The organism is Brevundimonas sp. UBA6550, assembly GCF_002434505.1.
GTDB lineage: Bacteria > Pseudomonadota > Alphaproteobacteria > Caulobacterales > Caulobacteraceae > Brevundimonas.
The window spans coordinates 1-114989 of sequence record NZ_DJKE01000006.1; the positions used below are offsets into that span (position 1 = coordinate 1).

Annotated in this window: 102 protein-coding genes, 1 tRNA gene and 1 pseudogene (1 of these 104 running past the window's edge); 46 read left to right on the top strand and 58 right to left on the bottom strand. The window is 65.8% G+C overall.

Annotated features, from left to right (window positions below):
- Window positions 1-89: 89 nt before the first annotated feature.
- Complete coding sequence (locus tag B3Z70_RS06040; RefSeq protein WP_292021475.1) at window positions 90-257, bottom strand: hypothetical protein; 168 nt, start codon at window positions 255-257, stop codon at window positions 90-92.
- Between the two features lie 138 nt (window positions 258-395).
- Window positions 396-1070: an OmpA family protein gene (locus B3Z70_RS06045; protein WP_292021473.1), complete on the bottom strand. Its 675-nt coding sequence runs from the start codon at window positions 1068-1070 to the stop codon at window positions 396-398.
- Window positions 1071-1294: 224 nt separating this feature from the next.
- Between B3Z70_RS06045 and B3Z70_RS06050 the strand changes: the two genes are divergently transcribed.
- On the top strand, window positions 1295-2206 hold the full coding sequence (locus B3Z70_RS06050; protein ID WP_292021477.1) for an isopenicillin N synthase family dioxygenase: 912 nt from the start codon (window positions 1295-1297) through the stop codon (window positions 2204-2206).
- A 4-nt stretch (window positions 2207-2210) separates the two neighbouring features.
- Here B3Z70_RS06050 and B3Z70_RS06055 read toward each other — a convergent pair whose 3' ends face one another.
- From B3Z70_RS06055 to B3Z70_RS06080, 7 genes are all read right to left on the bottom strand, one after another.
- Window positions 2211-4130: a TadE/TadG family type IV pilus assembly protein gene (locus B3Z70_RS06055; protein ID WP_292044936.1), complete on the bottom strand. Its 1920-nt coding sequence runs from the start codon at window positions 4128-4130 to the stop codon at window positions 2211-2213.
- 108 nt (window positions 4131-4238) lie between these two features.
- The gene (locus tag B3Z70_RS17190; protein WP_349679879.1) at window positions 4239-5258 is read right to left on the bottom strand and encodes a M2 family metallopeptidase; all 1020 of its coding nucleotides are present in this window, start codon (window positions 5256-5258) and stop codon (window positions 4239-4241) included.
- On the bottom strand, window positions 5183-6133 hold the full coding sequence (locus B3Z70_RS17195; RefSeq protein ID WP_349679880.1) for a M2 family metallopeptidase: 951 nt from the start codon (window positions 6131-6133) through the stop codon (window positions 5183-5185). Before B3Z70_RS17195 ends, B3Z70_RS17190 begins: the two co-directional genes overlap by 76 nt.
- A gap of 64 nt (window positions 6134-6197) precedes the next feature.
- Window positions 6198-6896 carry a monofunctional biosynthetic peptidoglycan transglycosylase gene (mtgA, locus tag B3Z70_RS06065; RefSeq protein ID WP_292044938.1) on the bottom strand — a complete coding sequence of 233 codons (699 nt, stop codon included), beginning with the start codon at window positions 6894-6896 and terminating at the stop codon, window positions 6198-6200.
- Entirely contained in the window at window positions 6896-7861 is a 966-nt protein-coding gene (locus B3Z70_RS06070) for a WD40 repeat domain-containing protein (RefSeq protein ID WP_292045277.1), read from the bottom strand. The genes mtgA and B3Z70_RS06070 overlap by 1 nt, the downstream gene beginning before the upstream one ends.
- Window positions 7862-7910: 49 nt before the next feature.
- Complete coding sequence (locus B3Z70_RS06075; protein WP_292044939.1) at window positions 7911-8849, bottom strand: pirin family protein; 939 nt, start codon at window positions 8847-8849, stop codon at window positions 7911-7913.
- Between the two features lie 39 nt (window positions 8850-8888).
- Window positions 8889-9377 carry an Lrp/AsnC family transcriptional regulator gene (locus tag B3Z70_RS06080; RefSeq protein ID WP_248119481.1) on the bottom strand — a complete coding sequence of 163 codons (489 nt, stop codon included), beginning with the start codon at window positions 9375-9377 and terminating at the stop codon, window positions 8889-8891.
- 149 nt (window positions 9378-9526) lie between these two features.
- On the opposite strand from B3Z70_RS06080, the gene B3Z70_RS06085 reads away from it, so the two are divergent.
- From B3Z70_RS06085 to lpdA, 4 genes are all read left to right on the top strand, one after another.
- The gene (locus B3Z70_RS06085) at window positions 9527-10774 is read left to right on the top strand and encodes a 3-methyl-2-oxobutanoate dehydrogenase (2-methylpropanoyl-transferring) subunit alpha (RefSeq protein ID WP_292044941.1); all 1248 of its coding nucleotides are present in this window, start codon (window positions 9527-9529) and stop codon (window positions 10772-10774) included.
- Window positions 10775-10833: 59 nt separating this feature from the next.
- Window positions 10834-11916 carry an alpha-ketoacid dehydrogenase subunit beta gene (locus B3Z70_RS06090; protein ID WP_349679884.1) on the top strand — a complete coding sequence of 361 codons (1083 nt, stop codon included), beginning with the start codon at window positions 10834-10836 and terminating at the stop codon, window positions 11914-11916.
- 1 nt (window position 11917) lies between these two features.
- On the top strand, window positions 11918-13624 hold the full coding sequence (locus B3Z70_RS06095) for a 2-oxo acid dehydrogenase subunit E2 (RefSeq protein ID WP_292044943.1): 1707 nt from the start codon (window positions 11918-11920) through the stop codon (window positions 13622-13624).
- 501 nt (window positions 13625-14125) lie between these two features.
- Window positions 14126-15523: a dihydrolipoyl dehydrogenase gene (gene lpdA / locus B3Z70_RS06100; protein ID WP_292044945.1), complete on the top strand. Its 1398-nt coding sequence runs from the start codon at window positions 14126-14128 to the stop codon at window positions 15521-15523.
- Window positions 15524-15700: 177 nt separating this feature from the next.
- Here lpdA and B3Z70_RS06105 read toward each other — a convergent pair whose 3' ends face one another.
- Both B3Z70_RS06105 and B3Z70_RS06110 read right to left on the bottom strand, forming a co-directional pair.
- Entirely contained in the window at window positions 15701-16498 is a 798-nt protein-coding gene (locus B3Z70_RS06105; RefSeq protein WP_292044947.1) for an SDR family NAD(P)-dependent oxidoreductase, read from the bottom strand.
- Between the two features lie 7 nt (window positions 16499-16505).
- Window positions 16506-16976, bottom strand: a complete 471-nt coding sequence (locus B3Z70_RS06110; protein ID WP_248119475.1) for an Rrf2 family transcriptional regulator — start codon at window positions 16974-16976, stop codon at window positions 16506-16508.
- A 167-nt stretch (window positions 16977-17143) separates the two neighbouring features.
- Here B3Z70_RS06110 and B3Z70_RS06115 point away from each other — a divergent pair, with 167 nt between their 5' ends.
- The 7 genes from B3Z70_RS06115 (at window position 17144) to B3Z70_RS06145 (ending at window position 28079) form a co-directional block, all read left to right on the top strand.
- Window positions 17144-19120, top strand: coding sequence for a potassium transporter Kup (locus tag B3Z70_RS06115; protein WP_292044950.1), 1977 nt, complete (start codon window positions 17144-17146; stop codon window positions 19118-19120).
- 47 nt (window positions 19121-19167) lie between these two features.
- On the top strand, window positions 19168-20505 hold the full coding sequence (locus tag B3Z70_RS06120) for an RsmB/NOP family class I SAM-dependent RNA methyltransferase (protein WP_292044953.1): 1338 nt from the start codon (window positions 19168-19170) through the stop codon (window positions 20503-20505).
- Between the two features lie 47 nt (window positions 20506-20552).
- Window positions 20553-21218, top strand: coding sequence for a ribulose-phosphate 3-epimerase (rpe, locus tag B3Z70_RS06125; protein WP_292044954.1), 666 nt, complete (start codon window positions 20553-20555; stop codon window positions 21216-21218).
- A complete protein-coding gene (locus B3Z70_RS06130) occupies window positions 21215-23035 on the top strand; it encodes a heparinase II/III family protein (protein ID WP_292044956.1) in 1821 nt (606 codons plus the stop codon). Before rpe ends, B3Z70_RS06130 begins: the two co-directional genes overlap by 4 nt.
- Window positions 23036-23113: 78 nt before the next feature.
- Window positions 23114-24718, top strand: a complete 1605-nt coding sequence (gene purH / locus B3Z70_RS06135) for a bifunctional phosphoribosylaminoimidazolecarboxamide formyltransferase/IMP cyclohydrolase (RefSeq protein WP_292044958.1) — start codon at window positions 23114-23116, stop codon at window positions 24716-24718.
- Window positions 24719-24852: 134 nt separating this feature from the next.
- The gene (locus B3Z70_RS06140; RefSeq protein WP_292044960.1) at window positions 24853-25752 is read left to right on the top strand and encodes a dienelactone hydrolase family protein; all 900 of its coding nucleotides are present in this window, start codon (window positions 24853-24855) and stop codon (window positions 25750-25752) included.
- Between the two features lie 53 nt (window positions 25753-25805).
- Window positions 25806-28079, top strand: coding sequence for a S8 family peptidase (locus B3Z70_RS06145; RefSeq protein ID WP_292044962.1), 2274 nt, complete (start codon window positions 25806-25808; stop codon window positions 28077-28079).
- Window positions 28080-28104: 25 nt separating this feature from the next.
- Here B3Z70_RS06145 and grpE read toward each other — a convergent pair whose 3' ends face one another.
- Both grpE and hrcA read right to left on the bottom strand, forming a co-directional pair.
- Window positions 28105-28704, bottom strand: a complete 600-nt coding sequence (gene grpE, locus B3Z70_RS06150) for a nucleotide exchange factor GrpE (RefSeq protein ID WP_349679885.1) — start codon at window positions 28702-28704, stop codon at window positions 28105-28107.
- A gap of 32 nt (window positions 28705-28736) precedes the next feature.
- Complete coding sequence (hrcA, locus tag B3Z70_RS06155) at window positions 28737-29831, bottom strand: heat-inducible transcriptional repressor HrcA (RefSeq protein WP_292045279.1); 1095 nt, start codon at window positions 29829-29831, stop codon at window positions 28737-28739.
- A 67-nt stretch (window positions 29832-29898) separates the two neighbouring features.
- Here hrcA and rph point away from each other — a divergent pair, with 67 nt between their 5' ends.
- Window positions 29899-30624 carry a ribonuclease PH gene (gene rph, locus B3Z70_RS06160; RefSeq protein ID WP_292044966.1) on the top strand — a complete coding sequence of 242 codons (726 nt, stop codon included), beginning with the start codon at window positions 29899-29901 and terminating at the stop codon, window positions 30622-30624.
- 65 nt (window positions 30625-30689) lie between these two features.
- Window positions 30690-31163 (top strand): hypothetical protein, encoded by a 474-nt coding sequence (locus B3Z70_RS06165; RefSeq protein WP_292044968.1) that lies wholly within the window; start codon window positions 30690-30692, stop codon window positions 31161-31163.
- A gap of 7 nt (window positions 31164-31170) precedes the next feature.
- Here B3Z70_RS06165 and B3Z70_RS06170 read toward each other — a convergent pair.
- Window positions 31171-31419 (bottom strand): annotated as a pseudogene (locus B3Z70_RS06170) (phosphoglucosamine mutase); the annotation flags it as partial.
- A gap of 473 nt (window positions 31420-31892) precedes the next feature.
- Here B3Z70_RS06170 and B3Z70_RS06175 point away from each other — a divergent pair.
- Window positions 31893-33569 (top strand): DUF3363 domain-containing protein, encoded by a 1677-nt coding sequence (locus B3Z70_RS06175; RefSeq protein ID WP_292044969.1) that lies wholly within the window; start codon window positions 31893-31895, stop codon window positions 33567-33569.
- A 106-nt stretch (window positions 33570-33675) separates the two neighbouring features.
- Here the strand turns inward: B3Z70_RS06175 and B3Z70_RS06180 are convergent, their stop codons facing one another.
- From B3Z70_RS06180 to glmM, 3 genes are all read right to left on the bottom strand, one after another.
- The gene (locus B3Z70_RS06180; protein ID WP_292044971.1) at window positions 33676-34182 is read right to left on the bottom strand and encodes an RNA polymerase sigma factor; all 507 of its coding nucleotides are present in this window, start codon (window positions 34180-34182) and stop codon (window positions 33676-33678) included.
- Between the two features lie 823 nt (window positions 34183-35005).
- On the bottom strand, window positions 35006-35941 hold the full coding sequence (locus B3Z70_RS06185; protein ID WP_292044974.1) for a HEPN domain-containing protein: 936 nt from the start codon (window positions 35939-35941) through the stop codon (window positions 35006-35008).
- An 86-nt stretch (window positions 35942-36027) separates the two neighbouring features.
- Window positions 36028-37377, bottom strand: a complete 1350-nt coding sequence (gene glmM / locus B3Z70_RS06190) for a phosphoglucosamine mutase (protein ID WP_292044975.1) — start codon at window positions 37375-37377, stop codon at window positions 36028-36030.
- A gap of 159 nt (window positions 37378-37536) precedes the next feature.
- Between glmM and glmS the strand changes: the two genes are divergently transcribed.
- Window positions 37537-39351, top strand: coding sequence for a glutamine--fructose-6-phosphate transaminase (isomerizing) (glmS, locus tag B3Z70_RS06195; RefSeq protein ID WP_292044976.1), 1815 nt, complete (start codon window positions 37537-37539; stop codon window positions 39349-39351).
- On the opposite strand, the gene B3Z70_RS06200 is transcribed toward glmS, so the two are convergent.
- The 7 genes from B3Z70_RS06200 to B3Z70_RS06230 form a co-directional block, all read right to left on the bottom strand.
- The gene (locus tag B3Z70_RS06200) at window positions 39312-39980 is read right to left on the bottom strand and encodes a Crp/Fnr family transcriptional regulator (protein WP_292044978.1); all 669 of its coding nucleotides are present in this window, start codon (window positions 39978-39980) and stop codon (window positions 39312-39314) included. The genes glmS and B3Z70_RS06200 overlap by 40 nt on opposite strands.
- A 52-nt stretch (window positions 39981-40032) precedes the next feature.
- Window positions 40033-40776 (bottom strand): Crp/Fnr family transcriptional regulator, encoded by a 744-nt coding sequence (locus B3Z70_RS06205; protein ID WP_292044980.1) that lies wholly within the window; start codon window positions 40774-40776, stop codon window positions 40033-40035.
- Window positions 40773-41036: a DUF6894 family protein gene (locus tag B3Z70_RS06210; RefSeq protein WP_292044982.1), complete on the bottom strand. Its 264-nt coding sequence runs from the start codon at window positions 41034-41036 to the stop codon at window positions 40773-40775. Before B3Z70_RS06210 ends, B3Z70_RS06205 begins: the two co-directional genes overlap by 4 nt.
- A gap of 83 nt (window positions 41037-41119) precedes the next feature.
- Window positions 41120-42619, bottom strand: coding sequence for a phosphomannomutase/phosphoglucomutase (locus B3Z70_RS06215; RefSeq protein WP_292044984.1), 1500 nt, complete (start codon window positions 42617-42619; stop codon window positions 41120-41122).
- A gap of 59 nt (window positions 42620-42678) precedes the next feature.
- The gene (locus B3Z70_RS06220; protein ID WP_292044986.1) at window positions 42679-43764 is read right to left on the bottom strand and encodes a glycosyltransferase family 4 protein; all 1086 of its coding nucleotides are present in this window, start codon (window positions 43762-43764) and stop codon (window positions 42679-42681) included.
- A 92-nt stretch (window positions 43765-43856) separates the two neighbouring features.
- Window positions 43857-46073: an AGE family epimerase/isomerase gene (locus B3Z70_RS06225; RefSeq protein WP_292044989.1), complete on the bottom strand. Its 2217-nt coding sequence runs from the start codon at window positions 46071-46073 to the stop codon at window positions 43857-43859.
- Between the two features lie 113 nt (window positions 46074-46186).
- A complete protein-coding gene (locus B3Z70_RS06230) occupies window positions 46187-46648 on the bottom strand; it encodes an Lrp/AsnC ligand binding domain-containing protein (RefSeq protein WP_292044991.1) in 462 nt (153 codons plus the stop codon).
- Between the two features lie 109 nt (window positions 46649-46757).
- On the opposite strand from B3Z70_RS06230, the gene putA reads away from it, so the two are divergent.
- The 4 genes from putA (at window position 46758) to B3Z70_RS06250 (ending at window position 53282) form a co-directional block, all read left to right on the top strand.
- Window positions 46758-49892 (top strand): bifunctional proline dehydrogenase/L-glutamate gamma-semialdehyde dehydrogenase PutA, encoded by a 3135-nt coding sequence (putA, locus tag B3Z70_RS06235; protein WP_292044992.1) that lies wholly within the window; start codon window positions 46758-46760, stop codon window positions 49890-49892.
- Between the two features lie 348 nt (window positions 49893-50240).
- Window positions 50241-51581: a glycosyltransferase family 4 protein gene (locus B3Z70_RS06240; protein ID WP_292044993.1), complete on the top strand. Its 1341-nt coding sequence runs from the start codon at window positions 50241-50243 to the stop codon at window positions 51579-51581.
- Window positions 51582-51669: 88 nt separating this feature from the next.
- Complete coding sequence (locus tag B3Z70_RS06245; protein ID WP_292044995.1) at window positions 51670-51933, top strand: hypothetical protein; 264 nt, start codon at window positions 51670-51672, stop codon at window positions 51931-51933.
- Complete coding sequence (locus tag B3Z70_RS06250; RefSeq protein ID WP_292044997.1) at window positions 51930-53282, top strand: right-handed parallel beta-helix repeat-containing protein; 1353 nt, start codon at window positions 51930-51932, stop codon at window positions 53280-53282. The genes B3Z70_RS06245 and B3Z70_RS06250 overlap by 4 nt, the downstream gene beginning before the upstream one ends.
- On the opposite strand, the gene B3Z70_RS06255 is transcribed toward B3Z70_RS06250, so the two are convergent.
- Window positions 53279-55429 carry a glycosyltransferase gene (locus B3Z70_RS06255; RefSeq protein ID WP_292044999.1) on the bottom strand — a complete coding sequence of 717 codons (2151 nt, stop codon included), beginning with the start codon at window positions 55427-55429 and terminating at the stop codon, window positions 53279-53281. The genes B3Z70_RS06250 and B3Z70_RS06255 overlap by 4 nt on opposite strands.
- 251 nt (window positions 55430-55680) lie before the next feature.
- Between B3Z70_RS06255 and B3Z70_RS06260 the strand changes: the two genes are divergently transcribed.
- Window positions 55681-59865, top strand: a complete 4185-nt coding sequence (locus B3Z70_RS06260; protein ID WP_292045001.1) for a glycosyltransferase — start codon at window positions 55681-55683, stop codon at window positions 59863-59865.
- A gap of 38 nt (window positions 59866-59903) precedes the next feature.
- Here the strand turns inward: B3Z70_RS06260 and B3Z70_RS06265 are convergent, their stop codons facing one another.
- Together B3Z70_RS06265 and B3Z70_RS06270 are read right to left on the bottom strand one after the other, a co-directional pair.
- A complete protein-coding gene (locus tag B3Z70_RS06265) occupies window positions 59904-61139 on the bottom strand; it encodes a glycosyltransferase family 4 protein (protein ID WP_292045003.1) in 1236 nt (411 codons plus the stop codon).
- Window positions 61136-62221: a glycosyltransferase family 2 protein gene (locus B3Z70_RS06270; RefSeq protein WP_292045005.1), complete on the bottom strand. Its 1086-nt coding sequence runs from the start codon at window positions 62219-62221 to the stop codon at window positions 61136-61138. The genes B3Z70_RS06265 and B3Z70_RS06270 overlap by 4 nt, the downstream gene beginning before the upstream one ends.
- Between B3Z70_RS06270 and B3Z70_RS06275 the strand changes: the two genes are divergently transcribed.
- The 6 genes from B3Z70_RS06275 to rfbA all read left to right on the top strand — a co-directional run bounded on the left by B3Z70_RS06275 (window position 62221) and on the right by rfbA (window position 67913).
- The gene (locus B3Z70_RS06275) at window positions 62221-63204 is read left to right on the top strand and encodes an NAD-dependent epimerase/dehydratase family protein (protein ID WP_292045007.1); all 984 of its coding nucleotides are present in this window, start codon (window positions 62221-62223) and stop codon (window positions 63202-63204) included. The two genes, B3Z70_RS06270 and B3Z70_RS06275, sit on opposite strands and share 1 nt — an antisense overlap.
- 157 nt (window positions 63205-63361) lie before the next feature.
- Entirely contained in the window at window positions 63362-64420 is a 1059-nt protein-coding gene (locus B3Z70_RS06280; protein WP_292045009.1) for a class I SAM-dependent methyltransferase, read from the top strand.
- Window positions 64392-65054: a dTDP-4-dehydrorhamnose 3,5-epimerase gene (gene rfbC, locus B3Z70_RS06285; protein WP_312124347.1), complete on the top strand. Its 663-nt coding sequence runs from the start codon at window positions 64392-64394 to the stop codon at window positions 65052-65054. The genes B3Z70_RS06280 and rfbC overlap by 29 nt, the downstream gene beginning before the upstream one ends.
- Before the next feature lie 42 nt (window positions 65055-65096).
- On the top strand, window positions 65097-66152 hold the full coding sequence (gene rfbB / locus B3Z70_RS06290) for a dTDP-glucose 4,6-dehydratase (RefSeq protein WP_292045011.1): 1056 nt from the start codon (window positions 65097-65099) through the stop codon (window positions 66150-66152).
- Window positions 66145-67047 carry a dTDP-4-dehydrorhamnose reductase gene (rfbD, locus tag B3Z70_RS06295; RefSeq protein WP_292045013.1) on the top strand — a complete coding sequence of 301 codons (903 nt, stop codon included), beginning with the start codon at window positions 66145-66147 and terminating at the stop codon, window positions 67045-67047. Before rfbB ends, rfbD begins: the two co-directional genes overlap by 8 nt.
- On the top strand, window positions 67044-67913 hold the full coding sequence (gene rfbA, locus B3Z70_RS06300; RefSeq protein WP_292045015.1) for a glucose-1-phosphate thymidylyltransferase RfbA: 870 nt from the start codon (window positions 67044-67046) through the stop codon (window positions 67911-67913). Before rfbD ends, rfbA begins: the two co-directional genes overlap by 4 nt.
- Before the next feature lie 38 nt (window positions 67914-67951).
- Here the strand turns inward: rfbA and B3Z70_RS06305 are convergent, their stop codons facing one another.
- From B3Z70_RS06305 to B3Z70_RS06320, 4 genes are read right to left on the bottom strand one after another with little or no spacing between them, the layout of a single operon-like run.
- Window positions 67952-68935: a hypothetical protein gene (locus B3Z70_RS06305; protein ID WP_292045017.1), complete on the bottom strand. Its 984-nt coding sequence runs from the start codon at window positions 68933-68935 to the stop codon at window positions 67952-67954.
- Complete coding sequence (locus B3Z70_RS06310; RefSeq protein ID WP_292045019.1) at window positions 68917-69597, bottom strand: ABC transporter ATP-binding protein; 681 nt, start codon at window positions 69595-69597, stop codon at window positions 68917-68919. The genes B3Z70_RS06305 and B3Z70_RS06310 overlap by 19 nt, the downstream gene beginning before the upstream one ends.
- Window positions 69597-70763: a Wzz/FepE/Etk N-terminal domain-containing protein gene (locus B3Z70_RS06315; protein WP_292045021.1), complete on the bottom strand. Its 1167-nt coding sequence runs from the start codon at window positions 70761-70763 to the stop codon at window positions 69597-69599. The genes B3Z70_RS06310 and B3Z70_RS06315 overlap by 1 nt, the downstream gene beginning before the upstream one ends.
- A 42-nt stretch (window positions 70764-70805) precedes the next feature.
- Window positions 70806-71588, bottom strand: a complete 783-nt coding sequence (locus tag B3Z70_RS06320) for an ABC transporter permease (protein WP_292045022.1) — start codon at window positions 71586-71588, stop codon at window positions 70806-70808.
- A gap of 457 nt (window positions 71589-72045) precedes the next feature.
- On the opposite strand from B3Z70_RS06320, the gene argB reads away from it, so the two are divergent.
- Genes argB through dapD form a run of 3 tightly spaced genes read left to right on the top strand, consistent with a single transcriptional unit; the run spans window position 72046 to window position 74509 of the window.
- Entirely contained in the window at window positions 72046-72975 is a 930-nt protein-coding gene (argB, locus tag B3Z70_RS06325; RefSeq protein ID WP_292045023.1) for an acetylglutamate kinase, read from the top strand.
- Window positions 72972-73643 carry a pyrimidine 5'-nucleotidase gene (locus B3Z70_RS06330; protein WP_292045024.1) on the top strand — a complete coding sequence of 224 codons (672 nt, stop codon included), beginning with the start codon at window positions 72972-72974 and terminating at the stop codon, window positions 73641-73643. The genes argB and B3Z70_RS06330 overlap by 4 nt, the downstream gene beginning before the upstream one ends.
- Window positions 73640-74509, top strand: coding sequence for a 2,3,4,5-tetrahydropyridine-2,6-dicarboxylate N-succinyltransferase (gene dapD, locus B3Z70_RS06335; RefSeq protein WP_292045025.1), 870 nt, complete (start codon window positions 73640-73642; stop codon window positions 74507-74509). The genes B3Z70_RS06330 and dapD overlap by 4 nt, the downstream gene beginning before the upstream one ends.
- Here dapD and B3Z70_RS06340 read toward each other — a convergent pair whose 3' ends face one another.
- From B3Z70_RS06340 to B3Z70_RS06375, 8 genes are all read right to left on the bottom strand, one after another.
- Window positions 74510-75832, bottom strand: a complete 1323-nt coding sequence (locus B3Z70_RS06340; protein ID WP_292045026.1) for an ATP-binding protein — start codon at window positions 75830-75832, stop codon at window positions 74510-74512.
- A 118-nt stretch (window positions 75833-75950) separates the two neighbouring features.
- Window positions 75951-76451 (bottom strand): ferritin-like domain-containing protein, encoded by a 501-nt coding sequence (locus B3Z70_RS06345; RefSeq protein ID WP_292045027.1) that lies wholly within the window; start codon window positions 76449-76451, stop codon window positions 75951-75953.
- An 87-nt stretch (window positions 76452-76538) separates the two neighbouring features.
- Window positions 76539-78476: a threonine--tRNA ligase gene (thrS, locus tag B3Z70_RS06350; RefSeq protein ID WP_292045029.1), complete on the bottom strand. Its 1938-nt coding sequence runs from the start codon at window positions 78474-78476 to the stop codon at window positions 76539-76541.
- Window positions 78473-78709, bottom strand: a complete 237-nt coding sequence (gene yidD, locus B3Z70_RS06355) for a membrane protein insertion efficiency factor YidD (protein WP_292045032.1) — start codon at window positions 78707-78709, stop codon at window positions 78473-78475. Before yidD ends, thrS begins: the two co-directional genes overlap by 4 nt.
- 79 nt (window positions 78710-78788) lie before the next feature.
- Window positions 78789-79244, bottom strand: coding sequence for an iron-sulfur cluster assembly scaffold protein (locus B3Z70_RS06360; protein ID WP_292045034.1), 456 nt, complete (start codon window positions 79242-79244; stop codon window positions 78789-78791).
- Window positions 79245-79322: 78 nt separating this feature from the next.
- Window positions 79323-80210, bottom strand: coding sequence for an AraC family transcriptional regulator (locus tag B3Z70_RS06365; protein WP_292045036.1), 888 nt, complete (start codon window positions 80208-80210; stop codon window positions 79323-79325).
- A gap of 78 nt (window positions 80211-80288) precedes the next feature.
- Window positions 80289-80954 (bottom strand): HAD-IA family hydrolase, encoded by a 666-nt coding sequence (locus B3Z70_RS06370; protein ID WP_292045038.1) that lies wholly within the window; start codon window positions 80952-80954, stop codon window positions 80289-80291.
- Between the two features lie 42 nt (window positions 80955-80996).
- Window positions 80997-81851, bottom strand: a complete 855-nt coding sequence (locus tag B3Z70_RS06375) for a tetratricopeptide repeat protein (RefSeq protein ID WP_292045040.1) — start codon at window positions 81849-81851, stop codon at window positions 80997-80999.
- Between the two features lie 90 nt (window positions 81852-81941).
- Between B3Z70_RS06375 and B3Z70_RS06380 the strand changes: the two genes are divergently transcribed.
- Window positions 81942-83330, top strand: coding sequence for a leucyl aminopeptidase family protein (locus B3Z70_RS06380; protein ID WP_292045041.1), 1389 nt, complete (start codon window positions 81942-81944; stop codon window positions 83328-83330).
- A gap of 270 nt (window positions 83331-83600) precedes the next feature.
- Window positions 83601-84386, top strand: coding sequence for an NlpC/P60 family protein (locus tag B3Z70_RS06385; RefSeq protein WP_292045043.1), 786 nt, complete (start codon window positions 83601-83603; stop codon window positions 84384-84386).
- Here the strand turns inward: B3Z70_RS06385 and mmcB are convergent.
- From mmcB to thpR, 4 genes are read right to left on the bottom strand one after another with little or no spacing between them, the layout of a single operon-like run.
- Complete coding sequence (gene mmcB, locus B3Z70_RS06390; protein WP_292045045.1) at window positions 84383-84826, bottom strand: DNA repair putative endonuclease MmcB; 444 nt, start codon at window positions 84824-84826, stop codon at window positions 84383-84385. The genes B3Z70_RS06385 and mmcB overlap by 4 nt on opposite strands.
- A 46-nt stretch (window positions 84827-84872) precedes the next feature.
- Window positions 84873-85397: a lipocalin family protein gene (locus B3Z70_RS06395; RefSeq protein ID WP_292045047.1), complete on the bottom strand. Its 525-nt coding sequence runs from the start codon at window positions 85395-85397 to the stop codon at window positions 84873-84875.
- A gap of 54 nt (window positions 85398-85451) precedes the next feature.
- Window positions 85452-86033, bottom strand: a complete 582-nt coding sequence (locus B3Z70_RS06400) for a GNAT family N-acetyltransferase (RefSeq protein ID WP_292045049.1) — start codon at window positions 86031-86033, stop codon at window positions 85452-85454.
- Entirely contained in the window at window positions 86030-86569 is a 540-nt protein-coding gene (thpR, locus tag B3Z70_RS06405) for an RNA 2',3'-cyclic phosphodiesterase (protein ID WP_292045284.1), read from the bottom strand. Before thpR ends, B3Z70_RS06400 begins: the two co-directional genes overlap by 4 nt.
- 130 nt (window positions 86570-86699) lie before the next feature.
- On the opposite strand from thpR, the gene B3Z70_RS06410 reads away from it, so the two are divergent.
- Complete coding sequence (locus B3Z70_RS06410) at window positions 86700-87449, top strand: Bax inhibitor-1/YccA family protein (protein WP_292045050.1); 750 nt, start codon at window positions 86700-86702, stop codon at window positions 87447-87449.
- Window positions 87450-87570: 121 nt separating this feature from the next.
- Window positions 87571-88374 carry a hypothetical protein gene (locus tag B3Z70_RS06415; RefSeq protein WP_292045053.1) on the top strand — a complete coding sequence of 268 codons (804 nt, stop codon included), beginning with the start codon at window positions 87571-87573 and terminating at the stop codon, window positions 88372-88374.
- A gap of 1 nt (window position 88375) precedes the next feature.
- Here B3Z70_RS06415 and B3Z70_RS06420 read toward each other — a convergent pair whose 3' ends face one another.
- Entirely contained in the window at window positions 88376-88711 is a 336-nt protein-coding gene (locus B3Z70_RS06420; RefSeq protein WP_292024187.1) for a DUF2794 domain-containing protein, read from the bottom strand.
- Window positions 88712-89037: 326 nt separating this feature from the next.
- Complete coding sequence (locus tag B3Z70_RS06425) at window positions 89038-90387, bottom strand: trypsin-like peptidase domain-containing protein (protein ID WP_292045054.1); 1350 nt, start codon at window positions 90385-90387, stop codon at window positions 89038-89040.
- Between the two features lie 135 nt (window positions 90388-90522).
- Between B3Z70_RS06425 and B3Z70_RS06430 the strand changes: the two genes are divergently transcribed.
- The 4 genes from B3Z70_RS06430 (at window position 90523) to B3Z70_RS06445 (ending at window position 93597) form a co-directional block, all read left to right on the top strand.
- Window positions 90523-90822, top strand: a complete 300-nt coding sequence (locus B3Z70_RS06430) for a DUF6356 family protein (protein WP_292045056.1) — start codon at window positions 90523-90525, stop codon at window positions 90820-90822.
- 81 nt (window positions 90823-90903) lie between these two features.
- Window positions 90904-92076, top strand: coding sequence for a 23S rRNA (adenine(2503)-C(2))-methyltransferase RlmN (gene rlmN / locus B3Z70_RS06435; RefSeq protein WP_292045058.1), 1173 nt, complete (start codon window positions 90904-90906; stop codon window positions 92074-92076).
- 232 nt (window positions 92077-92308) lie between these two features.
- Window positions 92309-92749: a DUF350 domain-containing protein gene (locus B3Z70_RS06440; RefSeq protein WP_292045060.1), complete on the top strand. Its 441-nt coding sequence runs from the start codon at window positions 92309-92311 to the stop codon at window positions 92747-92749.
- A 17-nt stretch (window positions 92750-92766) separates the two neighbouring features.
- The gene (locus B3Z70_RS06445) at window positions 92767-93597 is read left to right on the top strand and encodes a S1 family peptidase (protein WP_292045061.1); all 831 of its coding nucleotides are present in this window, start codon (window positions 92767-92769) and stop codon (window positions 93595-93597) included.
- Window positions 93598-94038: 441 nt separating this feature from the next.
- Here B3Z70_RS06445 and B3Z70_RS06450 read toward each other — a convergent pair whose 3' ends face one another.
- The gene (locus B3Z70_RS06450; RefSeq protein ID WP_292045064.1) at window positions 94039-96906 is read right to left on the bottom strand and encodes a M16 family metallopeptidase; all 2868 of its coding nucleotides are present in this window, start codon (window positions 96904-96906) and stop codon (window positions 94039-94041) included.
- Window positions 96907-97085: 179 nt separating this feature from the next.
- Between B3Z70_RS06450 and B3Z70_RS06455 the strand changes: the two genes are divergently transcribed.
- Window positions 97086-98885, top strand: a complete 1800-nt coding sequence (locus B3Z70_RS06455) for an ATP-binding protein (RefSeq protein WP_292045066.1) — start codon at window positions 97086-97088, stop codon at window positions 98883-98885.
- 9 nt (window positions 98886-98894) lie between these two features.
- Here the strand turns inward: B3Z70_RS06455 and B3Z70_RS06460 are convergent, their stop codons facing one another.
- A complete protein-coding gene (locus B3Z70_RS06460) occupies window positions 98895-99764 on the bottom strand; it encodes an isoaspartyl peptidase/L-asparaginase family protein (protein WP_292045069.1) in 870 nt (289 codons plus the stop codon).
- Window positions 99765-99907: 143 nt separating this feature from the next.
- Between B3Z70_RS06460 and B3Z70_RS06465 the strand changes: the two genes are divergently transcribed.
- On the top strand, window positions 99908-100909 hold the full coding sequence (locus B3Z70_RS06465) for an NADPH:quinone oxidoreductase family protein (RefSeq protein WP_292045071.1): 1002 nt from the start codon (window positions 99908-99910) through the stop codon (window positions 100907-100909).
- 136 nt (window positions 100910-101045) lie between these two features.
- On the opposite strand, the gene B3Z70_RS06470 is transcribed toward B3Z70_RS06465, so the two are convergent.
- Window positions 101046-101444, bottom strand: a complete 399-nt coding sequence (locus B3Z70_RS06470; protein ID WP_292045073.1) for a YkvA family protein — start codon at window positions 101442-101444, stop codon at window positions 101046-101048.
- A 55-nt stretch (window positions 101445-101499) separates the two neighbouring features.
- On the opposite strand from B3Z70_RS06470, the gene B3Z70_RS06475 reads away from it, so the two are divergent.
- The 4 genes from B3Z70_RS06475 to B3Z70_RS06490 all read left to right on the top strand — a co-directional run bounded on the left by B3Z70_RS06475 (window position 101500) and on the right by B3Z70_RS06490 (window position 104931).
- Complete coding sequence (locus B3Z70_RS06475; RefSeq protein ID WP_292045075.1) at window positions 101500-102282, top strand: SDR family NAD(P)-dependent oxidoreductase; 783 nt, start codon at window positions 101500-101502, stop codon at window positions 102280-102282.
- A 119-nt stretch (window positions 102283-102401) separates the two neighbouring features.
- Window positions 102402-102476, top strand: a tRNA-Gly gene (locus tag B3Z70_RS06480).
- 92 nt (window positions 102477-102568) lie between these two features.
- Window positions 102569-104107 (top strand): cryptochrome/photolyase family protein, encoded by a 1539-nt coding sequence (locus tag B3Z70_RS06485; RefSeq protein ID WP_292045077.1) that lies wholly within the window; start codon window positions 102569-102571, stop codon window positions 104105-104107.
- A 68-nt stretch (window positions 104108-104175) separates the two neighbouring features.
- The gene (locus B3Z70_RS06490; protein WP_292045079.1) at window positions 104176-104931 is read left to right on the top strand and encodes a M48 family metallopeptidase; all 756 of its coding nucleotides are present in this window, start codon (window positions 104176-104178) and stop codon (window positions 104929-104931) included.
- Here B3Z70_RS06490 and B3Z70_RS06495 read toward each other — a convergent pair whose 3' ends face one another.
- The 6 genes from B3Z70_RS06495 to ccmA are packed head-to-tail and all read right to left on the bottom strand — an operon-like array spanning window position 104932 to window position 108106.
- A complete protein-coding gene (locus B3Z70_RS06495) occupies window positions 104932-105195 on the bottom strand; it encodes a hypothetical protein (protein ID WP_292045080.1) in 264 nt (87 codons plus the stop codon).
- Window positions 105196-105240: 45 nt separating this feature from the next.
- Window positions 105241-105801: a DsbE family thiol:disulfide interchange protein gene (locus B3Z70_RS06500; protein WP_292021569.1), complete on the bottom strand. Its 561-nt coding sequence runs from the start codon at window positions 105799-105801 to the stop codon at window positions 105241-105243.
- Window positions 105798-106013 carry a heme exporter protein CcmD gene (ccmD, locus tag B3Z70_RS06505; protein WP_292045082.1) on the bottom strand — a complete coding sequence of 72 codons (216 nt, stop codon included), beginning with the start codon at window positions 106011-106013 and terminating at the stop codon, window positions 105798-105800. The genes B3Z70_RS06500 and ccmD overlap by 4 nt, the downstream gene beginning before the upstream one ends.
- Before the next feature lie 3 nt (window positions 106014-106016).
- Entirely contained in the window at window positions 106017-106736 is a 720-nt protein-coding gene (locus B3Z70_RS06510) for a heme ABC transporter permease (protein ID WP_292045084.1), read from the bottom strand.
- A gap of 39 nt (window positions 106737-106775) precedes the next feature.
- Window positions 106776-107486, bottom strand: coding sequence for a heme exporter protein CcmB (gene ccmB, locus B3Z70_RS06515; RefSeq protein WP_292045086.1), 711 nt, complete (start codon window positions 107484-107486; stop codon window positions 106776-106778).
- Window positions 107483-108106, bottom strand: a complete 624-nt coding sequence (gene ccmA / locus B3Z70_RS06520) for a heme ABC exporter ATP-binding protein CcmA (protein ID WP_292045088.1) — start codon at window positions 108104-108106, stop codon at window positions 107483-107485. Before ccmA ends, ccmB begins: the two co-directional genes overlap by 4 nt.
- 367 nt (window positions 108107-108473) lie before the next feature.
- Here ccmA and acnA point away from each other — a divergent pair, with 367 nt between their 5' ends.
- Complete coding sequence (gene acnA, locus B3Z70_RS06525; RefSeq protein WP_292045090.1) at window positions 108474-111200, top strand: aconitate hydratase AcnA; 2727 nt, start codon at window positions 108474-108476, stop codon at window positions 111198-111200.
- Between the two features lie 56 nt (window positions 111201-111256).
- Here the strand turns inward: acnA and B3Z70_RS06530 are convergent, their stop codons facing one another.
- The 4 genes from B3Z70_RS06530 to B3Z70_RS06545 form a co-directional block, all read right to left on the bottom strand.
- Window positions 111257-111613, bottom strand: a complete 357-nt coding sequence (locus tag B3Z70_RS06530) for a hypothetical protein (RefSeq protein WP_292045092.1) — start codon at window positions 111611-111613, stop codon at window positions 111257-111259.
- Between the two features lie 114 nt (window positions 111614-111727).
- Window positions 111728-113101, bottom strand: coding sequence for an NAD-dependent succinate-semialdehyde dehydrogenase (locus B3Z70_RS06535; RefSeq protein WP_292045094.1), 1374 nt, complete (start codon window positions 113099-113101; stop codon window positions 111728-111730).
- A gap of 95 nt (window positions 113102-113196) precedes the next feature.
- The gene (locus tag B3Z70_RS06540; RefSeq protein ID WP_292045095.1) at window positions 113197-113448 is read right to left on the bottom strand and encodes a hypothetical protein; all 252 of its coding nucleotides are present in this window, start codon (window positions 113446-113448) and stop codon (window positions 113197-113199) included.
- Window positions 113449-113487: 39 nt separating this feature from the next.
- Window positions 113488-114387, bottom strand: a complete 900-nt coding sequence (locus B3Z70_RS06545) for a hydrogen peroxide-inducible genes activator (RefSeq protein WP_292045097.1) — start codon at window positions 114385-114387, stop codon at window positions 113488-113490.
- A 146-nt stretch (window positions 114388-114533) separates the two neighbouring features.
- Between B3Z70_RS06545 and katG the strand changes: the two genes are divergently transcribed.
- Window positions 114534-114989 carry the 5' end (the start) of a catalase/peroxidase HPI gene (katG, locus tag B3Z70_RS06550; protein ID WP_292045099.1) on the top strand. It continues 1815 nt past the right edge of the window, so 456 of the gene's 2271 nt are visible here — the first part of the coding sequence; its start codon is at window positions 114534-114536; its stop codon lies beyond the right edge, outside the window.

The following is a 114989-nucleotide window of genomic DNA, read 5'->3' on the forward strand; positions in this document are numbered from 1 at the left end:
CAACCAGACCGGCGATCCTGAAGATCAGATGTCAAACAACTTTGACGCCGCCTCCGAAAGGAGGCGGCGTTTTTGTTTGCATAGAAGGGTCAGTCTTGGGCGGTGATGGTCAACGGCGGGCTTGGCGCGCTGAACGATTGTCGGCTTAGAACCGCCTCGCCGAGCGCGATCACCACGGTCGCCGTCAGAAGGGCGCAGACCACCGCGACGGCGGCCAGCTTCAGGCCTTGACCAAAATCCCAGTCGTCCGGCGTCACGGCGTCGCTCCTGCGGAGGGCTTTGCTCGGCCTAACCCCGATGTTCGACATAGCGCAAGCGCGACCGGCGGGCAGGGATGCGAAAAGGGCGACGTCTTGCGACGCCGCCCCGATGATCTTTCCTGATGTCGGCCGTGATCAGCCAGTGAAGGGGCGGATCAGGATTTCCACGCGGCGGTTCATCGCCTTGCCTTCCGGCGTGGCGTTGGACGCTACCGGGTTGCGCGAGCTGTTGCCGGCGACATAGAGGCGTTGGGCCAGAACGCCGTTGCGCACCAGTTCCGAGGCGACGCTGCTGGCGCGACGCTCAGACAGGGGCTGGTTGATCGCGTCGCCGCCCGAGGAATCGGTGTTGCCGATCACGTCGACGGTCGACTGGTCATACTGCTGCAGCACGCGGGCCACGTCCTGTAGAACGGGCAGGAAGCGCGGGTCGATGGACGACTGGTTGGTGGCGAAGGTCACGTCCGACGGCATGCGCAGGACCAGGGTGTCGCCCTGACGCGCGACGCCGACGCCCGAGCCGGAAAGCTGCGACTCCATGGCGCGCTGCTGGCGATCCATATACTGGCCGACCGCCGCGCCGCCCAGCGCGCCGACGCCGGCGCCGATCAGGGCGTTCTTGCGGCCCTGTTCGCCATTCGAGGTGTTGGTCAGATAGCCCAGCAGGGCCCCACCCAGAGCGCCGGCGATGGCGCCCGAACCGGTGTTGTTGCGAACGGGGCCCGATTGATAGGGATCGGTGGTGGTGCAGGCGGCGGCGCCCAGCAAGGCGGCGATGGAGACGCTGGCGACGATGAATCTGGCGCGCATGGACGGGTCCTCTTCGTATTTGCGATGTGGCGCGGAAACGTATGCTTACTGTGAAGGTTCCAACCTGTATGTCGCATGAACGGTCGTCGCCCGACCCTTCCGCGAACTGACAATCGCCAGGATTAAGGGTAAGGGAGGCCGCACACCTCTTAGACCGAAGGACGACGCCCGTGAGCGCGACCCAAGACAACCGCCCGCAGGACCGCGCCATCACGCCGGTTTCGATGAAACAGCATGACGCCGATTTTCAGGCGTTCAGCGACGCCCTGGGCGCCTCCTTCACGCGCTACGGCTTCGCCGTGATTGCCGACCATGGCCTGGACGAGGCGCGCATCGCCGCCGCCATCGACGACGCCAAGGCCTTCTTCGCCCTGCCCGAAGAGGTCAAGCGCCAGTATCATCAGCCCGGCACGGGCGGGGCGCGCGGCCTGACGCCCTTCGGCGTCGAGGCGGCCAAGGACGCCAAGACCGTGGACCTGAAGGAGTTCTGGCACGTCGGCCGCGAACTGCCCGAGGGGCATCCCTACCGCCGCTACATGCGCGACAACGTCTGGCCGACCGAGGTCGAGGGTTTCCGCGAGCACCTGTACGGCATGTTCGAGGATCTGGATGCGCTGGGGGCCAAGATCCTGCGCGCCATCGCCCGCTATCTGAAGCTGGGGGACGACTTCTTCGCCGACAAGGTGGAGATGGGCAACAGCGTCCTGCGGATGCTGCACTATCCGCCCGTGCCGGCCGATGCGCCCGGCGTGCGGGCCGGCGCGCATGAAGACATCAACGTCATCACCCTGTTGCTGGGGGCCGAGGAGGCCGGTCTGCAACTGAAGGAGAAGGACGGCAGTTGGCTGGACATCGCCCCGCCGCCAGGCGCCCTGGTCGTCAACATCGGCGACATGCTGCAGCGACTGACCAATCACGTCCTGCCGTCGACCACCCACCGCGTGGTCAATCCGGCGCCGGAGCGTCGCGGTTTCGCGCGCTACTCCACGCCCTTCTTCCTGCACTTCAACCCGGACTTCCCGATCGAGACCCTGCCCAGCGCGATCACGCCGGACAATCCCGACCGCTATGCCGGCAAGACCATCCTGGCCGAGGATTATCTGACCGAACGGCTGCGCGAAATCCGTCTGCTCTGAGCCATTATCGCGAGATCCTGAGCCGGGTGATGTCGCGGCCGATGGCCTGGAAGTTGCTGGACAGGTCCGCGCCCGACTGCGGCAGGAATGCCTTGTCCTTGTCGGTGGCGCAGCTGCTCAGGATCCGCGCCGCGTCGCTGCCCTGGGTGATGGAGAAGCCGACGGTGTAGACGATCACGCCCTTGGCCTTGATGCTGTCGCACAGCTTGGCGGCCTGATCGAACGGATCGCCGTTGGTCGCGTCGCAGGCGATCTTGTCATAGTAATTGCCGGAGCCCGATCCGGCGTCCCGTGCGACGACGCCGCCGCAATAGGGGGTGTTGAACTCGCCGTCGGTCATCAGGATCACGGTCTTCAGCACCTTGGTCGGCGCATAGGCCGCCGCGGTGTTCGACGGCCACAGTCGATTGAACTGATCGGAAACCGCATACCAGCCCCAGGCCAGGCCGATCTGACCCGAGGTCGATCCCGTCACCGTCAGGCCGTTCACCAGATTGGTCAGGGTGTTGATGTTGGAGGTCAGGGGCTGGATCGTGGCCGCAGGACAGGGGTTGCGAGGCGAGGCGTAGTTGCGGCCGACGTAGCTGCCGACCTGCGGAGCAGCATCGGTGTAGGCGGCCGATCCCGTGCGCTCGCTGACGCAGGCGGACTTGTCGAACTCGGTCAGTCGATTGTACTGCGCGTCGCGAAATACGCGAATGGCGCAGCCGTCGCGCCCGCATTGCACCGTGCCGTCGCTCGTATAGTCGGCATAAACCGCGCCGCCCACGGGCAGGACGAAGGTGTCGGTGGTGGGTCGCTCATACACCTCGTAAAGGCCGCCGTTCGTGGTGTTCAGCGCCGTCATGCCGCGGACGTCGGAGATCGCTACGCCCTCGCCCTCCGACAGGCCATGGCTGCGCGAGGTGACGGTCACGAAACAGTCGGACCGCGTGCATTTGCGGATCTGTCCGCCGTAACTGTAGCTGCTGAATCCGTTCCCGCTGGTGGTGTTCAGCGTGTACCAATTGCCGCCCGACTGGTATTGGAGCGACACGCGGTTGGCGTCGACGCGCACCACGCGGTAGGCGCGGTCGTTGATCTGGGTCATGCCGCTGACGCCGCTGATCCAGACGTAGTCGTTGGTCGCCAGGTTATGACCGTTGGCGGTGACGACGCCGTGCGAGGCGCGGGTGATGGCGCTGATGGACTTCGCCGGCGCCGCCGCCCAGGAGGCGTCCGTGATGGCGGTTTCGGCGATTGGCGCACCCCTGGCCCCGTCGGCCCAAGACCCCAGATTGACCCCGATCGAATAGGGGACGATGGCCATGCGCGAATAGTAGGGCGTCTGCTTGTCCGCCGGCTGCACCACCAGTTTGATCAGCTGGTTGGCGGCGTTCTTCAGGTCGCGAATTCGGCTGCCGCTCATCGAGCCGGTGATGTCCAGCACCAAGGACACCTCAATGTCCTTGGACGAGCGATTGACCTCGGAATGGACGCTGACCGGCAGGGTATCGTCCATCAGCTTGCCGTAGGGCGGCAGCACGATGTTGGCCACCAGGGTCTTCACCTGCACCCGCATGTCGGCCACCACCACCTGGTTTTCGGTCAGCACGATCTTGACGTCGCTGTCGGCGATGGGCTCGATGGAGGCGTTGCGCAGATTGGCCTTCAGCGCGACCAGGGCGACCGTCTTCAGATCGTTCGGGTCCGTATAGGATGACCGTGCGGCGGCCAGGGTCGCGGCGTCCAGCGCATCCTGCACCCGCGCCTTGACGGTGGTGATGCGGTTCAGGTCGATCCCGCCCAGAGTGATCATGACCAGGGCGGGCATGACCAGGGCGAAGATCATCACGACATTGCCGCCGCGATCCGAGGCCAGACGCGACGCCAGGAAGCGAAGGCCCCGCAGCGTTCGGCCGATCAGTGTGGAAGCGTTCGCCAAGATCATCCCCGTGGGCGCGGACAGCCGCATGACCGCCCGATTAGCCGACAGTCTGGCGCCGGGCGGTTAAGGGAAGGCTCAAGGGGAAGGGTTAACCGCGTTTGTCGGTCAGGCGGCGCTCCATCCGCACTGATGGCCGCGGTTCTGCTGCTCCAGCCACACGTTGAGCGGCGCGAAATAGTCGGCGATGGCCGAGGCGTCGTTGCCGTCGTCGCCGGTGAAGGCCTTCATCGCCTCCTGCCACGGACGCGACTGTCCCATCTGCAGCATGGCGTTGAAACGCGCGCCCACCTCCTTGTTCCCATAGACCGAGCAGCGGTGCAGCGGCCCGGTCCAGCCGGCCTGTTTGCAGGCGGCCCGCTGGAACTGGAACTGATAGATGGCCGCCAGGAAGTAGCGCGTATAGGGCGTGTTGCCCGGCACATGGTATTTGGCGCCCGGGTCGAAGGCGTTGGCCGGGCGCGGGCCGGGCGGAACCAGCCCCTGATACTGCAGCATGTCGGCGGTCCAGGCGGTGTTGTAGGCGGCCGGCGCCGTCTGGCCCGAGAAGACGTCCCAGCGCCAGCGGTCGACCATCAGGCCGAACGGCAGGAAGGCGATCTTGTCCAGCGCCATTTTCAGCAGGAAGGGGATGTCCTCCTCCGCCCCCGGCGTGGTCTTCAAGAGGCCGATCTGGTTCAGATAGGTCGGGGTCAGGGCCGACAGGCCGACGAAGTCGCCGATGGCCTCGTGGAACCCGTCGTTGGCCCCGTTCCTGAACAGCATCGGCTGGTTCTTGTAGGCCCGCTGGTAGTAGTTGTGACCCAGCTCGTGGTGGACGGTGTAGAAGTCGTCGCCGTTGACGTTGGTGCACATCTTGATGCGGATGTCGTCGGCGTTGTCCAGGTCCCAGGCCGAGGCGTGACAGACGACCTCGCGGTCGCGCGGCCGCGTGATCTGGCTGCGCTCCCAGAAGGTCTGGGGCAGCGGATCAAGGCCCAGCGACACGTAGAAGCCCTCGCCCGTCCTGACCATCTTGGTCGCGTCGTAGTCGGCGGCCTTCAGCAGTTCGGTCAGGTCGTAGCTGGAGGCGCTGCCCGACGCCGGGGCCACCACATCGTAGATATTGCCCCACTGCTGGGACCACATATTGCCCAGAAGGTCGGCGCGGATGGGTCCGTGATCGGGCTGGACGCATCGCCGTATTTAGCGTTCAGCCGGGCGCGGACATAGCAGTGCAGGTTCTCGTAGAAGGGCTTGACCTGGGCCCACAGCCGGTCGGTCTCGGCGGCGAAGTCGTCGGCGGGCATGTCATAGCCCGAGCGCCACAGGGCGCCGGTGTCGGCGAAGCCCAGTTCGCGGGAGCCTTCATTGGCGATCTCGACCATGCGGGCATAGTCGTCGCGCATGACCGGCGAGATGGTGCGCCAGCCTTCGTAAAGGGCCTTGGTCTCCTCGGGGGCGCGGCTGTCGGCCAGGATCAGCGAGGCCTCGTCCAGGGTGATCTGGCGGCCCTTGAAGTCGAACTTGCCGGTCGAATAGGTCGAGTCCAGCCGGGTCGTCAGCTGCGCCAGCTCGTCCGCCGCACCCGGTCGGTTCGGCGCCGGCAGCACCAGCCCCAGCCGCAGCAGGTCCAGCTTGCGTCGCACGACCGGATCGACCTGGACACCATTGAACCTGGCGGCCTGATTGGCCATTCGCACCTGAAGCTCGGTCGCCTCGGCGTTGGCCTTGGATTCCAGCCACATGGTGTCGAAGGTGATGTTGGTGGCGCGCGCCCACTGGATGCGGGCGACATATTCGCTGGTCGCGGCCCATTGGGTCTCGGCGTCCGCGACGAAGGCGGTCGCGCCCTCGGCGGTGATCGGATAGTCGGCCCTGATCCCCGTGGCGGCCGGCGCCGGCGTGGTGGAGGCGGTCTGCTCGGCGCCTGCGGCGCGCGCCTCGGTTTCGGGGGTGCTGGCGCAGCCGGCGGCGAAGGCGAGGGCGCAGACCGCGACGGCGGTCATCATCTGACGCTTCATGATGGATCTCCTGAACAGCACGCGCAGGAGAGGGGAGGCGGCGGCGCCCGTCAAGCGGGACGGTTCAGCCGCCCCGGCCCAGGACGCAGACGTTCAGGCCTTGGTTCCGCACCGCCCCCATCGCCGCCTGGACGCGCGCAGCACGCCTGCGGACATAGGGACCGGGATCGGCCGCCTCGTAGCGGCGCGGGGCGGGCAGGATGGCGGCCAGGCGCGCCGCCTCGCGCGGGCTGAGGTCCGCCGCATCCTTGCCGAACCAGTGGCGCGACGCGGCCTGGGCGCCATAGACGCCGGGCGCCCATTCCACCACGTTCAGATAGACCTCCATGATCCGGCGCTTGGACCACACGGCCTCGATCAGGACAGTGTATCCCGCTTCCAGACCTTTTCGGATCCAGTCGCGTCCGGGCCAGAGGAAGACGTTCTTGGCCGTCTGCTGGCTGATGGTCGATCCGCCGCGCAGACGCCCGCCCTCGGCGTTGTGGTCCAGGGCCTTCTGGATCGCCTCCATGTCGAAGCCGTGGTGGCTGCAGAACCGGGCGTCCTCGGCGGCGATGGCCGCGTTGACCAGATTGGGCGAAATCTGGTTCAGACCGCGCCACTGATAGTCCATGCTGTCGCCCCTCGCGAGTTGGCGCAGCATCAGTATGGTGGGCGGTGGCGGGACGATGGCGACAATCAGCACGCCCGCGACCGGGATCAGGGCCAGGATCAAAAGCGCGGTCAGCACGACGCGGCGCCAGCTCTTGCGGCCCATCGCCATTAGAGGATCAACACCCCGGCGGCGCCGTCTTCGTCGGCCCAGGCCACCTTGTCGGCGGTGGGGCTCAGCGACAGGGCGACGATGGCCGACCCCTTCTCGGCCTTGACGAAGTTCAGGCCTTGCGCCGCCGGATGGGCGACCCAGACCCGCCCGTCCATCAGGCCGGCGGCCAGCAGCCCCTGATCGATGCGGGCCGAGACCAGATTGACCAGGGTCGTGTCGTCATAGCCGATCTCGGTCGCCTCTCGCCCCATCGGCCCGTTCGATCCGACGAAGGGCCACAGCACCGCCCCCTGCGCACCCGAGGTCGCCATCAGCTGGCCATCGGCCAGGAAGGCCATCGACCGCACCTTGCCCGGATAGCCGCCCATCCGCAGGTTCTTGGCGTCCTTGATGCGCCAGCCGTGCATCTGATTGTCCTGCATCGTCGTGACGACGAAGGCGCCGTCGGGCGAGAAGACGACGCCGGTGTGCGATCCGGCCCACGCCAGCTTGACCGGTTGTTGTTTCTCGATCCGCGCATACCACAGCGCCGCCCCGCCATAGGTGGAGGTGGCGATGCGCCGGCCCTTGGGCTCGAAGGCGACGCCGGAAACGGTGCGCTCGTGCTGGAAGTCGCGACGGAAACCCACTTCGTTGGGATCGATCACCGACAGGGTGCGGCCGAAGGAAAAGGCGATCAGGCCCGAGGCTGGCGAGGCGTCGATGGCGTCGATCCACTGGTTCTTGGCCGTGGCCAGGACGACGGCTTCTTCGTCGCGGCGGGTCCAGACCACCTTGCCGTCATCGCCGCCGGTGACGATCCCGTCCCCGGACGGGTGGACACAGGCGCACAGAACGGCGCCGTCGTGCGCCTCGACCCGGGTCCGATCCTCGAACCGGACCGAACCGTCGCCGAGGGCGAAGACGGCGCCGGAGTTGTCGAACAGGGCGGCGGTGACCTGGGCGTCGAAATCGAAGTTCATAGGCCGCATGTAGCGATCCGACCTCGCCGCGTCACCTTCTGCTTGCCCGCTACACCGGATCGGTCGGCTTGGGTTCCACCGGCGCCGGGGCGGATTGCGCCTTGGCGGGTTCGTCGGGCAGGGGAATGAACTCCAGATCGTCGGCGTCGGGCAGTTTCATACGCCCGGCTTGCCAGTCCGCCTTGGCCTGGTCGATGCGGGCCTGGCTGGAAGCGACGAAGTTCCACCAGATCAGCCGCTCGCCCACCGGCTGGCCGCCCAGCACCATGACGGTGGCCTGGGTCAGGGCCTTGACCGTCGGTTCCGCGCTGGACGACAGCACCACCATCTGACCCTCGTGGAAGGTGCGGTCCCCGACCTCGATCGAGCCCTTGGCGACGAAAAGGGCGCGTTCGCTCATGCCGCTGGAGCCCTTGGCGGCGGGCGGCGCGGTGCGCACGCCGGGCTGAAGCTCCCAATGGATGTAGAACAGCGGAGATGACACCGGCGCCTCGGCCTTGGCTCCATAGGCCTCGCCCGCCACCAGCCGCGCGAACAGGCCGCCGTTCTCATAGGCAGGCTGGGCGTCCTCGCCCAGGTGAACGAAGGACGGATCGGTCTCCTCGGCCTCGGTCGGCAGGGCGACCCAGGCCTGCATGCCGTGCATCGGGCCGCCCCGGCTCTTGGTCAGGGGATCGGTGCGTTCGGAATGGACGATGCCCTTGCCGGCCGTCATCCAGTTCACCTCGCCCGGCCGGATCGCCTGGTCGTAGCCCAGATTGTCGTGGTGCATGATCTGACCCTCGAACAGATAGGTCAGGGTCGACAGGCCGATATGGGGGTGCGGCCGCACGTCGATGGCGGTCGCGCCGGCGGCGAACTCGGCCGGTCCCATCTGGTCCAGGAAGATGAAGGGCCCCACCATCCGGCGCGAATGGAAGGGCAGGACGCGCCCGACCTCGAACCCGCCCAGGTCCTTGCGGCGCGCGTCGATCACCAGTTCGATCATGTGTCGGCTCCCAGTGCGGCCCGCGCCGCCTGAGCGACGTTATCCGACGTGAGGCGTGATGATGCCAAGAGGCAGGGCGGTCACATTCTTCACGCCGCGCGTCACGATATGGCTTTCGCAGTCCGACACGATGCCAAGCGCCAGCAGCTTTTCGCGCAGGAACAGGTCGAAGGCGTGCATGTCCGAGGTGATGATGCGCAGCACATAGTCCTCGCGCCCGGTGATGGTGGCGCACTGCACCACCTCGGGCCATTTGGCCACGGCGGCCTCGAAGACGTTCAGATTGTCCGCCGAGGGCAGCATCAGCTTGACGATGGCGTACACCTCGAAGTCCAGGCCCAGCAGCTTGGCGTTCAGCAGGGTGACGCGCTTGGTGATCAGGCCGGAATCCTCCAGCCGCTTGATCCGCCGCCAGCAGGGCGAGGCCGACAATCCGACGCGATCCGCGACCTCGGCGACCGACAGCCCGGCGTCTTGTTGCAGGATATCCAAGATACGGGCGTCGATAGGATCGAGTTCGTCCGCCAAGGCGTTTCTCCGATTATGATTATGGCGAAATAAAATACCCGAAATCGGGATTTAGCAAGGTCAATTTGAGCGAGCGCCTGCTTAGGGGTCGTGTTATCAAACGTCCAGAGGAAACACGGACGGACCCCCGAACGGACATGGACGCCCGCATGAACGACAAAATGAGCCAAAAGAACAGCCAGCCCCTGTCGCTGCGCGTGCCGGAACCGTCCGGGCGCCCCGGCGATGCGCCCGACTTCAGCCATCTGCAGATGGACCCCGCCGGCGCGGTGGATCGGCCCGAGGTCGGGTCGACGCCCTACGCCATGCGCGATCTGGCCTTTCGCCTGATTCGGGTTCTGGACGACGAAGGCAATGCGGTCGGCCCCTGGAACCCGCGCCTGGACCCCGAGACGCTGCGTCGCGGCCTGAAGGCCATGATCCTGACGCGCGCCTTCGACGACCGGATGCACCGCGCCCACCGTCAGGGCAAGACCAGCTTCTATATGAAGTGCACCGGCGAGGAGGCCATCGCGGTCGCCCAAGGCATGCTGCTCAGCCGCGAGGACATGGGCTTTCCCACCTATCGCCAGCAGGGGCTGCTGATCGCGCGCGGCTATCCGCTGGTCGAGATGATGAACCAGATCTATTCGAACGCGGCGGACCCGATCAAAGGCCGCCAGCTGCCGATCATGTATTCGGCCAAGGACTACGGCTTCTTCACCATCTCGGGCAATCTGGGCACCCAGGTGCCCCAGGCCGTCGGCTGGGCCATGGCCAGCGCCTACAAGGGCGACGACAAGATCGCCATCAGCTGGATCGGCGACGGCGCCACGGCCGAAGGCGACTTCCACAACGCCCTGACCTTCGCCTCCGTCTATCGCGCCCCGGTCATCCTGAACGTGGTCAACAACCAGTGGGCCATTTCGTCCTTCCAGGGCATCGCCGGCGGGCTGGAGACCACCTTCGCCTCCAAGGCCATCGGCTATGGGCTTCCGGCCCTGCGTGTGGACGGCAACGACTTCCTGGCCGTCTGGGCCGCGACCCAGTGGGCCGAGGAACGGGCGCGGTCGAACCAGGGCGCGACGGTGATCGAACTGTTCACCTATCGCGGCGCCCCGCATTCGACCTCCGACGACCCCAGCCGCTATCGCCCCGGCGACGAGCACGAGAAATGGCCGCTGGGCGATCCGCTGGAGCGTCTGCGCCAACACCTGACCCTCATCGGCGAATGGGACGACGCGCAACACGCCGAAGCCCTGAAGGCGGCGGTCGAACAGGTCCGCGCGGCCGGCAAGGAATCCGAGGCCATCGGCACCCTGGGCCAGTCGCGCCCCAGCGTGAAGACGATGTTCGAAGAGGTCTATGCGACCGAAGACTGGCGGCTGATCGAACAGCGCCGCGAGGTGGGGGTCTGATCATGGCTGAACAAACCACCTTCACCGAGGCCGACCGCAACGACGGCGTCGAGCCCGACATGGTCGATCAAAACGCCGCTCCGGCCTCACAGGCGACGGGTTCCGGCGTCCAGCCGATGAACATGATCCAGGCTCTGAACTCGGCCATCGACGTCAAGATGGCCGAGGACGCCAATGTCCTGTCGTTCGGCGAGGACGCGGGCTATTTCGGCGGCGTCTTCCGCGTCACCGACAAGCTGCAGCAGAAGCACGGCCTGACCCGCAGCTTCGACGCCCCGATCTCGGAATGCGGCATCGTCGCCGCCGCCATCGGCATGGGCGCCTATGGGCTGCGCCCGGTCGTGGAGATTCAGTTCGCCGACTACATCTATCCGGCCTACGACCAGATCGTCAGTGAGGCGGCCAAGATGCGCTACCGCTCGGGCGGTCAGTTCACCTCGCCGATCACGATCCGCAGCCCCTATGGCGGCGGCATCTTCGGCGGCCAGACCCACAGTCAGTCGCCGGAAAGCCTGTTCACCCATATCGCGGGCCTGAAGGTCGTCATTCCGTCCAACCCCTACGACGCCAAGGGCCTGCTGACCGCGGCCATCGAGGACGACGACCCGGTCGTCTTCTTCGAACCAAAGCGCCTCTACAATGGCCCGTTCGACGGCTGGCACGAGAAGCCGGTCTCGCCGTGGAAGACGCAAGACCTGGCCCAGGTGCCGACCGGCAAATATGTCGAATCCATCGGCAAGGCCCGCATCATGCGCGAGGGGAACGACGTCACCATCCTGGCCTATGGCACCATGGTCTGGGTCGCCCTGGCCGGCGCCGAACACGCCGGCGTGGACGCCGAGGTCATCGATCTGCGCACCCTGGTCCCGCTGGACGTCGAGACCATCGAAGCCTCGGTGAAGAAGACCGGCCGCTGCGTCATCGTTCACGAGGCGCCCAAGACCTCGGGCTTCGGCGGCGAACTGTCGGCCCTGGTGCAGGAACGCTGCTTCTATCACCTGGAGGCGCCGATCGCGCGCGTCACCGGCTGGGACACGCCCTACCCCCACGCCTTCGAATGGGAATATTTCCCCGGACCGCAACGGGTCGCAGACGCCCTGAAGAACGTCATGACGGGCCAAGCAACAGGGATGGGTCGTTAAGATGGGTCGTTTCGTCTTCAAACTGCCCGACGTGGGCGAAGGCACCGCCGAGGCCGAACTGGTCGGCTGGCACGTCAAGGTCGGCGACATCGTCGCCGAGGACCAGATCGTCGCCGACGTCATGACCGACAAGGCCACCGTCGAGATCACCGCCCCCGTCTCGGGCAAGGTCATCGCCCTTCACGGCGAACCCGGCCAGATGATCCCCGTGCGCGGCCCCCTGGTCGAGTTCGAGGTCGAGGGGGCGGGGAATGCCGAAGAGAACCTCTCCGTCTCTCCGTTGCGCTCCGAGCCGCCTCCCCCCGCTGCGCGCGGGGAGGAGACGGCCGTCGCCACATCCTCTCCTCCCCACGTCGGTGGGGAGGGGGACCGCGCAGCGGTGGAGGGGCTCTCCGACGCTGCGCCATCGTCGGGCAACTACGTCTTCAAACTGCCTGACGTGGGCGAGGGCACGGCCGAGGCCGAGCTGGTCGGCTGGCACGTCAAGGTCGGCGACGCGGTCGAGGAAGACCAGATCATCGCCGACATCATGACCGACAAGGCTACGGTGGAGATCACCTCGCCCGTCGCCGGAACCGTCGCCGCCCTGTATGGCGAAGCGGGTCAGCAGGTGCCCGTCGGCGGCCCGCTGGTGTCGTTCAACGTCGAGGGCCGGGGCAATGTCGCCTCTGCTCCCGCCAGCGTCACGACCTCCCCCGCCGCGTCCAAGACGGACACGTCCGCTCTTGCACCGGTCGTCAAGGCCGCGGCCGCGTCAACAGCGTCGTCCGCCAAGCCGGTTCCCGCCCTGACCGGCCGCGCGCCCGGCGAGCGCCCGTCCGCCTCGCCCGCCGTGCGCAACCGCGCCCGCGATCTGGGCGTGGACCTGACCTTCGTGCCCGGCTCCGGCCCGGCGGGTCGGATCACCCACGAGGATCTGGACGGCTTCATCGCCCGGGGCGGATCGGTGCCGGCCTCAGCCCCGGCCGCCGGCGGCTCGGCCTACGCCCGGGCCGAAGGATCCACCGAGGTCCGCATCATCGGCCTGCGCCGCAAGATCGCGGAGAAGATGGCCGAGAGCGTGCGACGCATCCCCCACATCACCTATGTCGAGGAAATCGACATGACGGCGGTGGAGGAGCTTCGCGCCCACCTGAATGCGACCCGAATCCAGGGAATGGGGGCCAAGGACCAGCCCAAGCTGAACCTGCTGCCCTTCATCGCCCGCGCCATCGTGGTGGCTCTGCGGGACCAGCCCCAGATCAACGCCACCTATGACGACGAGGCGGGCGTCCTGACCCAGCACGCCCCGGTCCATCTGGGCATCGCCGCCCAGACGCCGAACGGCCTGATGGTGCCGGTGGTCCGCCACGCCGAGGCGCGCGACCCTTACGACACCGCCTTGGAAATCGCCCGCGTCTCCGGCGCCGCCAAGGACGGCACGGCCAAGCGCGAGGAACTGTCGGGCTCGACCATCACCATCACCTCGCTGGGCACGCTGGGCGGGGTCGTCCACACCCCGATCATCAACCACCCCGAGGTCGCCATCGTCGGTCCCAACAAGATCGCCGAACGGGTCGTGGTCAAGGACGGCCAGATGGTCGTCCGCAAGATGATGAACCTGTCGTCGTCGTTCGATCACCGGATCGTCGATGGGCATGATGCGGCGGTCTTCGTCCAGCGGATCAAGGGGCTGCTGGAGAACCCGGCGACGTTGTGGATGAGTTGAGGTGAGACATGTCGCGGCTATGGTTTTAGCGGTTGCCGCGCTGTTGGCGGCGGGCAGGGTTGAAGCCTGCTCCATGTCAGCACCACGAGACCTAAGCCGGATTGAGATCGCGCGACAGGGAGCAGAATTTTCCCGGGCAGATAGTGTCTATATCGCGCGCGGTCGGCGTGTTGGTGTCAGCATGTGCGGAGCCATGTATATGCAAGCTCCCACAGTTGCATTGAAGAATAGCCTGCCGTCGGGTCCTGTTAGACGGGCGGACGGCTCTCTCTTCAGATATGGAGCTGACTACCGAGGCGATGATCGAATTGTGATCTTCGCTCGCCGCGTTCGATTGACGGAAGATTGGCTTCATTGGGGGCAGTGGCGGGTCATCGCGTCTTATGGGATTGACTCGATCTCCCATCCCCAGGTCGTGCGCGCCCTGAATAGGGTAACGATCCCGACCTTTACTGACACCTCCCCTCCGCCTCCGCCCCCTGCACTAGATGCGACGATGAAATGACCCAGACCCTGAAAACCAAAGTCCTGATCATCGGCGCGGGTACCGGCGGCTATGTCGCGGGTATCCGTTGCGGCCAGCTGGGCCTCGACACCGTGCTGGTGGACGGCGGCGATGGGCTGGGCGGGACCTGCCTGAACGTCGGCTGCATTCCGTCCAAGGCCATCATCCATGCGGCGGGCAAGTTCGAGACGGTGGCCAAGGCGGCGGACGGCGGAACTCTGGGCATCACGGCGGCGACGCCCGCCATCGACCTGAAACAGACGGTCGAGTGGAAAGACGGGATCGTCCGTAAACTGAACGCCGGGGTCGCGGCCCTGCTGAAGAAGGCCAAGGTCAAGGTCATCAAGGGCTGGGCCAAGTTCGAGGACGCCAAGACCTGCATCGTCAAGACCGACGACGGCGATCTGAAGGTCACCGCCGAACACGTCATCCTGGCCACGGGGTCAGAGCCGGTCGAACTGCCCTTCCTGCCGTTCGGCGGCGACGTCATCTCCTCGACCGAGGCGCTGAGCCTGTCCGAGGTTCCCAAGAAGCTGGTCGTGGTCGGCGGCGGCTATATCGGGCTGGAGCTGGGCATCGCCTTCCGCAAACTGGGCGCCCAGGTGGCCATTGTCGAAATGGCCGACCGCATCCTGCCCCTCTACGACAAGGCCCTGACCGATCCGGTCGCCAAATGGCTGGAGAAGCACGGCGTCGAGCTGCACCTCGGCGCCCGCGCGGGCGGGTTCGGTGACGGCAAGCTGAACGTCACGACCAAGGACGGCGAACCGCTGCAATTGGACGCCGACAAGGTGCTGGTCACCGTGGGCCGCAAGCCGCGCACGTCCGGCTGGGGTCTGGAAAACATGGGCGTGGCCATGAGCGGCCCCTTCGTGAAGATCGACCAGCGCTGCGCCACCAGCATGCGGAACGTCTGGGCGGTCGGCGACCTGACCGGGGAACCCATGCTGGCGCACAAGGGCTCGGCCCAGGGCGAGGTGGTCGCGGAGATCATCGCCGGCCATGACCGCGTGTTCGACCCCGTCACCATCGCCGCCGTCTGTTTCACCGAACCCGAGATCGTCTCCGCAGGCGTCGGTCCGCAGGATGTCGCGGGCCGCGACGACGTGATCCAGGCCGTCTTCCCCTTCGCCGCCATCGGTCGGGCGCTGGCCATAGAGGCGGGCGAGGACGGCGGCTTCGTGCGGGTGATCGCGAACAAGGGCGATCATCGCATCCTGGGCATCCAGGCGGTGGGCCAGCACGTGTCGGAACTGTCCAACAGCTTCGCCCAGATGCTGGAGATGGGCGCCGTTCTGGAAGACGTGGCGGGGACCATCCACGTCCACCCGACTCTGGGCGAGGCCTTCCACGAGGCGTCGTTGCGGGCCCTGGGCCATGCGATCCATATTTGAGGCCGCTGCCCAAGTTCAGCGTCTCTCACTACGTCATCCTAGGCCTTGTGCCTAGGATCCATACGCTCGGCATCGAAGGCGTCGCACTCTGTCCCGACACCGGGATTCTGGATCCTAGGCACAAGGCCTAGGATGACGTTGGGTGGAAGGTAGGCCGGATGTAACCGGCAAGCGCCCCTAAAGCCGCTCCAGCCGTTTGGCGTGGTTCGCCACCATGCGTAGCGCCAGCCCGTCCGGCAGGAACCGCGCCAGGCCGGCCATGACGTTATTCATGACGCCGGGGGTCACGCTGGGACGGTCGGCCTCGCAGGCGTCGTAGCCGATGCGGGCGACGCGGGCGGCGTCCATCCACATCCAGGGCAGATAGGCGCTGGAGACCTGCTCGCGCGAGCCGTTGACGTCGTGGAACTCGGTCAGGGTGTAGCCGGGGTTCAGAACCGTGACGTGGACGCCGGTCCCCCGCGTCTCCAGATGAAGCCCCTGGGACGCCTTGATCAGAAAGCTCTTGATCGGTCCGTACAGGGTGTCGCCGCCGGTTGCGGGCATCTGGCCGGCCAGGGAGGCGACGTTCAGCACCCGGCCGAAGCCGCGTTCGATCATGGCGGGCAGTAAAAGGCGCGACAGTTCGACCGGCGCTGTCAGCATGACCTGGATCATGGCGCGGTGCGCGCCAAGGTCCGTGTCCAGAAAGCCGGTGACGCGGCTGAAGCCGGCATTGTTGACCAGGCCGTCGACGGTGAGGCCGCGCTCGGCGGTGGCTGCGACCAGGCGTTCGGGGGCCGCTGGATCGGACAGGTCTTCGGGGATCACGGTCGCGGCGACGACGTGGGTAGTGGTCAGTTCCTCCGCCAGGGCCAGCAGCGGCGCCTCGCGCCGCGCGGTCAGGATCAGGTTCCAGCCTTTGGCCGCATAGACCCGCGCCAGGGACGCGCCAATGCCGGCGGAGGCGCCGGTGATCAGAACGGTGCGGCTCACAGCCGGGTCAGGCCGCGACGGGGCAGGACGTGTGCGGCGCAAACGCCGCCAGCGAGGCAGGGTTCTCGGCCAACAGATCGGCGATGGTGATCTTGGACAGGGCCTCGGTCGCGGCCTCGTCGGCGGCGGTCAGGGCCTTGGCCACCTGGCGCGGGATGTGTTCGCTGATCGGGCAGCCCTTGGCCCCGGCGGGCGGCGAGCCGATGTGGGCGCAGCCGTTCACCGCCTTCAGCACCTCGTCCAGACGGATGTCCTCGGGCTGGCGCAGCAGCCAGGAGCCGCCGGTGGCGCCGGGGCGGGTGGCGATCAGCCCGGCCTTGGCCAGAAGGGCCGTCACGCGGCGCACCACGACGGGATTGGTCGGTATGGACGAGGCCAGCACGCCGCTGGGGGCGGCCTGCGCAGGCCCATAGGCGCCCTTGTGGGCCATATAGGCCAAGGCGTGGGCGGCGACGGGGAAGCGCTGGCTGTCTGACATGATTTTGTTCCTGTGGTGAAAATAGGCGCTCGAGCGCCGAATCACAAATCCGTCGCCGAACGGCGAAACCGAATCCTGCCGGGCGCGATTGAAGACCGCGCGGAATGGGCCTAAAGGCTCGCCGCTTTGAAGGGACCGACAGGGCGTCGGCGCCCCGGAGGATACCAATGGCCGGGGATACTCCCCACGACGCGAGCGCTCCCTCGCCCGCGTCGCACACGCCGGAAACGTCCACCCACGCCACGGGCCCGGAATCTCATGTTCCGGGCGGTCAGGCCGCCAAGCACGGGGGCCTGTGGGCGCTGACGCTGGGCGCGATCGGCGTGGTGTTCGGCGACATCGGCACCAGCCCGCTTTACGCGCTTCGCGAAGCCATCGGCCACGCCCAGCGCGGCGTCGGCGGCGACCTGGCCATCGTCGGCGTGGTGTCACTGGCCTTCTGGGCGCTGATGGTGGTGGTGACGTTCAAATACGTCTTCTTCCTGATGCGCGCCGACAACAAGGGCGAGGGCGGCACCCTGTCGCTGATGGCCCTGGCCCAGTTCGCGGTCGGTCGGCGCAGCGCGTGGATCTTCATTCTGGGCGTCTGCGGCGCGGCGCTGTTCTATGGCGACGGCATCATCACGCCGGCCATTTCTGTGCTGTCGGCGGTCGAGGGGCTGCAGGACGCGCCGGGCCTGTCGGGCAAGCTGGATCCCTTCATCGTGCCGATCTCGGCCGGCATCCTGATCGCCCTGTTCCTGGTCCAGTCGCGCGGCACGGCCCGGCTGGCCAAATATTTCGGGCCGATCACGGCGGTCTGGTTCCTCAGCCTTGGGGCCCTGGGTCTGGTCCACATCTTCGACGACATCACCATCCTGCGCGCCCTGTCGCCCTATTACGGCGTCAGCCTGCTGCTGCACGACGGCTTCCTGGGCTTCGTCATCCTGGGCAGCGTCTTTCTGGCGGTGACGGGGGCCGAGGCCCTCTATGCGGACATGGGCCATTTCGGAAAGGCGCCGATTCGCATGGGCTGGCTGGCCTTCGTCCTGCCGTGCCTGACGCTGAACTATCTGGGTCAGGGCGCCTTGATCCTGGACAATCCCGCCGCCGCCCAGAATCCGTTCTGGAACATGGTGCCCCAGGTCGCCTATTGGCCCATGCTGATCCTGGCGACCGCCGCCACGGTCATCGCGTCCCAGGCCGTCATCACCGGCGCCTTCTCGGTGACGCAACAGGCGGTGCAGTTGGGCCTTCTGCCCCGCATCGACATCAAGAACACGTCCGAGACCCAGGCCGGCCAGATCTTCGTGCCGGCGGTCAACACCTTCCTGATGGTGGGCGTTCTGGTGCTGCTGGTGGTGTTCCAGAGCTCGCATAATCTGACGGCCGCCTATGGCGTCGCGGTGACCGGCACCATGCTGGTCAATACGCTGATGGCCTATTCCGTCATTCGCAAGGGCTGGAAGTGGCCGATGTGGGCGGTGGCGGGAACCCTGATCCCGTTCGCCTTCATCGACAGCGTCTTCCTGACCTCCAACCTGCTGAAGATCCCCGACGGCGCCTGGATGCCGCTGGTCCTGGGCGCCCTTCTGGTCGTGGTCATGTGGACCTGGGTGCGCGGGACCCAGATTCTGACCGCCAAGACGCGCAAGGACAGCCTGCCCCTGACCGACCTGATCGAGATGCTGCAGGCCCGCCCGCCGCACCGCGCGCCCGGCATGGCCATCTTCCTGACTTCGGACCCCGACGTCGCCCCCGTCGCCCTGATGCACAACCTCAAGCACAACAAGGTGCTGCACGAGAAGAACGTGATCCTGACGGTGCGCACGTCCGAACGGCCGCGCGTCAAGGAGGCCGACCGCGTGCGGATGGAGCCGATCAACGACGACTTCAAGAAGGTCACCGTGACCTATGGCTTCATGGAGACGCCCAACGTGCCGCGCGCCTTGGGTCTGTGCCGCAAGAAGGGGCTGAAATTCGACATCATGTCGACCAGCTTCTTCCTGGGTCGGCGCTCGCTGATCCCCTCGGCGCGTCAGGGCATGCCGCTGTGGCAGGATCGGCTGTTCATCTTCCTGATGCGCAACGCCGCCAATCCGACCGACTTCTTCCACATCCCGCCCGGCCGCGTGGTCGAGTTGGGCGCGCAGGTGGCCGTATGAGGCCGGGCGCCCGGCCGGGCCAAAGCTCCGAGGCGCGCGGACGTCGCATGGCGACAAAGGGCAAGCCGCGCAACGCCCCGACGGCGGACGCCGCCGCTCCGTCTCAGGACGACATCGGCGTCGAGGCCCGCGTGGTCGCCGGCCTGTTGCTGAACGCCTCCCTGGAGAAGCGCAACGGCCTGGACGAGGCCCTGTCCCAACCGCCCGCCCGCGCCCTGGCGCCGGTGGACCGCGCCTTCGCCCGCGCGGTGGCCATGGCCGCCCTGCGCCGCCTGGGCGAGATCGACCAGATTCTGGATCGCCGCCTGCAGAAGTCGCCGCCCGAGGCCGTCCGCACCCTGATGCGCATCGCCCTGGCCCAGACCCTGGTGCTGGAGACCCCCGCCTTCGCCGCCGTCTCGACGGCCGTGAAACTGGCCGAACGCGATCCAAAGACCCGACCCTACAAGAATCTGGTCAATGCGGTGCTGCGCGGCGTGGGCCGCGACGGTCCCGGCCTGACGACCGCCGAGAGCAATCTGCCCGACTGGATCGCGGCGCGCTGGAAGGCGGCCTATGGCGAGGCGGCGCTGGTCGGGCTGGCGCTGGCCGCTCGCGAGGAGCCTGCGACCGACCTCAGCCTGAAGCCCGGCGTCGATCCCGCCGCTGTCGCCGCCACCGTAGAGGGGGAAGCCTTGTCCGGGGGCACGGTTCGCACCGGCCGTCGCGGCGACGTGGCGACCTGGCCCGGCTTCGAGGACGGCGACTGGTGGGTCCAGGACGCCGCCGCCGCGGCGCCCGCCCGCCTGCTGGACGTGAAGGCGGGCGAGACCGCTTTGGATATGTGCGCCGCGCCGGGCGGCAAGACCCTGCAACTGGCCGCAGCCGGCGCTTCGGTCGTGGCGCTCGACCGTTCGGCCTCGCGCTTGAAGCGGCTGACGCAGAACCTTGAGCGCACCGGCCTGACCGCCGAGGTCGTCGCCGTCCCCGCCGAGGACTGGGAGGACGCCCGCACCTTCGACGCCGTCCTTCTGGACGCCCCCTGCACCGCCACCGGCACCTTCCGTCGCAATCCCGAGGTTCTGCGCGCCACCCGCCCAGCCGAGATCGCCAAACTGGCCGATGTCCAGCACCGTCTGCTCGACGCCGCCGCCGAACGGGTCAGGCCGGGCGGCCGTCTGGTCTATTGCACCTGCTCGCTGGAGCGCGAGGAGGGCGAGACCCAGATCATCGCCTTCCTGCGCCGCAACCCCGCCTTCCGCACCGCCGCCGCCGACCCCGCCGCCCTCGGCGCCCCGCCCGAGGCCCTGACCCCCGAAGGCTGGCTGCGCATCCTGCCCTCCATGTGGGCCGAAAAAGGCGGCCTGGACGGCTTCTTCGCCGCTAGGCTGGAACGGGTTTCCTGAGCGGCGACGCCTTGCTCCCGCCCGCAACCCGTCCTATCCCGAGGGCCATGGCCGTTACCCCTCTGATCTGTCCGTCGATCCTCGCCAGCGACTTTTCGCGGCTGGGCGAAGAAGTCCGTGCGCTGGAGGCGGCGGGCGCCGACTGGGTCCATGTGGATGTGATGGACGGGCATTTCGTGCCCAACATCACCTTGGGGCCGGACATCGTGAAGGCGATCCGGCCGCATACGACCCTGCCGTTCGACGTGCATCTGATGGTCGCGCCGGTCGATCCGTGGCTGGAGGCGTTCCGTGAGGCGGGCGCCGACGTCCTGACCGTCCATCCTGAGAGTGGGCCGCATCTGCACCGCACCCTGGGTCGCATTCGTCAGTTGGGCGCCAAGGCCGGCGTCGTGTTCAATCCGGCGACGCCGCTGTCGATCCTGGAAGAGGTGGTCGATCTGGTCGATCTGGTGCTGATCATGTCGGTCAATCCGGGCTTCGGCGGTCAGAAGTTCATCGACAGTTCGCTGCGCAAGATCGCCGGCGCGCGCGCCATTCTGGACCGCGCCGGATCGGCGGCGCATCTGCAGGTGGACGGGGGCGTCACCTCGGCCAACGCCGGGGCCTGCGTCGCCGCCGGGGCCGACGCCCTGGTCGCCGGCTCCTTCGTGTTCAAGGGCGATTATGCGGCCAATATCGCCGCCCTGAAGGCCGCCCCGGACCGCGCATGAGCCCGCTCGGTCCCTTCGCCCCGCGCGGCCAGGACGCCGGTCTGGACGTGGCCTCGGGCCAAATTCCTGGCCTGCCCGGCGCGCCCGTCAGGACGCCCGTGCGGTCCGGCGACACCACGGCCGGCCCCGGACTGTGGCCCGCCATCGTCGGGCGGTTGGCGACGCGCCAGCTTTGGATCGAGCTTTACGGCCTGCCGGGCTATGGGCTGACGCTGAAGGGGCGCAAGGTCAGCGCCTTCGCCGCCACGCCGCGTGACTTCCGCCCGCACGATCCCGCGCCGGGCCGCAATGTGCTGGCCGGGCGGTTCATACTGGCCGGCGCCGCCATGGAGGTGGAGGCGTCGGGCGATCCGTGGAACCGGCCCAGCCCGTCCCGGCCGTTCGCGGTGGAACTGCACGCCTTTGCCTGGCTGCCGGCGCTGATGGCTCAAGGGGATCGCGGCGCGCGCGAGGCCCTGCGCCTGACCCTGGCCTGGGCCGACGCCTTCGCCCGCTGGTCGCCCTTCGCCTGGGGGCCGGAAATCCTGGCGCGCCGGGTCGTCAATCTGGCCTGCGCGGCGCGGCGGATGGGGGCGGTCGCGACCGAGACGGAACGCCTGGCCCTGGCCGACAGCCTGGCGCGCCAGACACGACAACTGCTGCGTCCGCCCGGCGGACTGGCCAGTCGGGCCGAGCGGCTGACGGCGGCGGCCATCGGCGGCTGCGTCCTGGCCGGACCGGCGGGGCAGGGCCTGCGTCGTCACGCCCTGGCGTCATTGGACGGCGCGCTCAGGACCACGGTCCAGGACGACGGCGGCCATGCCTCGCGCAGCCCCGAAGCCGGGTTGGAGCTGCTGCTGGACCTGCTGACGCTGGACGACGCCCTGTCGCAGCTGTCCGAGCCGACGCCCGAAGGCGTTTCCGCCGCCATCGCCCGCCTGACCCGGGGCTTGCGCGTTCTGACCCTGCCCGACGGTCGGCTGGCCAGCTTCCAGGGCGGGGGCGCCTCCAGCGCCGAACGGGTCGCGGCCGCCCGCGCTCATGACGAAGAGGCCGAGGAGCCGTCGCCGGTCGGCGAGGTCGCCGGCCTGACCCGTATCGCCAGCCCGCTGCTGACCATCGTCGCCGACACGGCCGCGCCGGCTCAGGGCGCCTGGGGCGCGACGGCCTGCGCCCAGCCGCTGGCGCTGGAGATCGCCTGCGGCAAGGATCGGCTGGTCACCGGCTCGGGCTGGACCCCGGCCGCCACCGACCGCCAGGCCCTGCGCCTGACGCCAGCCCATTCGACCCTGACCCTGGGCGAGCGTTCGCTGAACGAGCCGCTGGGCGGATGGAAGGGCGACCTGTTGGGGCCCCGGCTGGTCGGCCCGCCGATCCATGTCACGGCCGACCGTCGCGAAGGCGACGGCGCCGTCTGGCTGGAGATGGAGCACGACGGCTGGACCGAACTGTTCGGCCTCAATCACCAGCGCCGACTCTATCTGGACCAGCGGCTGGACGAACTGCGCGCCGAGGAGCGGGTGTTCCCCACGCCCGGCCGCAAGGAGATGGTGCGCCAGATCGCGGCCCCCTACGCCATCCGCTTCCAACTGGAGCCGGGGGTGCAGGCCTCGCTGGCGCGCGACCGCCGCTCGATCCTGTTGCGCGGCGCCTCGGGCCGGGGCTGGTGGTTCAGGACCGATGGTCCCGACGTGGCCATCGAACCCAGCGTCCATATCGACGCCGGCCTGACCCGCCGTTCGCTGCAGATCGTGGTGCGCGGCTCGGCCCGCACCGACAGCGAGACCAAGATCCGCTGGAAGCTGAGCCCGGCGGGCGCGAGCGGCGATCCAGGCTGAAACCGTCCGTGGGGTGACGCAGCGCCGGTTTGGGGCTAGAGGGCGCGCCATCCTCCCAGCCTTCCACGGACGCCGCCCATGCCCGCCGCTCCCGACTTTCCGCCCACGCCCGACCAGGTGAAGCCGCAGCGCGCCCTGATCTCCCTGTCCGACAAGGCCGGGCTGGAGGATGCGGCGCGCGCCCTGCATGATCTGGGCGTCGAACTGGTCTCGACCGGCGGCACCAAGGCGGCCATCGAGAAACTCGGCCTGCCGGTCAAGGACGTGGCCGATCTGACGGGCTTCCCCGAGATGATGGACGGCCGGGTCAAGACCCTGCATCCCATCGTCCACGGCGGCCTTCTGGGCGTGCGCAACGCCCCGGCCCATGCGGAGGCGATGGCGACCCACGGCATCGGCGCCATCGATATCGTCTGGATCGACCTCTATCCCTTCGAGAAGACGGTGGAAGCGGGCGGCGGCTTCGAGGCGGCCATCGAGAATATCGACATCGGCGGCCCGGCCATGATCCGTTCGGGCTCCAAGAACCACGGCCATGTGGCGGTCGCCGTGGATGGCGAAAGCATCGCCTTGATCCTTGAGGCGCTGAAATCGCAAGGAGCCACCGATCTGGCCCTGCGCAAACGCTTGGCCGCCCGCGCCTTCGCCCGCACCGCGGCCTATGACGCCGCCGTCTCCGGCTGGTTCGCCGGTCAGGTCGAGGACGCCGCCCCGGCGCGCAAGTCCATCGCCGGTTCGCTGGCCCAGACCCTGCGCTATGGCGAGAACCCCCACCAGACCGGCGCCTTCTATCGCACCGGCGAGCGTCGTCCCGGCGTGGCCTATGCCGAACAAGTGCAGGGCAAGGAGCTGGGCTACAACAACATCGCCGACGCCGACGCCGCCTATGAGCTTGTCGCGGAGTTCGAACAGCCCGCCGTCGTCATCGTCAAACACGCCAATCCGTGCGGCGTGGCGGTCGGCGAGGATTTGTCGCAAGCCTATGCCCGCGCGCTGGAATGCGACGCGGTTTCGGCCTTTGGCGGGGTGATCGCGGTCAACCGTCCGCTGAACGGCGACGACGCCCGCGCCATCACCGGCATCTTCACCGAAGTCGTCATCGCGCCGGGCGCGGATGACGAGGCCAAGGCCGTCTTCGCCGCCAAAAAGAACCTGCGCCTGTTGATCACCGACGGCCTGCCCGATCCCCATGGGGCGGGCGAGGTGTTCCGTTCCGTCGCCGGGGGCTTCCTGGTCCAGTCGCGCGATCGGTCCCTAATCAAGCCGTCCGACCTGAAGATCGTCACCAAACGCCAGCCGACGCCGACCGAGATCCAGGACATGCTGTTCGCCTTCACCGTGGCCAAGCACGTCAAGTCCAACGCCATCGTCTACGCCAAGGACGGCCAGACCGCCGGCATCGGCGCCGGCCAGATGAACCGCCGCGATTCAGCCCGCATCGCCGCCATCCGCGCCAAGGAAGCGGGCGAGGCCAAGGGGCTGACGCAATCGCTGGCCGAAGGTTCGGCCTGTGCGTCGGAAGCCTTCTTCCCCTTCGCCGACGGTCTGTTGGAAGCGGTGGCGGCGGGCGCGACGGCGGTGATCCAGCCGGGCGGCTCCCTGCGCGACGCCGAAGTCATCGCCGCCGCCGACGAAAAGGGCATCGCCATGGCCTTCACCGGCGTGCGGGTCTTCCGGCACTGACTTCTGGGCGGGAAAGGGCGCTGTCGCTCGCGGCTTGAGCGCCCTTCCTCACACGACCGGCGGCCTCGCGTTCGTGACTGGACGCCGACGAAGGGGCGTGATGCTCTGACCGCTCCCCCTTTCCGGAGCGTGCGATGACCACCCTGATCCGTCCCGAAGGCCAGACCGCCGACGATCTGAAGCTGAGCCGACGAAGCCTGGGGGCGCTGGGGGGCTTGCTGTTTTCCGGCTACGCCGTCGCGGCCCTGGCCAGGGAGGCCAAGCCGATCACGACCGATGCAGCGGGCCTGACTGCGGAAACCGTGACCTATGCCGCGCCCGACGGTTTCGACCTGCCCGCCTATGTCGCGCGGCCGCAAGGATCGGGACCGTTTCCGGTGGTGGTCGTGGTGTCGGAGATTTTCGGCGTTCACGAATACATCCGCGACGTCTGCCGCCGGCTGGCCAAACAGGGTTACGCCGCCATCGCGCCGGCCTTCTTCAACCGGGTCGAGGACCCCGCGCCGCTGTCGGACATGCAGCGGATCATGCAGATCGTGGGGGCGGCCGGTTACGAGCAGGTGATGGGCGACCTGTCGGCGACGCTGGAATGGGCCAGCCAGCAGGGCTGGGCAAGGGACGGCAAGGTGGGGATCACCGGCTTCTGCTGGGGCGGCAAGGTGGTTTGGCAGGCGGCGGCCCGGTTCAGCGCCATCGGCGCGGGCGTGGCCTGGTACGGCCGGCTGGCGCCCGCGCCCGACGCGACCCCGGCCCAGGTCTCGGCGGGTCAGCCCTGGCCGGTCGATCTGGCCGACGACCTGAAGGCGCCGGTGCTGGGCCTGTATGGCGGCCAGGACCAGGGCATCCCCGTGGCCAGCGTGGAGCGGATGCGCCAGGCGCTGGCGCGCGCCGGCCAGACCGGCAGCCAGATCGTGGTCTATCCCGACGCGCCGCACGGCTTCCACGCCGACTATCGCGCCAGCTACGCCGAGGCGGATGCGCGCGACGGCTGGTCCAAACTGCTGGCGACCTTCGATAAAGCGTTAAAGAATTAGGGCGTTAGTGAACGACGGGCTGCGGAGGGCGGCCTTGAGGGGAGGGGCGGGCGATGACCGGATTGCGACGCCGGGCGGCGATGATCTTGAGCGTGGGCCTGATGGTCCTGCCGCTGGCGGCCTGTGGCGGCGGCGGTGGGGGAAGCGGAGGCGGCGGCACGATCACCCCACCACCTCCTCCGCCACCACCACCCCCTCCGCCTCCACCCCCTCCGCCTCCTCCGCCGCCCCCGCCGCCGACCGCTTCCTCGAGCGAATATCTGCGCAGCTATGGCCTAGCCAACATCAAGGTTCAGTCGGCCTGGCAGTCGGGCGCGACGGGGGCAGGGGTCACGGTGGCGGTGGTCGATTCCGGCATCGCCAACACCATGCCGGAGTTGGAAGGGCGGATTTCCAGCGCCTCGACCGATGTGGTCGTCGGCCGCAACACGCCCTATGTCGAATCCAGCAGCCACGGCACGCGGGTGTCGGGCGTCATCGCTTCCAACTTCAATGGGTTCGGCACGATCGGCGTGGCCTATCAGTCGACCATCCTGTCGATCCGCACCGACATCTCGGACTGTACGGACAAGGAGAACAAGGTCTGTTTCACCAGTTCGGACCTGGTGCGGGCCCTGGACTACGCCATCGCAAACGGGGTCAAGATCATCAACATGTCGCTGGGCGGCGACGGACGGCTGGGCTCGGCCTTCGAGGCCGCCTTGCTGCGCGCCGTCAATTCCGGGGCGGTGATCGTCGCCTCTTCGGGCAATGACGGAAACGCCAATCCGGGCTGGCCGGCCCGATACGCGGTCGATCCGCGCTATGCCGGCAGCATCATCGCCGTGGGCTCGCATGGCTCGACCAATGTGATGTCCAGCTTCTCCAACAAGGCCGGCGATACGGCCACGGCCTATCTTTCCGCCCCAGGCGAGGACGTCATCACTGGCTGTGAAAACACGTCGTGTTGGCGGGTCAACGGCACCTCCTTTTCGGCCCCGCACGTCTCCGGCGCCCTGGCCCTGCTGATGCAGGCCTTTCCCAATCTGACCGCCAAGGCGGCGCTGGCCATCTTGTTCGATACGGCCCGTGACGCCGGCGATACCGGAACCGACATCGTCTATGGGCGCGGCCTTCTGGATCTCGCCGGCGCCTTCCGGCCGGTGGGAACGACCTCCACCCCCATGGCGGACGGCGGCGCCATCAAGACGTCCACCGAACCGGGCAGCTTCATCGGCGGCGCGTTCGGCGACGCCTTCAACAGGCAGAGCGCGCTGAACACGGTGCTGTACGACGCCTATGACCGGATGTTCGCCGTCCAGCTGGGCGGGGCCTATCCCACGGCGCCCAGCCGGTCGTATCAGCCAGCGCCGTTCGAGCAGAACCAGACGGCGACCACCAGCCTGGCCCTGCCCGGCGGCGGCCGGTTGAATTTGATCGCCGCCCAGCCCGGCCCGACGCCCGAGCCCATCGCGCCGCGCCACGACCTCTATAATGCGCCGTGGATGGGCGACGAGCCGCGCCAGGAGGCCATGCTGAATCTGGATAGCGGGCGGCTGAACTTTTCCGCCTGGCAGGGCAAGGGTGGTGCGGTCTCGCCCTTCGGCGGGACGGCCGGCGACGGATTCGCCGCCCTGGCCCAGGCCGACCACGCCATGCGCGGCGCGATGCGGTTCGGCGCCGTGACCGTCTCGGCCGAAAGCGGGGGCGGCGACCGCCGGATGCCGCTGCGCCGGGTGGAGCAGGACGCCTCGACTTACAACCGGGCCTCGATCGGCTGGCGCGGCGCCGACGGCGGCCTGTCGTTCAGCATCGGCGCCCTGGACGAACGGCTGGGGCCCTTGGGCGCCTTCCTGCCGGGCGGATCGGACTTCGCCCTGCCGTCGCGAACGGCCTTCTATGCGCTGGGCGGCGACTGGACGCTGACGCCGGGCCTGCGCCTGATCGGAGAGGCGGGGCTGGGATCGACCCGGATCGAGGGGCGGTTCCTGTCGATGGATCGGGCGGCGATCAGTTCGAACTGGCGGCTGGGGCTGCTGACCGGCTGTTCGGCCCTGTGCGACCGGATCAGCTTCACCCTGGCCCAACCGCTCAGGATCGAGAGCGGCAGCTTCTCGGCCTATCTCGCCGATGTCCCGGCCGACTATTTCGACCCGCTGACCTATTCGCGGCGCAGCTTCTCGGCGGCGCCCAGCGGTCGCCAGATCGACTTCATCTTGGGCGGCGAACGCTATCTGTGGGACGGCTCCAGCGTGACGCTTCAGGCCGTGGCCAGCCGCGAACCGCGCCACGTCGCCGACGCCGCGCCGGAGTTCGCCCTGATCGGCGGATGGCGGCGCCGGTTCTGACCGACGCCGCCCGCCATTTCCCGGGTCAGGCCTTGCTGTCGAAGGCCTGTCCGTCGGACGCGGGGGCTGCTCCATAGGGATTGGGGGCCTGGCCGCCCGATCCCTTGGCGGCGACCACCACCATGGCGGGGCGCACGGTGCGGCCGAACAGTTCGAAGCCGGACTGCATGGTCTGGATCACCGTGCCCCCGGGCACGGTGTCGGACGGCTGTTCCATCATGGCCTGGTGCAGATGCGGATTGAAGGCTTCGCCCGGTCCCGGCGCCACGCGCTTCAGACCATTGGTGTCGAACGCCTGCAACAAGGCCTTCTGGGTCAGTTCCAGCCCGGTCACCAGACCGGCGGTGGCGCCCTCGGATTCCTTGGGCGCGGCCATCAGGGCGCGTTCCAGATTGTCGGCCACGCCCAGCAGGTCCTTGGCGAAGCGCTGAATGGCGAAGGCGCGGGCGTCGTTCTGCTGCGTCTCGGCGCGGCGCTTCAGATTCTCCATCTCGGCGGCGACGCGCAGGGCGCGATCCTTCCACTCGTCGCGCTCGGCGATCACGGCGTCCAGCGGGGCCATGTCGTCCGCCGGGTGGGCGTCCAGCCCGTGTTCGGCATTGGTCTCGGCCGCCTCGGCGTCCAGGGCGTTGATGTCGTCGTTTAGGGGCTTGTCGCTCACGTCTCGTTCCCGTCCAGCATCCGGCCCAGCACCCGGGCGGTATAGTCCACCAACGGAATGACACGGGCGTAGTTCAGTCGCGCGGGGCCGATGACGCCGATGGCGCCCAGGACCCGCTGTCGGCCGCTCATATAGGGCGCCGCGATCACGGCGGAACCCGAAAGTGAAAACAAGCGCGTTTCGGCCCCGATGAAGATGCGCACGCCCTGCGCCGCATCCACCCCGTCCAACAGGCCGATCAACTGTTCCTTCTGCTCCAGGTCGTCGAACAGAACGCGCACCCGCTCCAGGTCCGCCAGCCCCTCGCGGTCCTGCAGCAGATTGGCGCGGCCCCGCACGATCAGGGCCCGTTCGCGGTCCGGGCCGCCGGACCAGGCGGCCAGACCATCCTCGACCAGGCGGGCGGCGGTCTGGTCCAGTTCACGCCGGGCGGCCTGAAGCTCCTGGGTCATCTCGCGCTTGGCGTCGGCGAAGGGGCGGCCGCGCAGGCGGGCGTTCAGGAAGTTGGACGCCTCGATCAGGGTCGAGGGCGTGACCCCCGCCGATAGGGTCATGATCCGGTTCTCCACCGTGCCATCGTCGGCGACGATGACGGCCAGAGCCTGATCGCCGCCCAGGGCCACGAACTCGACGTGTTTGACGCCCGCGTCGCGCACCGGGCTGGAGACGACGCCGGCCCCGCCCGCCAGGCCGGACAGCAGGTTGGACGCCTCGTCCAGGGCGGATTCGAAGTTGCGTCCTCGCCCGGCCAGACGCCCGTCGATCTCGCGCCGCTCCTCGGCGGTCAGGTCGCCGACCTCCAGCAGGCCGTCGACGAACAGGCGCAGGCCCGCATGGGTCGGGATGCGCCCGGCCGAGGTGTGGGGCGCGGCCAAGAGGCCGGCCAGCGTCAGGTCCTGCATGGTGTTGCGGATCGAGGCGGGCGACAGGGCCACGCCGCCCAGCGACAGGGTGCGCGATCCCACCGGCTCGCCCGTCTCCAGATAGGATTCGACGATGCGCCGGAAGATGTCGCGCGCGCGCGCATCCAGCCCGGCCAGCCCGGCAAGGGACTGGCCCGCGTCGAACGGCGGGCTTTTCGGGGCATACAGGCTCACCGTTTCAGGATAAGCACCGCCGCCACGGCTTCCAAGGCCAGACTTCCCAAGGAGGGCTTTCATGCGCCATTCGCAACGCACCGACGACCAACTGCGTCCCGTGACCATCGAGACCGGCGTCAACCGCTACGCCGAGGGCTCTTGCCTGATCACCTTCGGCAACACCAAGGTCCTGGTGACCGCCTCGATCGAGGACAAGGTTCCGGGCTGGATGCGCAACTCGGGTCAGGGCTGGGTGACCGCTGAATACGGCATGCTGCCGCGCGCCACCCACACGCGCGGACGCCGCGAGGCCGCCGCGGGCAAGCAATCGGGCCGCACCCAGGAAATCCAGCGCCTGATCGGGCGCTCACTGCGCGCCGTGGTCGATCTGAAGGCCCTGGGCGAGCGTCAGGTGCTGATCGACTGCGACGTCATCCAGGCCGACGGCGGCACCCGCACGGCTTCGATCACCGGCGCCTGGGTCGCCATGAGCCTGGCGCTCAACTATCTGCGCGACGAAGGCGTGCTGAAGGCCGATCCGATCACGGACCAGGTGGCGGCGGTGTCGTGCGGCGTCTGCGACGGCGTGCCGGTGCTGGACCTGGACTATGAGGAGGATTCGGAGGCCGAGGCGGATTCCAACTTCGTCCTGACCGGATCGGGCCAGATCGTCGAGGTCCAGGCCACAGGCGAAAAGCGCGGCTTCTCGCGCGCCGAGTTCGACCGTCTGTTCTCCCTGGCCGAGATCGGCTGCACCGAACTGTTCGCCCTGCAGAAGGCGGCGCTGGCGGCGGCGAAACGATAGGGGGTTTCGCAGGGCGGGCGCTTTAGGGCATCGTCGGCGCGTCGATCCCGAACGGAGACAAGTCGATGCGTCGATCCCCCTGGCTTTCGCTGATCGTCTGCGCCCTGGTCGCGGCCGGCTGTCAGCGCGCCGATCCCGCCCAGCCCGCGTCCGCGAGCGATTCGTCGGGCGGCGACATCATCGAGGCGACGCCGATGACGGCGGATGCGCCCGCGCCCCAGGCTCCGACGCCGGCGCCCAAACCTCAGGCTGAAAAGACAGAGACGGAAAAGACAGAGTTGGCCGAGGAGCCTCAAGCCACGATCCCCGAGGGACCGGGGATGGCGGCCCAGCCGGTCCCGGACAGCCCGGCGTCCTGCCGCGACGCCATCGGCTCCGCCGCCGCCGCGCGGCTGGTCGAACGCTGCATCCGCGTCAGCCCTGCGACCCGCCCGCCCTGCAACGCCGCCAATCCCTGCGCCGTGATCCAGGGCGAAATCGAGCGATCCTGCAAGTTGTGGCAGGGCGACGGAAATCCGCCGGCGGAGTGCCGGAACTAGCGGTCGGTCAGCCCGCCGACCGCACCGCGCCCGCCACCTCGGCCACGACCCGCTTGACCAGCGCCTCGTCGTCGCCCTCGGCCATCACGCGGATCAGCTTTTCCGTGCCCGATGGCCGCACCAGCAGGCGGCCCTGGCCGTTCAGCGCGGCTTCGGCCTCGGCGATGGCGGCCTTGACCTTGTCGGTCTCCAGCGGCTTGTCGGCGGTGAAGCGGACGTTCTCCAGCTTTTGCGGCGCGAGGGGACTCGCGGGCTGATGTGCGGCGGCGAAGAGGACGTAATGGGCGGTCATCAGAAGCATTCAGGTCCTTTGCGTGAACACAATGGATCGCGATGCGCGCCAATCAAAGGTGATCAAACGCCGTCAATCGGACGGAATAACTCAGGGCGGGACAGGCGCGATTTTATTCGCAAAGCTGCTCGGCGACCGGTGGACGGTTTGCGGAAAAACCGGTCGCTGACGACAGGTTCCCCATGGCCACACTTCACGATCCAGACGATTTTCCATTCCGTCCGTCAATGAGGGCGCACCGAGATCACTATCCCCACGGGGCTGTTCTGCTCCCCGGACGCGCGACAGCGTCGATGCCCTCCAGAGCGCGGACACGACACTTTGCCGCCAAGACGGTCGCCAAGCGGGTCCGGCCGGCCTTCCGGGGCGCCGGGCCGTCACGACGCGTCTTCATCAGGGTCAAGGTCGTAATGAGGACACCAAAAGCGCGCGCGTCGTTGAAAGCCTGCGTGCGGTACTTCGGACGGGAGGGCGCGGGCGAGGACGGGGCGAGAGCCGTGTTCTTCGGGCCGCTGGAGGACCGGCCTGACGCCAGGGCGGAGGTTGATCGGTGGGCGGATGACCGCCGTCATTATCGGATCGTCGTGAATCCCGAGGATGGACAAGAGCTTGCGGACGTCAGGTCGTTTGCACGGCGGATGATGAAGCAGATTGAGATCGACACCGACACGCCGCTCGAATGGCTTGCCGTTGCGCACTACGATACCGGACGTCCCCATCTCCACATTATCTTACGCGGTGTGCGGGACGATGGACGCGACCTTGTCTTCAGCCGCGGTTATGCGGCGCATGGCCTGCGCAGCCGGTGCGAGGCCCTGACGACGGAGATTCTGGGCCCCAGATCCGACCGGACGGCTTCCTCCCGCGATCTGACGGCGGACCGGCTGACCGCGATGGACGACACGATTCTGCGACGGCAGGACGACGGATGGATCAACCTCGAGGGTCTAGAAAGCGGAGAACGCGCCAACGCACAGCGCCGCCTGGTCCATCTTGAGCGTCGCGGATGGGCAACCCGAGACAGCCAAGGCCTTTGGACTCTTCCTGAAAATCTGCGCGATATCCTGCGAAGTGTGGGCGAACAGGAGGCGCGTGAAGCCGCCGCAACGCGCGCCATATGGGGCGGCTTCTGGTGCGGGCAGACTCATCGCCTTGAACCGCTGAGGCTTTTGGAAGGCGAGGTGATCGTTGGCGCTTACGCCGGCGTTCAGCCGCTTAAGTGGCACAAGAAGGCGGCCCAGTTGCTCGTGCTTGAGACCATGGATGGTCGTCTGGGGCACGTCCGGCTGGCGTCATTGGATCGCGTTATGATCCTGGATCGCGTGCCCGAGCGGGCCCTCATCGAACTGCGGGGAAGGCCGTGGAGGGAGAGGGCTTCAGACCGGACCATCGCTCAGATCGCGCAACTGAGAAATGGCGTCTATTCTAAAGCCGATCATCTCGTCGTCCGGCCCAGAGATCGGCCGGTTTTCATCGAGCGCCATCTTCGACGGCTCGAAGCGATGCGCCGCGAAGGCGCGGTCGAGCCTCGGGGCGACGGCCGGTTTGCCATTCCACCCGACTACGTCTCGCGGGCGTTGGAAGCGGATCAGGCGCGACATGGTCCTGCCGATGCGGAAGTCCGCGTGCTCGACATCAGGCCTCTACACCTCCAGACCGAAGCGCGGGGCGTCACCTGGCTGGACCGGGTGGCCGGCGGCCTCGAACCTGATCCCGGCTTGGGGTCTATGGCGGATGAAGCCAGAAGGTTGGGACAGGAACGGGCGGAGGCTCGCAAGGGGTGGGGGATCGGCGATGGCTCAAAGCTGACCGATAAGGACATGCTCGCCCTCTGGAAAATGGAGATCGAGGCGCAGTTCAAGAGGCTTGGGAAGGACGAGAAGTTGGTCGTAAAGGCCGAGGAGGGACAGCCCTTCTCAGGCGTCTACAACGATAGCGTTCACATGGGCGGTCGAACCTATGCGGCGGTCGAAAGCCGCTCTGTCGTAACGCTAGCGCCGTGGCGTGCCGGTTTGGAGGCCTGCCGTGGCCAAGGTCTCACCGCGGTTCTGCAGGCGGGGCGTGTGGAGTTTCGATTCGGAGAGCGGGGCCGGGGTTTGGGACTAGAGCTTTAGCCTACTTACTCGGGATCCGTGGGGCCCGGGTTGAGTTCCTATCGTCAGCTTCGGGACGCGCTCGCGACGTCCAAGTGCACGGCGGGTGGAACCTCGATCCCCCGCCTCAATCCCGCAGCTGTGCCGCACATTGGGCAAGAGCCTTGGTCATCCGCCATTCGACTGTTTTCGGCCGGATGCCAAGATGATGAGCGATTTCCTGGTTGGTCATGCCGCCGAAACGGCTGAGCAAGAAGACGTCGCGAAGCGGTTTCGGAAGGCCCAGCACAACTTCCTTCAGCAGCAGGGCTGCGTCCTGTGCCGCGGCCTGGCTGGTGGGAAGCGACTGCCATGCGTCCAGTTCCTCTCGCCGGCGATCGCGGCGATAACGGCTCACGAACAGATTGCGGGCGACCCGGAGCAGAAAGGCCTTTGGTTTACGGATTTCGACCGGACGCTTCTGTCGCAGGATATTAAAATAGGTGTCCTGAAGGAGGTCTTCGGCGAGGTCGGCGCCATACCGATGTCGCAACGAGCCGAGCAACCATGCGCCGTGGGTAGCGAAAAGGGTCTCGGCGTCGCTTCCGGTAGAAAGCGCCGGCACGGCTTTCGACTGTCGACCACCAGACGTCACGAATTTGCCTCCGATCAGCGAGACCGCCCGTCTGGATTGACGGAGCCGAGCCTAGGTCGAGGCAAGCGCAAAGGGCGCGGCGCGCTGCAGCCCCCGTGGGCGTACAGGCGCAGGCTGCGGGTTGTTCTCAACCGAGGTTCTCACGCCTCGACGCCGCTCTGCGACGCACCTCCAGGATGAATCATTCACTCGCCGTTGGCAAGTGTGGCGCGATACCCGCTCGACCTTCGCTTGCGTCTTGGTCATGCGCCGGGCGTTGAGAACATGGTTGAGCCACGCGCCGCCGCCTTTAGCCGAAGCCTGGACATGCGCGGGGGCCGCCCGGGCATCTGGATGCTAGCTTATCCGGACGAACCCATAAACCGAGAACTTGCGATTCCTTCTGGGAGCCTTCTGTTCGAGTCGCGTTCGGCAAAGACGGGCGGCGATGCAATATGCCCCAGGCCTTGACCCAAGGGGATACGCAGGCTTCTGTGGCCGCGCTCGTCAGCCTATATCAACACTTCAAACGGCAAACAGTCAGCGCCGCGCTGCCCTTCTAGGTTTTGCCCTCCTGGGGGGTGCGTGGCTCGCGCGATGAGTGACGCACTTCGCTCAACTGAAGCTTGGCCCAATCTCGAAGTTGAAGCCTGGGATAATAAGGGCGCTTACGAATGTGGATGTAAGGCGGACCATTCAAACCGAGGCACAGCATTTTTGCTAAAGTCGAAGGCGCGAGTTGGATGCCCAGGGCGGCGAGTTCACGTGACGCTTCCTTTCGGTTCAGAAGACGGTCTTCGTGTTCGACTGCCGCAGTTGCATCTCTGGCTTCCAAGGCTGCGACCTATCTCGAGCTTTCTGCTTTCACCCGAAGGTCCTCGACGCGCGCCCGACTTGATTCTGCGACCCGATCACGCAGGTGTTTCGCCCTGGCCGTCAGCCAGTCCAGATCCTCGGGCGAGGCATCGTATTGGTCGCTATAGCGCGCTTCGACGTAGGCCCTCTTCAGCAATTCGAACCGGCGGCGATCGAAGCGGCTTTCACGCGGCCAGGCCCCAGCGAGTCCCACATTTACGTCCTCGGCGAGGGAGCGGAGGAATTTGATGTTGTGAGAGCGCGGAAAATAGAAGGTGTGAACGAGAAGGAAGCAGGCGTAGGCCGCTTCAACCGCTTGGTGGAGGTTGAACGCCGCGTTCTTCCGCCAGTCGGGATCGTCTGCGCTTTCGGCGGCAGAGATATTTGCAAGTTTCAAGAAACGATCGACGGCTTTCAGCCAACGATCCATCTCGCGCTCAGCAATCACTACGGCGTCGGCCGATGTCATTGGTTGTGGTGTCGCGAATGGGTGCCCAGGGATTTCGTACAGAGCGATGCCATCGCGGACGATGTCGGTCCAGAAGTATTCTCCCCGCCGCAGGGCGTCGTTCACGTCTTGAAGATCATGGACGATCAGATTGACGGTGCGACCGATGGTCGGGTCACGAAGGATCTCATCCTCGGAATTCCACCAGTAGTCGGCGATGTTCGTCAGCTTCTCGTGGTTGACCACGATCAGGAGGTCGAAGTCCGAGAGATAGCCATTCTCCGGTTCGTCCACCCAGTCCGCTCGTGCGTATGACCCGAACAGGATGATCTTGAGGATCTGGCCGCCGCGTCGCCAACCAGAGTTGGCGCCGCCGCCGCTTGTCCTAGCCGCCTCAAATCCGGCAAGCAGGATGTCGCGAACGCGTTGAAGTTCACGCTGCTGACGCTCCGGCAGATGTTCCAGATCGGACCGCATTGGGTGAGTCTATCGAAAACGCAGACGCTGTGAACCGTGAAGTTGCACGCGTACTTGGTAGAGGCGCGCATATCGTGTTGCGGGTGTCAGCCTGCTATCTTCACAGCCCCGGCCACCTCGGCCACCACCCGCTTCACCAGCGCCTCGTCGTCGCCCTCGGCCATGACGCGGATCAGCTTTTCCGTGCCCGATGGCCGCACCAGCAGACGACCCTGACCGTTCAACGCCGCTTCGGCCTCGGCGATGGCGGCCTTTACCGTGTCGGTCTCCAGCGGCTTGTCGGCGGTGAAGCGGACGTTTTCCAGCAGCTGCGGCACGGGGTCGAACTGGCGGGCCAGTTCGCTCATCGGCTTGGCGGATTCGACCAGGACGGCCAGCACCTGCAGCGCCGCCATCAGACCGTCGCCCGTCGTGGCGTGGTCGTGCAGGATGATGTGGCCCGACTGTTCGCCGCCGATGTTGAAACCGCCCTCTCGCATCCGCTCCATGACGTAGCGGTCGCCGACCTTGGTCCGCTCGAGCGTCAGGCCCTTGGATTTCAGCCGGCGCTCCAGCCCCAGGTTCGACATGACGGTGGCGACGATCCCGCCGCCGGTCAGAATGCCGCGCCTGGCCCAGTCCAGGCCGACCAGGGCCATGATCTGGTCGCCGTCCACCACCTGTCCCTTTTCGTCGCACACGATCAGCCGGTCGGCGTCGCCGTCCAGGGCGATGCCGATGTCGGCGCGGTAGCGTTTGACCGCCGCCGAGAGGGTCTCGGGGTGGGTCGAGCCGCATTCGGCGTTGATGTTGGTTCCGTTAGGCTCCACGCCCACGGAGAAGACCTCGGCGCCCAGTTCGAACAGGGTGGTGGGCGCGACCTTGTAGCCCGCGCCATTGGCGCAATCGACGGCGATCCGCAGCCCCTTCAGGCTGAGCCGTTTGGGAAAGGCCTGTTTGGCGATCTCGATATAGCGGGCCTGCGCGTCGTCGATCCGCTTGACGCGGCCCAGTTTGTTGGACGGCGCCAGACCCTGGTCCAGGCCCTGGTCCATCATGGCCTCGATCTTCAGTTCGATCTCGTCGGACAGCTTGTAACCGTCCGGCCCGAACAGCTTGATCCCGTTGTCGGCATAGTCGTTGTGCGAGGCCGAGATCATGACGCCCAGATCGGCCCGCATCGAGCGGGTCAGCATCGCCACGCCCGGCGTCGGCACGGGACCGAAGGTCCGCACGTCCATGCCGACCGAGGCGAAGCCGGCGACCAGGGCGGGCTCGATCGTATAGCCCGACAGACGGGTGTCCTTGCCGATCACCACCAGATGGCGCCGGTCGTCGCCGGTGCGGAACAGCTTGCCGGCCGCCAGACCGACGCGCAGGGCGACCTCGGCCGTCATCGGATAGGTGTTGGCCCGCCCGCGAATCCCGTCGGTGCCGAAATATTTTCTGTCGCCCAAGGCCTGGTCCTTCACGTATCGGGTAACGATCCGAAACCCCTTGTTTAATGCGGCCGGCTTTGGGATCGCCTAGATGGCCGAAGGGGCAAGACCCACGGCTTAATCCCAGTTCGCCGCCAGTGCAAAGCGGTCTCTTCCTTCCCTCAGCGGAGCGTTCGTATGTGCGGCATCATCGGCGTCACGGGAAACGGTCCCGTCGTTCCCCGTCTGATCGACAGTCTGAAGCGGCTGGAATATCGGGGCTATGATTCCGCCGGGGTCGCCGCCGTGGTCGACGGCCATGTCGAACGGCGCCGCGCCCAGGGCAAGATCCGCAATCTGGAGGCCGTGTTGGCCGAGGATCCGATGAAGGCCACGGTCGGCATCGGCCATACCCGCTGGGCCACCCACGGCGCGCCCACGACCGCCAACGCCCACCCGCACAAGGCCGGTCGGGTGACGCTGGTCCACAACGGCATCATCGAGAACTTCGCCGAGCTGAAGGCGGAACTGGCCGCCGAGGGCCATGTCTTCGAAAGCCAGACCGACACCGAGGTCATCGCCCACCTGCTGGACGCCGAACTGCAAACCGGCCGGCCGCCGCTGGAGGCGTTCAAGGCGACGCTGGATCGGCTGACCGGCGCCTATGCGCTGGCGGTTCTGATCGACGGCGAGAACGACCTGATCCTGGGCGCCCGACGCGGCAGCCCGCTGGTCGTCGGCTGGGGCGAAGACGAGATGTATCTGGGCTCCGACGCCCTGGCGGTCGGCCCCTTCACCCAGAAGATCTCCTATCTGGAAGAGGGCGACTATGTCGCCGTGACCCATCGCGGCGCCCAGATGTTCGACATGACGGGCCAGCCGGTCGAGCTGGCGGTGGTTCAGGTCTCGGCCTCCTCGGCCCTGGTCGAGAAGGGCGAGTATCGCCACTTCATGGAAAAGGAAATCCATGAACAGCCCGACAGCGTTCAGCACACCCTGTCGGAGTATCTGGATCTGGTGACCGGCAAGGCCAAGCCGCAGGGCGTGGATTTCGCCGCCGTCGACCGGATCCAGATCGTGGCCTGCGGCACGGCCTTCTACGCCGGCCAGATCGGCCGTTATGCGTTCGAGAAGCTGGCGGGTCTGCCTTGCGATGTCGAGATCGCGTCGGAGTTCCGCTACCGCTCGCCCGCCGTGTCGCCCCGCACCGTCGCGGTCGCCGTCAGCCAGTCGGGCGAGACCGCCGACACCCTGGCCAGCCTGACCTGGTGCAAGGCGCAAGGGTTGCAGACCGCCGCCGTGGTCAACGTCCATTCCTCGTCCATGGCGCGGGAGGCGGCGGTGCTGTGGCCCACTCACGCCGGACCCGAGATCGGCGTGGCCTCGACCAAGGCCTTCACCGCCCAGGTCGCCGCGCTGCTGGCGCTGGCTGTGGCGGCGGGCGTGGCGCGCGGCCGGATCGATGCAGAGCAGGAGGCCGAACTGGTCAAGGCGCTGTTCGAAAGCCCGCGCCTGATCGCCGAAGCCCTGACCATGGGCGACAGCATCCGGGCGGTGGTCCAGGACCTGTCCAAGGCCGACGACGTGCTGTTCCTCGGGCGGGGCGCCATGTTCCCCTTGGCCATGGAAGGCGCGCTGAAGCTGAAGGAGATCAGCTACATCCATGCCGAGGGCTACGCCGCCGGCGAGTTGAAGCACGGCCCCATCGCCCTGATCGACGAGGCGACCCCGACCATCGCCCTGGCGCCCCTGGACGACGTGTTCGAAAAGACCGCGTCCAACCTGCAGGAGGTCGCCGCGCGCGGCGGGCCGGTCATCATGATCGCCCCGGTCAACGCCCCAGATCCCCACGGCGCCGGCATCAGCCGCATCGGCGCCCCCGACTGCCACCCGCTGATCGCGCCCTTGATCTATGCGGTGCCGGTGCAGCTGCTGGCCTATTACACCGCCGTCCAGAAGGGCACCGACGTCGATCAGCCCCGCAACCTGGCCAAGTCCGTCACCGTGGAGTGAGGTTCTTCGGCCAGTCGGCGCAGGGCGTCTGGGTCGATGACTTGGATCGCGGCGCGGCGCAGTCGGATCGCGCCGGCGGCGCACAGCTCCGTCGAGGCGACCGAGATACTGGCGCGACGGACGGCCATCAGATCCGCCAGATCGCTCTGACGCAGGGATATCTGATCGATCCCGTCTCGCGTTGTTATGTCGAGCAGCAGGGCGGCCAGCCGTTGAGCGACCTTAAGCGTCGCATGGCGAGCCAGTTCCGTCTGCAGCGCGGCGTTGCGGGCGCGCAGATCGGCGAGGGCCGTTGCGGTCAGGACTTCGGCGTCGATATGCCGGATCAGCCACGTCGCCGGCACGGACACGAACCGCCCCGGCGTCAGCCACAGGGCAGTCTCGTCGTCGTTCTCGCCCATCGCGGCGTCGAAGTTGATCAGTTCTCCACTGCCAGCCAACCCCCGGCACAGTCGTTGGTCCGCGCCCAATCGCGCCGCGACACCGACCAGGATCAACGTAACCTGCCGCTCGCCATTTCGAACAGGGGCGGTGTGCTGGCCTGCCTGAGCGGGGATCGCATCGCCCGCATCGACGCCTTGCACCGCCAGCAGCGACAGCAGGGTGGGCGCAAGGGTCGATTGGGGCATTCGGCCTCTTAAGCGCCGCTCGACGCGCCCGGCCATAACATGGGTTAAACGGTCAAACGGGCTCGCTCTGCAGTCGCAGATAGGTGGGGTCGAACTCGGCGATCTGAGCCAGGCGTCGCCAGTCCAGAATTTCGATCCGACCGCCCGCCCAGTTCACCAGGCCCTCGCTCTTCAGTTCGCTGATCAAGCGGCTGACATGAACCGACGAGAGGCCCAATGCGTCGCCCAGCACGCTCTGCGTCAAGGGCAGGTCGAACCGCATCTCGCCCGTCTGACCGACCGCCTGAAGGCGCAGATAAAGCTCGCACACCAAGTGGGCCAGATGGCCCAGGCCGCTGCGCCGCCCCATGGCCACCAGCCACTGGCGATGGATGGCCGCATCGATGATGGTGTCCAGCCATAACAGGCGACCCAGATGCGGATGGCGTTCGGTGATGTCGATCAGCCCGATATGCGGCGCCTCGGCGATCACGCAGTCGCTCAGGGCCAGGACGCCATGATCCATCTGTTTCATGAGGAGGCTGTGCAGGTCGATGAAGTCGCCCGACACATTGATTTCGGTGATCTGCCGGGCCCCGTCCTCCAGCGTCGAATAGCGTGCGGAGAAGCCGGAGATCAGCAGGGTGCTGTGCATTGGGCGGGTGTGTTCGCGCACGATGTCGGCGCCGGCGGCGACGGTCTTGGGCGCATCCAGAACGGCCTCAAGGGCGGCCATCTCCTCGGCCGACACCCGGTCGCGCAGGGACAGTTTGTCGACCAGGGTGCTGACACGCCGAGCTTGTTTGGCGGCGCTCATTGCGATCCCTCCGACAGGGTCCAACCGTCCGGGGCATGGTTCGAAGCAGACGCGGTGATGCTGACCACCGTCTCGCCGTCGTCATCGGTGACGATCACACTGAAGGCGCGCGTCTCCCAGAAGGAGGCCCCACGATAGCGCAGGATTTCACCCAGCACCGCCACCGCCTCCTCGCGCGCGGCCTCCACGCCCTTCAGTTCTTCCCCCTGATCGTCGCGAACGCAGTCGCCGTTCTGAGTGTGGAAAAAATACCGTGGCAAACGATCCTCCCGCCTTGAGGTTTGGGAGGAAGCGACCGGGACGCCGATTGGTTCAGCGTCCCCGTACAGAGAGCTGATCAGTCTCAGATTTCCTGATTGAAGGCGCCGATTTCGGGATAGGCGGCCAGGCGCGGCTTGATCTCTTTGCGGAACAGGTCGCGCATGTCGTCTTCGGAGCGCATGCTTTCGACCACCACGACCAGCTCGGGCTTGTTGGACGAGGCGCGGACCAGGACCCATGAACCGTCGTCCAGATGCACGCGAACGCCGTTGACGGTGATGGCCTCGACGATCTTGCGGCCCAGGATTTCGCCCCCGGCGGCGGCGAGATCGGAATATTCCTTCACGATCCGGTCCAGCACGCCATACTTCAGTTCGTCGTCGCAGTGCGGCGACATGGTCAGGCTGGTCCAGGCGTCGGGCAGGGCGGATTTCAGTTCGCTCAATGTCTTGCCCGGATTGCGGTCCAGCATGGCCAGAACCGCGCCCGCCGCGACCAGACCGTCGTCGTAGCCGTGGCCCAGATCGCCCGCCATGAAGAAGTGACCCGACTTCTCGAACCCGGCCAGGGCGCCCAGTTCGGCGGTCTTGCGCTTGATATAGGAGTGGCCCGTCTTCCAATAGACGACCTCGGCTCCATTCGCCTTGAGGATTTCATCGGTCTTGTAGAGGCCGGTCGATTTCACATCGACGACGAAGGTGCTGTCCGGATAGACCTTTGACAGGTCGCGGGCCAGCATCAGGCCGATCTTGTCGGCGAAGATCTCTTCGCCCGTGTCGTCCACCACGCCGCAGCGGTCGCCGTCGCCATCGAAGCCCAGGGCCAGGTCGGCGCCCGTCTCCTTCACCCGCTGGGCCATCTGCACAAGCATGGCGTGGTCTTCCGGATTTGGATTGTATTTGGGGAAGGTGTAGTCGAGGTCGGTGTCCATCTCGATCACCTCGACACCCATTCGACGCAGAGCCTCGGGCGCGAAGGCGCCGGCCGTGCCGTTGCCGCAGGCGCAGACCACCTTCAGCGGGCGCTTGACCCGGACCTTGGACGCCACATCGGCGATGTAAGTCTCGCGGAAGCCGTCGATGCGCACCAGCTTGCCGCCGTCGCACGCCACGCCCTGTCCGCCCAGAACGATCTCCTTCAGGCGGCCCATCTCTTCGGGGCCGAAGGTCAGGGGCTTGTTCGCGCCCATCTTCACCCCCGTCCAGCCGTTCTCGTTATGGCTGGCGGTGACCATGGCGACGCAAGGGGCGTCCAGTTCGAACTGGCCGAAATAGGCCATGGGCGACAGGGCCAGGCCCACGTCCAGAACCTCCATCCCGCCTTCCAAGAGGCCGATGATCAGGGCCTGTTTCACGCTGAGGCTATAGCCGCGGAAGTCATGGCCGACGACGATCCTGGGCTGGACCCCGATCTCGTGGACAAAGGTGGCCAGGCCCAGGCCCAGGGCTTGGATGCCGAGGAGATTGATCTCCTTCTCCAATATCCAACGCGCGTCGTATTCGCGAAAGCCTGTCGGCTTGACCAGCGCCTGGGTTTCATAGGCGGCGGTGTTAGGCTTCAGGTCCTGGCGCGGCTTGAGCATGAGATGTCCTAAAGGTTTGGTCTGGTGCGAACGCGCGTCGCGACGCCGCGATTTATGGTTCAGGCGGCGGCGCGTTTGCGGATACGGGCGATGCGACGCAGGCGCCGCCAGAACCGCCCGCGCTCCGGCTCGGGATAGGGCTGCAGGTTCTCGACGAACTGTTCGGCCGATGCGCGCCAGCTGAACTTCTCCGCATAGGCGCGCACAGCCTGGCGATCCAGATCCAGACACGCCAGGCAAGCGGTGCGCAAATCCTTGTCGATCGCCCCGGCGTTCGATCCCGGAATGATATCGATCGGGCCATGCGCCGGATAGGCGGCGACGGGCGTGCCGGTGGCCATGGCCTCCAAAATCACCAGGCCGAAGGTGTCGGTCCAGCTGGGGAAGACAAAGACGTCGGCATCGCGGAAGCAGCGGGCCAGGTCGTCGCCGAACTTGGCTCCCAGGAACTTGGCCTCGGGATACTTCTCCTGCAGTTCGGCGCGCGCCGGTCCGTCGCCAACCACGATCTTGGTGCCGGGCAGGTCCAACTGCAAAAAGGCTTCGATGTTCTTTTCGACCGCCACCCGGCCGACGTTGAGGAAGAAGGGGCGTGGCCAGTCTTTCCCGCCCAGTTCGTCATAGATGCGGTCCAGATCGGGATTGAACACCTCGGTGTCCACGCCGCGCGACCAGGGCGAGACGTTCTTGAACCCATGCTCCACCAGTTCGTCGCGCAGGGTCGGCGTGGCCACCATCAACCGACCCGACGGCTTGTGGAACCATTTCATATAGGCGTAGCCCACCTGAACCGGGATCGGGAAACGCGCTGAGACATATTCGGGGAATTTGGTGTGATAGCTGGTCGTGAAGGGCAGCTTCCACTCCACGCAGATGCGCCGCGTGGCGATGCCGATCGGACCCTCGGTGGCGATATGCACGGCCTCGGGCTCGAAGGCCCGCAGCATCTCGCGGATTTCCTCCTCCGCCCCCAGCGCCAGCCGGATCTCGGGATAGGTGGGGCAGGGGATGGTCTTGAACAGACTGGGCTCGATGACCTCGACCTCATGGCCCATGCCGCGGCATTCCGCGACCGTGCGGGTCAGGGTGCGGACGACGCCATTGACCTGAGGTTCCCAGGCGTCGGTGGCCAGAACGATGCGCATTGAGGCGGGCGGACCCTGAGCCGTTGAGTAAGGGGCGAACTTCTAGACGGTTCGAATGACGAAGGCGAGACGGTCTCCGATGTCTCCGGCTCCTATATCAGCCGCAAGTATTGTGCGATGTCAGGCTCCATTACGGTCAGGGTTTCTTTCGCCTGAACGTAAGCCGCCATGATGTGATAGAAGGAACTGGCAGGAGCAGGCTCATCGATGAAATCGCCAGTGGCAAGAAGCTTGTCGTGCCAAAGCCCTTGCGGCGTGAGATATTTCCAAAGTGCGCGCTGCGCATTTGCTGCCTGTTCCAAGCATTGAACGCGTCTGCCCTCATCACTTAACGATGCCAGTATGAGCGATGCCTTCAGCCATTCGGTTTGGGGCCAGAGTCTGGATCTTCCGCTTCTGACGCTTCCATCGGTGTTCATGGCGTCTATGGCGATATTGCGCTTTCTGTCGATACCCGTCAGGCCCGCCTCATAAAGTCCCCAGGCGTCCGCAATGACGGATTCATCTCGCCTGTTGCGGCCATGCCTTGCAAATAGCCAGGCCCACTCAAACTGATGTCCAGGCTCGACCAAACGCCCGTCTTCTCCCGCTGCGGGAGACCAGTCCTCCTGGAAAAACTCCAGCAGATATCCGGACTGGGGATCGATGAACCGGGTTCGGGCTAGGTCTATGATACGGTCAGCGAGACGCCCCCATGCCCCGTCTCCGTTTGCTTCTTCCCAAGCGAGCGCGGATTCCAACAAGTGCATATGAGCATTTGATTGATAGGGGTGGGCCCCACTTTCCGTCACGCCGCCAACAGCATCCCCTCGTTTAAGTAGTTCTTCTCTCACGGCAGCCGCATCGACTTCCAGCGCTGGGTCTCCGGTTGCGACGGAGGCGCGTGCGAGAGCGAAGATGAGGAATGCTTGATCGTAGACCATCGCTGTCTCGTCCATTGGCGAGCCGTCGGCTGCAAGAAGCGTCCGCATCAGCCCGTCAGGACGCAGGTAGAGTGACCTAAGTCGCTCGAGACCCTTCAAAATCACAGGCCTCCAAGGGCCCTGCCAGCCCTGCAAACCTGCTTCAGCATAGACCTGCAACTGCCTTGCCTGGACACGGGCGCGCCGCGGGGCCGAGACGTGTCGACCATCAAGCGCCAGAACTTCTTCAAAAGCTCCAGTGGCGTCTTGGCCCAACCCGGACCAAACCGGTAGTGCGGCTTGCCGCAACCAATTGGTCAACCTGACTGCGCCCTCTTGCAGCCCTTCGGGCTTCGGAAGGGGTGGAAAGTCCAGATGTTGAGGGGAGAGGTTTCGAAGGCGATCAACAACCTTCTTAACATCTTGGCTTTTTCGCAGATCGGTCACTAGGACTGCATCCCGCTCCACGATGATGCCTACGTCCTGCAAGCCGATCGCGGCGACCATTACACCATCGCAGGCCCTGATCAGGCAGCCCTCTGAATCTTCCAGAACATGCAGGCCGACATTGCCCTCGCCTGATGCGTGTACGGAATCCCACGCGCCGAGATCGGTCCAAGAGAAGCGTACCGGCAGCACAGCAGCGAGGCTGGTTTTTTCCATTATCGCATAGTCTATGGAGATTTTTGGCGCCAGTTTGAACTCCGAACCCAGCAAGATGCATGCGTCATCCTGCACGGCGCTTTTCAATGCGCTCGCTACAGCTTCCGCCACAGCGGCGGCGCGCTCTGTTATCTCTTGGACGAGAACCTTGGATTGTACGATGAAGTTGCCGCTATTCCAAAGATAACCTTCGGAGATATAGCGTTGCGCCGTCTTAGCGTCTGGCTTTTCAACAAAGGCGGCGACTGCCGACAAGCCGGGGCCTTCTGGTGCAATATATCCGTAGGCTGAAGAAGGTTCTGTCGGCACGACGCCCAATGTGACGATACGTCCATCTTCAGCGGCGACAGCGGCTTCAAGAACCGCGTTCCTGAATGCTTCTCCGTGGGGGATGTGGTGATCAGAAGCGACAAACAGATTGACCGCGTCAGCATCTTTAGCTGCAGTCCACAGTGCGGCAGCAGCCATAGCGGCTGCAGAATCCCTACCTTCAGGCTCCAAAATTATCGTTGCCGATATCCCTATCTCGTCAAGTTGAGACTGGATCGCGCCGCGATGGGATGCGCCGGCGACGACAATGAGGTCAGCTCCCACCGCCAAAGATATCACTCGTTCGGCCGTCTCTTGAAACAGTGACCGGTTTCCCGCCAGCGGGATGAATTGCTTCGGCAGGGAAGGCCGTGACGCAGGCCACAAACGCGTACCTGAGCCGCCGCACATAACAACCGGGTAAAGCGTCGCCATATCCGCAGGACTGCCATTTTTTGATCGAACTGCCTCCTACGCGAGCTTGGCTGGCACGTCACGTATTGAATGACTCGGAGTTGCATGACCCTTCAGTTGCTTTGACACTTTCGTCAAAGCGGCAACACCGTCGTCGACTTCACCTCTTCCAGCACCGCATAGGTGCGGGTTTCGCGGACACCCGGCATCCGCACCAAAACGTCGCCCAAGAAGGCGCGGTAGGCGTCCATGTCGCCGACGCGGGCCCTGATCAGATAGTCGAACCCGCCGGCGACCATGTGGCACTCCAGCACCTCCGGCTGGCTGCGAACGGCGGCGGCGAAGGCTTCGAAGACGTCGCCGGTGGTGCGGTCCAGCAGGACTTCAACGAAGATCAGCAGGTCCCGACCAACCTGAGCCGGGTCGATCATGGCGGCGTAGCCGGTGATGATCTTTTTTTCGCGCAGCCGTTTGACCCGTTCGAAACAGGCGGCGGGCGACAGGTTGCAGCGTCGCGCCAGTTCGGCGTTGGAGATGCGGGCGTCGGTCTGAAGCACCCGCAGGATGCGGCGGTCGACGGCGTCGATATCGATCATCGGAAATCTGGGCTATGTGCCGAACGATCTTCGGCTCAGGTTTGTATCATACGAAGCACCTTCAATGAACTCCGGCATATATGGCTGAAATCCACAGGATTTGTCGCCGATGACCACTCCCGCCTTCATGCCTTCGCGCCTGGCCGCCTGGGACGGTCTGGATGCGCACAAGTTCCGCGATGAACGCGAGGCCGTCGCCGCCAATCTGGCGCGCATGCCTCTGGATGCGAACGAACGGGCTGATGTGGTCGCCGAGGCGACGGCTTTGGTCGAACACGCCCGCCGCAGCCAGAAGAAGCAGGGTGTCGTCGAAAGCTTCCTGCAGCAATTCTCGCTGGGCACCCGCGAGGGTCTGGCCCTGATGTGTCTGGCCGAAGCCCTGCTGCGTGTGCCGGACGAGGAGACGCGCGATCGCCTGATCGCCGAGAAGATCGGCTCGGCTGACTGGGCCGCCCACCTGGGTCAGTCTGACAGCCTGTTCGTCAACGCCTCGACCTGGGGTCTGATGCTGACCGGCAAGCTGGTCGACGTGGACGACGAGGCGCGCAGCGACCTGCCCGGCTTCCTGAAGCGGATCGCCGGCCGACTGGGCGAGCCGGTCATTCGCCAGGCCGTGGCCACGGCGGTCAAGATCATGGGCGAGCAGTTCGTGGTCGGCCGCACCATCCAGGGCGCGCTCAAACGGTCGAACAAGGAAGGCTGGCTGTGCAGTTTCGACATGCTGGGCGAGGGCGCCCGGACCATGGCCGACGCTGATCGCTATGAGAAGATTTACGCCGACGCCATCGAGGCGGTCGGCAAGACGTCCAAGGGTCAGGGGCCGGAACACGGCCACGGCGTCTCCGTGAAACTGTCGGCCCTGTCCCCCCGCTATGAGGCGACGCACGAGGATGACGTCTGGGCGACCCTGTATCCCCGCATCCTGCGCCTGGCCCAGATCGCGGCCAAATACGACATCAACTATACGATGGACGCAGAGGAGGCGGACCGTCTGGCCCTTTCGCTGAAGCTGCTTGACCGACTGGCGCACGAGCCATCGTTGGGCGACTGGAGGGGCCTCGGTCTGGCGGTTCAGGCCTATCAGAAGCGCGGTCTGGAGACGATCGAACGCGTCGCCGACCTCGCCCGCCGCTCCGGCCGTCGTCTGATGGTGCGCCTGGTCAAGGGCGCCTATTGGGACACCGAGATCAAGCGCGCTCAGGTGTTTGGCCGCGCCGACTATCCCGTCTATACGACAAAGGCGGCGACCGATCTGAACTACCTGGTCTGCGCCAAGGCCATGATCGAGGCCGCGCCGGCCATCTATTCCCAGTTCGCCAGTCACAACGCTCATACGCTGGTGGCCGTGCGGCGTATGGCGCGTGATCACGGCGTCACGGTCGAGCACCAGCGGCTGCATGGCATGGGCGAGGCGCTTTACGACGCCGCTCACGAGGCCTGGGACGACGAAGTCGTCATCGTCCGCGCCTACGCCCCTGTCGGCGGGCACGAAGAACTGCTGCCCTATCTGGTGCGGCGCCTGCTCGAAAACGGCGCCAACTCCTCCTTTGTCCACGCCCTACTGGACGAGCGCGTGCCCGCCTCGGCCGTCGCGGCCGATCCCATTTCCCTGGTCGAGCAGGCGCCCGACCGTCACCCCAAGATTCCGGTTCCGAAAGACATGTATGGCGATCGTCAGAACTCCCTCGGCCGCGATTACTCTCAGGCCGCCGACCGTGAAGCCCACGCCAAGGCGCTGGAACTGGTCGACCGCGAGAAGTTGACCAGCGGCCCGATCATCGGCGGCAAGCTGCGCGCCGGTATAGCCGCCCAGGACGTGACCAATCCCTTCGATCGATCACAGGTGCTGGGCCATGTGTCGGAAGCCGAGACGGCTGACATCGACGCCGCCGTCCAAGCCGCCGCCGAGGCTCAGGTCAAATGGGACCGCCAGGGCGGCGCCAAGCGCGCCATCGTCCTGCGCGCCATGGCCGACGCGCTGGAGGCCGATCTGGATCGGCTGGTCGCCCTGCTCAGCCGCGAGGCGGGCAAGACCCTAAACGACGGCGTGGCCGAGGTGCGCGAGGCCGCCGACTTCTGCCGCTATTACGCCCTGCTGGCCGAGCGCGACTTCACCGCCCCGGAAACGCTGAAGGGCCCGACCGGGGAGACCAACCAGCTGTTCCTGCACGGACGGGGCGTCTTCGCCTGCATCTCGCCGTGGAACTTCCCCCTTGCCATCTTCACCGGCCAGATCGCCGCAGCGCTCGCCGCCGGCAACGCCGTGCTGGCCAAGCCCGCCGAGCAGACGCCGCTGATCGCCGCAGAGGCCGTGCGCCTGTATCATAAGGCCGGCCTGAACCCCGACCTGCTGGCCCTGGTTCCCGGGCGTGGCGAGACGGTTGGCGCGGCCCTCGTCACCCACCCCGGAATCGACGGCGTCGCCTTCACCGGCGGCACCGACACGGCTGCCGCCATCAACCGCTCCATCGCCGCCCGCCCCGGCGCCATCATCCCGTTCATCGCCGAGACTGGCGGCCTGAATGGCATGTTCATCGACACCACGGCGCTGAAGGAGCAGGTCATCGACGACGTGATCCAGTCGGCCTTCGGCTCGGCCGGCCAGCGCTGCTCGGCCCTTCGCGTCCTCTACGTGCCCAAGGATTCGGCCGACGCCCTGATCGAGGGCCTGAAGGGCGCTTTGGCGGTCCAGACCGTCGCCGACCCCGCCGATCCCAAGACAGACATCGGCCCCGTTATCGACCCGGAATCGCGTCGCGCTTTGGAAGCTCACGTCGAGCGTCTGTCAAAAGAGGCGAAGATCATCGCCCGCGCCGCCCTGCCGATGGGCGCTGAAAAGGGCGACCTATTCGCCCCCACCATCGCCGAAATCCCCACACCAGACTTCTTAGAGCGCGAGGTGTTCGGCCCCATCCTGCACATCTACCGCTACGCTCCGTCCGACCTGAAGGCAGTCGCCGGCAAGCTGGCCGCGCGCGGCTACGGCCTGACGCTGGGCGTCCATAGCCGCATCGAAGCCTTCGCCGCCGAAGTGGTCGACCTGGTCCCCGCCGGAAACGTCTACGTCAACCGCTCGATCACGGGCGCGGTGGTCGGCGTCCAACCCTTCGGCGGCGAGGGCCTGTCAGGCACCGGCCCCAAGGCGGGCGGGCCGAACAGCCTGATCCGTTATGCGGCGGAGAAGGCGATCAGCGTGAACATCGCCGCGCAGGGCGGAGATCCGGCGCTGTTGAATTTATCGTGAGAGAATTAAGGCGGGGAAGACAAGGCGGCGATCGTTTGATCGCATATGCTATTATATTAGGGTATTCAAATGGAGCTCATTGTTAGATGATTGTGAGTTCGGTGTCTGGCGGTTTCATTTTGAGGGAGTAAACTTCCAGATCTGTTGTTGGTGAACAAAATTGCATTACCATCGATGGCCTTAGCCTCCGCCGGTCCGGTGCGCCAGCCTCTGCCGTACCGTGGACAGCTGATGAAAAGAATAGTCCAAAGTGTTTGATGGGCGCCGTGGTCGGAATCGGTGGCTTGCCTATCGGAACGATAGCTGTGGTGCCATCCTCCCCGCCCATTGTTGATGTATGCCTAGCCGATGACCCCGCCCCAGACCTCTCCTGCCACGCTTGGTGCTCCGCACGGACGCTTGTGCATCGACGGCTACAATATTGGCCTCTCAAAGGGTACGGGCATTGCGACTTATGGTCGGAACTTGCTAGCGAACGCGCGCGCTCTGGGCTTCAGCCCGTCGCTGCTGGCAGGGCCAGTCACGCGCGGCCATGGCGGCGACGTTGCGGATGAATCCGCCATCGCAGGCTGCGAAACGGTCCGCCGAAAATGGGGCAAGGGCGAACTGTTCGCTCGAACCCTGATCAGCCGCTTCGGTCAGAGCGCATATCCCGTCAAGCCAACCGGACAGGTCGTCTGGCGAGATCAAAATCGCCCGGACGTCGACAACTATTGGATGTCGCCCTCCCTTTATCGGCTCGCCAGCCGGGCATTTGTCCACTACGGGGCGGAAACTCCGGTTACCTTCCGGGGCACAGACGAGATCCCGGTCCCAACAGTCATGCACTGGACCGCAACCCTTCCAGTCCGTGCCGTGGGCATAGCCAATGTCTATACGATCCACGACCTGATCCCCCTCAAGTTACCGCATCTGACAACCGACGATCCTGGCCGGTATATGCAGATGTGTAAAATGATCGTGCGAAACGCCGACCAGATCGCAGTGGTCTCAGAAACGACGCGCCGCGACGTGATCGAGCTTCTCGGCGTCGAGGAGGATCGGGTCATGAACACCTATCAGGCCATCACCTTGCCCGACGAGATCATGAACCGTCCGCAAGATGAAATCTTGGCGGAGCTTGAGGGCATCTTCGGCCTCGACTGGAAAGGCTATATGCTTCATTTCGGAGCCATTGAGCCGAAAAAAAATCTAGGACGGATCATAGAAGCTTATTTGGCCAGCGGCGCGGCGTGCCCACTTATTATCGTGGGCGGTGCTGCTTGGATGTCGGAAGACGAGAGCGCGCTCCTGGACGGAATTCGGCGAAACGGCGGAGCCGAAGCAGAGCGAGTCCGTCAGTACGAGTATCTCCCCTTCCCCTTGTTGATGACGCTGATCCGGGGCGCGAGAGCAACCTTGTTCCCGTCTCTTTACGAAGGCTTTGGCCTGCCGGTGCTGGAATCTATGGCGCTCGGCACCGCAGTGCTGACCTCCACGGCGGGGTCCTTGCCTGAAATTGCGGGAGGCACCGCTCTGCTGGTTGATCCCTACGACACCTCCACCATCGCCCGCGCCATTCTTTCGCTCGACCAGGACCAAGATCTCGCAACCGAGCTCGCGGTCCGGGGGCAAGAGCGGGCGATGGTCTTCAATCCCAAAGCATATCAAAAGCGATTGCAGGAGCTTTATGGCCGCGTGGGACTCTGAAAATAGAGTTTAATAACGCTGCGCTTGTCGGTTTGCCTTTGCGAGCTAAGGTCTTCTTGGACTTTATTGGTACGGTAGGCTAACCATCTTGGATGACGCATTGATCGAAACGGTCCTCGCCGCCCTCACCCTTGACCATTCCAAAAATTTTCTAGTCTGGAGGATAGTTGTGTTTGCGGAATCCGTCGATTGGATGGACTTGGGAAATAGTAGTCCTCTCGCCGTCAGACGTGCCGACATAACCACCACATTCCTCATGCTTGGCGCCGAGCGCAAGAACACTTCAAATTTTGGCGATCTCTGGATGTTCATCTGTCCGCGTCTTGAAACCGGAAGGTTCCTGTCGGCTTGAGCAACCTCTTGGCCCGCCGCGACATCGTCGTCGCATTGACCGGATTGCTGGCAGCCGGTGCTGCTTGCAAGCCGGGAACCAGCGCGGGGTGCGCACGCGTCGCGGCCCAGGGTCGTTTACCGGCTGCCTCTGCGGCTGAGACGGAGCGGTTGTTCCGGGATGCCTACGTCGGCAAGCGGATCGACCTAGGAGGGCTAAACTACACAATCAACCAACCGCTTGTCATCGGCGGTGGCGGGATGCTCAACGGCCCCGGCCGCTTGAGCTTGGCTGCGGAGTTTCAAGGTCAATGGGCGATCGAGTTCGCAGCGGGAAGTGGTAGCGGCGTTAGAGGCGTTGAGGTGGATGGGGTGGCGGCCCGAGCGCACGTGATCTCCGGAATCCGTGCCAACGGATCTACTACCAGTCTAACGGTCCAAAACTGCATCATCAGCAACCTGTCGTTCGACGGCATCGATATCTCGGGGGGAGCAGGCGCTTATAGGCATGTGGGTCCGGCCATCGAAGGAAACGTCATCCGCAATGTCGGTTGGGTGGGCATCAATCTGGAGTCTTCAACCGAAGGCCGTCTTGCAAATAACGTCATCGATCGTACCGGCTACCACGGCCTGTCCGCGATGTTGGGCTGCAAGGGTACGCAGATCACCGGCAACCACGTCACAAAGGCGACTTCTCCCGATCGCATCTTTAATGGGACTGGGTCGCTTGGAGGCGTCGAAGGCGGCTTCATGATTGCTTTCGACCCTTCCAGCGATGAAACCCTCATCGAACACAACGTCTGCGACGACAATCGGCAGGCGGGGTACGATGGCATCGGTGTATCGGAAGACGGCACGCCATTCGGCAGGTCGCGTATCATCGGTAATATTGTGAGACGAGCCGGCCTTTTCGGAATTGATGCGCCAGGCAGTTGTTTGGTGGAGAACAATCTCGTGGAAGAAGCCGCGCAACAGGGCATTCACATCGGGCTGGACCTTGGCGGTCAGATTGAGGCCGTTGTCGTTCGAAACAACATCATCCGCAACACCGGTACGGCGCACCCGGGGGTGGATAGTTTCGGCATCCTGGTGGGAGACACTCTGGGGCCCGCTGTGCGTATCCGAAACATTGCCATCATCGGCAACACCGTTCTTGATAACCGCCCTTCGCCTGCTACAAATTATGGCATAGGCGTGGTTTCGGACGAAGCCCGCTACGAAAACCTTTCGATCAAGGGCAATACGCTGATCCAAGTGAAGACGGCGTCACTGTTATGGATTGGGCGTGCTGGTCCCGGGCGCGATTTCAAGGCACTTGGAAATCGATGCCGGGTGCGGTGTTCAGGCCCTCGTGGCGAGCTGCTGCCCTAGAATGCTGTATCGACTGGCTTGACATGCCAAGGGTTTGGGCGACTTGTCAGTTCGAGATATTCCTGAATTTGCGTCCTAGAGATGTCCCGGAAACCCTCGAACGGCCTTCCCGGCGCGTCACTCCATTGTGGATTGACCGTCGGGTCTTGAAATAGATCTTTACCCCATCGCCGATAAAGATCTGCAAGTTCGCCATCATCCCAAGCGATTTTCTCGGGCGTATTGTTCACCCCGCGAGTAAGGGACTCGTGATGGGTAGCTTCAATGTCCGCCGCGTAGCAGACCTGAAGGCCGACGCTGCGTACCTTGAGACAAAAATCGACGTCGTTGTAGGCGATGGAGAGGCGGGTAGTGAATCCTCCCACCTGCTCGAACACCTCCCGGCGCGTCGCCAGAAAGGCCCCTGTGACCGAGGAAGCGCGTCGCGTTCTGATCCATCGGCCCAATGGGCCTGGCGTGTTCGCTGTGGCGCCGACGCCTTCATGCATCGGCCTGCCGTCATATCCGCCGAGTATAGTGCCACCATGCTGGAGGGTGCCGTTTGCATACAATAACCGCGCGCCTACCACTCCGACATCCGTCGGGCGTAGAGCTTCGCGAAGACGCCGGTCCCATTCCGGTGACAACATTTCTATGTCGTCATTGGCGAAAAGCAGGATATCCCCCTGCAGAGCTGTGGTGGCGAGATTGTTTAGCCGCGACCAGTTGAAAGGCTCGTCCGCCGTCAAAACCTTGATGGCCTGCGAGCGCGAGAGCCTCGCGTATAATTTGTGTGCCTCGGCAGACTGGCTGCGATTGTCGATTACGACGAGTCTGATTGATGTCGGGACGGCTGCTTTTGCGTACAGACTTTCAATAAATTTGGAGAGCACAGCCGGCTGGTCGCGCGTGGGTATGACGACGAGAATGCTCTTTGGTTCCCCAACCGGCGGGCCGTCCGGCGCGGTGGCGGGCGTTGAGGCTGGGCTGAAGGCCGTGGCCTCCGGCAGGCTAATTAGCAGACGAGCCAGACGGCCGACTGTAGTCGTTTGGCGGGCCATCCGGCCCAGAGCCCGGCGCTGTTCGCTTTCATCGCTGAACCGTAAGGCTTCCTCCAGCAACTCCTTCAGTGAGGCATCTACGATCAGCGCGCCCGGCGGAGGACGGGACGGATGGTCGTCGTAAGGCTCTGCCGCGCCTTCGAGCACAGGAGACATAAGGATCAAACCCGTTCGCCAATGCTCTTGGAAATGGTCGTAGTCACAAGTCGCCGCAAGGCCGTGGGAGCGCTCAAGCGCATAACGCATCCACCCGATCGTTTCCGGGTCGAGTACTGCTCCCGTTTGGGTCAGCAGGATCCCACAATCGTCCCATTCCGAGAGCGTAGACATGACCTCTTCGACCGCTTCGCTGACGAAGCGGACGCGATTATCGACCAACTCCATGCTGGCGATGGAATGTGTACGGACTGTCTGCGATGCCCTAACAATCACTACCCAATCGTGATCTCTCTGATCCGTGATGCTCGCCAAGGTTCGGCGGAGGGCAGACGGTGGGGCAGAAGTCGCATCCAGAACAATGACAATGGTTTTGGCCGCCACGGAACCCGGTGGCGGCTGAATCGGAAAGGCCTTCCTGAAGGCTCCATAAGCCTGCTGGGGATATGCTGAAACCGTAAGCCACTGGCGCATCTCGGCCAAAGCGGAATCTAGGTCTGCACTGATGCGCCCTAGTGATTCAGTCGCCGCCGACCGGCCATAAGCCGTTTCGGGGAGGCGATTGCGAGCGCCGGCCGCTATCAGCTCATCTCGGGCAGGCCTGAACCCCGGATTGGTCTCGAGCGCTTGAGCGTAGGCGTCGATGGCCGCGCTAGAATGACCTTGGGCTTTTAGGGTGTGGCCGAGATAGAGGTAGCCTTGGGGATACCCGGGGCGCGTCGCGATAGCTCGACGATAGGTGGCCTCGGCCGCGTGTAGACGCCCCCTCTCCCGCTGCGCGTGACCAAGTTGAAGAATGACGGCAGGCTGCATGGGATCTCGCGCAAGGGCGACTTCATAGTGGCGCTCGGCCTCGCTCCAATCCTGACGGGACCGTGCCTCAGCGGCCGCCAGCAGGGCGATACGAAGTTGGCCGTCGAGGTAGCGGAGCAGCGACTTCCAGTGCTTCATTCGCAATCTTCGCCAATACGATCCAGATTGGCCGATTCCGAAAACGAAATAGACCCGCGCAGGGCGAGACGAACTCGCTCAACCTGCGAATCTCTGATAGATGCGAACCCTCCCCTAGGCAATCTCGGCCGCGAGGCGCGCGCATAAGATATGGTAAGGCTCGCGCTTGGCGATCTCCACGAGACCGCATAAAGGTCAGACGTAGCGTCGCCCCGCTGACGCTCTCGTCCTTCTTTTCAGTGAAAGTTACCATGGGCCGCAGATCGCAAATTTGGCACTGGCGTCAGGAGGATGAGGTCAAGAATTTCGGCGACTATCTAGCCGATTTTCTTAGTCAAGAAATGTTCGAACCGATTTCTTGGCACGATGGACCGGTCCACGTCATCGGCAGCGTCATCGCCGACTTCCTGGTGCCTGAAGCGGATTTGACAGAGGATGGGCAGCAGCAGCCTAAGGTCGTCTTTTGGGGCTGTGGCGTGCGCGATGAAAACGGTCTTAGCGAGGACCGCATCCACCGAGCTAAGATTCTCGCCGTACGCGGCCCCAAGACGGCTTCGGTTCTCAAGCTCGGGGCGGCAACACCCCAGGGCGATATCGCCTTCTTCCTGCCGGCCCTTTATGCGCCGCGGCGGCTTCGTCTGACTGCGGGCAAGTCGATCTGCATCCCCCATTTCTGGGACCGCAGGCCGGACGGCGACTTTGCTGACGCAGGTTGCGATGTGGTTCTGCGGACAAATATCGCCGCCGGCCCCGTGCAAATCCGCCGCGTCATCGACAGCATCGCTTCCGCCGACTTTGTGCTGACTGCTTCCTTGCACGGCGCTGTGGTCGCTGCAGCCTACGGCATTCCGTTTGCCTTTTGGGACAACGGCCACGTCGACTTGCCTTTCAAATGGGAGGACTTCGCCGCCTATCTTTCGATTCCAAACACCTTCTACACCAACCTCTCTGACGCCAAGGCTGGCTATGATGAGGAGATTCGAGATCGGCTGAAGCGACCGCCGCTTTGGGCGTTTCTAGCTTGCGCGCCCTTCCCAATTAAGCCTGTGGCTATGGCCAAGATTGTCGGCCATCTTTGGTCCAGTTCAGGCGCGTCAGAGGCCGAAGCGACTCTTCAAGATTTACTCGACGAGTTTGAACACGCCACAGTAGAAAAGGATGTAGCGGCCAACGCCTTCATGGATCAGGTCGCCGCACTGAACGATGCCGTCGCCTCAGGACGGGCCGAGCTTGCCCGAGCTGAGGAGGAAACGCTGCGCTTGATCCGCCTTAAAGACGATGTGGGCGGCGTCGCCGACGCGCAGGAAAAAAGTCTTCGTGAACGAGATGAGGAAATCGCCGCCCTCAAGGACGGGTTGGCGAAGGTTGAAGCCACCCACGCGGAATTCAGGACGTCCGCAAACGCTAGGGTTGACGCGCTCGAACATGAAAACGCTTCCCTGAATGACGAGGTTGAGGCTCGCGCAGGCGCGCTCGCTGAAGCGAAACAGGCCTTGACCGCGCTTCAGGAGGCGACTTCGTCCGCAAATGCCAGGGTCGCCGCGCTCGAACACGAAAACGCTTCCCTGAACGACGAGGTTGGGGCTCGCGCCGGCGCGCTGGCGGAAGCGCAACAGGACTTGGCCGCACTTCAGGAGGCGGCTTCTTCCGCAAATGCCAGGGTCGCCGCTTTCGAATACGAGAATGCGTGCCTAAAGGACGAGGTGGCGGCTCATGCTAGCGTGTTAGCGGAAACGCAACAGGCCGTAACCGCCCTTCGGGAGGCGACCGACCATGCAGCCGAGCTAGATGCTGCCCTCGGTGCGGCGCAGGATCAACTAACGGAATTTAAAGGCAGGCTGAGCGCCGCAGAGTCTCAAGCGCAAAGCCTCGCCGCCGAGGTTCTGGACGCCCGCGAACAGGCGACAGCGGCCGCCTCCAATCTGGAACGTTTGTCCGAGTTGGCGAGCGGGCTCCGCAACGATCCTGAAGCCTTCGAAGGCGGCGGTTTCGATGATCCGGCGGATATGCAGGCGTTGTTTCAGAACGTCGCTGTGGCCATTGGCGGCTTGAAGCGCCAGAGGGGAATTGATGCAGAAGCCCTCGAACGTCAGAGAGACCAGAATCATAAGCTCATCGAGGACGCCAAAGCCGCTTGGAGTCAGGCTGCGGACGCCCGCGAAAAGCTGCGTCTTCTGTCCACCCAAATTGTGGAAGACAATACGGTTCGGACCTCTCTGACATCGCGTCTCGACGAGACGCGTCGCGATCTGGAGCGCGTGCTCGGTGAACGAAGCGCCCTTGAGACCCTGGCGGTAGAGCAAGATCGTCTGCTTGCGGAGGCGCAGGCCAATGTCGCGGCTCTGTCCCGTCAGGTCCAAATAGCCGGTCATGAAGCCGAAATCCTTCGTCGTCGCGCAGAGGACGCCGAAGCTCTGCGTCAAAGCGCTCAACGTCGCTATGAGAAAATTTCTGGTTCAGTCACATGGACACTGGTCCGTCGGACTCGGAAAATTCGGGAATATTTTTCGCCGCATAGGTTGAAGCAGCGCGGACGGCGGATCATCCGCGTCCTCACTGGCAAGAGAAAGAAACGGCCTTCGGTCTCGACTCAGATCGCGATCACTGCGGCGGCCCCATCGCCACACCCTCCCGCATCAACGCCAGATCTCACGGTTTTCATCGTCACTTTAGAGCGTCAAGCCTCGACGAAGGCGAGCGAAAATGTTGCGCGCATCGCCGAGAGCGGCGCTCAGATCATCCTATGCGGCGACGTGGCGAATTGGGCCGGGTCGCGATACATCACGGTACCGTCCGCGGCCGCAAACGTTATCGACCATATCGATCATCATTTGAGGACCTCCGCCAGCGCCACCACGGTGATCGTCTTTGGAGCCGAAACCCAGGTGTCCGGCGACCTAGGCACCTTCCCTGAACTCTTTAGCGCCAATCCCTTGATGGTGGTGTGCGGCGCTCTTGAGGTAGATCATGAAGACCGGGTCGTCGCGGCAGGTGCAACTCGCAACCAAAACGGCGACCTCGTCCCGCTGAACGTCGGCCAGCCCATGACCGATTTCCGTGTCGCCTCGGTGCATTCCACCGAGTTTCTTTGGCCGCTTGTTGTCGCTGTCGACACGGATGGCTTCCGTCACTTGGGCGGTCTGGGCGTCGGGAGCTCCGGGGAAGCCGCTCTTCTCGCCCTCGCCGTCGAGGCCCGCCGACGCGGACTTGAAGTCGGAGTGAACCCATTCGTCCAGGCCATTCGGAGTGACTCCCTACGGCCTATTCAGTTGAACGCCGGGGTTGAGAAGACCGCCGGAGCCCTGGTTCACACGCACAAACCCAAGGTGCTTTTTACCGATGCATTGACGCCAACGCCCGACCGCGATTCAGGCTCGATCGATATCTATTGGTACATGCGGATCTTCCTTGAGCTGGGATACGAGGTCACCTTCCTGCCGGTTCAGGATCTGAAGCATGCCGGGCGCTACACCAGGGCGCTCCAGATGCTCGGAATTCGATGCCCTCTTGAGGGGGACGTCGACCAACCTTGGATGTTCCTGCGCGATTTTGGTTCGGAGTTCGATTTGGTTATGACCTATCGCGCCTCCTCCGCCTGCCACGTCATCGACCCCATTCGGGAGTTCGCGCCTAACGCGCGGGTTGTGTTTGATACGGTCGATCTACACTTCCTGCGTGAGCATCGGGCTGCGGAGCTTTCTGGATCCCCGGAAGACATGGAGCACGCGTTGCGCACGCGTGTAGAAGAGCTGAAGGTCATGACACTGAGCGATGCGACCATCCTGCTAAGCTCGCTCGAATACGACTATATCGGCGAGATTTCGCCCGAGACCCGCCGTTACCTAATCTCGATCGTCCGTGACGTGCCGGGAGTCGGCGCTCCGGCCGCCGGCCGCCGAGGCGCCATGTTTGTTGGGGGTTTCAAACATGCCCCGAACACCGATGCCGCCGTGTTTCTGTGTTCGGAGATTTGGCCTCGTGTCCGATCACGCGACCCGCTGGCCGAACTAAGCATCATTGGGGCGGACGTCTCCCCGGAAATCCAAGCGCTTCATAATCCCTCGCAGGGCATCAACATCGTCGGGTTCGTCGAGGATCTCGATCCCTTCTACAAGTCTATGCGCGTTAACCTCGCTCCGCTTCGTTATGGCGCTGGCGTCAAGGGAAAGGTAGCGGCCAGTCTGTCGGTTGGGTTGCCGACGGTCGCCACGCCAACTGCCGTGGAAGGCATGTTTCTGGAAGACGGCAGGGACGTGCTTGTGTGCGAGGACCCTGAGGCGTTCGCCGAGGCGGTCGTCAGGCTGTTCCGCGACGACGTCCTTTGGGAGCGGCTTTCATGCAACGCAGTGAAGGCGGCCCAAGACACTTTCTCCATCGACGCCGCCCGATCTCGGCTCAAGACAATGCTGGTGGATCTTGGCCTGCCGACGGAGTAGCTGACCGGATCCGTGACAACATTACCTTTGGGGTCGGGTCAGCTTTGTGGGTCGTCGGAGCGTTTGAGAGCGATCTCGATCTGGTCGATCATTCGTTTGAAGGTGAACTTCCTAGCGAGTGTCCGGGCACGTCGGGATAGTCGGTTCCGCAATTTGCCATCGCGAGCCAGACGAACAATCTTACCCGCCAGATCATCTTCGTCCCGGCTTCGGAACGTCAACCCTGTGCGATCATGATAGACGATCTCGACATTTCCGCAGACGTCGGACGCGACGGTCGGGATTCCGGCGGCTAAGGCCAGTATCAGCGTGAGAGAAAATGGCTCGTAAAGCGACGGGAAGATATAGATGTCGTGCGTGTTCCAAAGTTCCGGTAAATCCTGTTCCGATACCGGGGGCACAATCCGTATTCTCGCGCCCGAGGTGTCGGACGCGATGAGCTGTTCAAACCGACTGAAAAAGGGTGCGTCCTGAACGTCCCCGACGATCAGAAGCTCAACTTGCATTTCGTCGCCGAGCGCGGTCCGGACCTGTTTCAGCGCTCTGACGCAATACTCTGGTCCCTTGATATCGACAATGCGGCCGGCAAATAGGATTCTTAGTGTCCCTGGCGAGTAGAGGGCCGAGCGATCCCTCAGTGGCGTGATCGTCTCCGGGCCCATAGCGACGCCGTTATGCACGGTGGCCTCGCTCTGGAAGCGGTAGCCACACGCGGCGTAGAAGGTTCGAATAAAGTCGGAACCCATGATCGCCGAAGCGCCGATGGTCCTGAGGTCGCCGCCGCTTAGATCGACGCTCGTGTCGAAGCTCTTCTGACCGTGAACATAGTTTTCGAAGTAGTTCCCAACCCTGTCTGGCGTTTGAGCCACTGCTAGCCAATTGTCGGTCAAAAACAGGCTGGCAGGCACTCCGCATTTCTCGATCGCCTCGATCAGCGACCCATCGAAGAAGTATAAGTTCCAAACAAACAGAACATCCGGCTTGATGCGGCTGATCTCTGAGAGAAATCTTTCCACATTATGTTCGTTGCTGCGACGGCGCTCGTCGGCAGAAAGCTCTGGCGTATGATAAATGTTATGATCGTCCGCCAGAATCCGAAGACTGCGCTGAATGGATTGCCCTGGATAGTCCGCGACTTGACCGCCATAGGAGCTGGTCAGGACGTGGATGTCATGCCCACGAGCCGCTAGGGCTTCTGCCACCGAGAAGGCAAGCCGCTCGTAGCCTCCGACGACATTTGGCGGATAAAGGTTGCTGATAATGAGTATTTTCAAGAGATGTTGCTCCTTACTAGAGTCTTGAAATCCTCATCATCATGGTAGGGATGTCTATCTAGTGAGGCTGCTGGATATTTTTGGAAGTATCCAAACAAAAGCATTACGGGGTCCATCAGATTATGGGTTTTGAGAACATCAATGTGGTTGGAGACTCGCCTCCAGCCGTCCTCCTTGCACGCTAGGCGTGCCAGATAGAAGGCGGTTACAGTCGCCCATTCTAGTTTTACCTTAAGGTGACCCTCAGAAATCGTATTTGTTGCATGTATCCTGTAGCTCATCAGCTCACGAGGAAGAATCTGGATTTTTCGTCCCTCCGACACTAAACGAAGGAAGAAATCGAGATCGTGCGCGTACCTGAGATCAGAAAAATGGCCAATTTTTTCAAACACAGATCTCTTCACCACAAGATTGGAAGTCGTGACGAATATATTCCCATTCACCAAGGTCTTTCCGAGATCGTCGCTGTTTCGATGATAATCTATCGCTTGATCATACCACTCGAAGGGAACGGGCGCGCCTTCGCCATTAATGAAATCCATGCCGGTTGCCACGGCGTCCAGGTCTGGATCCTGTGCAAAAGAAGCTGCAACATCTTTTAATCTTTCGGGATGATAAATATCATCCGAGTTCAGTATAGAAACCAAATCCGAAGATGAGCGATGTATTGCAGCATTTATCGTATTGTGTGCGCCACGGTTTGAATGTTTCCAATAAATTATCTCGGGACGATTCTGCGCCAAGGTCTGGACGACGTGCATACCGTCGTCGGAAGATCCGTCATCGACCACAATAATTTCCCGTGCGGGATAGTGCTGCGAAAGAACACTGTAAAGTGTCGAGCTGATGTATCTTTCGTGATTGTATAGCGGTATTACGACCGAAATAGATGGCTGCATGGGCTCCACGACGACGGTATGCGCAGCTCGCGCTTGCGGTGTGTCGGTCTTTAGCGATAAAAGCGGATTCGCCAAAGAGATATAATGTGAGCGTTGGGATTGCCAGATTCGTTGATCCAACAAGCTCAAGGCGTTCATCGATGGTTTGCCGACGGGTTTGTCGGGCTTGCAAGAGAACAGCATTGAGCGCGTCGTTCAACGATCCAGAATGCCGGCTCGCCCCGGCTGCGGCGCGGCCGGCATTGGTGCTTGGAGGAGCGGGCTTCATCGGATCCGCGCTTCGGCGCCGGTTGGCGATGGAAGGCCGTCCGACGACCGTTCTTACCCGCTCGGCCCCTGCCGATAGGACCTTTGCAGGGGAAACTTGGATCCAAGGCGACTTTGGGGAGACTGATCTAGTTGCCGAACTGATGAGTCCGAGCCACGATGTCTATCATCTCGTCAGTAACTCATCGCCGGGAATCGGTAATTGGGATGTTGAGATCGATATCGCCAATACTGTGGTTCCCACGCTACGCCTTATTAAGGCGGCCGTTCGCGTTGGTGTTCGCAAACTAATCTACGTGTCTTCGGGCGGCACCGTCTATGGTATCCCCGAAGTGCTCCCCATCCCGGAGGACGCGCCGACAAATCCGATATCAGCCTATGGAATTGGCAAGCTTGCGCAGGAGAAATACCTGCTGCTTTTCAATAGGCACCATGGCCTTGACTGCCAGATTCTCCGCGTGGCGAATCCCTATGGTCCGGGGCAGAAACCAGGCGGAAGTCAGGGCGTCGTCGCCAATCTCTTGGGCCAGGCCCTGAAGGGTGAGCCATTTCACATTTGGGGCGACGGCAGTGTCGCTAGAGACTTTGTCCACGTCGACGACGTTGCTCACGCTCTAGTTTTGGCTTCCGACTACATGGGAAACCAGCGGGTCTTCAATGTCGGCAGTGGCCAAGCTCGTCAGATCGCTACGATCGCTGTGGACATCGAACGTGTGCTCGGACTGCGCAACCAGCCGCGGATCCACCACGAGTCCCGCGGTTTCGATGTACCAGAAAATTATCTGGACATCACGCGCATAGGTTCAGAAACGGGCTGGGCTCCGACAACGCCTTGGCTGGCGGGATTGGGCGGGACTGCCGAGTGGATACAGCGTATCCATAGTCGTAACGCCATGTGAGCCTTGCATTGTAGATGGCGGAAAACCTCCGCAGATAGCATTGAACGTGGGCCTTAGGACTGTCGTAACAACGAAATACGAGTATAGTCGGGACCACTAGAGAAGCCGAATTTGTTAGAATCGGACAGCCCGATGTGGTGTGAGCTTTGATCTGAAGTTGAACATTTGGAAGCGATCCGGTAGCCGGAACAAGCAAGCAAAGTCCATCACGGGCGCCGAGGCCCAGGACATTGTCAGAATGATCTACGAGGGTGTTCTTCGTCGTCCCCCGGATGAGGTCGGAATGGGCTATTATGTCCAAGAGTTCGAGCGGGGTCGTAGCATTGCGTCTGTAATGCAGGACTTCCTGGACTCGGACGAGTTTAAGGCCAAGAACTCATCGGTGTCCTTATTCGTGCCTCCAGGCCACTTCTATTCTCCGATTGTGGAGCCTCGCGAAGCTGACGCCCACCTCTCTAAGCTGGTGCCCGCCGCCGAAGCGGATCATATCGAGGGTATCGCCATTGATCGCGCCGCGATGGTGGATCTGTGGAATGACCTCCTTCCGTTCATGCTGTCCTCACCTTTCAAGGATGAGCTGGCGGGTGAAAATCGCTATGCCTTTGACAACAGCGCCTATGCATGGGGCGACGGCAGTGTCCTGCACGGCATGCTTCGCTACTTCAGCCCTAAACGGGTTATCGAGATCGGCAGCGGCTGGTCCTCCGCCTGCATGCTAGACACCGTCGACAAGTATCTCGATGGAAACTGCGAAATTCAGTTCATCGAGCCCTATCCTCAGCTTTTGAGAACAATTGTCGGCCCAACCCAGAGCAACGTAAGGATATACGAGAATTTCGTTCAGAGCGTGCCGGTCGATATTTACGACGCTCTTGAGCCAAATGACATTCTTCTGATTGACTCGACCCATATCGTCAAGACCGGCAGCGATTGTTGCTTTGAGATGTTTAATATCCTACCCCGCCTGAAGCCGGGCGTGATCGTTCACATCCACGACATGTTCTGGCCGTTCGAATACCCGCGCCATTGGGTAGTCGACGAGAACCGTTCGTGGAATGAGATCTACGCCATTCGCGCGCTTCTAACCGATAATCCGAACTGGAAGATCATTATGTTTAACGACTACATGGAACGGTTCGAGTCCGATTTGGTGAAGAAGACTTATCCAACATTCCTGAAGGCCGCGGGTGCCGCGCTCTGGCTCCAACGCCTATAAGGTTGTTGAGCCGGCGATCTTTTGTCCTTTGAAACGCTGGCAGGCCGCAGCGGAAAAGTGGAACCCTTCGATGGCAAGCCCAGTCAAACATATCAAAACGCGAAGGTTCGGCGACGCACGGGGCTGGTTTTCCGAGACCTATTCCGTAGGCACGTTGCAGGGGTTGGGCGTGGATTTGACCTTTGTGCAAGATAACCAGTCTTGGTCTGCAGCAGCCGGAACCGTGCGGGGAATCCACTTTCAGGCGCCTCCGCACCCACAAGCCAAGCTCGTACGCTGTGTGGCGGGCAGCGTTATGGATTTCGCGATCGACCTTCGCAAAGGATCTCCGACATTCGGCCGATACGTTGAGGCCCTGTTGTCGCGTGAAAACGGCAATCAGTTGCTGGTTCCTGTAGGGTTTGGTCACGCATTCGTAACGCTCGAACCGGACAGCGAGGTCGCCTACAAGGTTTCGGACGTTTATGCGCCGGAGTGCGAAGGCGGCATCATATGGAATGATCCGGAAATCGGCATCGACTGGCCGCTGCCTGTGACCGGCGCGGTTCTATCGGACAAGGATCGGGCCCTTCCAGGGCTGGCTGAGTTCGACAGTCCGTTTGCCTATGATGGCCAACCCCTGACGTCTCTCTGAGACTTGGTGCAGGTCTCGATGTACGGACTATTGGAGTAAGATATGCGGATTTTTATTACCGGTGCGGCCGGTTTCATCGGGTCGGCGTTGGCTCGCCACCTGATCGCCGACAGCGATCATGAGATTATGGTGTATGACAAACTCACATACGCCGGATTGCTGAGTTCTTTGGCAGAGATTTCCGACAGCCCGCGCTACCGGTTCGTTCAGGGCGACATCTGCGACGCCACCGCCGTTTCCGCGGCCTTGGCTGACTTTCAACCCGACGTTATCGCTCACTTGGCGGCCGAAAGTCACGTCGATCGGTCAATCGACGGCCCGGGCGAGTTCGTGCAGACCAATGTGGTCGGAACCTTCGTTATGCTTCAGCAGGCGCTGCAGCATTTTCGCGGCCTCGACGCCGACCGCCAAAAACGTTTCCGCTTCCACCACATCTCCACAGATGAGGTTTTCGGCTCACTGGGCGCCTCGGGCTTATTCGAAGAGACGACGGCTTATGATCCGCGATCGCCCTACTCCGCGTCCAAGGCGGCATCGGATCACCTTGCTCGAGCCTGGTGGCACACCTACGGACTCCCCGTCCTGGTGACCAACTGCTCAAACAACTACGGACCCTATCACTTCCCGGAAAAGCTGATCCCTCTGATCATTCTCAAAGCGCTAGCGGGCGAGCAGCTTCCAGTCTACGGCGACGGTTCTAACGTGCGGGACTGGCTGTTTGTGGAGGACCATGCCCGTGCCTTGAGGTCGGTTTTCGAACGCGGGGCGCCCGGCGAGACTTACAACGTCGGCGGCAATGCCGAACGTCGGAACATCGACGTCGTGAAGTCGATCTGCACAGTCCTGGACCGGATCCAGCCGCGTGAAGATGGCCTGCCCTACAGCGACCAGATCACGTTCGTTTCCGACCGGCCTGGTCACGACCAGCGCTATGCGATTGACGCGTCCAAGATTCGCCGGGAATTGGGCTGGACACCGGTCGTGACGTTCGAAGAAGGCGTAGAACGGACAGTACGGTGGTTCCTGTCCAACCGGCCATGGTGGGAGGACATTATCGCCCGACGCTATGCTACCCAGCGGTTGGGGCAGGATGGCTAAGCCGATCGATATCCTAATCACGGGCGGCGCAGGTCAAGTCGGGCTTGAACTCGCGGAGATCGTATGGCCTGCAGAGGTGCAGCTGCACACACCCGGCCGCGACCAGCTCGATTTTGCCGATCCCCACAGTGTCGCGGCCCTGTTCGAGAAGCAGCGGTTCGATGCTGTGATCAATAGTGCGGCATACACCGCCGTCGATCGCGCCGAACAGGAGGTGGCTGCCGCTTTCGCAGCCAATGCCCTAGGCCCCGCCTTGCTGGCAGATCACACGCGCCAGGCCGGCATTCCCCTGATCCAGATCTCGACCGACTATGTGTTCGATGGTCGGTCGGACCGCCCCTATGAGGAGAGCGATCCGGTCGATCCCTTAGGTGTATACGGCGCCAGCAAACTGGCCGGAGAGTTGGCGGTCCGAAGAGGAAACCCACGCAGCGTCGTCCTAAGAACCGCATGGGTGCTCAGCCGGCACAGAAGCAACTTTCTGAAGACCATGCTGCGAATCGGCGCTACCCGGCCAATGGTGCGCGTGGTGGATGATCAGTTCGGCTGCCCGACATCAGCGCGAGACATTGCCACAGCGCTCTCAACAGTGACGCTGCGGATGATCGACGATGCGCAGGCGCCGACCGGTGTCTATCATTTCGTCAACAAAGGCGAGACCAGTTGGTGCGGCCTGGCGCAGGAAATCTTTCGCGTGAGCGGGATGCTCGGCGGTCCGACCTCGGTAGTCGAAGGAATTTCGACTAGCGCCTATCCCACGCCGGCCCGACGGCCGGGCCGATCTAGCCTTTCAACTGCAAAGTTGATGGCAGATTTCGGTATTACGCCGCGGGAATGGAAAATGGCAGTGGCGGATATCATCCCGCTCGTCCTCAGCAAGGAAGCGACACAATGAAAGGCATCATTCTAGCTGGCGGGTCAGGCACGCGCCTGCACCCCATGACCCTCGTAACGTCCAAACAACTTATGCCGGTCTACGACAAGCCGATGATCTACTATCCGCTGTCGACTCTCATGCTGGCCGGTATCCGGGAAGTCCTTATTATTTCAACTCCCCGCGATATTCCCTCGTTTCAGGCTCTTCTCGGCGATGGGTCGCGCTGGGGAATGTCGATCGAGTACGCAGTGCAACCCAGCCCGGACGGTTTGGCCCAAGCCTATATCATCGGGGCGGATTTTGTCGGTTCGTCACCGTCCGTTCTGATCCTCGGCGACAACATTTTCTATGGCCATGGCATCACTGATCTGTTTGGCAGTGCCATCTCGCGCCCGACCGGAGCGACAGTGTTCGCTTACCACGTCAACGACCCGGAGCGGTACGGCGTTGTCGAGTTCGACGATCGGATGAAGGCCTTAAGCATTGAGGAGAAGCCTGCTGAGCCGAAATCGCCTTGGGCTGTGACCGGTCTCTATTTTTATGACAGCGACGTCATCGAAATTGCTGCGAACCTTAAGCCGTCCGCAAGGGGTGAGCTCGAAATCACGGACGTCAATCGCGAGTATCTGTCTCGTGGAAGGCTTTCGGTCGAGATAATGGGACGGGGCTTCGCATGGCTTGACACTGGTACACCCGACAGCCTCCTGGAGGCGGGAGAATTCGTCCGCACCCTTGAAAAACGCCAGGGGTTCAAAGTCGCCTGTCCTGAGGAGATCGCATTTGAGCAAGGATTCATCGGTGCCGCCGAGATGGAGGTGCTCATTTCCGCTCTCGGCAAGAGCGACTATGGGCGCTATCTCGCGGCGACTATGACGCGAAAATAGTTGCTCCTTTTGGGGCGGGTGGGTCTCCGGCGCTCAGGCTAGAGAACCGGCTCCGTCAACTCCACCCGCACGCCCTCGAAGAAAAAATCGCCGCCCAACGAACTCTCGGAAATCGCCACCTGAAGTTCCGAGAAGTTCGGATATTTCCATTGATGGGTCGATGACAAACTGTACCGACCCGGTTGTTGCGGCTCAAAGGGGGTCACAGTGTAGGACGTCATGTCTCCCCATTCGACACGGAAGTGATGCCGTGCAGTATCCTTATCGACGGCGAATCGGACTTCAGCCTCCCACCGGCCTGGGGGCAACCAGACATATGGTCCGAGGACCAGCCTCCGAGGGCGCCCTGTTACGTCGATGCGTCCGACAGCTTCGTCGCCGTCGGAACCCGAATCGTAGGTGAATAGCTCGCGCGGCCATTCCATTGCAGCGCCGGCGGTAAAAGGCCTCTGTTCCAATAAGCCTAGAACATCCTGCGCAAGGCGTCTGCGAGCGCTGTCCAGCTTCACAGGCTCCAGTTCTGGTACAGTGATCATGACACCGTCAAAAGCTTCGAATATGCGTGTCCCCGCCAGCAGATCGCTATCGCTGAAGCGCCGAGTGAAGCTCTCGGGAAGCGCGTGCCCGAGGGCCAGAATACTGGATGCGTTTACGAAGCTGCGGGCATGGGGCGCGCCGAACAGGTTAACGGCGGCCTCAGGTGAAGACGCCAACCCCGTCGAGATAATCGCGAACTGGTCGATCGCGAGCCTGTAGGTGCTTTCTGCCTCGAACACCACCGCCAGGGTCTCTGTTGGTCGGGATATCATAATTTCATCGTTGAGATTGATGATCACCACATCCCAACCGAGCGTCCCTGCTGCCGCCTCTAGCGCCCCGAGCCAGGCTGGCGTGTGCAGCGAGGGAGCGATTAGGACGCAACGTGGGACGCACGCGCGAACCTGGCCTGCCGCATCGACCATTGTGGCGGGCGTGGCGGTGGGCTCTGCTGTCGCCATCGAAGTCAAACCGCTTTCAGCCACGAGTAAATTTCCACCGCTTCGTTGACGTCATCAAAAATCTTGGCTTTTCCGCTTTCGATGACGAGTGCGCGATCGCAATGTGCGGCTATGAGGGCGACTTCATGCGAAGCCATGACGAAAGCCCGATCAGCCCGGTGCTCAAACAACTCTTCCTGACATTTTCGCTGGAATCGGGCGTCTCCTACAGCCACCAGCTCGTCGATCAGGTAACAATCGAAATCGATCGCCAGCGAAAGGCCAAAGGCCAAGCGGGCCCGCATCCCAGAAGAATAGTGCTTGACCTGTTGTTTAAGGGCCGAACCCAGCTCGGCAAAATCATCGACGCGTGTGAGCGTGTCCTGAAAATCCCGATCATAGATGCGTGAGAGAAAACGTATGTTGTCCAGTCCTGAAAGGCTGCCTTGAAAACCGCCGCCGAAACCGATCGGCCAAGACGAACTCATGTTCCACCCAATCTGGCCAGCCGAAGCCGGCAATATCCCGCCGAGCATCTTGATCAGGGTGGACTTCCCTTGTCCGTTCCGGCCTAGAAGCGCGAGCCGGTCCGACCGGCCCAAGTCCAGATCAAGACTGTCGAAAATGACTTTCGAAGTGCCGCGGTAGGTCTTTGCCAGACCCCGGACACGAAGGCCTATTGGGTCTGCACTCGGATCAGCCAGCATCAGCCGTGCCTGTGTTCACGGACTCCTGCCCATACGAGCCATCCGATGCCGTAAAGGCCGAAAAGTGTTGCAAAGACAGTCAGAATCGCTAGCCAGCGTTTAGGCTCCTCGGGTTCATCAGGCAGGCTGGGGCTGACGACACGATCCAAATAAAGCTTCTGTTTCTGCGCATCCTGTTCAGCCGAAATCACCACGGCGGATGCCATGGCAAACTCCTTATCCGCCAATTCTCGCTCTAGAACCAAGGCTTCATAGGTGCTCGCCTTAGAGGCTAGGGACTCGGAGCCGCCCGCGAGGCTGCCACGCTCGGCCTCGATCTGACGCTCATAGGCGGCTATGCGGCCATCCAGCATCGGCAATTGTGGACTGGTCGGGGCATCTTGAGCCAACTGCGCTCTTTCCGCGCGCAGTTGTGCAACGCTGGCTCGGAGACCGCCTATCAGTTCCGAACTCTCTCGCGCGTTGATCTGGGGATCGAGAAACTGCTCTTGGGTCTGGAAGGCTAAAAGCTTGCGCCGGCTTTCGTTCGCCGCCGCTGACGCGCTCTCTCTTGCCCGGAGCGCATTCGCTACGGCGTCACGGGAAGCCCGTTCGTTCAGACGGTTTACCAGTTGCTCACCGCCGCTCAGCAGGCCCTCGGCCAATCGATTGGCGTCGCGAGCCGAAAAGGCCTCGACGCGGAGTTTGCTGATGCCCGTGGTGGAGTCGTAGCCTACCACGACGAAGCGCTTGAATGCACTGAAGAGCGCCTCGGAACTGCGGCGTTCCCAAGGTCGCGGATAGGACGTCAATATATCGGAGCCCCGCTGACCCAGCATTTTCTCAATGTCGTTGCGCTTGCTCAGTTCTGTCAGGCTGTCACGCGACCGGATGTATTCATGAACTGCGAAGGCGTCGGTTTGGGTGCTTGCTAGACCAACGCCTTGGAGAGCCACGCCCAAAGACGACGGCTGAGAGCCGCCGCTTGGCGCACGCACGATGAACTGAGCCTCAGAGACGTAGCGGGGCGCGGCGATAAACAGATAGTAGATCGCCGCCAGCAGCGTCGGAATGAGCACAACTACGATGAATGGCCAAGGGGCCCGCCTTAGCAGCGGTGCCTTCATTCGCATCGTTGCCCCTGACGCCGACAGCGGGCCGAGGTATTTGAGAGGATTGTCGGTCATAGAGTATCCATCGAGGCAGGGGCCACGGGTTCAAGGCCGCCGTCATTCCACATCAACATGGTCCTTCGACGAGGCGAGCAAGAGTAAGCCGATCAGATTGAGCAGCCCTGCGCACACAACTGCATAAACTGGATGATAATAGGTCGGTACGAACTCGCCAAACACGCCGTCCCGGATCATCTCGATGGCGTTAGGGTAGGGAACAAGCAAAAACGGTTCACGAAAACGATCAGGTATCCAGCCAACCATGAAGAATGCCCCTGAAACTGGTATGAGCGCGTATGTCAGGACCGGCACAAGTCGCTCCATGAGATCCGATCTCATCGAGGTCGCCGCCATGATGATGGCAGTTCCGTTGCCCATCAGGGCCAGCAGTATCCATCCTGAATAAAGCAGCAGCCAGCTGGCGGGCAAACTAACCTGTCCCAATGCTACGAGGAGGACGTAAACGACCAAAAACGCCGCAGTCCCCCCCGCGAACTCAAGAAGGTTGCGTGCGAGGAACAGGTGCAGGACCGAAATCTGCCGGTGATGCATAAGGCCGATATTGCTCTGAAGTGCATACATGCTGAACCCTATCTGGTGCCTCAGCAACAACAGGCTCATGTAACCCGTCATCACGAACGGGCCCAGGCGGATGCCGTGCTCATAGGCCGGCTTGATCAACGACCACATGACCAGAACGAATAGGCAGAACACCAAAGGTTCGCCAACGACCCAGAGAAAGCCCAAACCTTCACGCCCGAAACGGGTCGTGGTCTCGCGCATCATCAGCGCGCCGATAATTTTAAGGTGACGGCGAAGAGGGCTGATCGATATCAACATTATATAGAAATGCCTCGGTTCCGACAGACATTCCGTCCCGCTGCCGCCTGGAGCCCACATGATTTCGCTGCACCATAGGGAGCCTCGAAGGCGGTGCAAGCACCAATTGTTCAGGAAGGTCACCTGGAAGGATTGGCTTTTGCTCCGGCCCAAGGAGCTTCTGTTCTAAAGCCAAGGCGGCTCGCGGCTTCAAGCAGGTTTCGGCTGTAGGTCTCAATCCCAGTGCCCTGAGACGCGGCAAGATTGAAACCGTCGATGCAGATCGGAGGCCGATCCGATTTCTCGCGCGGCGTTGTGGACATTCAGACTCATCTCGCGAAGCGGAGGCTTGTTGTGTCTGACCGGCCTAACATTGGCTGCGATCGCGTAGCCAGCGGCTCATGTTAGGTTATTCCGCAGCTCTAGCAGACCCTTCCCGCGTGACACCGCCCCCATCCCCCGCTATTTCGCGCGCGTGATGAACGAAACAGAACGCCAGTCGGAAGAACGCAGCTGGGAGACGGCGAAGACGCTCGCCGAGGCCTTGCCGTATATTCAGGTCTATGACCGCGAGACCGTGGTCATCAAATACGGCGGTCACGCCATGGGCGAGAGCGCTGTGGCGCGTCAGTTTGCGGCAGATGTGGTGCTGCTGAAGCTGATGGGGGTGAACCCGGTGGTGGTGCACGGCGGCGGGCCGCAGATCAGCGCCATGTTGGACAAGGCGGGGGTGAAGTCCAGCTTCGTCGACGGGCTGCGGGTTACCGATCCGGCGACGATGGAAGTCGCCGAGATGGTGCTTTCGGGCGCGGTGAACAAGGAGATCGCTCATTGGATCACCATGGCCGGCAAGGAGGCGGACGTGCGCGGCGTCGGCCTGTCGGGCAAGGACGCCGGTTTGCTAACCGTCGAGAAAACGCGCCGGACCAAGCGCGACCCGGACAGCATGATCGAGCATGAGGTCGATCTGGGCTATGTCGGCGAGCCGACCAAGGTGGATCCCAAGCTGATCGCCGGCCTGATCGCCTCGGAGACCGAGGACTGGGTGCCCGTCATCGCCCCGATCGGCGTGGCTGAGGATGGCCAGACCTTCAACGTCAATGCCGACACGGTGGCGGGCGCCATCGCCGGGTCGCTAGACGCCAAGCGGATGCTGCTGCTGACTGACGTCCCGGGGGTCAAGGGCGCGGACGGCGAGATCATCCGCCAGATGACGTTGGACGAGGCGCAGGGTCTGATCGACACCGGCGTCGCCACCGGCGGCATGATCCCCAAGCTGGAAACCGCGATGGCAGCCGTTCGCGCAGGCGTAGAGGCGGTGGTCATTCTGGACGGTCGGCGGCCGCACGCCATGCTGGTCGAGTTGTTCACCGAGTTCGGCGCCGGCACCCTGGTGAAGGCGTCTTGACGGACCTGCGCCATGTAAACGCCTGGGTGTTCGACATGGACGACACCCTGTATCCGCGAGAGCAGGGGCTGATGCGGTTGGTTCAGGCGCGGATCAACGCCTTCGTGGTCGAGGCCGTGGGCCTGGCGCCGGACGAGGCGGCGGTGATGCAGCGCCAGTTTCTGGATGAACATGGCACGACGCTGGCGGGCCTGATGGCCAACTATGCGGTGGATGCCGAACGGTTCCTGCGCGAGGTGCACGATGTGCCGCTGGATTCGGTGGAGCCGAACCCGCGTCTGGCCGAGCGGCTGAAGGCCCTGCCGGGTCGGTGTTTCGTCTTCACCAACGGCGCGCGTGACTATGCGTATCGGGTGCTGGACCGGATCGGTATTTCGGAGTGTTTCGCCGGCGTCTTCGCCATCGAGGACGGCGATCTGACGCCGAAACCCAACCCAGCGACCTTCCGACGGATGCTGGAGCGGTTCGATATCCAGTCCCACCGCGCCGCCTTCTTCGAGGATACGCCCAAGAATCTGGAGCCGGCCAAGGCGCTGGGCATGGCCACCATCCTGATCGGCGACGGGCACGGCAAACCCCAAGTTCCGGGGTGGCGCGACCATATCGACATCGTCGCCCCCGATCTTTTCGACTTCCTCTCCGACCTGAATCTCAAGGACGCCGCATGACCGACCTGTCGCATCTCGAATCCGTCATCGAGGCCGCCTGGGAAGACCGCGCCGAGGTCTCGGCCGCCACAAAGGGCGAGGTCCGCGACGCCGTACAGAGCGCTCTGGCCCTGCTGGATTCCGGCCAGGCGCGTGTCGCCTCGCGCGGGGCGGACGGCGTCTGGACGACCCATCAGTGGTTGAAGAAGGCGGTGCTGCTGTCCTTCCGTCTGAACGACAACCAGATCATGCGCGCGGGGCCGGCGGCGACCATGCCGCTGTCGGTCGATCATCCGGCGGCTTTAGGCCCCTTCTGGGACAAGGTGCCCAACAAGTTCGGCGACTGGGCGGCGGGCGACTATCAGGCGGCGGGCTTCCGCGCCGTGCCGGGGGCCATCGTCCGCCAGGGCGCCCATGTGGCCAGGAACGTGGTGCTGATGCCGTCGTTCGTGAACATCGGCGCCTATGTCGACGAGGGTTCGATGGTGGACGCTTGGGCCACGGTCGGCTCCTGCGCCCAGATCGGCAAGAACGTCCACCTGTCGGGCGGCGCCGGCATCGGCGGCGTGCTGGAGCCGCTGCAGGCCAATCCGACCATCATCGAGGACGGCTGCTTCATCGGCGCCCGCGCCGAGGTGGCCGAGGGCGTGATCGTGCGTGAGGGCGCGGTCCTGGCCATGGGCGTCTATCTGTCGGCTTCGACCAAGATCGTGGACCGGGCGACGGGCGAAGTCTTCCGGGGCGAGGTGCCGGCCTATTCGGTCGTGGTGCCGGGATCGCTGCCGGATGCGAACGGCGGACCGTCGCTGTACTGCGCCGTCATCGTCAAACGGGTGGACGCCCAGACGCGGGCCAAGACCGGCGTCAACGAGTTGCTGCGCGACTGATCAGGCGGCGGTGGGCAGGGTTTCGTCCGTCGTCCATTCCGGGGCGTCGACCACGATCTCCACGGTGAAGGTCGAACCCTGTCCGGGCGTGGAGCGCACGGTGATTCGGCCGTCCATCAGGGCGGCCAGCCGCTGGCAGATGTTCAGGCCCAGGCCCGTGCCGCCGAACCGGCGGGTGGAGGAATCGTCGACCTGGGTGAAGGGCTGGAACAGCCGCGCCTGATCCTCGGGCGCGATGCCGATGCCGCTGTCGCGGATGGCAATGCGCAGGATCATGCGCCCGTCGTGGCCCCGCGCCCCTTCCATCAGAAAGGCGACGTCGCCGGCCGGGGTGAACTTGATCGCATTGCCCAAGAGGTTGTTGCTGATCTGGGCCAGTCTCAGGGGGTCAAGCCGCGCCAGGGCGGGCCATTCGCCGCGCACCTCGCGCGTGAAAGTCAGTCCCTTGGCCTCGGCCTGGGCGCCGAAGGGGCCGATCAGCCGATCCATCAGACCGCGGGGATCCACCAGCACGGGGGCCAGATCCATCTTGCCCGCCTCGATCTTGGTCAGATCCAGAATGTCGTTCAGCAGCACCAGCAGGCCGTCGCCGGACTGTGTGATGATGTCGACGAAGCTGGACTGACGCGGATCGAGATCCGACATCCGCAGAAGCTGGGCGGCGCCCAGCACGCCGTTCATCGGGGTGCGCAGTTCGTGGGAGATGACGCCCAGGAAGTTGGACTTGGCGGCGCTGGCCGCATCGGCCTGGTCGCGGGCGATTTCGAGCTCGGCGATCAGTGCGGCCTGGCGATCGTTGACCGCCTCCAGTTCGGCGTCCTTCATCTGGGTGATGGTGACCTTGATGAGCAGGGCCAGGCCCATGACGGGAACGATGGCCACGACCACCCAGAAGCCGGGCGAGCCCCACTGGTCGATCATCAGCATGAGAATCGCGGCCGAATAGGGCGAAGAGACGATCAGGGCCTCTCGCGGAGCCGCCCGCATCTGGGTGAAGACCAACACATAGCCGGCCAGCAGCAGGGCCACGCCCAGCTCCACCCCGTGCTGGCCGCCTGAGATGAAGGACAACAGGGGCGCCGCCGCCCAGATGGCGCAGGATACGGTCGCCATGGCCAGACGCGGCCAGCCGATGGTGCGTCGGTCGACGAAGGCGCGCGCCAGGCCGGCGGCGGTCGCGACGACGAACCAGCTGCAGGCCGTCTTCGCATCGGTTGTCGTCCACAGAGCCAGGGCCCAGCTGGCGATCAACCAATAACGCAGATGACCCGCCGCGATCAGGCGGTGCAGAAGAGGTCTGGCGGCGAAATCATAAGGGGGCATTGCCGCACCTTAGAGGGGGACGATGCCGAACCCTGGCATGTCATCCTCTAAGATACGGTGAACATTCGATTTTATCGTGTTAAAGCGTACGATGGCGGACATAAGGTCCGGGCGACGATCAGCCTTTGGTCCCAAGGGCTTCGGCGTTTACGGCGGCGTCGGCGATGCCGGTCAGGTCTTCGTCCGTCTGGGATTCCTCTTGCAGGGTTTCGTCCAACAGGGCGGCCGCGTCGTCCATGCCCAGGACCAAGGCCCAGCGCTTCAGCGTGCCGTAACGGGTGATCTCATAGTGTTCGACCGCTTGGGCGGCGGCCAGCAGGCCGGCGTCGAGGGCGGGATTGTCCTTGTATTCGTCCATGATCTCCTCGCCCTCGGCCAGGATGCCTTCGATGGCGTCACAGGTCTTGCCGCGCGGCGCCTTGCCGATGATCTCGAACACCTGCTGCAGGCGTTCGATCTGACCTTCGGTTTGATCCTTGTGCTTTTCGAAGGCGGCCTTCAGCTCCGGCGACTGAGCCGCCCGCGCCATTTTCGGCAAGGACTTCAGAATTTTGCGCTCGGCGTAATAGATGTCCTTGAGCGTGTCGTGGAACAGGGTCTCGAGCGTTTTCTCGGCCATGGGATGTCTCGCTCGTGCTGGGAATGCGGGGATGCGTCCCAGCACAAGCGATCCTGTGGGCTTATGTTCCTGTGTGCGGTTTCAGGCTCAGGCCTGGGCGGCGTCCCGCTTCAGATCCGGCGGGGTCGCCTCGTCGGTCAAGATGCGGATGGCCTCCTCGACCGTGACCAAAGTCTGGGCCTGGGAGCCCAGGCGGCGGATGGCGACCATTCCGTCCTCGGCTTCCTTCCTGCCGACAACGGCGATGACCGGGACCTTGCCGACCGAATGTTCGCGGACCTTGTAGCCGACCTTCTCGTTGCGCAGGTCGATCTCGGTGCGCAGGCCGGCGGCCTTGAACCGGGCCATGACGTCGCGGGCGTAGTCGTCGGCGTCGGAGGTGATGGTGGCCACCACCGCCTGGGTCGGGGCCAGCCACAGGGGGAAGGCGCCGGCGTAGTTCTCGATCATGATGCCGATGAACCGCTCGAAACTGCCCAGGATCGCGCGGTGCAGCATGACCGGCCGGTGCTTCTGGCCGTCCTCGGCGATGTAGGTGGCGTCCAGACGTTCCGGCAGCACATAGTCCAGCTGGATCGTGCCGCAGGTCCATTCGCGGCCGATGGCGTCCTTGACGATGAAGTCCAGCTTGGGCGCATAGAAGGCGCCGTCGCCCTCGGTCACGACCGGCTCGGTCCCGGCGGCGCGTGCGGCCTCGGCCATCAGGGCCTCGGCCTTGTCCCAGAACTCGTCGGTGCCGGCGCGGTTCTCGGGCCGGGTGCCCAGGCTGATATAGGCCGTCTCCATGCCGAGGTCGGCGTGGACGCTGCGGGCCAGCTTGATGAACTCGGCCGCCTCCTCGACGATCTGGTCCTCGCGGCAGAAGATGTGGGCGTCGTCCTGGGTGAAGCCGCGCACCCGCATCAGGCCGTGCAGAGAACCGGACGGCTCATAGCGGTGGCAGGCGCCGAACTCGGCCATGCGCAGCGGCAGTTCGCGATAAGAGCGCTGGCCCTGATCGAAGATCTGGACGTGGCCGGGGCAGTTCATCGGCTTCAGCGACAGGGTCTCGCCCTCGACCGTCTCGCAGACGAACATATTGGGGCGGTATTTGTCCCAGTGGCCGCTCTGTTCCCAGAATTTGCGGTCCAGAACCTGGGGCGTCTTGACCTCGACATAGCCGGCGGCGTCCAGACGGCGGCGCATATAGGCCTCCAGCACGCGCCACAGGACCCAGCCCTTGGGGTGCCAGAAGACCATGCCCCGGCCCTCTTCCTGCATGTGGAAGAGCTCCATGGCCTTGCCGACCTTGCGGTGGTCGCGCTTTTCGGCCTCTTCCAGCCGCTGCATATAGGCGTCCAGATCCTCCCTGGTCGCCCAGGCGGTGCCGTAGATGCGCTGAAGCTGTTCGCGCTTGCTGTCGCCCCGCCAGTAGGCGCCGGCCAGCTTGGTCAGTTTGAACGCCTTGCCGACGTGGCGCGTCGAGGGGAAGTGCGGCCCCCGGCACAGGTCGACCCAGTCGCCCTGCTTGTACAGGGTGATGGTCTCGGTTCCCGGCAGGTCGCGGATCAGTTCGGCCTTGAACTTCTCGCCGCGCGCCTCGAAGAATTTGATGGCCTCGTCGCGCTCCCAGACCTCGCGTTCGAACTTGGCGTCGCGATCGACGATCCGGCCCATCTCCTTTTCGATGGCGGCGAAGTCGTCGGTCGAGAAGGGCTCGTCGCGATAGAAATCGTAATAGAAGCCGTCTTCGATGGCCGGGCCGATGGTGACCTGGGTGCCGGGAAACAGGGTCTGGACCGCCTCGGCCAGGACGTGGGCCGTGTCGTGGCGGATCGTATAGAGGGCGGCGGGATCGTCGCGCATGATCAGGCGGAAGTCGCCGCCCGTCTCCAGCACCCGGCCCATGTCCCGCTGCTCGCCGTTCAATTCGGCCAGCACGGCCTTCTTGGCGAGGGACGGAGAGATGGAGGTCGCGACGTCGCGTGCCGTGGAGCCGGCCGGGTATTGGCGCACCGCGCCGTCGGGGAATTTCAGGTCGATCATGTGTCAGTCTTTATAGGCGGGACCGGGTCGTATCCCGATCCCCCGAAGGGATGGCATTTACAGAGCCTGCGCACGGTGAGCCATCCCCCCTTGACCGGTCCGTGCTGGATCAGGGCGTCGCGCCCGTAATCCGAACAGGTCGGCAGGAACCGGCACTGCTGGCCGATCAGGGGGGACAGCGTCAGCTTGTAGCCCCGATGGGCCGCGCGCACGCCGCGTTCATAGAGAGACATATGTCCCTTCGCCGGGGGCTTGAGAGGTTCGCCGCGCTTATCCCCTGTCATCGCTGGGGGATCAACCGGTCGTCGCCCGTCAGGCCGCGCCGGCGAGACGAGTTCGGGCGACGAGAGCGTTCGTCATGGCCTCCAGCGTCGCCTCCAGAGAGACCAGGGTCGAGGCGTGGCGGGCCGGATAGTCGGCGACCTGTTTCAGCAGGCGCAGATCCTCGAACCGGCCGGCCGGGCCGTCGCCGCCGGATTTCAACATGGCGATCATGGCGTCGCGTGCGTCCTGGATGTCCTGAACCGTTGCGCCCATGACGTGCTGGCCCAGCACCCCGGCGGCGGCCTGGCCCAGGGCGCAGGCCTTCACGTCCTGGGCGAAGCCGGCGATTCGGCCCTGATCGTCCAGCGTCACATCCACCGTCGCCCGCGACCCGCACAGTTTCGCTGTCCGCTCGCCGGTGCCGTCTGGCTGAGGCAGACGGCCCGCGTGCGGCAGGTTCGCCGCCAGCGTCAAGATGCGCGCGCTGTAGAGATCGTCGATCATGGGCGGGAAGATAGGGTGTTCGACGCCGACGCGAAACCTCTCCCTCCCCATGAGAGAAGGGCGAGGGGCTGGGCGGGTTCAGTCGCGGATCGGCAGGAACAGATCGGTGATCGCCTCATGCTCCGCCACGTCGGGGAAGAGGCTGACCCTCTGAGCGAACAACGGGAAGTCGCGCGGTTCGCGACCGCTGTCCGGCAGCCAACGACCATAGAGCCAGTTCGCCGCCGCGCTCAGATCGTCGCTGCGTCCGACCTGACGCAGGACCGCGCACCTTCCCGCCGGTATCACGCCTGCCGTCACGCCGTGATCGTTCGGCGAAATCGCCCGGTTCACAACGGCGCACAGATCGACACGATGAACCTGCGGCGACGCCTCGTCGGGATCGGGATGGAAGACATTGAAGGTCGCGCTGACCTTCGGCGACAGGCCGGCGGCTTTGCGCCAGGCGATGAAGCGACGGATGGTGTCGCCGATCGCTGCGGGATCGCCCGTATGGCTCATGATGGCCACGGGCGTTTCGGGGAAGTCGAGAATGCGGACGTCGGTATGGGTGAAGGTCTGCGACATGGTCTGGCTCCTGGCTTGAACGAGCGGCGTCTGGGCCGCGCGCCAAGGCTCCCAGCGGGGCGCTCTCCTGAAGTCGGTCGGGCTCTGGTCGAAATGACGCCGGAAGGCGCGACTGAACGCCTCCGGCCCCTCAAAACCGCTGTCGAGCGCGATCTCAAGCACGCTGTGCCCGTCCCGAAACGCCAGCCTGTAGGCGGCGCGCTTCAGTCGTGCATGTTGCACGTAGCGGCCCAGGCTGACCCCGAACAACGCAGAGAACTGCCGCTGGAAATGGTGCCGCGAGAAGGCCGCGACGTCGCTGACCGCCACCACGCTCAGATCCTCGTCCAGGTGCGCGTCGATAAAGACGAGCGCCCGGTGCATCCGCGCGTGATAATTGTCCACGATGTTCCGGCCCATCCGCACCTCCTTGGCGCATCCAGGGATAAGGATCGGTCGCTCGGCGCGCCTGACCGAGAATGCTGGATCGAGGCGGGGTCAGGGACGCAAGGCGAACGCCAGCGCCCCGTCGGGCCCGACATCAAGCGTCACGTCCGCATAGTCGGCCAGCTTCGGGTGATCCGTCTCCAGCGGATGGGTCCAGGCGGCGGTGACGACGACCACGTCGGCGCCGGCCGCTTCGCCGGCCTGGACGCCGGCCTTGGCGTCCTCGAACACCAGACAGTGGGCGATGTCGAAGCCCAGGGTCGCGGCGGCCTTCAGATAGCCGGCGGGGTCGGGCTTGCCGCGTTCGACGTCCTCGGCGGTGATCAGGACGGCGGGCGGCGTGACGCCGGCGGCCTTCAGCCGGGCGCGGGCCAGGGGGACCGAGGCGGACGTGACCACGGCCCAGCGGTCGGGCGGCAGGCGTGTGACGAAATCCACGGCGCCGGCGATGGGGGCGACGCCCTCGACATCCTCGATCTCGCCGCGCTCGACCCAGGCGACCTCCGCGTCCAGGTCGATGTCGCGCAGGTTCTGGCGGCGGATGGTGTCGACGGCCCGCACGCCGTGCATGACGGACAGCAGGGCCGCCGCATCCAGACCATGCCGCTCGGCCCAGCGGGTCCAGACCCGTTCGGCGGCGGCGGTAGAGGTGATAAGGGTGCCGTCCATGTCGAACAGGAAGGCTTGGTAGGCGCGGGACGTTGGAAGGGAAGCCATGGCCTCATCCACCACGCGCAGGCGCCCGCCGCAACGGTCGGATCAGCCGCCTTGCAGGGAATTCCAGGTCCGGGCCGTGTCGGTCGTCGCAGTCGGGGCGGGGGCCTGAGCCGACGCGGTGGTCGGCGTCGCGCCCGGCGCGGCGCGGGCGCGCAGCCAGCGCAGGTTCTGCTCGGCCTGTTCCGGCGGCAGTTCGCGACGCAGGATCTGCTCCGCCTCGCCCATCTTGCCCTGCAGGCCCAGCGCCAGGGCCAGGTTCTGGCGCACCTTGGCCGAGGCGGTCGGCTGGGCGGCGGCGCGGCGCAGCAGGGTCTCGGCGCCCGGCGCGTCGCCTTGCGTCAGGGCGGCGGTGGCGGCGTTGGTCAGGACGTCGGGATTGTTTGGCGACAGGACCAGCGCCTGGTTCCAGGCGGCGCGGGCGTCGTCGAAGCGTCGCACCTGCTCATAGGCCACGCCCAGCAGCGAATAGGCCCGCCAATCGCGCGGCGCCAGATCGCGCGCCTTCTCCAGCGGGGCGACGCCGTAAAAGGCCTGGCCGCGCGCGATATGGGCGCGGCCCAGCTCCAGCAGGGCGTCCAGGTCGGTCGGCCTCATGTTCAGCGTGGCCTGGGCCGCCTCGGCGGCCTGGTCGTAGCGGCCCAGTTCGCGCAGGGCCTGGGCCAGTTTGACGCCCGCGACGGCATCGGTGGGATCGGCCTGCTGCTCCGAAGCCCAGAAGACCGACCGCGACAGGGCGTCCATCCGGTCATAGGTGGCCCGCACCTCGGCCGACGACGGACCGCGCTGCTGTTGGGCCGCGACCGGCGTGGGATCGGCGGCGACCGCAGGCGCGGCGGCGAGGGTCGTCGTCAGACCCGTCAGGGCGACGGTTGCGAACAGGGCGGGCATGGGCGACATGGGAAAGGTCCGAACGGTCCTTGGGTCTTTAGCGCGCTCAGGGTCGCCGCTCTGCGTCAACCAATGGTTAACCGCGTTTCGAGGCCGCCCATGTCCGCCCTGCATCCCCTACTGGTCGCCGCCGCCGACGGCGCGGGCGCCGTGCCGATCCGTATCGTGTCGGCCGGTCAGGCGCTGGACGGCGCCGCGGGCCGCTGGGCGACGCTGAACGGGTTCGAGGGCAAGGCGGGACAGCTGCTGGTCGTCGCAGGCGGCGACGGCGCGCCGGCCGAGGTGCTGCTGGGCGCGGGCCAGACCTTCGATCCGATGACGGCGCGGGGCCTGTCGGCGCGGCTGCCCAGCGGCCTGTATCGGCTGGAGATCGAGGCGGCGGACGCGGCCCATCAGGCGGCCCTGGCCTTCCTGCTCGGGACCTATGTGTTCGACCGCTACAAGGTGCGGCCGGATCGGGCGCCGGTCAGGCTGGTCGCGCCCGAGGGGCTGGACGTGGCCGAGGCGTCGCGCATCGTCGCCGCCTGCGCCCTGGCGCGCGAGATGGTCGACACCCCCGCCGCCGACATGGGGCCGCTGCAGATCGAGACCATCGCGCGAGAAATCGCCGAGAGCGCCGGGGCGAGCATTGCGGTGACGGAGGGCGACGCCCTGCTGGACGAAAACTATCCGGCCATCCACGCCGTCGGCCGCGCCGCCGCTCCGCACCGTGCGCCGCGCCTGATCGAGATCGGCTGGAAGCTGGATCAAACCCAGCTGCCGCTGGTCGCCCTAGTCGGCAAGGGGGTGGTGTTCGACACCGGCGGGCTGGACCTGAAAGCGGCCGCCGGAATGCGCAACATGAAGAAAGACATGGGCGGCTCGGCCCACGCCCTGGCGCTGGGGCGGCTGGTGATGCAGGCGGACCTGCCCGCGCGGCTGGTGGTGATCGTGGCGGCGGTGGAGAATGCGGTGTCCGGCGACGCCTTCCGCCCCGGCGACATCCTGAACAGCCGAAAGGGTCTGACCATAGAGGTCGGCAATACGGACGCCGAGGGCCGGCTGATCCTGGCTGACGCCCTGACGCGGGCGGGCGAGTACGGACCGGATCTGACGCTGGACTTCGCCACCCTGACCGGGGCGGCGCGCATCGCCCTGGGGCCGGAGCTTCCGCCGCTCTATACCGACGACGAGACGCTGGCCGGTCAGTTGCTGGCGGCGTCGGCCGCGGTGGGCGATCCGCTGTGGCGGATGCCCCTGTGGGCCGGCTATCGTACGGCGCTGGACGCGGAGATCGCGGACCTCAGGAACGACCCCGCCGGCTGGGCCCAGGCCGGATCGGTCACGGCGGCCCTGTTCCTGCAGAAGTTCGCGCCGACGACCGGCGCCTGGGCGCACATGGACATCTTCGCCTGGAATCCGCGCGCCCGCCCCGGCTGGCCCGAAGGCGGCGAGGCCCAAGCCCTGCGCGCCTGCTACGCCATGCTGAAGCAGCGCTATCCGGGGTAGGGCCGAATACCTTCTCATCGTCATTCCGGGGCGAGCGTAGCGAAGAACCCGGAAGCCAGGGGTAGGCGACAACTCTCGGCATCGGACGGCGAGAGCGCCTTCCTGGGCTCCGGGTTCGTCCTGCGGACGCCCCGGAATGACGACAGGGCTGCGGCCATCTGCAAAACCGAAGAACGCAGTTCTGTTGATTTCCTTCGAAAAAGCGACGGGCGTTAACGGCCCCTAAGCCATCGGGGGATAAGGCTGTGGGCTCAATCACGCGAGTTCACGTTGACCGACGTCCTCGATCTTGTTCCGCCCGGCGACCGCCTCGCCCGCCCCGACCTCGCCGAACAGGCGTTGGAGGGTCTGGTGCGCGCCGGGGCGTATCGCGCGACCGAGGCGATGCATTGCCGCGTGGCGGTGGCGGACGTGCTGTCGGACGCGGAGGCTCGGATCGATCAGCTGCTGCATGGCGAGATTTTCGACGTTCTGGAACGGTCGAACGGCCGGGCCTGGGGCCGGGCGCGACGCGACGGCGTGGTCGGCTGGGTGGTGGCCGACAGTCTGTCGGCCGGCGCGCCCCTGGCGACGCACCGGGTGGCGGCCGTGGACGCGGCCCTGCCGCTGAACGCCCTGGTGGTCGAGGGGCGCGAGGGGCTGGATGCGGGCGATCTCAGCCCCGTCGGCGTCTTCGAGACCGATCTGGGCGCGGTGGCCGAGCGCCTGCTGGGCCGGCCGCACGCCCTGGGCGCGCGATCCTCGATCTCGACCGACTGTTCGGGCCTGGTGCAGCAGGCGCTGCTGGCCTGCGGTCTGGCCGGCCCGCGCCGGTCGGACGCCCAGGCGAAGCTCGGACGGGCGGTCGCCGCCGGCGAGGCCCGGCGCAACGACATCGTCGTCTGGCGCGCGCCTGAAGGCGATCACGACTGGACCGGCCATTCGGCCCTGATGCTGGACGGCGAGCGGATCATCCACGCCACGGGCGGCAAGGGGGTGGTCGTCGAACCCCTGGCCGAGGTCGAGGCGCGCCTGATCGCGGAAGGGTTCGAACCCGCGCTGTTCCGCCGGCTTTAGTCCCGCATCGTCCGCATGGCGCCCAGCCGGGCGAAGGCCAGGGTCAGGGCCTTGCGTCGCGCCGGCGCCAGAGGCGTGACGCCCGCCTCGCGCACCACCGCCCCCCCGAAGCCGTCGGCGACGATCAGACCCGGTTCGTCCGGCAGGATGGTCTGCGGAAACTCCGGCGCCACGGCGAAGTAGAAGGCGTCGCAGAAGGGGCCGTACTCCTGCCATTTGCGGTCGACGCGATAGTCGTCGACGCCGGACTTGACCTCGCAGATCACGATGTCGCCCTTGCGCCCGATCCCCATGACGTCGGCCCGCCGGCCGTTGGGCAGGCAGACCTCCAGCAGCGGCGCATAGCCCATGTCCATCAGCAGCCGCGCGGCGCCCCGCGTCACCGACAGGGTCGTCTCCGGGCGGCTGAAGACCAGTTCGAGATGGACGGCGGCGGACATGCCGACAGCTTATGTTCCGGCTACGTTCCCATCGCAAGCGTCGCCTTTACAGGCCGGTGTGGACCAGCCGCCCGGTCGGAAAGCCCAGGGCGCGGACGCGGCCCAGGATGCGGTCGCGCTCGGCCTGGGAGGCGTTCTGATTGCGGTGCCAGATCCACCAGTTCGACTTGTCCGGCAGGCCCATGATGGCCCAGCTGTAGTCCGGCGCGTGGTCGTAGACCCAGTAGTTCTGGCCCGCCAGGCCGCCGAAACTGAGCAGGCCGGTCAGGCTGAACCGGAACTTGGCGTTGGTCGTGGTGTCGGTGACGCGGGCATTGGCGCGCAGCACCTCCACCTTGCCGTCGTTGCGGCGGGTGCAGGTCACGGCGATGGCGTAGCGGTCGGCGGCGCCCTGCGGCGTGAAGTCGATCTGAGCGCGGCTGCAGTCCTTTTGGACATTGTTGTGATTGCGCTCGATCTCGAACCAGCGGCCGTCGAACCGATCCAAGTCCACGCTGGACGCCTGGGCGAAGGCCGTCGCGGGCAGGAAGGCGAGGGCGGCGGAGGCGGCGATCAGGCTGGCGCGAAACATGGGCGTATCCTCGTTCTGTACGAGGGGAATACGGATCGCAGCCCGGATCGGTTGTCAGCGCGCCAAAGCCTGTCGGTTGATCGCCCATTCCGCGCGCGTCTGGCCCCACAGGTCCACGACCTCGTCCTGCAGCGGCTCGGGCAGGACGCCGGGGCCGCGATTGCGCGATCCCAGCCGCGCGGCGACCGCCGCCGAGGCCGCGTTGTCGGGCGCGACGCAATGGATCACGTCCTCCCAGCCCAGCATGTCGAAGGCGTAGTCCAGGGTCGCGGCGGCGGCCTCGACCGCATAGCCCTTGCCCATGGCGTCGCGGTGCAGGCTCCAGCCTACCTCGCGGCCGGGCCAGCCATAGGGGTGCAGCGGGCCGATCCGCCCGATCCACTGGCCGCTGGACTTCTCCAGGATGGAGAACATCCCCTCGCCGGTCAGGGCCCACATGCCGGCGACGGTGCAGATCAGACGCCAGACCTGGGGCGCCGATTGAGCGCCGCCGATGAAGCGGGTGGTTTCGGCATCGGCCATGAAGTCGGCCCAGCGCGGAAAATCCTCGACCGCCGGCGGACGCAGGACCAGCCGCTCGGTCTCCAGCGTCGGGCCCAGGATCACCCGCGGCGGAACGGCGTAGGCGTCGCTCACAACGGATACTCCCGTTCCAGCTCGTAATGGCTGCCGGCCTCGGTCAGGACGCTGGAATACAGGCCGAAACGGTCGATGCGCATCGGCGGCGAATGCAGCAGATTGTGCCCGGCCATCCAGGCGCCGATGCGGTCGGGATTGGTCTGGGGCTTCAGATAGGCCAGGGTGACATGGGGGCGATAGTCGCGCGCCTCCATGGCCACGCCCGCGCGCTGGCCCGCCGCCTTGCAGCGCCCGGCCAGGACCGACAGCCGGTCGTTGGGCGTCTCCACCCCGGCCCACAGGGTGTGGCTGCGGTGGTCGTCGCCGAAGGCGTCCACGCCCTTCAGCGCGATCTCGAACGGGGCGCCGGCCACGCGCGCCAGTTCCGAGGCCAGATCGTCGGCGCGCCGTTCATCCATCTCTCCATAGAAGGCCAGGGTGACGTGCAGCGCCTCCAGCGGCCGCCAGCGCGCGCCCGGCAGGCCCGACTGGCGGCGCTTCAGCGTGTCGGCGACATCGGGCGGCAGGGTCAGGGCGGCGAACAGACGAACCATGCGACGGAAGGTAGCGGCGGGAACAGGCGGCTCCAAGCCCGGTTTTCCTTGCAGTGAAGGCCTCGGCTCACGATATTCGAGGCCAGTGACCGGAGAAGTCTCTTCGGCCAATCGGAGAAGGTTCGTCGCCATGAGCGATTTCAACAACGGCTACGCCCGTCCTCTGCCGCAGACGGCCGACATGTCGGTGGACGCCGGCCTGCGCAGCTTCATGCTGGGCGTCTACAACAAGCTGGCGCTGGGCCTGGTCGTCGCCGCGGCCCTGGCCTACACGACCGGCAACGTGCCCGCCGTCCAGCAACTGCTCTACACCGTCGGCCCCGACGGGCGGATGGGCATGACGATTCTGGGCATGGCGATCCAGTTCGCCCCGCTGGTGCTGATCTTCGGCTCAATGTTCTTCATGAAGAACCCGACGGCCGGTGCGACCAATGTGCTGTACTGGCTGGTCGTCGCCACCATGGGCGCCTCGCTGGGTTGGGTCTTCCTGATCTACACTGGCGCCAGCGTGGCCTCGACCTTCCTGGTCACGGCGGCGGCCTTCGGCGGTCTCAGCCTGTACGGCTACACCACCAAGCGCGACCTCTCGCCGATGGGCACCTTCCTGATCATGGGCGTGATCGGCCTGATCATCGCCTCGCTGGTCAACATGTTCTGGCCGAACGGCGTCCTGTACTGGATCATCAGCGCCGCCGGCGTGCTGCTGTTCTCGGGCCTGATCGCCTTCGACACCCAGCGCCTGAAGATGAGCTACTATGCGATCGAAGGCGACCGGAACGCCCTGGGCGTCGCCACCAGCTACGGCGCGCTGAGCCTGTTCATCAACTTCGTGAACCTGTTCCTCTTCCTGCTGCGCTTCATGGGCGGCAACCGGAACTAGGCGTCGTCGAAAGACCGATACAGAAAGGGCCCCTCGCGGGGCCCTTTCTTTTTGGTCAAGGGTTATGCAGCGTTAGGGTTGTGTGTCACTCTCCAAAAAGGTTCTGGAAGGAGTTTCCGTAATGGTCCGTCGCGCATTCGGATTGCTGCTCGCCATGTCGGCCTTGTGCGCCGCGCCGGCTCTGGCGCAGGACCGTCCCGCCCAGGTGGAAGCCTTCTCGATCGCCGAAACGGGGCGACTGGGGACGGCCATATGGCGTCAGGACGTGGCGGCCGCCCGCGCGACCGACGCCCTTCTTGCGGCCTCGGGCGGCCAGTCGCCGCAGGGCGTTATCGGTTGGATCGTGACGCCGGAGGGTAGTGGTCAGCGCGTCAGGTTCCTGTCGGGCGAACCTGCGGCGCCGCACGCCTTCAAGGACGTTGTGGTCGATTCCCAGCTCAAGGCCGGTGCTGTCATCGACGTCGCCGAACCTGAGCTGTCAGCGGATGACGTCGCGCAATTCGCGGCGCGCAATACCGCCGCCCAGGCCATCGGTCCGCTCCGCTGCTCGGCGCGCTACAATGCGGTGATGCTGAAGGATCCCGAAGGGTCGGGATGGCTGGTGTGGCTGTTGGCGTCGACCACGCAGCCGAACCTCGTTCCGATGGGCGGCCACTATCGATTTCACATCAGCGCGGACGGCCAAACGGTCGAGAAGCGCGAGCAACTGTCGGGCGGCTGCCTCGACATGGATCGTAGTCAGGCGCAGCGGGGCGGGCAGACGGTGGGCCTTGTGACGAATGTCGTCGTCGCGCCCCAGCCGCTGGAGGTTCACGTCTTCCTGTCGCTGCTTAACCGGCTGCCGATCTACACGATGGCGGGTGACAAGCTGTGGGAGGTGCAGGGTGCGCGGATCCGTGACGTGACGCCGCCCGCCCGACGTTGACCTAATCCACCACCTGAAATTTACGCCCGTCGAACACCCGCAGCACCTGGGCCAGGTCGCGGCCGCGGCGCAGAATCTGGCCGCCTTCGCCGATGACGGCCCACTGGCCCTGGCGGGTCTGGAGGGCGGGGCGCTTTTCGATGCGATAGGCGGGGGCGTCGCCGGTGCGGCGGAAAACGGCGAACTCGGCGAAGTCCTTGTGGCCGACCATGGCGTAGTCGCGCCATTCGCCCTGCGCGACCATCCGGCCATAGACGCGCAGGATGGGGTCCAGTTCGCGACGGTCGAAGAAGACGGGTCCGGCGGCGGGCGTCGCGTCGTGAGGGTTCATGCTCATGTCCTCAACTTAGGCCGCGCCGCGGGCGACGCCAGAGCCCGAGAGGCCACGGGCCGCCCCGCGTCGGGGAAAATCGGTCCAGACACGAAATGGCCCCGTTTCGGTCCTTCGCCCGCCCGTATGGCCGACGAAATATCGATCATCGGCTCGTCGGAGTTCGGAAGCGTCCCGGATCCTGAACAGCCCCCCCAGCCCCCTGGATGTTTCCAGTTTACGGGCTCCGGCGGCCGATGCTTCCTCCAAGCGAGCGCCCGCCCTGCCTTCCCCCTCCCCCTCCCTGGCAAGGCGGGCGTTTCGCTGTCTGGAGCCCGCCGAAACGCCGGCCCCTAGGGGTTCAGCGTCACGGTCTGGGCCTCTCCCCCTCGCGACACCGTCAAGGCCGTGGCGCCGCTTGCGGACTGCAGAGCCGTGGAGACGGCGCGGGCGTCGGCGACGGGGGCGCCGTCCACGGCGGTGATGAGGTCGCCGGCCGTCAGATCGGCCTGAGCCGCCGCAGAGCCGGCCTGGACGCTGACCACCTGGGCGCCGCCATCCTGATTCCGCAGGGCCGCCCCATAGGCCAGGACCGACTGGGCGCCGATCGTCACCGGCTGGTCGGAGGGGGTCTCGACCCTGAGCGAGGTCGTGGCGTCGCGGCCGTCGCGCAGATAGGAGACGCTGAGGTCGGAGCCGGGGGCGGCGATGCCCACCGTGGCGTTGACCGAGCCGGCGTTGGCGACCGGCCGGCCCTGCAGGCGGGTGATGACGTCGTTGTGGCGCAGGCCCGCGCGCTCGGCCGGAGAACCGGGGGCCACATCGGCGACGACCGCGCCGCGCACGATGCCCAGATGCAGGTCGCGCGCCCGTTCGGCGTTCAGGGAGCCGAAGATGGCGCCGGTCTGGCCGCGCTTGACCTCGCCGTTCTTCTTCAACTGGTCGGCGACATACAGCATGATCCGCGTCGGCACGGCGAAGGCGATGCCGTCGTTGCCGCCGCCCAGGCCGCCCGACAGGATCGAGGTGTTGATGCCGATCAGCCGGCCCCGGCTGTCCAGCAGCGGCCCGCCAGAGTTGCCCGAGTTCACGGCCGCGTCGGTCTGGATATAGTCCTCGACCGCATCGCCTAGCCCTGAGCGGTTCAGTCCCGAGATGACGCCCATCGTCAGGGTCTGGTCCAGACCCAGCGGATAGCCGACCGCGAAGGCCAGGTCGCCCGTGCGCAGGGTGTCGGAATCCACCGTCTGGACCTGTTTCAGGTTCAGCGGCCGGCCGTCGGGGGTGATGCGCAGCACGGCGATGTCGGTGGCCTTGTCCGCCCCCACCAGCACCGCGTCGAACAGGCGGCCGTCGGTCAGGTCCACGGTGAACTTTCGCCCGCCCTCGACCACATGGTTGTTGGTGATGACCAGCCCCTCGGCCGCGTCGACGATGACGCCCGAACCGGAGGCGTAGGGTTTGGGATCGGTCGAATCCGAACTGGGGCCGCGCGACTGGCCCAGCGTCGTGACCTGCACCACCGCCGGCAGCGAGCCCTCCAGCCCCGAGGAGAAGCTGAACACCCCGCGGCGCGCGTCATAGGGCAGGCCGGCGGCGGTCGCGCCCGCCTGGGCGACGGACCGGGCCAGGACGGGCGTGGCGGCGGCCGCCAGGGCCAGGGCGAGGGCGACGGAGGAGACGGCCTTGGAGCGGATCGGCATGAGCATTCCCTTGATCGAACCCCGACCCTAGACGGAGTTTTCGCCCCTGACGATGGGTTCGTTGAGGATGGGCGGGACTTGCTTTTGCAGCCTTCCGGCATGACCATGCGGCCGACGCCGAACCAGGAGCCAACCATGAGCCAGACGACGATGGACCGCCGCCGCCCCGCCGCGACCCCGTTCGCCCGGCTGTTCCGCGAGCACCCGCGCGAGGTGGGCGAAACCTATTTTCAGCATATGGCCGCCTCGGCCCGCTTCGGTTTCAAGCTTATGGGTCTGGCCGGCGCCGCCTTCATCCACGCCGTGGTTCCGGGAGTGCACAAGGCCACCGTCTCGACCGCCATTCGCGGCATGGCGCGCGACATGGGCGGCCGGGCCGAAGAGGCGAAGGAGACCCGGATGCGCGACGCGGGCGTCTGGGACGTGGGCCTCTAGAGCGCGCGAATCCGCCCCGGCCATGCAATCGCCGGGATCCGTGCTATATAGGCCGGCTCAACCTCACGCAGGATCGCCGCCTTGAGCATCACGCTCGACCTTTCGCGCGTCTCGAACGCCCCCGCCGTCAAGGCGCCCGTCAACCTCAGCGGCCTGACGCGCGCGGGCCTGCGCCAGGCCCTGATCGACGCCGGCGTCTGCCCGCCCGAAAAGGCCAAGATGCGGGCCAGCCAGGTCTGGAGCTGGATCCACCACTATGGCGTGACCGACTTCGCGGCCATGTCGAACGTCGCCAAGGACATGCAGGCCAAACTGGCCGAGCATTTCACCCTGGCCCGCCCCGAGGTGGTTGAGCGCCAGGTGTCCAAGGACGGCACGCGCAAATGGCTGATCCGCACCGCGCCGGGCATCGAGATCGAGACGGTCTATATCCCCGATGTGGGCCGCGCCGGCGCCCTGTGCGTATCCAGCCAGGTCGGCTGCACCCTGAACTGCACCTTCTGCCACACAGGCACACAGAAGCTGGTGCGCAACCTGACCGCCGCCGAGATCGTGGCCCAGGTTCAGGTGGCGCGCGACGACCTGGGCGAATGGCCGTCGCCCAAGGAAGACCGCCGCCTGTCGAACATCGTCTTCATGGGCATGGGCGAGCCGCTCTACAATCTGGACAACGTCTCGGACGCCATCGACATCATTTCGGACAACGAGGGCATCGCCCTGTCGCGCCGCCGGATCACGGTCTCGACCTCGGGCGTCGTGCCGCAGCTGCAGGCGCTGGGCGACCGCACGGCGGCCATGCTGGCCATAAGCCTGCACGCCACCAACGATCCGCTGCGCGACGTGCTGGTGCCGTTGAACAAGAAGTATCCGCTGGACCAGCTGATGGCGGCCATCCGGGCCTATCCCGGGCTGTCGAACGCGCGGCGGGTGACGTTCGAATACGTCATGCTGAAGGGCGTCAACGACAGCCCCGAGGAGGCGCGCGCCCTGTTGAAGCTGATCGAGGGCATTCCGGCCAAGATCAACCTGATCCCGTTCAACCCCTGGCCGGGCGTCGATTACGAATGCTCGGACTGGAAGACCATCGAACGGTTCGCCGCCATCCTGAACAAGGCCGGCTACGCCAGCCCGATCCGCACGCCGCGCGGCCGCGACATCCTGGCCGCCTGCGGACAGCTGAAGTCCGAAAGCGAGAAGGTGCGGGCCTCGGCGCTCAGGAAGGCGGAGCAGGCGGCGGGAGCCGAAGCGGCCTGACCAACCGTTTCCTCCCCGCTTGCGGGGAGGGCGGCGGCGCGTAGCGTCGGGGCTCCAGACGTCTCACAGACGTTGGTGATGCGGCGCCAGCCTCTCCGTCACGACGCCGAGGGGCGTCGCGCCACCTCCCCATGAAATGGGGAGGAGACACAACCTTTGGATACATATTGTCACCCAGTGTGTCCCGGGCGCGCTTGCGGATTGGGGCCGCAATCGGGCAAGGCGTCTGGCTATGGATCCGTCCCTGTCGAACGTCCTGTCTAGCGCCGAGGTGCAGGCCTTCGCCTCGGGCTTTCCGGTCATGGTGGCGCACCTGATCGTGACCCTGCTGCTGCTCGTGGCGGGGGCGACGGTCTATGCGATGCTGACGCCGTGGAAAGAGGTGGCGCTGATCCGTCAGGGCAATACGGCGGCGGCCATCGCGTTCGCGGGCATATTGGTGGGCCTGGCCGTGCCGCTGGCCGTGTCGCTGGCAGTGTCGAGCTCGGTGCGCGACATCGCCATCTGGGGCGTGGCGACGGTGGTGCTGCAGCTTCTGGCCTTCCGGGTCGTGGACCTGTTGCTGACCGGCCTGCCCGAACGGATCCGGCACGGCGAGATTTCGGCGGCGGTGGTGCTGCTGGGCGCCAAGCTGGCGACGGCGGTGATCCTGTCCGCCGCCCTGACCGGCTGATCGGCCGGCCGACGATCATGCAGTTTCCACGCCTGCCGGACTGGGCCATCTACGGGGCGGTGGCGGCCGTCTTCCTGGCCGTGTCGCTGGGCCGGCGCGAGAACGCCGACGCCCCGCCCGCGCCCGCGGCGACGGACGTCGAGGAGGGGCCGCTGCTGGGGCCGATCACGCCGTTCGACACGGCCGTGACCATCGATGCGGGCGAGGCCCCGTTCCAGCCGTCGTCCGGCACCGCCTTCTCCATCGCCGGACGCGGGCGCTGGATCACCGCGCGCCATGTGGTCGAGGGCTGTCGCAAGCCGGCGCTGGTGGTCGGGCCGGGGCGGGCGGTGGCGGCCGACGTGCGCCTGGCGCCGCGCGCGGACGTGGCGCTGCTGATCACAGACGGCGGTCCGGCGGCCCTGCCCCTGGCGGTGCGCGATCCGCTGAGGAAGGGCCAGAGGGCCTTCCACCCCGGTTTCCCCCAAGGGCGGCCGGGCGAGGTGACGTCGCGGCTGCTGGGCCGCGAGACGCTGAAGGTGTTCGGGCGCGGCGCGCGCGAGGAGCCGGTGCTGGCCTGGGCCGAGGTCGGGCGCACCGACGGGCTGGAGGGGACGCTGTCGGGCCTGTCGGGGGCGCCGGCGCTGGATTCCCAAGGGCGCGTCGTGGGCGTGACCATCGCCGAGGCCCCGCGCCGGGGCCGCATCTACACCACCGCGCCCGAAACCTTCGGCCGCGCCATCCGGGGCGAACAGACCCTGGCGGAGGCCGCGCGCGGACCGGCGGTGACGACCGAGGACTATGGCCAGGTGTCGAACGCTTTGCGGCGCGACCTGCGCGTGGCCCAGGTGGTGTGCCTGGCGGTCTGACCGTCGAACTGCCCATGCTGGGAAACAGACCGAGTTGCGCCGTCCAACTCGGCGCCGTTTCGACGTGAGACTTGGACTCGGAAAAAAACAGTCCAACGAGTCCAACGAGTCCAAGTCGGCGCGTCGCGATGTCAAAGACCACGGGCGATCATAACCCCGTTTGGGGCGGTGTATGGTCGAATGACGCTGCCGGCCGCCAAGCCTTTGAAAAGGCGAGGCGTCGGGGGGCGGATTGCGATGGCTGGCGATGAGACGGCGCTAATCCCTCCTTGAGACGGGGAGGGGTCGAGCGAAGCGCGGTCGGGCGGGGAGGGCAGGTGGGCGCCTCGCCGCCCTGTATTGCAACCGGCAAGGTGCGGCCTTGCGGGACCGCCCCCACCCGGTCGCTGTGCGACCACCCTCCCCCGCAGGGGAGGGAGATCTATCTGCGTCTGATGCGCCTTACTTCAGCGCGCCCGTGTTCAGGTTCAGGGCGCCGGCCTCGATGACTTCCAGGTTCGGGTGTTTGGCCCGCAAGGCGTCCAGGAATTTGGAGCCGTCGCCGACGATGACCAGGCTGGCGCGATTGGCCGGCAGGTGTTCGGCGAAGGCGGCCTGGACCTGATCCGGCGTGACGGCGCGGACGCGGCCGGCGTAGTCGGCCAGATCGCTCATCGGCAGGTCGTAGAGCGCCAGATTGGCGACCAGCGTGCCCAGGCCGTCCACCGTCTCCAGCGAGCGGCCGAAGCCGCCGATCAGGGTGGCGCGGCGCGGGGCCAGGTCGGCCGGGGTCGGGGTCTCGGTTCCCAGCTTGGCGATTTCGGCCAGGATCAGGTCGGCGACCTCGTCGGCGGTCTCGTTCTTGGTCTGGGTCGAGGCGGTGAAGACGCCCGCATCGGCCCGCGCGCCCAAGGACGAGGAGGCGCCGTAGGACAGGCCGCGCTTGATGCGGATTTCCTGGTTCAGCCGCGACGAGAAACCGCCGCCCAACAGGCTGTTGCCCAGGGTCAGGGGGAAGAAGTCCGCATCGGTGCGGGCGACGCCGCGAACGGCGGCGACCACGGCGGCCTGGCCGGCGCCGGGCTGATCCACCACGACGATGCGCGGGGCTAAAGCCTGGCCGGCCGGATCGGCGACGGCGGCCGGGGCGGCGCCGTCGGGGCGCCAGTCGCCGAACGCCTGCTGCGCCAGGGCGCGGGCGGCGTCGGGCGTGATGTCGCCCGAGAAGACCAGGGTCGCCTCCGACGGGCGATAGCGGGCCGCGTGGAAGGCGGCGACGTCGGCGGGCGTGATGGCCGGCACCGTCTGGGGCGTGCCCGATCCCGGGGCGCCATAGGGGGCGTCGCCATAGATGACGCGGCCCACGGTCATGCCGGCGATGGCGGCCGGCTGGCTGAGGGCGACGCGCAGGCCGTCCAGCGTCTGGGCCTGCTGGCGCTCCAGCTCCTCGCCGGCGAAGGCGGGGTTCTTCACCAGATCGGCCATCAGGGCGACGGTCGCGGGGAAGGCGTTGGACGGCGCATTGGCGTAGACGTTGGAGAAGTCCACGCCGGCCGCCGCGCCGACCGCCGCGCCCAGCTGTTCGATCTGGGTGGCGATCTGGGGCGCGGTCCTGGTCTTGGTGCCCTGGGTCAGCAGGGAGGCGGTCAGGGCGGCGACCCCGGCCTTGCCCGCCGGATCGTCTGACGACCCGGCCTTGAAGCCGAGGCGGGCCGAGACCAGCGGCAGGCCGTCGGTCGGGGCGACCAGGACGCGCAGGCCGTTGGACAGGCGGAAGTCGGCCACGGCAGGGGTCGTGGGCGCAACCTCGGGCCCCGGCTGGGGCAGGCGGGCGCGCTCGGCCTCGGGCAGCAGGACGGCGGGCTCGCCGGCGGGGGCCAGGTCCGCGACCTTGACCGGCGCATCCACGTTCATCTTCTGGACCGAGGCCGGGTTCTTGTCGTCGGCGGCCAGGAAGGTGATCGTCGACTGGCGTTGCGACGTCAGATATTTGCGGGCGACGCGCTGGATGTCGGCGGCGGTGACGGCCTGGATCTGGGCCACCTCCTGGTCGGCGGCCTCGGCCGATCCGGTTTTGATCAGCGAGAAGCCCAGGGCGGTGGCGCGGTCGTCCACCGTCTCGCGGCTGCGCAGGGTGTTGGCGACGATCTCGTTCTTGGCCTCGGCCAGCTCCTCGGCGGTGACGGGGGCGTCGCGCAGCTTGGCGATCTCTTCGTTCAGGGCGGCGACGCCCTCCTCGGCCGTGTGACCCTGGGCCATGATGGCCAGGGCCGACAGATTGCCGGCCTGCTGGGCGAAGTCGGGGGTGGAGCCGATCTGGGCCGCGATCTGCTTGTCATAGACCAGCGAGCGATAGAGGCGGCTGGATTCGCCGGTCGACAGCACCCCGTCCAGGACGGTCAGGGCCGCGCGGTCGGCGTCGGCGTATTTGACCGTGGGCCACGCGACGACGGCGGCCGGCAGCGGCACGTTCGGCGCATAATAGGTGACGTTGCGCGGACCCGTCGGCTCGGGCTCGACGACATTGTTGGCCGGGATCGGCGTGGTCGGATTCTTCAGCGGGCCGAAATACTGATCGACCCAGCGGTCCAGCTGGGCCTGGTCGAAGTTGCCCGCCACGATCAGATAGGCGGCGTCGGGGCGATAGTAGGTGGCGTGGAAGCGGCGCACGTCGTCCAGAGACGAGGCCTCCAGCTCCTCGATCGAGCCGATGCCGGGGCGGCGATAGGGGCTGTCCTGATAGATGGTTTCCGGCACGAACAGGCCGAACAGCCGGCCATAGGGATTGGCCAGGATGCGCTGGCGGTATTCCTCCTTGACCACGTCGCGCTCGGCGACGAAGGTCGGTTCGTCCACGACCAGCGAGCCCATGCGCTCGGCCTCGGCGAACAGCATCCGTTCCAGATGGTTGGCGGGCACGGTCTCGAAATAGGCGGTGGTGTCGTCGGCGGTGAAGGCGTTGTTGGAGCCGCCCACGTCCTCGGTCAGCCGGTCGAAGGTCTCGGTCGGAAGGTTCCTGGTGGACTTGAACATCAGGTGTTCGAACAGGTGGGCGAAGCCCGAACGGCCGGCCGGATCGTCCTTGGAGCCGACCTTGTACCAGACCTGGACCGTGACGTTGGACGTGTCGGCGTCGCGCGCCGTATAGACCTCCAGCCCATTGGCCAGCACGCGCTTGGTGAAGCCCAGCGGGGGCACGGTCACGCCCTGCGGCGCCTGCATAATTGCGGCGGCGGGCGCGGTCTCGGCGAAGGCGGGGGCGGCGAGGCCGAGAAGAAGGGCCGAGGCGGCGGCCCCGGCTTTGAGCGTGGCGGTCAGGCGGAATTTCATAGGGGGCTCCGAAGCCCGGAACGCCGGGCGCGGCGACCCTATCAGCGATTGGCCGTCTTGCACCTTACCGAGATGTAATGAAGTCGCGCGGCGATGCGCGGCTGCATGGACAACCGCGAGGCGCCGCTCTAAGCACCGGGGCGCTGCGTCATGCAGCGGCCTGCCCCTGCCGAGGTCAAGTGGCGAGACCCGCCGAAGCGACTGCTGTCTCCGACGAAAAAACCGCCGCCTGGGTCTTCACCCTCAAGAATATGGTTACCCCGCCGGCCGTCCTGTACGGCAGCTGGATCGCGGCCGGGCTGATCCTGGCGGCGCTGGGGCGGCCGGGGCTGGCGCTGGCCTTCACGGGCGCGGGCGTCGTCTTCGACCTGTGGGCGCAGGGGCGGATCGCGCGGCTGAGGACATTGACGTCCCCGCCGGGCGGCGATTGGCCGCCGCTGCTGATGGGGATCGTGGCGGGCCGGTTCGGCCTGGGCGTCGCCGGACCGCTGACCGCCTGGCTGCAGAACCCGCGCGACGACGTGATGCTGGTGGTGCTGCTCACCCAGGTCTGGTCGATCGGGGTGGCGTTCGTGCAGTTCAATGCGGCGCCGCGCCTGCTGGCCCTGGCCGCGGCGCCGATCTTCGCGGCGGTGGCGGCGGTTCTGTATCCGTCCCTGGTCGGACCGCACGGGGCGGCGGTGGGGGCGGCGCTGGCCCTGCTGGTCGCCATCCTGTTCATCATCGCCCGCGCCACCCACGCCATGTGGTGCGAGCTGTTCGTCGCCGACAAGCGCAACAAGGCCCTGCTGGACGAGGTCAAGGCCGCGCATGAGACCGCCGTCCGCCAGCGCGACGCCGCCCAGGCCGCCCGACGCGAGGCCGACCAGGCGAACGCGGCCAAGTCGCAGTTCCTGGCCAATATGAGCCACGAGATCCGCACGCCGTTGAACGGGGTGATCGGCATGGCCCAGCTCATGGCCGCCGATGGGCTGGAGGACCGACAGCGGGCGCGGCTGGAGCTGCTGGATCGCTCGGCCCACACGCTTCTGGACCTCATCAACCAGATCCTGGACCTGTCGCGGATCGAGGAGGGGCGGCTGGAGATCGTGGCCCGACCCACTGACGCCGACGCCCTGATCCATCAGGTGACAGAGACGCTGCGGCCGCTGGCCGACGGCAAGGGGCTGGCGATGCGGGTGTCGGCGCCGGACCTGGGCTGGATCGTCGTCGATCCGGTGCGGCTGCGCCAGATCCTGTTCAACCTGTTGTCCAACGCCATCAAGTTCACGACCGAGGGCGAGGTGGCCTTGAACGTCGTGGCGGGAGACGCGGAGGTCGCCTTTCGCGTGTCCGACACCGGCCGGGGCGTGCCCGCCGACCAGATCGACCGGCTGTTCCGACGCTTCACCCAGATCGAGGCGGCGGACGGGGATCGGCGCGACGGGGCGGGCTTGGGCCTGTCCATCGTGGCCAAGCTGGTCGCGCTGATGGGCGGACGGATCACGGTGGAGAGCCGGCCGGGCCAGGGCGCGACCTTCGTCGTCGTCCTGCCGCTGACCAAGGCCGCGCCGGTCGCGCAGGAAACGACGGCCGCCGCGCCCCGCGCCGACGGGGGCCTGCGGGTTCTGGTGGCCGAGGATCATCCGGTGAATCAGCAGGTGATCCGGGGCCTGCTGGGCCAGGTCGGGCTGGACGTGACCATCGTCGACGACGGTCAGGCGGCGGTGGAGGCCGAACGCGACGCCGACTGGGACCTGATCCTGATGGACGTGCAGATGCCGCGCATGGACGGTCCGACCGCGACCCAGGCCATCCGACGCCGCGAGGCCGAACAGGGGCTGGCCCGCACCCCCATCATCGCCCTGACCGCCAATGCGATGGTCGAGCAGGTCGAGGCCTATCGCGCCGCCGGCATGGATGCGGTGGTCAGCAAGCCCATCGACCTGCGCCAGCTGCTGACCGCCATGTCCGAGGTGACGGGCGGGGCGGGCGGCTAGTCGAACCGATCAGTCGGGAAAGACGCGCACCCCGATCTCGCCGGCGGGGGTCAGCCAGGCGTGCTTCATGCCCTGGCTGTTGAAGGGGGCGGCGATGTTCCCGGCCGCGTCCAGGGCGATCATGCCGCCGTCGCCGCCCATGGCGCCGATCTGGTCGATCACGGCCTGGGTCGCCTCGGCCAGGGTCTGGCCGGCGGCGACGCGCCAGGCGGCCTGGGCGGCGGCGGCGACGCGGATGAAATATTCGCCCTGGCCGGTGCAGGAGGCGGCGGCCCGATCGTCGGCCCAGGTTCCGGCGGCGGGGATGGGGGTGTCGCCCACGCGGCCCGGCATCTTGCCGAAGACGCCTGCGGTCGAGGTGGCGGCGGCGAGACGGCCCTGACTGTCCAGCACGCAGGCGCCGACGGTGCCGTGGCTGAGGGTTCCGGGCGGATGGTTGTCCTCGCCCTTGCCGGCGCCGGTGAACCAGGCGGCCTCGTCGGCGATCATCTCCAGCCCCTGGTCGTGGGCGAACAGGGCCGCGCCCTCGCCCGCCAGCATGACATGCGGCGTCTTGTCCATCACCGCGCGGGCGGCGACGACCGGATTGCGGAAGCCCTGAAGCGCGGCGACCGATCCGGCGCGGCGGGTCGATCCGTCCATGAGGCTGGCGTCCAGCTCATAGGCCCCGGCCAGGTTCGGCGAGGCGCCTTTGCCGGCGACATAGAGGCCCGAATCCTCCAGCAGGACGACGGCGGCCGTGGCGACGTCCAGGGCGCTGTCGCCCGCGTCGAGGCGAACCTTCATGGCCTCGACCACCTGGCGCATATGCACGACCTCGGCGTCGTAGTTGCGTTCGCGCCGGGCGCCGGCGCCGCCGTGGAGGATGAGGGCGGTCATGGGGGCTTTGTGATCCTGCTTTCGTCGCCTCTTTCAATCGGGCGTGGCGCTGTTTAGCGTCGCGATGAAGGCCGCGCCATGTCGGTCGAGGGAAAACGGCCTCAAGCAGCGCAAAGCGCGATAGGCCAAGAAAGGAAACTTTGATGCGCGCTGTTCTGTCCAAGGCTCCCGGTGGTCCTGAAACCCTGGTCGTGGAGGAGGTGCTGGATCCCACGCCCAAGGCCGGCGAGGTGATCGTCGAGGTCAAGGCGGTGGGAATCAACTTCCCCGACACCCTGATCATCGAGGACAAATACCAGTTCCGGCCCGAACGCCCCTTCTCGCCCGGCGGCGAGGTGGCGGGCGTGGTCGAGGCGGTGGGCGAGGGCGTCAAGGGCGTGCGCAAGGGCGACCGGGTGATCGCCGTGCCCGGCTGGGGCGGGCTGGTGGAACGGCTGGCGGTGCGGGCCGAGACGGTCGTCCCCATCCCCGAGGCCATGAGCTTCGAGGAGGCGGCGGCCCTGATCATGACCTATGGCACCAGCTATTATGCGCTGAAGGACCGGGCGCAGCTGAAGGCCGGCGAGACCCTGCTGGTGCTGGGCGCCGCCGGGGGCGTGGGCGCCGCCGCCGTCGAACTGGGCAAGGCGATGGGCGCGCGGGTGGTCGCCGCCGCCTCGACCAACGACAAGGTGCAGTTCGCCCTGGACCTGGGGGCCGACAACGGCCTGATCTATCCGTCCGGCCCGATGGACCGGGCGGCGCAGAAGGAACTGTCGGGCGAGTTCAAGCTGGCGACCGGCCGCGACGGGGCCGACGTGGTCTATGACGCGGTGGGCGGCGACTACGCCGATCCGGCGCTGCGGGCCATGGACTGGAACGGACGGTATCTGGTGGTCGGTTTCCCGGCGGGCATTCCGTCCCTGCCGCTGAACCTGACCCTGCTGAAGTCGGTGTCGGTGATCGGCGTCTTCTGGGGCGCGGCCGTGGCGCGCGATCCCAAGGGCCACGCCGCCAACATGGCCGAGCTGATGCAGATGTACGCCGACGGCAAGATCAAGCCGCGCGTGTCCAGGACCTTCCCGCTGGAAAAGGCCGGAGAGGCGATCAAGGCGCTCGGCGACCGCCAGGCCATGGGCAAGATCGTGGTGACGGTCGAGAGCTAATCCTCCCTCGCGCAGCATGGTGGAGGGGGCGGAAGAGCGCTGGATATAAAACGGCTGGCGCAGCGCGCGCCTTCGCCCCCTCCACCGCTTCGCGGTCCCCCTCCCCCGTTCCGCTACGCTTCTCGGTGGAGGATTTTCATTTCGCCTTCAGCCGCTGCACCGCCTCTTCGGCCTGGTCGCGGTGGCGACGTTTGATGTTGGCGCCCAGGGTGGCGATCAGGGCGGCGATGACGGCGGCGTCGTCGGTGTAGCCGATGCCGGCGAAGATGTCGGGAATGGCGTCGATGGGCATGACGAAATAGGCCAGGCCGGCGAGGATCATGCCCTTGGCGGGCAGGGGCGTCTCAGGATCGCGCGCCGCATACCAGGCGGCCAGGGCCTGGTCCGCGAAGGGGATGCGGGCGGCCGTGCGCCGGATCTTGGGCCAGAAGCCCTTGGTCACGCGCACCTCGTTGACCTTGACCACCGACGGGACCAGGGCCCGGCTGGGGTCCAGGGCGTCGGCGGGATCGGCGGGTTTGGCTTTGGCGGTCATGGCCGCTAAATCCTCAAACGAAACTCAGGTTCAACCTAATATAGGAACGATCAGGATGAAACTCGACAGCAGCATCGCCGCGGTGGTCACGGGCGGGGCCTCGGGCCTGGGCGAGGGCACGGCCCGCGCCATCGCCGCCACCGGCGCCAGGGTCGCCCTGTTCGACCTGAACGAGGAGCGTGGCGAAGAGATCGCCAAGGAGATCGGCGGCGTCTTCTGCAAGGTGGACGTGACCGACGACGCCTCGGTCGCCACGGCCTTCGAAAAGGCCCGCGCCGCCCACGGTCAGGAGCGTCTGACCGTCAACTGCGCCGGCATCGCCACCGGCCAGAAGACCGTGTCGCGCAAGAAGGACACCGGCGAGATCCGCGCCCATGACATGGCGGCGTTCGAGCGCACCGTGCGGGTCAATCTGTTCGGCACCTTCCGCGTCCTGTCGCAGTCGGCGGCGGGCATGGTCACGCTGGAGCCGATGTCGGACGGCGAGCGCGGCCTGATCGTCAACACCGCCTCGGTGGCGGCCCAGGACGGCCAGATCGGCCAGGCGGCCTATTCGGCGTCCAAGGGCGGCGTCTATGCCATGACCCTGCCCATCGCCCGCGACCTGGCCCAGGAAGGGGTGCGCTGCAACACCATCCTGCCCGGCATCATGTGGACGCCGATGATGGCCGGCATGGACCAGAAGGTTCAGGACAGCCTGGCCGCCGCCATCCCCTTCCCCAGCCGCCTGGGCACGCCGGCCGACTATGCCTCGCTGGTGCTGGAGTTGGCGCGCAACGTCTATATCAACGGCGAATGCATCCGCCTGGACGGCGCCATCCGCCTGGCGCCGCGCTGAGGCGCAGGGGGCGTGCGCAGGGCTTGGTCGCTTTTTGCAAATTCACTCTTGCAGGACCGATCAACCCTCCGCTATACGCCCCCTCCTCGACGGGGCGCACACGTAGCGCTTTACGGATTGCGGGCGTAGCTCAGGGGTAGAGCACAACCTTGCCAAGGTTGGGGTCGGGCGTTCGAATCGCCTCGCCCGCTCCATGTCGGGATGCAAATAAAAACGGGTCTGGCCAGTCGGTCAGGCCCGTTTTTGCGTTTGGGCCAGACGCAACGACGAAGCGACGGAGGCGGGCTTGGCGGTTCTGAGGCTGGTGCTGGGCGACCAGCTGTCGGATGGTCTGCGCGCGCTGGACGGGCTGGACCCGGACGCCGACACCCTTTTGATGGCCGAGGTGCGCGACGAGGCGACCTATGTCCGCCACCACAAGCAGAAGATCGCCCTGGTCTTCGCCGCCATGCGAAACCACGCCGAGCGCCTGAGGGCCAAGGGGCTGACGGTGCGATACGTCGCCATCGACGATCCCGACAACACCGGCTCCATCACCGGCGAACTGGCCCGCGCGCTGGACGACGGCGGTTTCGACGCCGTGGCCATGACCGAATGCGGCGAATGGCGGCTGGCCGAGCATTTGGCCGCCTTCGCGCAAGGGGCGGGCCTGCCGGTCGAGATTCGCCCCGACCGCCGTTTCCTCTGCTCGCACGAACGGTTCCGGCGCTGGGCCTCGGGCAAGTCGCAGCTGCGGATGGAGTTCTTCTATCGCGAGATGCGCCGGGCGACCGGGCTGCTGATGGACGGCGACCAGCCCGAGGGCGGACGCTGGAACTATGACGCCGAGAACCGCAAGAAGCTGGCGAAGGGCGTGATCCCGCCCGAGCGGTTGCGCATCCCGCCCAACGCCGTGGCGCGCCAGGCGATGGCGGATGTGGAGCGGCTGTTTCCCGATCATTTCGGCGCGCTGGACGGCTTCGGCTGGCCCACCACGGCCGAGGAGGCGGAAACGGTTCTGGACGACTTCCTGCGCACCGTCCTGCCCGGCTTCGGCGACTGGCAGGATGCGATGGCGGAGGGCCGACCGTGGATGTGGCACGGGCTGATCTCGACCTCGATCAATCTGGGCCTGCTGGACCCGCTGGACGTCTGCAGGCGCGCGGAAGGCGTCTATCGCGCCGGCAAGGCGCCGCTGAACGCCGTCGAAGGGTTCATCCGCCAGATCCTGGGCTGGCGCGAGTTCGTGCGCGGCGTCTACTGGCTGAAGGCGCCGGAATATCGGGTGCGGAACTTCCTGGACGCCGACCGCGCCCTGCCGTGGTTCTACTGGTCGGGCGAGACCGACATGGCCTGCGTCGCCGATGTGGTGAAGAGCACGCGCGACAACGCCTATGCCCACCATATCCAGCGGCTGATGGTGACGGGCAATCTGGCCCTGCTGCTGGGGGTGCATCCCGATCAGGTCGACGACTGGTATCTGTGCGTCTACGCCGACGCCTATGAATGGGTGGAGATGCCCAATACGCGCGGCATGGCCCTGTTCGCGGACGGCGGGATCGTGGGGTCCAAACCCTATGCGGCGTCGGGCGCCTATATCGACCGGATGAGCGACTATTGCGGGGCCTGTCGCTACGACGTGAAGAGCAGGAGCGGCGACGCCGCCTGTCCGTTCAACCGGCTCTATTGGGGCTTTCTGGAGCGCAATCGCCGCCGGCTGAGGGACAATGTGCGCCTGGCCATGCCGTACAAGACTTTGGACGGGTTCGGCGAGGCGAAGCGCGCGGCCTTGGCGGCCGAGGCGGAGGCGTGCCGCACCCTGCTGGGCGCGACGCCGGTCGGGTGAGGTCGGAACCTGGACCGGGGGGACGGGATTTGCTTGGCTGTTGCCCCAACCGTCCAAGAGGCCGCCCCGTGATCCTGCCCCGTCGTTCCGCCCTGATCCTGACCGCCGCCGTGGCGGCCTCGGCCCTGTCGGCCTGCGCCTATAACGAGGCGCTGGGTCGCAATCAGTTTCTGCTGGTGGACAATGCGGCCCTGTCGCAACAGTCGACGCAGGCGTGGCGCGAGGCCATCGCCAAACCGGGCGTGATGACCACGGGCGCCCAGGTGGACCGGATCCGGCGCGTGGGCGACCGGCTGGTGCAGGCGGCGGGTCTGGGGAACCGGACCTGGGACTATGCGGTCTTCACCGAGGCCAGCCCCAACGCCTTCGTCCTGCCGTCCGGCCAGATCGGGGTGACGACCAGCCTGCTGTCGCTGGTCCAGAACGACGACCAGCTGGCCAGCGTGATCGGTCACGAGATCGGCCACGTCGTCGCCAATCACGCCGCCGAGCGGGCGTCCAGCCAGACGGCGACCAGCATCGGCCTGGCGGCGGTCGGGGGCGCGGCGGGGCGCTATGGCGATGCGGTCAACGCCTATGGCGGGCTGGCGGCGCAGTATGGCCTGCTGCTGCCCTATTCGCGCCGGGACGAGCTGGAGGCCGATAAGCTGGGCGTCGACTATATGGCCGGGGCCGGGTTCCGGCCGTCGCAGGCTGTGGCCCTGTGGCGGCTGATGGCGGCGCAGCATCAGACCCAGACGCCGCAGTTCGCCTCGACCCACCCGTCGGATGCGACGCGGATCGAGATGCTGCAGCAATATATCGCCAGCCGCGGCTGGAACTGATCAGACCCGGATGTCGAGGTAGGAGCCGGGGCGCAGGATGCGCGGCTCCTCGCGCTGAGGCGGGGCCGCCGGCGCCTCGACCGGGCGGGCCGGGTTGGCGGTGCGGATCGTGGACATGACGGCGGCGGCCGGGACGGGCGGCTTGGGCGCGGCCGTCTGCTCCATGGCGGCGCGGAAGAAGGCCGCCTGGGCGTTTCGCGCGCTGGGCAGGTCGAGGCCCTGGGCGGGCGTGTTCAGCGGCAGGTCGGGGCGAATCGCGCTCATGCCGGTATGGTTAACGCATAGCGTCGAAAAAGGGTTAACGCCGCCTCACCGCTGGGTCGGCGCGGGGCGGGCGGGAGCCTGCATGGAGGCGACCAGCCGGTCGATGTCGGCGTCGTCCAGCAAGGGGCCGGACTGTTTGGCGGTAATGCGGCCCAGGGCGTCGACGGCGAAGGTCTCGGGCACGCCCGAAATGCCCAGGTCCAGGCCCGCTCGGCCCTCCCGGTCCACCAGAACCATGGAATAGGGGTCGCCCATCTCGTCCAGGAAGGCGCGGGTGGCGACCGGCTCGTCCTTGTAGGCGATGCCGACCACGGCGACGCCGCGCGCCTTCAGCGCCAGCAGCTTCGGATGTTCGATCCGGCACGGGGCGCACCAGGAGGCGAAGACGTTGACCAGCATGGGCCGGCCCACCCCGGCGGTCTTCAGGTCCAGATTGCCCGGACCCGCCTGATCGCCCGACAGCAGGGGCAGGACGGTTTCGGGGACGGCTTGGCCGACCAGGGCGTCAGGCTTGAAGGCGGGGTCGCGCTTCAGCGACCAGCCGATGAATAGGGCCGCCAGCGCGGCCAGGACCGCCAGCGGGATCAGGGCCAGCCAGCGGTTCACGGGCGAAGCCCTGTTTCTTTTGGCCCTATCGCGCTTCGCGCGACTTGAGGGCGAGCCGCCTCACCGGCGGCTGTGTCCATGCGGTCGAGTTCACGCTTCCATTTGCGGGCGGCCATGACGGCGCGGACGGTCAGGGCGGTCAGGACCAGGGCGCTGATCTCCCAGGCGGGCCAGACGAAGGCGGCGTAGGGGGTCATGTCGAGGTCGAGCATCGCTTAAGCCTCCTGGGCCAGACGGGCGCGCAGGGTCATGACGCGGCGGCGGCGGATTTCGGTGCGGATGGCCGTCAGCCACAGGGCCAGGAACAGCACGCCATAGGCCGCCAGCATGGTCAGGAAGGGGGGCAGATAGACGGGATCCAGCCCGGATGAGCCGGGGGTCAGGAAGCTGGCGGGCTGATGCAGGGTGTTCCACCAGTCGACCGAGAATTTGACGATCGGCAGGTTGATCAGCCCGACCAGGCCCAGGACGGCGGCGGCCCGCCCGGCCTTCTGCTCGTCGTCGATCGAGGCCCTCAGCGCCATATAGCCGAGGTAGAAGAGAAACAGCACCAAGACGCTGGTCAGGCGCGCGTCCCACACCCACCAGGTCCCCCACATCGGCTGGCCCCACAGCGAGCCGGTGATCAGGGCCAGGGCCGTGAAGGCGGCGCCCGGCAAGGCGGCGGCGCGGGCGGCGGCGTCGGCCAGGGCGTGGCGGAAGACCAGGGCGAAGAAGCTGGATACGCCCAGCGCCGCATAGGCGCCCAGACCCAAGGTGGCGGCGGGGACGTGGACGAACATGATCCGCACCGTGTCGCCCTGCTGATAATCGGCCGGGACGGAGAAGCTGAGCCAGGCGCCGACGCCTATAAGCACGGCGGCCAGCCCCCACAGGATGGGCGTCAAAGGGCCGGTGAAGGCCATGAAGCGCTGCGGATTGGACAGGCCGAACATCGGTTCAGCGCTTACGCGGCGAAGGGGCGGCGGGCAAGCTCACCCTTGCGCGTTGCGAACGGCGGCGGCCCCGGCGAAGGGGGCGACGACGGCGGCGAACAGGACGTAGGCGCAGAGCAACGCCAGGGCCGGGCCGACGGGCTGGCCAGAGGCGGCGCGCTCCAGCGCTCCGGCGCCGAAGACGACCGGCGGGATGAACAGGGGCAGGACGACCACGGCGATCAACAGGCCGCCGCGCCTGGCGCCCAGGGCGAGGGCGGCGCCCAGCGCCCCGGTGAAGGCGAAGCCCGCGCCGCCGATCAGTGCGGTCAGGGCGACGAGCGGCGTCAGCGACGCGGACAGGCCAAGCGCCAGGGCGGCGACGGGGGCGGTCAGGGCCAGCGGCAGGCCGACCGCGATCCACTGGGCCAGGGCCTTGATCAACACGACCTGCTCCAGCGCCAGATGGCCGAGCGCCAAAAGGTCCAGACCGCCGTCCTCCAGATCGCGCTCGAACAACCGCTCCAGCGACAGGAGGGACGCCAGCGCCAGGGCCAGCCAGGCGACGCCGCCCGCGACGGGGCCCAGGGTGCGCGGATCGCCCCCGGCCGCCAGCGGCAGGATGGCGGTCAGACAGGCGAAGAAGCCGCACGCCAGAAGCGGCCCGCCGCCCCCGCCCCAGGCCAGATCCAGTTCGCGCTCCAGCAGAACGCGGGTGGCGCCGCGCAGGCCGGGCGGGCGAGGTTCCTGATCGGCGGTCGGACGGCTCATGCCAGCCCTCCCAGGTCCAGGCTGCGTGAAGGCAGCGGCAGGGGGTCATGGACGGCGGCGACGATCAGACCGTCCGCGTCGAGATGACGCCGCATCTGTTCGGCGAAGGCGGCGCGCCAGCGGGCGTCCAGCGGCGCCATCGGTTCGTCCAGCAGCCACAGGGCGCGCGGCGATCCGACCAGGCGGCCCATGGCCAGGCGGCGGCGCTGGCCGGCGGACAGGCGGCGCACTTCAAGGTCCAGCAGGGGGGGAAGGCCGAAGACCTGGGCGGCGTGATCGACGCCGTACTGGGTGTGGCCCAGCCAGTCGCATTGAAAGCCCAGCTCTTCACGCGCCGTGCGGCCGCCCTTCAGCCCGTCCAGATGGCCGAGGAAATGGGTTTCGCGGCCGCGCGCCTCTCGGGCGTCCAGCGGATTGCCGTCGCCGTCGTGGAAGGCGACGGTTCCGGCGTCGGAGCGCAGCAGGCCGGCGATGGCGCGCAGCAGGCTGGTCTTGCCCGCGCCGTTGGCGCCCGTCAGGGCCAGGATCTCGCCGGCGCGCAGGGTCAGATCGAGCCCGTGGAACAGCCGCCGCTCGCCGCGCGAGACGGTCAGGCCGGAAAGGGTGAGGGTGTGGATCATGCGTAATTCTCCCTCCCCGCGCCGGGGAGGGTGGTCGCGCAGCGACCGGGTGGGGGCGGCCCGGCAGGGGCGCACTCTTCGACGCAAGGCAGATCGGCGATGCGGCGGGCCGCCGCCCCCACCCGACCTCGCTGCGCTCGGCCACCCTCCCCGGCGCGGGGAGGGAGAAGTCGGGGCGAGAATCTGCGAACCCTTCTCAATGTCCTTGTCGAGGGTGTGGACACATGGACGGTCGGTTCAGGCGGGGCTATAGGCACGATCGCCGCAGCAGGCTTTCGCCGCGCGCGCAGGGGCCCTGTGAGCCGCTGCGTCTGTCGCGCGAAGGCGCAACCGGATTGTCGGGCGGCGCTGACCAGAGGAACTCTCCATGCCGTCGATCGACAGCTTCAAGACCCGCCAGGACCTTTCCGTCGGGCGTAAGAAATACGCCTATTACAGCCTTCCCGCCGCCGAGGAAGCCGGTCTGACCGGGATTTCCCGCCTGCCGCGCTCGATGAAGGTGCTGCTGGAGAACCTGCTGCGCAACGAGGACGGGGTCTCCGTCACCGAGGACGACCTCAAGGCGGTCGCCGCCTGGGTCGAGAACAAGGGCTCGGTCGAGCACGAGATCGCCTTCCGTCCGGCCCGCGTCCTGATGCAGGACTTCACCGGCGTGCCCGCCGTGGTCGACCTGGCCGCCATGCGCGACGCCATGAGCGCCCTGGGCGCCGACGCCGCCAAGATCAACCCGCTGGTGCCGGTCGATCTGGTCATCGACCACTCGGTCATGGTCGACAACTTCGGCACGTCCAAGGCCTTCGGCCAGAACGTCGAGCGCGAATATGAGCGCAACATCGAGCGTTACAACTTCCTGCGCTGGGGCTCGTCGGCCTTCAACAACTTCCGCGTCGTGCCGCCCGGCACCGGCATCTGCCACCAGGTGAACCTGGAGAACCTGGCCCAGACCGTCTGGACCCTGGACGAAGGCAAGAAGACCGTCGCCTATCCCGACACCGTCGTCGGCACCGACAGCCACACCACCATGATCAACGGCCTGGCCGTGCTGGGCTGGGGCGTCGGCGGCATCGAGGCCGAGGCCGCCATGCTGGGCCAGCCGATCCCGATGCTGATCCCCGAAGTCATCGGCTTCAAGCTGACGGGTTCGATGCCCGAAGGCACGACGGCGACCGACCTGGTGCTGACCGTCACCCAGATGCTGCGCAAGAAGGGCGTGGTCGGCAAGTTCGTCGAATTCTTCGGCGACGCCCTGCCGAACATGACGATCGAGGACCAGGCGACCATCGCCAACATGGCCCCGGAATACGGCGCCACCTGCGGCTTCTTCCCCGTCTCGGCCGCCACCATCGGCTATCTGACCGCCACGGGCCGCGACAAGGCGCGCGTCGCCCTGGTCGAAGCCTACGCCAAGGCGCAAGGCCTGTGGATCGACGAGACGTCGGAAGACCCGGTCTTCTCCGACGTGCTGGAACTGGACATCTCGACCGTCGTGCCGTCGCTGGCGGGTCCGAAGCGTCCGCAGGACCGCGTCGAACTGACCACCGCCGCCCCGGCCTTCGAAACCGCCCTGACCGACGTCTTCAGCCGCCCGTCCGACGCCCCGCGCGCCGAGGTGGAAGGCCAGAAGTTCACCGTCGGCGACGGCGACGTGGTCATCGCGGCCATCACCTCCTGCACCAACACCTCCAACCCGTCGGTGCTGATCGCCGCCGGCCTGGTGGCGCGCAAGGCCAATGCGCTGGGTCTGAAGGCCAAGCCGTGGGTCAAGACCTCGCTGGCGCCGGGATCGCAGGTCGTCACCGACTATCTGACCGACGCCGGCCTGCAAAAGGACCTGGATGCTCTGGGCTTCAACCTGGTCGGCTATGGCTGCACCACCTGCATCGGCAACTCGGGCCCGCTGGACCCGGCGATCTCCAAGGCGATCAACGACAACGCCCTGGTCGCGACCAGCGTCCTGTCGGGCAACCGTAACTTCGAAGGTCGCGTGAACCCGGACGTCCAGGCCAACTATCTGGCCTCGCCGCCGCTGGTGGTGGCCTACGCCATCGCCGGTTCGATGCGGATCGACATCACCAAGGACCCGATCGGTCAGGACAAGAAGGGCAATGACGTCTTCCTGAAGGACGTCTGGCCGACCGCGCAGGAAATCTCGGACATCCAGCGCAAGTCCGTCACCCCGGCCATGTTCGCCAAACGCTACAAGGACGTGTTCAAGGGCGACAAGCACTGGCAGGCCATCAAGGTCACCGGCGGCCAGACCTATGAGTGGGACGACGCCTCGACCTATGTCGCCAACCCGCCCTATTTCGACGGCCTGTCGATGGAGCTGACCCCGGTTCAGGACATCGTGGAAGCGCGCGTCCTGGCCATCTTTGGCGACTCGATCACCACCGACCACATCAGCCCGGCCGGTTCGATCAAGAAGACCTCCCCCGCCGGCGTCTATCTGACCAACCACGGCGTCGAGGCGGCCGAGTTCAACAGCTACGGCGCCCGTCGCGGCAACCACGAAGTCATGATGCGCGGCACCTTCGCCAATATCCGCATCAAGAACCGCATTACGCCCGAGATCGAAGGCGGCGTGACCAAACACTTCCCGTCGAACGACACCATGTCGATCTATGACGCGGCCATGCGTTACCAGTCGGAAGGCCGTCCGCTGGTCGTCTTCGCCGGCAAGGAATACGGCACCGGCTCGTCGCGCGACTGGGCGGCCAAGGGCACGCGCCTGCTGGGCGTTCGCGCCGTCATCGCCGAAAGCTTCGAGCGCATCCACCGTTCGAACCTGGTCGGCATGGGCGTGGTGCCGCTGCAGTTCAAGCAGGACGGCTGGCAGAAGCTGGGGCTGACGGGCGAGGAGATCGTCACCATCCGCGGCCTGACCGACGCCAATGTCGGCAAGCTGAAGCCGCGTCAGGATCTGTGGGTCGAGCTGTTCCGTCCGTCGGACGGCAAGATGGCGCGCTTCCCGGTTCGCTGCCGCATCGATAACCAGACCGAGCTGGACTATCTGCTGGCCGGCGGCGTCATGCCCTACGTCCTGCGCAACCTGGCGCGCGGCCCGGAAACCGAGGCGCCGATCGCCGCCGAATAGGTCGCGGTTCGCTGAATTAAAGAGAAAGGGCCGGCGGAGCGATCCGCCGGCCTTTTTTACTTGGCGTTGAAGGTAGCGCCCATGCAGACGGGCACTTTGAAGGACACGCGGTGTGTCAACTGCGACGAACTGCTGCTTTTGGCGGCCTCGCTAGAACCGCCCGAACCGTCGAATTTCACAATAGACGCTACCGTTAGACCTCCTCCTAAGCGACCATCCTTAGACGAAGTGAGCTCTCCCCCGTCGGAGACGACGAGCGAAACGTCGAAATCGATGTAGGTGATCTCTGTAGTTAGTTGCCCATTGATGCGGCCGGGGGCGATTGCGAGAACCTCCCATGATCGTTCCTTGGCTGCACGGACCCCTCTAGCGATTTCGCTTAGGGTTTCATCGATCAGATCGCCTAATTTCATTGTTTCTCTCTCCCACTTGACGGGCTACCGCCGCATGCGGCCGCCAATCGTGCAAGGCAAAAGAGCCGGCGGAGCTATCCGCCGGCCCATTAGCTTTGCCGACAAGCGGCAGGATCAGTCGGCGCTGACGACCACCAGTTTGCGGTTCAGAAACTCCTTGATGCCGACGTCGCCCAGCTCGCGGCCGAAGCCCGAGCGTTTGACGCCGCCGAACGGCAGTTCGGGCATGGAGGTCGTGGTGGTGTTGATGAAGACCATGCCGGTCTCGATCCGCGACGCCAGCTTGCGGGCGCGAGCCGTGTCGCCGGCGAAGATGGAGCCGCCTAGACCGAAGTGGGAATCGTTGGCCAGGTCCACCACCGCATCGTCGTCCTCGACCACGAAGACCTGGGCCACGGGGCCGAAGAACTCCTGGTAGAAGGCCGGGTTGTCGCGGGCCACGTCGGTCAGGACGGTGGGCTCGTAGAAGAAGCCGGTCCGGTCGGCGGGCTTGCCGCCGGTCGCGACCTTGGCGCCGTTCCTGACCGCCGCCTCGACCTGTTCGGTCAGGGTCTTCAGCGCATCCTCGGACGACAGCGGACCCAGGACCGTGGCCTCGTCCAGCGGATCGCCCATGACGGCGCCCTTCATGCCCTCGACGAAGCCGGTGGTGAAGGCGTCGGCGACCGACTTCTGGACGATGAACCGCTTGGAGCCGGTGCAGACCTGGCCCGCGTTGGACAGCCGCCCCTCGACGCCCGCCGCGACGGCCTTTTCGATGTCGGCGTCGTCCAGCACCACGAAGACGTCGCTGCCGCCCAGCTCCAGCGTGGACTTCTTCAGCATCTCCGACGCGCGGGCCGAGACCTTGGAGCCGGCGCCTTCCGATCCGGTCAGGGCCACGCCCTGGATCCGGTCGTCGCCAATCAGCTCGGCGACCTTGTCCGAGGAGATGTAGAGGTTGGCGACGAAGCCCTGGGGCGCGCCGGCCTCGCGCACCAGTTCGGCGAAACGGGCGGCGCAGCGGGGCACGATGCCCGCGTGCTTGTAGAGGACCGGATTGCCGACCGCGATGGCGGGGGCGACGACGCGGATCAGCTGATAGATGGGGAAGTTCCACGGCTCGACGGCCAGCAGGACGCCGACGGGATGGAACTCGACCCACGCCTCGCCCAGCTCGCTGTCGATCTTCTGGGGCTTGAGGAAGTCGGCGGCCTTTTCGGCATAGTAGGCGGCGATGCCGGCGCACAGGTCGATCTCGCCCTGACCCTGGGCCAGGGGCTTGCCCATCTCCTCGGCGATGGTGCGGGCCAGGCTGTCGCGGTTGTCGGTCAGCAGTTTCGACAGGGCCTGAAGCACGGCCAGACGCGGCTGGATGTCGCCCTGCGACCAGTCGGAACGGAAGACCGCGTGGGCCTGGGCCAGGGCGGCCTCGACGGCCTCTTCGGTGTGTTCGGGGTATTCCTGCAGCGTCTGTTCGGTGAAGGGATTGAGGGTGCGGTAGGCCATGGGGCGTCCTGAAGCTTCGGTCGGACGCCCGGGGCGGCGTCGATCCGTTGTCGGGAAGCCAACGCCTGCTGGACGGGGCGGTTGCCCCGCCGACCTCAGTCCGCGTCGCTGAACGGCGGCGGCAGCTGGCCGGACTTGAAGAGGATGGTGGGCTCCTCGTCATAGTCGCCCATCTCGGTGTCGGCCGAGACGGCGAAGGCGACGACGCCCAGACGCAAGGGCGCCAGGCGCTCGGCCTTGCGGCGCGCTTCCTCCGCATCCTTGCAGCCGACCTGGGGCTCGGCGCGAAGGGCCTTGCCACGGCCCTGAACGTAGGTCTGGACGATATAGACGGTTTCGGTTGCCATGCCCTCCCAAGCGGCCTGTTCGGCGCCCAGGTCAACCGATCAATCCAGCGTCAGGGCCTCGGCCAGCAGCCGGGCCTCAGCGGCGCGGCTGGAGCCGGCGCGCCAGGCGACCACGATCTCGCGGTGGGGCGGGGCGCCGTCGGCCTGGTTCTCGAAGGCGCGAATGGCGACGGACGGGTTGTCGGCCAGACCCGCCTGCACCGCCATCCTGGGCAGGAACGAGACGCCGAGCCCCGAGCCGACCATCTGGACCAGGGTGTGCAGGCTGGTGGCGGCGAAGACGTCGTCGCCGCGCGGGGCCTCGATGTCCAGCGCCGCCAGCGCATGGTCGCGCAGGCAATGGCCGTCCTCCAGCAGGATCAGGTCCTCGGCCCGCAACGCGCCGGGGCGGATGGGACCGGGCGCGGCCAGGGCGTGGTCGTGGGGGGCGGCAGCCATGATCTCGTCGTCGCCGATGCGGGCGTGGGCGATGCCGGGCGCGTCATAGGGCAGGGCGATGACGGCGGCGTCGATCTGGCCCGCCTTCAGGGCGGCGATCAGGCGGGGCGTCAGATCCTCGCGGATGAACAGCTTCAGGCTGGGATAGGCGGCCTTCACTGACGGCAGTTTGGCGGGCAGCAGGAAGGGGGCGACGGTCGGGATGACGCCCAGGCGGAAGCGGCCGGACAGCAGGCGGCCGGCGTTCTTGGCCGCCTCGACCAGATCCTCGGTGCGGGCCAGCACGTCCTCGGCCCGGCGCACGGCCTCGGCGCCCACGGCGGTCATGATGACGGCGCCGCGCGCCCGTTCGACCACCGGCGCGCCCAGGATGCGCTCCAGCTCCTGCACCCCGGCGCTGAGGGCGGGCTGGCTGACGTGGGCGGCCTCGGCGGCGCGCGAGAAACTTCCGTGTTCGGCCAGAAGCTTGAGATACTGAAGCTGTCGCAAGGTGGGGAGCATGGGTGCGACATAGGGTCAGTCTATGCGGAAATCAAAGATAATCGATTTGATCTATCTGTCGGCCTGACGCCAAATGCCCCTGTGATCACCAGGGGCAATGCCGCGCAACGCCGCGCCGCCGTCCCGTCCACTCGGGAGAGACAACCATGAGCGACGAAGCCAAATGCCCCTTCTCGGGCCGCACGACAGAATCCGTCGCGGGCGGCGGGACGCAGAACCGCGACTGGTGGCCGGGCCAGCTGCGCACGGATCTGCTGAACCAGCATTCGTCGCGGTCCAACCCGCTGGGGCAGGATTTCAGCTATGCCGAGGCGTTCAAGACGCTGGACTATGAGGCGCTGAAGGCGGACCTGCGCAAGTTGATGACGGAGTCGCAGGACTGGTGGCCCGCCGACTTCGGTCATTACGGGCCGCAGTTCATCCGCATGGCCTGGCACAGCGCCGGCACCTATCGCGTCGGCGACGGGCGGGGCGGCGGCGGTCGGGGCCAGCAGCGGTTCGCGCCGCTGAACTCCTGGCCCGACAACGTCAATATCGACAAGTCGCGCCGCCTGCTGTGGCCGATCAAGCAGAAATACGGCCAGGCCATCTCCTGGGCGGAC

Excerpts from the sequence above, each read along its gene's own strand:
- B3Z70_RS06530 (WP_292045092.1), bottom strand. The coding sequence starts at position 111,613 with ATGAAATTAGGCGATCTGATCGATGAAACCCTAAGCGAAATCGCTAGA.
- B3Z70_RS06430 (WP_292045056.1), top strand. The coding sequence starts at position 90,523 with ATGAGCCAGACGACGATGGACCGCCGCCGCCCCGCCGCGACCCCGTTC.
- rph (WP_292044966.1), top strand. The coding sequence starts at position 29,899 with ATGCGCCATTCGCAACGCACCGACGACCAACTGCGTCCCGTGACCATC.
- B3Z70_RS06205 (WP_292044980.1), bottom strand. The coding sequence starts at position 40,776 with ATGAGCGCCGCCAAACAAGCTCGGCGTGTCAGCACCCTGGTCGACAAA.
- B3Z70_RS06270 (WP_292045005.1), bottom strand. The coding sequence starts at position 62,221 with ATGCTGTTCTCTTGCAAGCCCGACAAACCCGTCGGCAAACCATCGATG.
- B3Z70_RS06115 (WP_292044950.1), top strand. The coding sequence starts at position 17,144 with ATGGCCGGGGATACTCCCCACGACGCGAGCGCTCCCTCGCCCGCGTCG.
- B3Z70_RS17190 (WP_349679879.1), bottom strand. The coding sequence starts at position 5,258 with ATGTGGTCCCAGCAGTGGGGCAATATCTACGATGTGGTGGCCCCGGCG.
- B3Z70_RS06120 (WP_292044953.1), top strand. The coding sequence starts at position 19,168 with ATGGCGACAAAGGGCAAGCCGCGCAACGCCCCGACGGCGGACGCCGCC.
- rfbA (WP_292045015.1), top strand. The coding sequence starts at position 67,044 with ATGAAAGGCATCATTCTAGCTGGCGGGTCAGGCACGCGCCTGCACCCC.
- rfbD (WP_292045013.1), top strand. The coding sequence starts at position 66,145 with ATGGCTAAGCCGATCGATATCCTAATCACGGGCGGCGCAGGTCAAGTC.
- thpR (WP_292045284.1), bottom strand. The coding sequence starts at position 86,569 with ATGGTTCGTCTGTTCGCCGCCCTGACCCTGCCGCCCGATGTCGCCGAC.
- B3Z70_RS06085 (WP_292044941.1), top strand. The coding sequence starts at position 9,527 with ATGAACGACAAAATGAGCCAAAAGAACAGCCAGCCCCTGTCGCTGCGC.
- B3Z70_RS06225 (WP_292044989.1), bottom strand. The coding sequence starts at position 46,073 with ATGGCGACGCTTTACCCGGTTGTTATGTGCGGCGGCTCAGGTACGCGT.
- ccmA (WP_292045088.1), bottom strand. The coding sequence starts at position 108,106 with ATGATCCACACCCTCACCCTTTCCGGCCTGACCGTCTCGCGCGGCGAG.
- ccmD (WP_292045082.1), bottom strand. The coding sequence starts at position 106,013 with ATGCTCGACCTCGACATGACCCCCTACGCCGCCTTCGTCTGGCCCGCC.
- B3Z70_RS06045 (WP_292021473.1), bottom strand. The coding sequence starts at position 1,070 with ATGCGCGCCAGATTCATCGTCGCCAGCGTCTCCATCGCCGCCTTGCTG.
- B3Z70_RS06445 (WP_292045061.1), top strand. The coding sequence starts at position 92,767 with ATGCAGTTTCCACGCCTGCCGGACTGGGCCATCTACGGGGCGGTGGCG.
- B3Z70_RS06495 (WP_292045080.1), bottom strand. The coding sequence starts at position 105,195 with ATGAGCGCGATTCGCCCCGACCTGCCGCTGAACACGCCCGCCCAGGGC.
- B3Z70_RS06475 (WP_292045075.1), top strand. The coding sequence starts at position 101,500 with ATGAAACTCGACAGCAGCATCGCCGCGGTGGTCACGGGCGGGGCCTCG.
- B3Z70_RS06130 (WP_292044956.1), top strand. The coding sequence starts at position 21,215 with ATGAGCCCGCTCGGTCCCTTCGCCCCGCGCGGCCAGGACGCCGGTCTG.
- acnA (WP_292045090.1), top strand. The coding sequence starts at position 108,474 with ATGCCGTCGATCGACAGCTTCAAGACCCGCCAGGACCTTTCCGTCGGG.
- B3Z70_RS06200 (WP_292044978.1), bottom strand. The coding sequence starts at position 39,980 with ATGCCCCAATCGACCCTTGCGCCCACCCTGCTGTCGCTGCTGGCGGTG.
- rpe (WP_292044954.1), top strand. The coding sequence starts at position 20,553 with ATGGCCGTTACCCCTCTGATCTGTCCGTCGATCCTCGCCAGCGACTTT.
- B3Z70_RS06215 (WP_292044984.1), bottom strand. The coding sequence starts at position 42,619 with ATGCTCAAGCCGCGCCAGGACCTGAAGCCTAACACCGCCGCCTATGAA.
- B3Z70_RS06535 (WP_292045094.1), bottom strand. The coding sequence starts at position 113,101 with ATGGCCTACCGCACCCTCAATCCCTTCACCGAACAGACGCTGCAGGAA.
- B3Z70_RS06340 (WP_292045026.1), bottom strand. The coding sequence starts at position 75,832 with ATGCCCCCTTATGATTTCGCCGCCAGACCTCTTCTGCACCGCCTGATC.
- B3Z70_RS06460 (WP_292045069.1), bottom strand. The coding sequence starts at position 99,764 with ATGACCGCCCTCATCCTCCACGGCGGCGCCGGCGCCCGGCGCGAACGC.
- yidD (WP_292045032.1), bottom strand. The coding sequence starts at position 78,709 with ATGTCTCTCTATGAACGCGGCGTGCGCGCGGCCCATCGGGGCTACAAG.
- mtgA (WP_292044938.1), bottom strand. The coding sequence starts at position 6,896 with ATGGCGATGGGCCGCAAGAGCTGGCGCCGCGTCGTGCTGACCGCGCTT.
- B3Z70_RS06450 (WP_292045064.1), bottom strand. The coding sequence starts at position 96,906 with ATGAAATTCCGCCTGACCGCCACGCTCAAAGCCGGGGCCGCCGCCTCG.
- B3Z70_RS06070 (WP_292045277.1), bottom strand. The coding sequence starts at position 7,861 with ATGAACTTCGATTTCGACGCCCAGGTCACCGCCGCCCTGTTCGACAAC.
- thrS (WP_292045029.1), bottom strand. The coding sequence starts at position 78,476 with ATGATCGACCTGAAATTCCCCGACGGCGCGGTGCGCCAATACCCGGCC.
- B3Z70_RS06415 (WP_292045053.1), top strand. The coding sequence starts at position 87,571 with ATGGTCCGTCGCGCATTCGGATTGCTGCTCGCCATGTCGGCCTTGTGC.
- glmS (WP_292044976.1), top strand. The coding sequence starts at position 37,537 with ATGTGCGGCATCATCGGCGTCACGGGAAACGGTCCCGTCGTTCCCCGT.
- B3Z70_RS06370 (WP_292045038.1), bottom strand. The coding sequence starts at position 80,954 with ATGGCTTCCCTTCCAACGTCCCGCGCCTACCAAGCCTTCCTGTTCGAC.
- B3Z70_RS06240 (WP_292044993.1), top strand. The coding sequence starts at position 50,241 with ATGACCCCGCCCCAGACCTCTCCTGCCACGCTTGGTGCTCCGCACGGA.
- putA (WP_292044992.1), top strand. The coding sequence starts at position 46,758 with ATGACCACTCCCGCCTTCATGCCTTCGCGCCTGGCCGCCTGGGACGGT.
- B3Z70_RS06255 (WP_292044999.1), bottom strand. The coding sequence starts at position 55,429 with ATGAAGCACTGGAAGTCGCTGCTCCGCTACCTCGACGGCCAACTTCGT.
- B3Z70_RS06410 (WP_292045050.1), top strand. The coding sequence starts at position 86,700 with ATGAGCGATTTCAACAACGGCTACGCCCGTCCTCTGCCGCAGACGGCC.
- B3Z70_RS06365 (WP_292045036.1), bottom strand. The coding sequence starts at position 80,210 with ATGGGCCGGAACATCGTGGACAATTATCACGCGCGGATGCACCGGGCG.
- purH (WP_292044958.1), top strand. The coding sequence starts at position 23,114 with ATGCCCGCCGCTCCCGACTTTCCGCCCACGCCCGACCAGGTGAAGCCG.
- B3Z70_RS06095 (WP_292044943.1), top strand. The coding sequence starts at position 11,918 with ATGGGTCGTTTCGTCTTCAAACTGCCCGACGTGGGCGAAGGCACCGCC.
- rfbB (WP_292045011.1), top strand. The coding sequence starts at position 65,097 with ATGCGGATTTTTATTACCGGTGCGGCCGGTTTCATCGGGTCGGCGTTG.
- B3Z70_RS06220 (WP_292044986.1), bottom strand. The coding sequence starts at position 43,764 with ATGCGCATCGTTCTGGCCACCGACGCCTGGGAACCTCAGGTCAATGGC.
- B3Z70_RS06165 (WP_292044968.1), top strand. The coding sequence starts at position 30,690 with ATGCGTCGATCCCCCTGGCTTTCGCTGATCGTCTGCGCCCTGGTCGCG.
- B3Z70_RS06345 (WP_292045027.1), bottom strand. The coding sequence starts at position 76,451 with ATGGCCGAGAAAACGCTCGAGACCCTGTTCCACGACACGCTCAAGGAC.
- B3Z70_RS06380 (WP_292045041.1), top strand. The coding sequence starts at position 81,942 with ATGTCCGCCCTGCATCCCCTACTGGTCGCCGCCGCCGACGGCGCGGGC.
- lpdA (WP_292044945.1), top strand. The coding sequence starts at position 14,126 with ATGACCCAGACCCTGAAAACCAAAGTCCTGATCATCGGCGCGGGTACC.
- B3Z70_RS06320 (WP_292045022.1), bottom strand. The coding sequence starts at position 71,588 with ATGTTGATATCGATCAGCCCTCTTCGCCGTCACCTTAAAATTATCGGC.
- B3Z70_RS06540 (WP_292045095.1), bottom strand. The coding sequence starts at position 113,448 with ATGGCAACCGAAACCGTCTATATCGTCCAGACCTACGTTCAGGGCCGT.
- B3Z70_RS06470 (WP_292045073.1), bottom strand. The coding sequence starts at position 101,444 with ATGACCGCCAAAGCCAAACCCGCCGATCCCGCCGACGCCCTGGACCCC.
- B3Z70_RS06230 (WP_292044991.1), bottom strand. The coding sequence starts at position 46,648 with ATGATCGATATCGACGCCGTCGACCGCCGCATCCTGCGGGTGCTTCAG.
- B3Z70_RS06420 (WP_292024187.1), bottom strand. The coding sequence starts at position 88,711 with ATGAGCATGAACCCTCACGACGCGACGCCCGCCGCCGGACCCGTCTTC.
- B3Z70_RS06315 (WP_292045021.1), bottom strand. The coding sequence starts at position 70,763 with ATGACCGACAATCCTCTCAAATACCTCGGCCCGCTGTCGGCGTCAGGG.
- ccmB (WP_292045086.1), bottom strand. The coding sequence starts at position 107,486 with ATGAGCCGTCCGACCGCCGATCAGGAACCTCGCCCGCCCGGCCTGCGC.
- B3Z70_RS06545 (WP_292045097.1), bottom strand. The coding sequence starts at position 114,387 with ATGCTCCCCACCTTGCGACAGCTTCAGTATCTCAAGCTTCTGGCCGAA.
- dapD (WP_292045025.1), top strand. The coding sequence starts at position 73,640 with ATGACCGACCTGTCGCATCTCGAATCCGTCATCGAGGCCGCCTGGGAA.
- B3Z70_RS06185 (WP_292044974.1), bottom strand. The coding sequence starts at position 35,941 with ATGCGGTCCGATCTGGAACATCTGCCGGAGCGTCAGCAGCGTGAACTT.
- B3Z70_RS06050 (WP_292021477.1), top strand. The coding sequence starts at position 1,295 with ATGAAACAGCATGACGCCGATTTTCAGGCGTTCAGCGACGCCCTGGGC.
- B3Z70_RS06510 (WP_292045084.1), bottom strand. The coding sequence starts at position 106,736 with ATGTTCGGCCTGTCCAATCCGCAGCGCTTCATGGCCTTCACCGGCCCT.
- B3Z70_RS06145 (WP_292044962.1), top strand. The coding sequence starts at position 25,806 with ATGACCGGATTGCGACGCCGGGCGGCGATGATCTTGAGCGTGGGCCTG.
- B3Z70_RS06440 (WP_292045060.1), top strand. The coding sequence starts at position 92,309 with ATGGATCCGTCCCTGTCGAACGTCCTGTCTAGCGCCGAGGTGCAGGCC.
- B3Z70_RS06090 (WP_349679884.1), top strand. The coding sequence starts at position 10,834 with ATGGTCGATCAAAACGCCGCTCCGGCCTCACAGGCGACGGGTTCCGGC.
- B3Z70_RS06075 (WP_292044939.1), bottom strand. The coding sequence starts at position 8,849 with ATGATCGAACTGGTGATCGACGCGCGCCGCAAGGACCTGGGCGGGTTC.
- B3Z70_RS06310 (WP_292045019.1), bottom strand. The coding sequence starts at position 69,597 with ATGCTGGCTGATCCGAGTGCAGACCCAATAGGCCTTCGTGTCCGGGGT.
- B3Z70_RS06425 (WP_292045054.1), bottom strand. The coding sequence starts at position 90,387 with ATGCCGATCCGCTCCAAGGCCGTCTCCTCCGTCGCCCTCGCCCTGGCC.
- argB (WP_292045023.1), top strand. The coding sequence starts at position 72,046 with ATGAACGAAACAGAACGCCAGTCGGAAGAACGCAGCTGGGAGACGGCG.
- B3Z70_RS06140 (WP_292044960.1), top strand. The coding sequence starts at position 24,853 with ATGACCACCCTGATCCGTCCCGAAGGCCAGACCGCCGACGATCTGAAG.
- B3Z70_RS06360 (WP_292045034.1), bottom strand. The coding sequence starts at position 79,244 with ATGATCGACGATCTCTACAGCGCGCGCATCTTGACGCTGGCGGCGAAC.
- B3Z70_RS06375 (WP_292045040.1), bottom strand. The coding sequence starts at position 81,851 with ATGTCGCCCATGCCCGCCCTGTTCGCAACCGTCGCCCTGACGGGTCTG.
- B3Z70_RS17195 (WP_349679880.1), bottom strand. The coding sequence starts at position 6,133 with ATGAAGCGTCAGATGATGACCGCCGTCGCGGTCTGCGCCCTCGCCTTC.
- mmcB (WP_292045045.1), bottom strand. The coding sequence starts at position 84,826 with ATGTCCGCCGCCGTCCATCTCGAACTGGTCTTCAGCCGCCCGGAGACG.
- B3Z70_RS06260 (WP_292045001.1), top strand. The coding sequence starts at position 55,681 with ATGGGCCGCAGATCGCAAATTTGGCACTGGCGTCAGGAGGATGAGGTC.
- B3Z70_RS06465 (WP_292045071.1), top strand. The coding sequence starts at position 99,908 with ATGCGCGCTGTTCTGTCCAAGGCTCCCGGTGGTCCTGAAACCCTGGTC.
- B3Z70_RS06395 (WP_292045047.1), bottom strand. The coding sequence starts at position 85,397 with ATGTTTCGCGCCAGCCTGATCGCCGCCTCCGCCGCCCTCGCCTTCCTG.
- B3Z70_RS06110 (WP_248119475.1), bottom strand. The coding sequence starts at position 16,976 with ATGTCAGACAGCCAGCGCTTCCCCGTCGCCGCCCACGCCTTGGCCTAT.